Below are 112,219 nucleotides of genomic sequence, written 5' to 3'. Positions count from 1 at the left end.
TTGTCGGAGCGCACGCCGAAATACATGTCGTCGCCAAGCGCGCGCCACTCCCGCAGGATCGACACGCCGCCGCGGTATTCGCCGGCGCCGCCGGTATCGGCCACGTAACCGTAACGGTCGATCATAAGAGGGTAATCCGCCTCGATCATCTCCACCGGCACGTTCGACTGGTTCGAGCCCATGTGCGGCACGCCCGACTGCCCGTCATGGGCCGAGGTCGCGCCCCAGACCCCCATCACGCATTCGGAAAAGACGAAGCTCTTGCCGCCGGTCATCCCGCCGAAACTCGGCAGGGTGGAGCCGCCGGTGCCATCGGCCGCGACCTGTTCGGGCAGGGCCTCGGCCAGCGCGCCGAAGATGCAGTCGATGATGCGATAGCCGGTGATGCCGCGCGCCCCGCAGGGCGCCGGGTAGACGGCGTTCACCAGAGTGCCCGCCGGCGCCGTCACCGTGATCGGCCGGGTATAGCCGTGACAGTTCGGAACCTCGCCCGGCATGATCGAGCGCAGCGCGGCATAGACGTTGGACTTGCAGAACGACAGCGGCGCGTTGATCCCGCCCTTCACCTGCCTGCTCGTGCCCGTCCAGTCGGCAGCGATCTCGCTGCCGCTGACCGTCAGCGTCACATGCAGCTCGATCGGATCGCCCTCGGCGCCCAGCCCGTCGATATGATCGACAAAGCAATAGGTGCCGTCCGGGATCTCCTCGATGGCCTTGCGCGCCAGCACCTCGGCCTGGTCCTGCAGCGCCTCGGCATAGGCCTCCACCCGGTCGGGGCCATAGCGCTCCAGCAGCGCCGAGAACCCCCGCACCCCGGCGCGCGCGGCGGCGGTCTGGGCATGCAGGTCGCCGATCACCTGGTCCGGTACCCGCACGTTGGCCGCCACGATCTCCAGCAGCATCCTGTTCTCGACACCCCGGTCACACAGCTTCAGGAACGGCAGGCGCAGCCCCTCCTGGTGGATCTCCGTCGCCCCGATGGAGTTCGAGCCGGGCACCAGCCCGCCCACATCGGCGTGGTGCGCGATGGTGGTGGCCCAGGCGCACAGCCTGTCACCGGCAAAGATCGGCGCGATCACGTAGATATCGGGCAGGTGCTGGCCCTGGATCAGGTAGGGGTCGTTGCCGATGAAGACGTCGCCCTCGTGGATGTCACCGGCGAACTGCGTCACCAGGTGGTTCATCGCATCGTAAAAGCTGCCCAGGTGCATCGGCGTGGTCAGGCCCTGCGCGATGGTCTCTCCACGCGCGTTGCAGATCGCGGTGGAGTAATCCATCGCGTCCCGCACGATCGGCGAATGCGCCGTGCGCATCAGGATCAGCGCCATCTCGTCGGCAATCGCCTCGAAGCCGTTCTTCAGCACTTCCAGCAGGATGGGATCGTCTGCGGTGGTCATTTCGCGGCCCCTTTCCCAAGGTCGATGACGATATTGTCGAAGCGGTCGCGCCAGACATCGGCATCCGGCGGCACCACGGTGGTGCCCTCGTATTCCTCCACGATCAGCGGCCCCGGCACGCGGGTCGCGGTCAGGTCGTGACGCCGGATCACCGGCACCTCCTGTACCCCGTGCGCCCTGCCGAAATAGGCCCGACGCGTGGTGCCTGCCGCCGGCGGGTTGCGGGGCTCCAGGTGCATCTCGCTCACACCCGCGGGCGCGATGGCCCCCAGCACGCGCAGGTTCACCGCCTGGATCCGCTTGCCCTCCAGAAGATGCCCGTAGGAACGCTTGTGCTCGGCCTCGAACCGCGCCGTGATCTCGTCCATCGCCTCGCAGAGCGGCACGTCCCGCGGCAGGTCCACGGGCAGCTCGAAGGCCTGCCCCTCGTAGCGCAGATCGGCGCTCCAGCGGATCTCGGCCCCCGGCCGGTCCAGCTCGGCCAGCACCTCGGCCTCCAGCCGCTTCAGCACCGCTTCGGCGGCCCCGGCCCGCTCGGCATCCAGCACCGACAGGAAGGCCGCCGAACGCGCCACCTCGAAATCGGCAAAGAGCAGCCCCACGGCGGAAAACACCCCCGCCGCCGGCGGAACCACCACGCGCCCCATCTCCAGCTCCTGCGCGATCATCGCCGCGTGGATGCCGCCATTGCCGCCAAAGGCGAAGAGCGTGAAATCCCGCGGGTCGCGGCCGCGATAGGTCGAAACCGCCTTCACCGCCCGCATCATGGTGATATTGGCCAGCTGGTGCACACCATAGGCGGCCTCCTCGGCCTCCACGCCCAGCACCGGCGCGATCTCGTCGCGGAAGGCCACCCGTGCGGCCTCTGCCTTGATCGGCACCGTGCCCCCGGCCAGCGCATCGCCGTTCAGGTAGCCCAGCACCACGTTGGCATCGGTCACCGTCGGCGCCTCGCCGCCCGCGTCGTAGCACAGCGGCCCCGGAAAGGCCCCCGCGCTCTGCGGGCCCACGCGCAGCACGCCCGCGGCATCCGTCCGCACGATGGATCCACCGCCCGCGCCCACTTCGGACACATCGATCACCGGTAGTTTCAGCGCATAGCCCCCGCCCTTCACCAGGCGCGAGGACAGCGAAATGCCGCCCCCCACCTCGTATTCGTCGGTCGAGGTGATGCGGCCGTTCTCGATCATCGCGGCCTTGGCGGTGGTGCCGCCCATGTCGAAGGTGATGATATTGTCATAGCCCGCGCGCGCGCCCAGCTGCGCCGCGCCCACGACACCCGCCGCCGGGCCGCTTTCCACGACCGTTGCGGGCTTGGCGATGATGCTCTCCACGTCCTGCACCCCGCCCGAGCTCTGCATCATCAGCAGCCGCCCGTCCTGTCCGGATTGCTTCAGCCGCGCGGCCAGCGACCGCAGGTAGCGCGCCACCGGCGGGCCGATATAGGCATTGGCCACCGTGGTCGAGGTCCGCTCGTATTCGCGGATCTCCGGCAGCACCTCATGGGAAAGCGAGATGAAATGATCGGGCATCCGCTCGCGCAGCCGCGCGCCCAGGGCCTCTTCATGCGCCGGGTTCACGTGCGAATGCAGGAAACAGACCGACACCGCCTCGATGTCCAAGCCCTTCAGGTGGTCGATCAACGCATCCACCTGCGCCATGTCCAGCGCCTTCAGCACGTTGCCCCGCGCATCCAGCCGCTCCGAGAGCTCGAAGCGCAGCCGTCGCGGCACCAGCGGCGCAGGCTTTTCATACAGCGGCTCGTAAAGGCGTGGCACCCGGATCCGGCGCAGCTCCAGCACGTCGCGGAACCCTTCGGTGGTAATCAGCGCCGTCCTGGCGCCCTTGCCCTCCAGGATGGCATTCGTCGCCACGGTCGAGGCATGCAGGATCTCGTCATAGGTCAGGTCGCCGCCCGCCTCCGACACGTCCGCCGCCACATCCAGCATCGCCTCGATAATCGCCGTTGCATAATCCTCGGGGGTCGAGGGCACCTTGCGCGTCACCAGCGTGCCGTCGGGCGACAGGCAGGCGATATCGGTGAAGGTGCCGCCGATGTCCGCCGCGATGCGAACGCCAGAGGTCTCCTTCGCCCCGGTCATTTCGTGTCCTGCCGGTAATGCGCGATCTTGTCCTCGTCGATCTCGATGCCAAGGCCCGGGCCATCCAGCGCCACGATATCGCTGCCCCTCACCTGCATCGGCGCGGTGATGATGTCGTCAGTGTAATAATTGCCGGCCACCTTGCAGGGGTGCTGCCCGGCCGGCGCATTCACCGGGATCACGCAGGGCAGCGTGACCGAGGGCATCGCCAGGGCGAAATGCACGTTGGCCGCGTTGCCGATGGCGCTCTCGATGGATCCGTTCACGTCGCAGGGCATGTTCATCGTCTCGGCAATGGCCGCAACCTTGCGCGCCCCCACGAACCCGCCGGCCTTGGCCAGGTAGATCGAGATCCAGTCCGCCGCGCCGGCGCCCACCACTTCCATGGCGTCCACCGCATCCCAGCAGCTCTCGTCGGCCATCACCGGCAGTGGCCCCCGCTGGGTGATCGCCGCCATGGCGCTCAGGTTCGCGCCGGGCTGTTCACAGCCGTTGGCGCCGGCTTCCTTCAGGCGCGTCACGATCTCGATGCCGGTGCGCCCGCTGCGATAGCCCTGGTTGGCGTCAAGCCGCAGAAAGACGTCATCGCCCACTTCCTTGCGCAGCTCGCGGATCAGTTTGATGTCGCGTTCCGCGTCCACGCCGCCCTTGATCTGCAGCGCCGTGTTGCCGTCGGCCACCGCGCCCAGTGCCTCTTCCATGGCGTCCTCATGGCTCATCAGGCCAACCATGTGGGCAAATTGCACGCTCTCGCGCACCTTGCCGCCAAGCAGCCGCCAGATCGGCTCGCCCGCGATCTTGCCCCAGGCATCGTGCAGCGCGATGTCGAGCGAGAGCTTGGCATAGGAATTGCCGATGGCTGCCTGGTCCATCTTCAGCCGCGCGGCGGTCACGTCGCGCACGTCCATGCCGATCAGCACCGGCGCCAGGACGTCTCGCACCATCGCCACGACCGTCGCCTGGGTCTCGCCGGCCCGCCGGCCCGCGGCACCACCCCAGTCGGGCAGCGGCGTCGCCTCGCCCCAGCCGGTGATCCCGCCTTCGGTTTCCACCCGGACAACGACGAAACCGCCAAGGTTCTCCCGCAGGCCCGCCCACTTGAAGTCGCGCCGTGCCGGAAGGCGCAGGGGGAACGCCTCGATTTTCGTGATTTTCATGACCCGTCCTTTGCCCGGAAATTCGTCACGGCAAACGCCGTTTTCAGGGCCACGTTATGCACGGCGGCGGGGTCGTCAATCAAAAAAGTTTCCTGTGGGAAATTTTGGGAAAATTCCGGACAGGTCCGGGCAGAAATTAGTCTTTCCCGGCAAAGGCCGGCACCTCGTCGGCCTCGGCCGTGCGGGCATTGGGCAGCAGGAAGCGTCCGATCTTCGTCGTCACCGCCGTGGCCGGGTCGTGCGAGATCGACAGGACATGGGCGTCCTCCTCGCTGACCGAGACATAGACATGCGCCATCGAGCTGTCGAAATAGCTGCTGTCCCCCTCGCCCAGGCGGAAGGGCGCATAGTGCTCGGTATGCACCTCGATGGCGCCAGACAGGATATAGATGAACTCCTCGCCATTGTGCTTCGACCAGTGATCGAATTCTTCAACGTCGCGCGCGTGCACAACAATCTCCAATGGACACATACCTTTATGGGCAAGCTCGGTGCCGTGTGCGCGGTAATCGTACTGCCCCGAAGTGAACATCACGCCCTCGGTTTTCCGGGTCACAGTCTTGCGGCCGGTCAGGTTCGGCTTCTCCCCCGGCTGCACCACGTCCTCAAAGCCCAGGTTCAGCGAATCCGAGATCCGCTTGATCACGTCATAGGAGGGCGTCGCCTGGCCGTTCTCGATCTTCGAGATATAGGAGACAGAGACGCCGGTCTGTTTCGACAGGTCGGAAATCGTCATCCGCTGCTGCCGGCGCATCTCCTTCAGCTGCCGCCCGATGACATCCATCTCGGCATCCGGACCAAGAACAGGGCCAAGCGCGGGACCATGTTTTGCACTCATTGTCTGTCTCCCTCGAGCAGGCCTTGCCGGTGCACAGCCACCCGCGTTTCCGCCAATTTTCCTGAAAACCCACTCCTTTTCAACCAGCAAGCGTCGACCAGTCCTGAATTCGGCCATTTTTCAGGCGACACAGCCCGGGAATCATCCGCTGTCTTTCCGAATTTTTCCCGAAATCGCAATCCTTGCCGCCCGGCAGGATTTCGCCCCGAAACCCCACCCTCAAAGGCCTGCAAAACAAATGTTCACGCCTAATTTTTATCCAGACCACCCCTTTCACAGGCCATCTTACGGAAAGTTTTTCCTGTAGGAAAATATTTTCTAGAAATTTTCCGCCGCCTGCGCATCTATGCCTTCGGAGCTGCCGATCCTCTCTCCCGGCGCCCGCAAGAAGAAAAAACAGATCGCGGGCCGCCGCCCCGGCGTGCCCCTCCATCCAACAGGAGATCCCATGACCACCATGCACCGCACCGCCGCCCTGGGCCTTGCCGCCCTGCTGGCCGGCGCCGCCTTCGCCCCCGCCGCCATGGCGGATGACATCACCACCTGCGATCCCGCCGCCTTCGCCACAAAGTACCCCGACCTCGAGGGCAAGACCGTGATCATGGGCGCCTCGCCCAACACGCCGCCCTATGCCATGATCAACCCCGACGACCCCGAACAGATCCTGGGCTCCGACATCGAGCTGGCCCAGGCCGTCTTCGATTGCATGGGCGTCGACTTCGAGGTCAAGCCGGGGGCCTGGCCGGGCCTCTTCCCCGCCGTCGTCTCGGGCCAGATCGACACGATGTTCTACCTCTACTACAACCCCACCCGCGCCGAGCAGGGCGACTTCATCCCCTACATGACCGCCGGCTCCGGCGCGATCGTGGCCAAGGGCAACCCCGCCGGCATCACCTCGCAGGACGATCTCTGCGGCAAGACCCTGACCGCCGGCATGGGCACCGTCGAGGAGAAGCAGGCCCAGGGCTGGTCCGAGGAATGCGTGGCCGCGGGCAAGGACGCGATCACCGTGATGACCAACACCGATGCCGCCGCCGGCTTCCGCCTGATCTCCTCGGGTCGCGCCGATGGCATGGTCTCCGACCTGCCGCTGCTGAACATGATGGTCAAGAACAACCCCGACAAATACGAGATCGCCTATGAAAAGCTGACCGACTGGCAGATCGGCGCTGTCGTGGCCAACGACAACCCCCTTGGTGCCGCCATCTACGAGGCGATGAAGATCGTCCAGGACAACGGCACCCAGGCCGAGATCTTTGCCAAGTACGGCATCGAACCCGAGCTGATGGCACCGGCCGAATACCTGACCGAGTAAGCCACTGCCGCGGGCGGTTCCGGCTGGTGCCGGGCCTGCCCGCCCCTGACCGGCCGGGTGCTCCCCTTCCGCCCGGCCGGCCCTTTTCCGGGTGCGCTTCCCCGCCCGGCCAGATCGGAAAGACGACATATGCAAGACTGGCTCGCAGAGGTTCTCGGCTACTTCACCTCCGAATTCCTGTGGAAAGGCGCCTGGCTCGCCATCCAGATCACCGTGCTCTCGCTGGCGCTCGGCTGCGTCGGCGGCCTGCTGCTCGCGCTGGCGCGCATGGCCCGCAACCCGGCCCTGCGCGGCGGCTCCTGGATCTACATCTGGGTGCTGCGCGGCACGCCACAGCTGCTGCAGCTGGTCTTCATCTTCGATGCCCTGCCCGCCATCGGACTGAAATTCAATTCCTTCACCACCGCGGTCATCGCCTTCTCGCTGACCGCCGCCGCCTATACGGCCGAGATCATCCGCGGCGGCATCCTGTCGGTGGACCGCCAGCAGGGTGTCGCCTCCGCCTCGCTCGGCATGACGGATCCGCAGACCCTGCGCCGCATCATCATGCCCCAGGCGCTGCGCTCGATCCTGCCGGGCCTCGCGGGTTTCGCCATCATCCTGCTTCAGATGACCTCCGTCGCCTCGGTCATCTTCGTGAACGAGCTCACCTTCCGCTCGCAGCAGATCGTCGGCCAGACCTTCGAATTCTTCACCGTCTTCACCGCCGCCGGCCTGATCTACCTGGTGATGTGTTCGGTGGTCTCCGCCGTACAGGCCTTCCTCGAATTCTACATGAACCCCGATCGCGACCGCTCCCAGGGCGTGTTCGTGATCTTCCTGCGCCGCATGGGCCTGGGCCGTCTCCTTCCCAGGCCCGCGGCGCAGGCGGATAAATCCGATGTGCCAGCCCCCGTGGTGGCCAAGCGCCTGCCCGCCGCCGAGCGCACCGGGATCGTCCGCTCCATCCTGTCGAAACACTATTCCGATGAGCCCCTGAAGCAGGACGGCCCCTTCGTGGTCTGCCGCCGGGTCTGGAAGAGCTATGGCGACCGCGAGATCCTCAAGGGCATCTACCTCGACGTGAACCCCGGAGAGGTCGTGGCCGTGCTCGGCCCGTCCGGCTCGGGCAAGTCCACCTTGCTGCGGATGATGAACCACCTCGAACCGATGGACGATGGCGAGATCCTCGTCGGCGGTCGCCACGTGGGCTATGAAAAGGGCAACGGCAGGTTCGTGCCCCTCTCCGGCTCCCGCGTCTCCCGCGCCCGGGCGCAGGTCGGCGTTTCGATGGTGTTCCAGAACTTCAATCTCTTCGCCAACCTCACCGTGCTGGAAAACATCATGGAGGCCCCCATGCAGGTCTATGGCGTCTCCGAGGCCGAGGCCCGCGAGATGGCTCTGGAACTGCTCAAGGTCGTGGGTCTCTCCACCCATGCCGATCACCTGCCGCACCGCCTCTCCGGCGGCCAGCAACAGCGTGTCGGCATCGCCCGTGCCCTTGCCGTCCGTCCCCGCCTGATGCTCTTCGACGAACCCACCTCCGCCCTTGATCCCGAACTGGTGGGCGAGGTGCTCGCCGTCATGCGCACCCTGGCCGAGGCCGGCATGACCATGGTCGTCGTCACCCACGAGATGGATTTCGCCCGCGAGGTCGCCGACCGTGTCGTCTTCTTCGACGAGGGCGAGATCGTCGAACAGGGCACCCCCGAGCAGGTGCTCGACAACCCGCAGAAGGACCGCACGAAATCCTTCCTGCGCAAGATCGGCGCCAGCGACGAGGGCGAGGCCGCCTGAGGCCGCCCTCCGCCCGCGCCCCTTCAACGGCCCGCCCGGCAGCTGCCGTGGCGGGCCTCTTTCCGGAGATTGCACATGTCCGACAAACCCACCGTCATCATCGGCGCCTCCCATGCGGGCGTCACCGCCGCCGGCGCCCTGCGCAAGGCCGGGCATCAGGCGCCCATCCTGCTGGTCTCCGCCGAGCAGGCCCTGCCCTATCACCGCCCGCCCCTGTCAAAGGCCTATCTCAAGGGCGAGAAGACCCCCGAGCAGATCGCGCTCCGCGGCGAGAAATTCTATAGCGACAATGACATAACCCTCCTGCGCGGCACCCGGGCCACCGGCCTCGATCCCTCGGCCCGCACCGTCACCCTCGACGGCGCGGCTCAGCCCTATGGCGCCGTGGTCCTGGCCACCGGCGCCCGCGCCCGCCCGCTGCCCGGCACCGAAGGCATCACCTCCGGCCTCTCCACGCTGCGCGATCTTTCCGATGCCGAAGGCCTGCGCGGGGTGCTCGCCTCTTCGGGCCGCCTCGTCATCATCGGCGGCGGCTTCATCGGGCTCGAGGTCGCGGCCTCGGCCGTGCTCGCGGGCCTCGCCGTCACCGTGATCGAGCCCCTGCCCGCCCTGCTCCGGCGTGCCCTGCCGCCCGAGGTCTCCGACATGCTGCTGGCCCATCACCGGCAGATGGGCGTCGACATCCGCCTCGACACCGGCGTCGAGGGGATCGACGCGCCGAACGGCCGGGTGCAGGCCGTGCGCCTCACCACCGGCGAGCGTCTCACCGCCGATCACCTGCTTGTCGGCATCGGCTCCACCGCGCGGCTGGAACTGGCCGAACAGGCGGGCCTCGCCACCCATCTGGGCGGCATCCAGGTCGACAGCCATGGGCGCACCTCCGCCCCCGACATCTACGCCATCGGCGATTGCGCCACCCAGCAGAACCCCCACGCCGGGGGCTGGATCCGCCTTGAATCCGTGCAGGCCGCCGGCGATCAGGCCAATGCCGTGGCTCATGCCATCGCCGGTCGCGCCGAAGACATGACGCCCCATTCCGTGCCGCCCTGGTTCTGGTCCGATCAATATGCGCTCAAGCTGCAGATGACCGGCCTTGTCACCCCCGCTGCGCAAACCCTGCTGCGCGGCACGCCAGAGGACGGTGCCTTCTCGGTGCTGCACCTGCAGGGCGACCGGCTTCTCGCCGCCTTCTCCGTCAACCGCGCCGGCGACCACATGGCCTCGCGCCGCCTGATCGCCGCCCGCACACCGCTCGACCTCGCGCTTGCCGCCGATCCCGCCGTGCCCCTGGCCAAGGCGCTGCAAACCACGGAGACCTCCGCATGACCCATCTCACCCCCACCCTCGTGGCCGAGACGATCACCATGATCACCCCCGCCCTGCTGGCGCTGCTCGATCAGCCCGCGATCGACCGCATGGGCCTCGCCCTCTGCATCCGGGCCGAGGGCGGCCTCGATCTCGGCGATTTCACCGTCGGCGATCTCTCCGCCAATCCCTATCCGAACGATCAGATTGCCCGGCAGAAATGCGCGCTCTCCCTGCGTGCGAAATGCGCGGGCTCGCAGGCCCCCGCCCTGATGGCGCGCGAAGGCGACAGCGAATGGACCGGCTCGGCCTATCTCGACGGCCTCGCCGTGGGCTGCGCCGGCCTGACCGAGGAGATGGACGAGATGGTCGCCCACTGGGTGGCCACGGCCATCCGCGCCCGGCTTCTCGCCGCCCAATGAAAAGGGCCGCCCCAGCGGCGGCCCCTCCCTTCAAATCGCCGGCCTCAGCCCTCCAGCAACAGCTTCGGTGACAGCGCCTTGGGGTCCATCTTCAGGTGCAGGATCGCCGGCACCCCCGCCGCCCGCGCCTCGGCAAGGGCGGGGGCAAACTCCGCGTCGCTGGTCACCGTCGCGCCGAACCCGCCATAGGCCCGCGCCAGCGCGGCAAAATCGGGGTTCTTCATCGAGGTGCCCGAGGGCCGCATTGGGTACTTGTTCTGCTGGTGCATCCGGATCGTGCCGTACATGCCGTTGTCGCAGAGGATGACGATCACATTGGCGCCGTATTCGCAGGCGGTGCCGAACTCCTGGCTCACCATCTGGAAACAGCCGTCGCCGGCCAGACAGATCGCCTCGTGCTCGGGCTGCTGCAGCTTGGCCGCAATCGCCGCCGGCAGGCCATATCCCATCGACCCGCTGGTGGGCGCCAGCTGCGAGCGCCAGCCGCGATAGGTGTAATAGCGGTGCAGCCAGGCCGAGTAATTCCCCGCCCCGTTGGTCAGCACCGCACGATCATCCAGCACCTCGTTCAGGTGCATGATCACGTTTTCCATCTTCAGCGCGCCGGGCGTCTCCTGCGGCACCCGCCAGGCGGCGTAATCCGCCTGCGCACCGCTCAGCCATTCGGCCCCGGCCCGCGCCACGGCGGCCCCGGCCAGCTGTTCGGCAAAGGGCCCCGGCCGCGCCACCACGCCGATCTCCGGGCGATAGACCCGGCCAATCTCGCTCGGATCCGCATGCACGTGGATCAGCGCCTGTTGCGGCACCGGCGGCGTCAGCAGCGTATAGCCCGAGGTCGTCATCTCGCCCAGCCGCGCGCCGAGCGACAGGATCACGTCGGCCTCGCGCACCCGCTGCGCCAGCTTCGGGTTGATGCCGATACCCACGTCGCCGATGTAGTTCGGATGCCGGTTGTCCAGGTAATCCTGACAGCGGAACGAGGCCCCCACCGGCATCCCCATCGTGGCGGCAAAACTGCCCACCGCCTCGGCCGCGGCGGCAGACCATCCGCCCCCGCCCAGGATCACCATGGGCCGCTCGGCCCCGGCCAGCCGCGCCACCACCGCGTTCACATCGTCATCCGCCGCCTTGCCGGATGTCACCACCGCCGGCGCCACGGCCTCGCCCACCGCCGGGCCCGAGAGCATGTCTTCCGGCAGCGCCAGGACCACCGGCCCGGGGCGGCCGTTCTGGGCCACGTGAAAGGCATGGCTGACGTATTCCGGGATCCGGTCGGCGCGGTCGATCTCGCCCACCCATTTCGCCAGCGGGCCGAACATCTTGCGATAGTCCACCTCCTGGAAGGCCTCGCGGTCGCGCTGGTCGCTGGCCACCTGCCCGATGAACAGCACCATCGGCGTGCTGTCCTGATGCGCGATATGCACCCCGGCGCTGGCATTGGTGGCGCCGGGCCCGCGGGTCACGAAGGCCACGCCCGGCTTGCCGGTCAGCTTGCCGGTGGCCTCGGCCATGATCGCCGCGCCGCCCTCCTGGCGCGCCACCACCACGTCGATCTCGCTGTCGCGGAGCCCGTCCAGCGCCGCCAGATAGCTCTCGCCTGGAATGCAGAACACCCGCTCCACGCCCTGCGCCGCAAGGCATTCCGTCAGCAGGGCACCGCCATGCATGGTGTTGCCATCCTTCATCTTTCTCACTCCCTTGTCCGCCCCTCGGGGCCCCATCTCCTGCCCGGTCGCCCGGGCGGCATTCATGCGAAATCGCCCCGCGCGGCCAGCCGTGCCGCCGCCGCGTCGAAACGCGCCTGGGTGGCCGCCCGCGCCGCCACCGCATCGCCCGCCTCAAGGGCTAGCAGCACCGCGCGGTGCTCGTCCATGATTGCAGGGCCAAACTCGCAGGCCGCCGCATTCTTCAGAAAGGCCGACCGCAGATGCGTCTGGATGTTCAGCTCGATCATCTGCACCACCTCGGTGAAATAGCTGTTGCCGCTGGCCATGCTGATCCGGCGATAGAGCGCCAGCTCCGCCTCGACGCGCGCCTCCAGCGCCGTACCGGGCCCGGCGCGGTCCGCCGCTTCCATGGCTTCGAACAGCGCCCGGATCTCGGCCATGTCGTCGGCGCTGCGGGCCTCCGCGGCCAGGGCCGATGCCCCGGCCTGCACCTCGGTGCGCAGCTGCAGCAGCTGCACGATCTGCCGGCGTTTGGCGAAACAGGCCGGGCTGATGCGGAACGACGCGCGCCGCTCCGGATCGGCCACAAAGGCGCCCACGCCGCGCCGGCTCTCGATGATCCCGTCGAAGCGCAGCAGCGAGACCGCCTCGCGCACCACCGTCCGCGCCACGCCGAACTGCTGCGACAGCGCCGCCTCGGTCGGCAGCCTGTCGCCCGGGCGCAGCGCCCCGCGCTCGATCTCGGCGATCAGCGCCTCGGCCACCTCGTCGGGCAGGCGCCGGGGCCGGGCCACGGGGGCAAAGCGGGGCCTTGCGCGCCCCGCTTCCGTCGCTTCACCCGTCGCTGCGATCTCCGCCATGGTCCGCTCCTCCGCTTTCCGCCTCATGCTAGCCCGACGGCACTTGTCTGACAACCTGACTTATGCCATCAACTGATATATCAGTTCACCATACTCCGGGAGGAGAGACCATGATCTACGACCACCGCACCTATACCTGCCGCCCCGGCACCATCAAAAAGCACATGAAGCTCTACGAGGAGAGCGGCTGGGCCGTGCAGTCGAAACACCTCGGCTATCCGGCGGTCTATGGCGCGGTCGAAACCGGCGACGTCAATTCCTATGTCCACATCTGGGTCTATGCCTCGGCCGCGGACCGCGCCGCGAAACGCGCTGCCCTGGCCGCCGATCCCGCGTGGCAGGCCTACCTGAAACTTTCCGCCGAGGCCGGCTATCTCACCTCCCAGGTCAACACGATCCTGACCCCCGCGCCCTTCTTCGACCCAAAGACGCGGCCCGATTTCGACACCCTCGCCTGAGCGCTACGCCCCCGCGAGCGGCGAGAAAGGCAAAGGCCCCCGCGATCCTCTCGCGGGGGCCTCTTTCATGTCCGCCCCCCGGGATCAGGCCGGGACGTCGGGCAATTTCTTCTTTCGGAACATCAGCATGTAGACAAAGACCGCGGTCAGGGCGAGGAAGAACAGGCTGTCCGGGCTCGTGAGGAAGGTCAGCGGGTTGCCGTCCGAGAGCGACAGGCTTCGCCTTAGGTACTGTTCCAGGTCCGGCCCCAGGATAAAGCCAAGCAACAACGAGACCGTCGAGTAGTTCAGCTTGCGCATGAAGAACGCGAGCACCCCGAAGAGCAGCGCCAGCGACATCTGGAACATCGAGTAGGTCGCGACATAGCTGCCCACCAGCGCCACCACGGCGATCGAGGTATAGAGCAGGCCCTTGGGGATCGAGACGATCTTGATGAAGAGCGGCCCCAGCAGGTAGAGCGTCAGCGGGATCAGGATCAGCGCCGAGATGAAGAGCGAGGCGATCATCGGGGCCAGCAGATCGGCCTGGTTTTCAAGCAGGCGCGGCCCCGGCTGCAGCCCGTTGATCACCAGCACGCCCAGCACAACCGCGGTGGTCGGATCGCCCGGGATGCCGAACATCAGCATCGGCACGAAGGCGCCGCCGCACATGGCGTTGTTGCCGGATTCCGCCGCCGCGATGCCCTGGCGGCTGCCCTGGCCGTATTCCTCGGGCTTCCGGCTGCTGCTGCGTGCGGTGGCATAGCTGACAAAGGCCGCCATCGACCCGCCCGCGCCGGGCAGGATGCCGATGCCATAGCCGATGATCGCGCTCTTGAGGTAGGTGAAAAAGCCGATCTCGCGGATCTCGGACATCGGCGGAATGAAATCACGACGCCGGATCATGATCTTGCGCGCCTGTTCGCCAAGCGCCTTGGCCGCGTCATCCTTCCAGTTCTGCGCCTGGATCAGCACCTCGCTTACGGCAAAGGCGCCGATGATGATGGGCATCAGGTCGATCCCCTCCACCAGCGTCTCGGTGCCGAAGTTGAAGCGCGGCACCGGCTGCAGCACGTCGATGCCCACCGTCGCGATCATGATGCCCATCAGCGTGGCCACCGCGCCCTTGGCGATATTGCCGCCGTCCACCAGCACGATCACCACCAGCGCGAAGAGCACCAGCGAGAATTTCCCCGGCGTCTGGATCATCAGCGCCAGCGAGCCCGCCAGCGGCATGAACAGCATCAGCAGGATCGCCCCGACAGAGCCCCCCACCATCGAGCCGAGCGCCGCATGGCCGAGCGCGTTCGCGCCCTTGCCCTGCTTCATCAGCGCATTGCCCTCGATGGCGGTCATCATGCTCGATGGCGCGCCCGGAATGTTGATCGTCGTCGCCGTGATCGAGCCGGAGTACATCCCCGACATGAAGATCGCCGCGCTCATCACCAGCGCCGGCACCACGTCGATCGAATAGGTGATCGGCAGCAGCAGCGCCATGGCCAGCACCGACGTCAGCCCCGGCATGGCCCCGAAGAAGGTGCCGATCAGGAAGCCCACGATCATGAACAGCAGGATCGTCGGGTCGGCCAGCTGGGCGAAACCGCCCATGAATGTGCTCAGGGTATCCATCAGATGATGCCTCCGGTCAGCGACGGCAGGCGCACGCCGAAGATACCTGCGAACAGCCCGTAGAAGACGGCCGTCACCGCCACCGCGTAGAGCGCGAAGAACAGCGGACGTTTCGTCTCGAATTCAAAGATCACGAAGAGCGCGGCCACGAAGAGCAGCGTCGCGATGACATAGCCCAGCAGCGGGAACAGCCCGATGAAGGCGCCCGTGGCCACCATCACCAGGAAGGGCCGCAGGAAACCCGCCATGCCCTCGTTCTCCATCGGGTTGCGCAGCTCCTGCGTCAGAACCACGATCAGTGCCACGTACATCAGCCCCGATACCAGCATCGGGATGTGCTGCGGGCCCATTTCGCCCGCCGGGGTGAAGTTGGCCGTGATGCTGAAACAGGCCGCAAAATAGATCGTGTTCACCACCAGAAGGAACAGGGGGAACACCACCCCGATCCTCAATAACCCGTTCTTTCCGCTCATGTATTTCCTCCCGTGACAGGCATCCGACCGGCAGGCACCGGGCCGTTTTCACGCCCCGGTGCCCACGCTGTGCGACCTGTCAGGTTACTTCGACAGAACGCCGGCCTCGGCCAGGGCGTTCATCTTCTCGAACAGCTGGCCCGACGTCTCGTCGGCCCATTCCGTCACTTCGTCCGCGCCCAGCCAGTCGGGCGTCACGCCAACCTTGGCCACCCACTCCTGGAACTCGTCGCTGTCATAGGCGGCCTTGTAGGCGGCCTCGATGGCGGCAACGTCCTCGTCCGGCGTCTTGGCCGGGGCGGCGATCACGATGAACGACCCGTTTTCCAGGTCCACGCCCTCGTCCTTGGCCAGCGGCACGTCATAGGTCGGGTTCGGCGTCCCGCCGAATTCCACCAGGCCCTGCACCGTGCCGTCGTCCAGCAGGTTGGCGAAATCGCCAAGGCTGGTGATCACCAGGTCAACCTCGCCGGACAGGATGGCCTCCTTCTGCGGGGCGGCGCCACCGGGATAGGAGATCACCTTGAAATCGGTGTCGGTCAGGTCTTCCAGCTGCAGCAGCGTCAGGTGGATCCGGCCGCCCAGGTTCTGGATGCCGATGCGCACCTTGCCCGGGTTGGCCTTGGCCGCATCGAGCACGTCCTGCAGCGACTTGTAATCGCTGTTGCTGGCCGCGATCAGCGCATCGGGTTCGCTGGTGATGCGGCCGATCAGCTTCAGCTTGTCCATCTTGTAGGTCGGCAGCATGTTCTGCCACGGGATGGTGACCACGCTGTCATAGGTCAGCGCGCCGATGGTATAGCCGTCCGGGCGGGCGCTCATCAGCTGGCCGACGCCGGTGGCGCTGATGCCGCCTTCCACGTTTTCCACGTACATGGACGCGTCGCCGGGCATCTTGTCCTCGGCGATGGTCGTGATCTTGCGCACGATGCCGTCGGTGCCGCCGCCGGCGCCCCAGGGCACGATCACGCGGATGTCGCGCTCCGGGTAATCGGCCAGTGCCGCGATGGGCAGCAATGCGGTGACAGCCACGGCCGCCCCAAGAAATGTCCGTCTGATCATGTTTTCCTCCTCTGCGCGTCAGGCCGCGCGTTTTGCAGGCCCGCGATCCCCGCCGCCCCTCCCGGGTGGCTGTCGGGTCTGGCCCTCCCCGTCCGGGCACCGCATCCTGGCACATCGAACCGGGGAAAAAGCGCTGAAACGGCCTCCGCGTTTCAACTGATACATTACTATATGAATACTTTCCGCTCTGGCAAGTCCCTTACGGCGTCACCCCCGAAATTGCGTAAAATCAACGTAATTTCAGCACCTTGCACATACACTTCCGGGCCTGTTCCGGCCCTTTTCCCGCCCCCGTTCACGGGATCGTTCCGCCGGGATCAGCCGGGCCTTGCCGGGGGATGCCGTCGCCTGTCCGCCCCGCCTGCGCACCCGCTCCCCATCCCCTTCCGGGCCCCGTCCCGGCCCTTCTCGGGGTCGCCTCGGGGCCGGGCCCGGCCTGTCTTGCCCCCCGGGGCGCCCCCGTCCTCCGGCACAGCGCCCCCTGATTTCTCAAGCGAATTTACTCAAAGTAATCGCCATGCGAGGCGCGGAACTCGTTCACCCAGTTGGGCGCCTTGCGCAGGTGGCCGCGCATCGCCTCCATGGCCCCGGCCTCGTCGCCCAGCGCCACCGCGTCCAGAATCGCCTCGTGACCGGCCAGGATCGATTCGATCTTGCCCGCCGAATGCACCTGCAGCCGCCGCACCCGGTCCAGGTGCCCGGAGCGGCTCCGGATCAGGCTGTGCAGGCTGTCACGGTCCAGCGCCTCGAAGAGCACCCGGTGGAAATATTCGTCCAGTTCCTGGAACAGCCGCAGCTGGTCCGGCTCGCCCGTCACCGCGCGCTGCATCCCGATCACCGAGCGCGCCCGCGCCACCGTGTGGTCGCGCTGCGCCGGGTCAAGCCGCGCCAGGTGCCGCACCACCTCCGTCTCCAGCGCCACGCGCAGGAAATGCGCCTCGTGGATCTTCGGGATGTCGATTCGCGTCACCAGGGTCCGCGACTGCGGAAAGATCTGCACCAGGCCGTCCTGCTCCAGCCGCTGCAGCGCGTCGCGCAGCGGGGTCTGGCTCACCTCGTATTTATCCGCCAGTTCCGCGCGCAGCAGGCTGGTGCCCGGTGGCAGCTCAAGCGACAGGATCCGCTGCCGCAGGTCGTCATAGATCCGGGCCGAGGCCGACATGCGTCGGGTCGGCTCGCTGTGGCGCAGCAGGTCAAGGGCGGCTTGTACGGACATGTCCATCTGGCGGTTCCTGTCTTCTCCGGCCGGCGTCTCCCGGCCCGGGTTCGTGTCTCTCCTCCCCTCCTCCGGGTGGCTGTCCTTGCAGTTGGTCAAACCGGCATCAGGAGCCACCCCGCCGAAATCCGGCGGGCCCCGGTACCGCGCTCGGCGGGACGGGCCCCGGACAGGGGGTTGAAATTGCATAGCGGCAATTTCGCGGAAATTGACCCCTTTTAAAACTAAAATATTAGTGTATGTCTTGAGGCCGCAGACAGAGGAACCTTCGGGCGCGCCGTTGGGCGGGCCCTGGGCCGCGGTGTCTCGGGGGCCTTGGGGGCGGTGATCGGGCCGCTTTCGCAGGCTCCGGACGGCGCGGAATCGCACCGACGCGATACCGACGTAATACCGACGTAATACCGACGTTGGAATCCGGCGATTTCAGTGACTTGGTCACATGCGAAAAGCGGAATACCGACGTTGTTTTTGACAGGAAGAGGAGCCTATCATGGACGGCACATCCGGCAGTTTCACACCTCATGGCAAGCACCTGATCGCGGGCGAATGGGTCGCCGGCGACAGCACTTTCGCCTCTGAACCGGCCTCTGGCCCCTCCTTCGACTTTGCCGTCGGCAGCGTCGAGCTGGTTGACCGCGCCTGCCAGGCGGCCGAGGAGGCCTTCTGGACCTATGGCTATACCTCGCGCGAGGAAAGGGCCAACTTTCTCAACACCATAGCCGACGAGATCGATGCCCGCGGCGATGCCGTCACGCAGATCGGCACCTCCGAATCCGGTCTCCCCGAGGGGCGTCTGGTGGGCGAACGCGGCCGCACCACCGGCCAGCTGCGCCTCTTCGCCTCGCATATTCTCAAGGGCGAGTACCTCGACATCCGCCACGACGAGGCCCTGCCCGACCGTCAGCCTGCGCCGCGTCCCGACCTGCGCATGATGATGCGGCCCATCGGGCCCGTGGCCGTCTTCGGCGCCTCGAACTTCCCGCTGGCCTTCTCCACCGCCGGCGGTGACACCGCCGCCGCCCTCGCCGCCGGCTGCCCCGTCGTCGTCAAGGGCCATTCCGCACACCCCGGCACCGGCGAAATCATCGCCGAAGCCATTGATGCGGCTATCAAAAAATGCGGCATGCCCGCCGGCACCTTCTCCCTGATCCAGGGCGGAAACCGGCAGGTCGGACAGGCCGTGGTGCAGCATCCGCTGATCAAGGCGGTCGGTTTCACCGGCTCTCTCGGCGGCGGTCGCGCCCTTTTCGACCTCTGTGCCGCGCGCCCCGAGCCCATCCCCTTCTTCGGCGAGCTGGGCTCCGTGAACCCGATGTTCCTGCTGCCTGAGGCCCTAGCCGCCCGCGCCGCGGAAATCGGCTCCGGCTGGGCCGGGTCGCTCACCATGGGTGCGGGTCAGTTCTGCACCAACCCCGGCATCGCGGTCGTCCCCAAGGGCCCCGAGGGTGACGCTTTCGTCTCCGCCGCCCGCGACGGCCTGGCCGAGACCGGCGCCCAGGTCATGCTGACCGACGGCATCGCCAAGGCCTATCGTGACGGCAAGGACCGGTTCGACGGGCGCAACGCCGTAAAGCCCCTGCTCACAACGGAAAGTTCCGACCGCAACGCGCTGCCGAACCTCTATGAAACCGACGCGGACGCCTACCTTCAGGACCATGCGCTCGGCGAGGAAGTCTTCGGCCCGCTCGGCCTCGTGGTGCGTGTCTCCGATACCGAGGAGATGCTGACGCTGGCCAAGGGGTTTGAGGGTCAGCTGACGGCAACCATCCACATGGACGCTGCCGATGCGCCGCTCGCCCGTCAGCTCCTGCCGGTGCTGGAACGCAAGGCCGGCCGCCTGCTGGTCAACGGTTTCCCCACCGGCGTCGAGGTCTGCGACAGCATGGTCCACGGCGGCCCCTACCCCGCCTCCACCAATTTCGGCGCCACCTCCGTGGGCACCCTGTCGATCCGCCGCTTCCTGCGTCCGGTCTGCTATCAGGGCATCCCCGCAGATGTGCTGCCCGCCGATCTTGCCTGATCCGAAACAGCCAGAAATAAGAATAAACTGGAGCTTTTACAGATGATTGCACCCAATGACCTGCGCGAGATCATTCGCAACGGCCTGCTGTCCTTCCCCGTCACGCCCTTCGACGCAGAGGACAAGTTTGCCAAGGCGCCCTTCCAGGCGCACCTCGACTGGCTGTCGCAATACCCGGTGGCCGGCCTGATCGTGGCCGGCGGCACGGGCGAGATGTTCTCGCTCGCGCCCTCCGAAATCGTCGAGGTGGTGCGCGCCACCAAGGAGATCTCGGGCGATGCCCCCGTCATCGCCGGCTGCGGCTATGGCACCCGCATGGCCTGTGACCTGGCCCGCGACATCGAGGCCGCGGGCGGCGACGGCATCCTGCTGCTGCCCCACTACCTGACCGAAGGCCCCCAGGAGGGCGTGGCAAACCGCATTCGCGCCGTCTGCAACGCCACCAACATGGGCGTCATCGTCTACAACCGCGGTCAGGCGCGTGTCTCGGCCGAAGTGCTGGAACAGCTGGCCGACGAATGCCCGAACCTGATCGGCTTCAAGGATGGCACCGGCGACATCGACACCGTGCGCCGTGTCACGGTCAAGCTGGGCGACCGCCTGTCCTACATCGGCGGCATGCCCACCCACGAGCTCTTTGCCCAGGCCTACAAGGGCGCCGGCATGCCGACCTACTCCTCGGCGGTTTTCAACTTCGTGCCGGAAACGGCGCTCAAGTTCCATCAGGCCTTCCTGGCGGGCGATGATGCCACCTGCGAGCAGATGCTGAAGGATTTCTACTATCCCTTCGCGAAAATCCGCGACCGCAAAACGGGTTATGCCGTCTCCGCCATCAAGGCAGGGGTCGCCCTGCGTGGGTTCGAGACCGGCCCGGTCCGCGCGCCGCTCACCGATCTGACCCCCGAAGAGATCGAGATGATGCGCGGCCTGATCGACGGCTACAAGTAACACCGGCCATTCACGTGAAAGGGGCGCGTCCATGTGGCGGCGCCCCTTTTTTCATGCCCGAAGCAGGGCGATCATCCGGCCTGAGCGCCGCGTGCCGCGCCCCTTGCCTTCAGCCAGGCAAGCTGCATTTCACTCTCGATCGACTCGGGAAACTGCGCGCGCAGCGTCAGGATGGCCTCGCCCGGGGGCACCCCCTGATCGATCAACAGCCCGGCCGCGATCATCCCGGACCGTCCCGCGCCATAGTGACAGGACAGGCCAAGCGCGCCGCCCTCCCTCATCGTTTCGCGGATCAGGTCCGCCACCTCGGACCAGCCCGCGTGAAAGGCATCACCGGGCACCTTGTAGTCCTCGATCGGCAGGTGGCACAGGCGCATCCCGCGTGCGGCACAGGCCCCGTCCAGCAGATCCATCGCATCGCAGGGCACTTCCTGCGGCTCGACCAGAACCACCAGCAGCCGCCCGCCTTCCAGCGCCTCGTGGCCCAGCGTCGCCTCAAGCCGTTCGGGATCGATATAGGCGCGTCCGTCATGGCCATAGGTCAGCCCCGGAAAGCCCATCGTGACGATCCGCCCGCCTTCCGGCGCGGGCACCGCCGCGCGGATGCTCGTTTCAAGCGCCCTCAGATCGTTGCGCTTTCGGGATTCGGTCTTGTGCGGTTCGACCATGCACATGGCGGGATACCTGTCGGAAAAGGGAGAAACGCTCTCTCCGCATCCTGTATACAGGTATCAACCCAAAAGTCGCAAGCATGCAAACATGCCAATTCACGCAATCCGCGACGGCGCCGCGCCCCGGGGCCACCAGTCCGACCGATGGCAACCGGTCAGGGTTCGGCGCCCACGGCCTCCCGGATGATTTCCATCTGCGCCTCGCTCAGCGCGCGCTCCTCGGCCATGTCCAGGATGGCGTCGCGCACGCTGCGATGCTTGCGCAGCACCCGCTTGAAGCGCAGTTCGTCCAGGACCAGAAGCGTCGTCGGCGAGATCGCATGCACGTCACCACGCACGCCACGCCCCGTCAGCATGGCCACCTGCCCGAACATCTCGCCACGCCCCAGCCGGTAGGTCTCCTTCGGAGAGCGCACCTCGACCGCACCACTGGCGATGAAGAAGACCGAATGCGGTGCATCCCGGCGCCGGCGGATGGTTTCACCGGGGCCGGCGTATTGCGTCACAAGCGCCTTCGAGAGGCGCTTGATCGTCGGCTCGTCCAGATCGGCGAACAGCGGCACCTGCCGCGTCAGATCGACCCGGCGCACCGCAAGGTCGAGCTTCGGCCGCCGTCTCTCGCGGGCCAGCTTCTCCTCGATGGCATGTGCAAGGGTCTGGTGGACCTCCGGCCCGATCAGCCCCTCTTCCAGCAGCTCGTCCATTTCCTGCTCTTCCAGCCGCAGCGACATGCGGCGGATGAACCGGCGCTCGAGCTCTTCCGCATAGCCGGGGTATTGCAGCCGCAGCGCCTCGAAGGCCTGTTCCACCGCCTCGATCCGGCGATCGACCAGCTCGTGAAGAAGGTCGGCCACCCGCCGGCGGTGAATCCGGCGGATCCTCGTATCGATGAATTCGTGCAGCCCCTTCAGAACCAGCCGCTGCGACAGCAGGAACTCGAAACGGTCGGCCGTCATCACGGCCAGGGGTCGCGAAATCCGGGTGCGATTGTCCAGAAAGACGGCAATGCGGAACGCCCGGTTGAAACCGAGCGCCTTGCGATAGGCCGAGCGATACCCCGAGCGTCCGCCGGTGCGCGTCGCTTCCAGCACCCGTTCCGACAACACCCGCGCCTGCTCGTAGATCTTGGCCGACATCAGCGCGCCCTCGAAGCCACGATCAACCAGGTCAAGCTCGTATCCGGCGAGCGCGATCAGCCCGAGGGTAATGCGGTCGCGGTCCTGAATTCCCTCCTCGTTCTCGGCCTCTTCCACCGCCTGGTCCAGGCGCTCGCCAAAGACCTTGGCCTCCGAACGTGCGATCTCCTTGCTCAGGGCGTATTCCTCGCTGGCCCCGGCGACCCGCTCGCGCACACTCTGAAGCGCGACCGCAACCACCTGTTTCGACAGCGCCATGTCGATCGGAGAGAGCTCGTCCAGCTTCAGCTTGTTGATAACCCAGCGCAGGGTCGTGCCCTGCACCATCAGGGTGAACAGGGTGAACCCGGTGGCAAGGATGCCCACGGCATGCTTGGTTTCCGGCGGAACGAAGGGGTTTTCCGTGACCGCCAGTGCCAGCGCCAGCGTCACCGCCCCGCGCAGGCCACCCCAGAGGATCGCGATCTTGTAGGGGCGTTCAACCCGCGGCGAGAGCTTGGCCAGGGTCAGCGCCGGCAACAGAACGAAGAGCACCACGGCCCGCGCCGCAATTGCAGCCACGGCCACCAGCAGCACGTAGAGCGCATCGATCCAGGTTGCCGTGGCCATCAGCCGCGGGATCAGGATCGCAGCCAGCACGAAGATCAGCGCCCCCGCCCAATGGGCCAGGATCTCCCAGACTTCGCGCAGCTTCTGCCAGCCGCCCGGGTTGATCTTGCCCGGGCCGTAGAAGTTCAGAACCAGGCCACATGTCACCACCGAGATCACGCCGGAGGCCTCCACGAACTGTTCGGTGATGATATAGGAGAGGTATGGCAGAGCGATCGAGGCACTGACCTGCGCCAGCTCGAACCGGTTCAGCGCCGCCAGGATCCAGACACCGACCTGGGCCATCACCAGGCCCACCGCGGCGCCGGCAAGCACCAGGTAGGGAAACTGCTCGAGGGCGCTGCGCACGGTCGGATCGGGCGTCCCCTCCATCGTGAAGGTGATGAAGAGACCGAAGAGCGCGATGGCCGCGGCATCGTTCAGCAGGCTTTCGCCCTCGATGATCCGGCCCAGGCGCTTGGGCGCCGAGAGCGACTTGAAGATATCCGCCACCGCCGACGGATCGGTGGTGGAGACGACCGAGCCGACCAGCAGGCCGGTCGCAAGAGAAACCACGCCAAAGGAACTGAGCGCGAAGCCGATCACCAGCGTCGACAGCACGACGGCCACCACCGCCAGCAGGATTACCGGCACCCAGTCGTCCATCATCCGCCGGATATCCATCGCCAGGGTCACCTGGAACAGCAGCGTTGGCAGGAACACGTAGAGGAAGGCATTCGCCTTGATCGGAAGGTCCTTGATGTTCTCGGCGATGAAATTCAGCGAGTTCGCGAAATTCATCGTCAGGAACACGCCGGACCCCAGCCCGATCAAGATGCCGACAAGCGCCAGGATCACGCTGAACGGCAGCCTCAGCCTGTCCGCCAGCGGCTCTGCAAGACCGACAACCAGAAACAAGGTGGCGACGATTGTCGTAAGGGCGACGATCTCCATTCGGCGTGAAAAGTCCCTGTGCTCGTTGTTCTTGTCCTGACGGCCACTCATGGCGGGCCGTTCTGCCAGCATATAGGGCACAGCCTGCCAAATGCTTCCCGAAACGGGCCCGATCACGGGATTTTTCCGGGCGCGACAAGTGACCCGGATTGCAGAGCGCAATACCCGCGCGGGGCCTCTTCTGGCAACAGCCATGAGATGTCCGGGCAGCCCGTGGCAGGAAATTTCCCGCCGTCGCCCCCTCGCCTCCCCCGGTTCCGGGGGGATAATTCCTCCACCAGCAGCCGCCCCGCGTTCGAAAGCGCCCCAGGGTTGAGCGCCGGGGATGATCCGCCGCGCGGCGGGGCGCTCTGCGGCACCGGTGACCGGCGCCTAGTATCCCTCCAGTGGAGACCGATTCCATTGTCAGACGCGCGGCGCCCCGCCGGCCCGCCCGTGCGTGCGCCTTGCACCAGGCACCTGGATCGGGCACCTGGATCGGGCACTTGAACCTGGGCGGCACGGCCGCGGCCTGACGGCACACCAGCGCCTCACCATCCGCTCAGGCCCGCGCCCTGCCCGCGATGGCACCCGGGTGCATCCTACCTGTTTGACTCTCGTCAGCCGCACGGGTTTCGTGTCGCCCACGAGGGCCGGACGATTTTCATATCCGCCTGCACGCCCCCATATCTATGAGAGTCCCGGCACCGGCTCCCCCGGTGCCCCCTACCGCACGACTGATCAAGGAGTGATCATGAGCTATCCCGACACGCTGCTCTTCATCGACGGCACCTGGCGCCCCGCTCTCGACGGGCGCACGATCCCGGTGCTCAATCCGGCCACCGAGGAAGAGATCGGCACCGTTGCCCATGCCGCCATCGCAGACCTGGACGAGGCCCTGGCCGCGGCCGATCGCGGCTTTGGCGTCTGGTCCGCAAAGGGCGCCTTCGAACGCTACAAGCTGATGCGCCGCGCCGCCGACCTGCTGCGTGAACGCGCCGACGACATCGCCGTGATGATGACCGCCGAACAGGGCAAGCCGCTCGCGCAATCGAAGATGGAGATCCTCGGCGGCGCCGACACCATCGACTGGTTCGCCGAGGAGGCCCGCCGCACCTATGGTCAGGTCATCCCGGCCCGGTCCGCCGGCGTTACCCAGCTGACCATCAAGCAGCCCGTGGGCCCCGTCGCGGCCTTCACACCCTGGAACTTCCCGATCAACCAGGTGGTGCGCAAGCTCTCCGCGGCCCTGGCCGCCGGCTGCTCGATCATCGTCAAGGCCCCAGAGGAAACCCCCGCCTCGCCCGCCGAGCTGATCCGCTGCTTTGCCGATGCCGGTATTCCCACCGGCGTGGTCAACCTGGTCTACGGCGACCCGGCCGAGATCTCGGCCTACCTGATCCCGCATCCGGTCATCCGCAAGATCTCCTTCACCGGCTCCACCCCGGTGGGCAAGCAGCTTGCCGCCCTGGCCGGCGCCCACATGAAGAAGGCCACGATGGAGCTGGGCGGCCATGCTCCCGTGCTGGTCTTCGAAGATGCCGACATCGACAGCACCATCGACATGATGGCCACGCACAAGTTCCGCAATGCCGGTCAGGTCTGCGTCTCGCCCACCCGCTTCCTGATCCAGGACAGCGTCGCCGACCGCTTCATCGAGGGCTTCACCGAGGCCGCAAAGGCCGTGAAGGTCGGCAACGGCATGGACGAGGGCGTGGCCATGGGCCCGCTTGCCAATGACCGCCGCATTCCCGCGATCCAGGCCATGGTCGACGATGCCGTTGAACAGGGCGCGCGCCTGACCACCGGCGGCCAGCGCATCGGCAACCAGGGCTGGTTCTACGAACCCACCGTACTGGCCGACGTGCCCACCTCCGCCCGGATCATGAACGACGAGCCCTTCGGTCCGGTTGCCATCATCAACCGCTTCTCCAGCACCGATGATGCGCTGGCCGAGGCCAACCGCCTGCCCTTCGGCCTGGCCTCCTATGCCTTCACCGCCTCCGCCGAGACCGCCCGCCGCCTGCAGAACGAGGTGCGTGCCGGCATGTTGTCGATGAACCACCTGGGCCTCGCCCTGCCCGAGATCCCCTTCGGCGGGATCATGGATTCCGGCATCGGCACCGAAGGCGGCTCCGAGGCGATCGAGGCCTATCTCGACACCCGGCTCGTCACCCGCCTCGACTGAGGCCGACTGCCTGCAATGCGAAAGGCCCCGGGACGTGCTCCCGGGGCCTTTTTTCATGTCTGGCGCTGCGATCAGATCGCCCGGCGCGTCGCCTCGTCGAGATGGATCATCACCGGGCCCTCGGCGGCCCCGGCGGCCTGCAAAGCGGCATCCAGGCCGGTCTCGGCGGCACGGATCACCTGCCACCCGCAGGCCTGCGCTACCGCGCCCAGATCCGGCGTGTGGATGTCCACGCCGATGGTGGGGATGTCCCGCGCCTCCATGTAGCTGCGGATCTCGCCGTAGCCGCTGTTGTCGTGCAGGAGCATCACCACCCGCGCCTTGGCCTCCACGGCAGAGGCCAGCTCTCCCAGGCAGAATTGCAGGCCGCCGTCGCCGGTGATCGCGATCGCCCGGCCCTTGCCGGCCAGTGCCGCGCCGATTGCCGCCGGCAGGCCATAGCCCAGCGTACCGAACCCCGTGGCCGAGTTGAAATAGCCGCCCGGCCGGTCCGGCTCGAAGGCGCAATTGCCGGAATAGATGATCTGGGTGCTGTCGCCCACGATGGGCGTGCCGGGAAAGCGCTCGCGCAGCGCCTCCAGCAGGCGCAGATCGGCCTGCATTTCCGGCGGGAACCCCGCGATGGCCGCCCGCGCCCGGGCCGCCCGCGCGGCCCCGTCACCCGTCTTCGGGCTCAGCATCGCCGTCAGCGCCGCGGCCACTGCCGCCGCATCGCCGGTCACGCCTGTCACCTCGGCGCCCCAGGCCTGTCGCGCAATCTGGGTCGGGTCGATGTCCACCCGGATCAGCCGCCCGGTGAGGGCAAAGCCGCCGTCCTCGTTGAAATCATAGTCGGTCGAGCCGAACTCCGTGCCAAGCGCCAGCACCACATCGGCCGCCGCCGCCAGTGCCCGCACCTCCGGCAGGGACGGGCTGACCGGCACCGAGAGCGGATGGCCCACCGGCATCACGCCACGCCCGTTGGTCGTCGTCACCACCGGCGCATCCAGCAGCTCGGCCAGGGCCGCCACCTCCGCCCTTCGAGCGCCCCCGCCCGCAAGGATCAGCGGGTGCTCGGCCGCCTGCAGTGCCGAGAGCGCCTCGCCCAGAACACCGGCATCTGCCGCGGGGGGCGCAATCCGTGGCACCGGCGCGCCGCGCGGCGTCATCTCTTCCTGCAGCACATCCACCGGAATCTCGATATGCACCGGCCGCGGCCGCGCCGAGGAGAAGACCGCAAAGGCCGCGTCGAGCGCGGGCTCCAGCTCCCTGGGCGTCAGCACCGTCCGGCTGAAGGCCGCGACGCCCGCGACCGTTCCGCTCTGGTCCGGCATCTCGTGCAGCCAGCCGGCGCCGCTGCCCATGCGCCCGCGCGGGTTCACCGTGGAGATCACAAGCATCGGGATCGAATCGCCATGGGCCTGCCCCATGGCGGTCATGATGTTGGTCATGCCGGGCCCGGTGATGATGAAGCAGACCCCCGGCTTGCCGCTGACCCGGGCATAGCCATCGGCCATGAATCCCGCGCCCTGTTCGTGTCGGGGCGTCACGTGGCGGATGCCGCTGCCGGGCAGGCCGCGGTACATTTCCACCGTATGCACCCCGGGAATGCCGAACACCATCTCGACCCCGCGTGCGGCAAGCAGCGCGGGCAGGAGCGTTCCGAGTTTCTGGGTCATTCTTGCGCCTTGTCTTTCTTGAGCTGCAGAAGCGCCCGGGCCAGGATCACCAGAGTCACCAGCAGGATCAGGATCACCGAGACCGCCGCCACCGCAGGATCGATATTGTCACGCAGCTGCATCCACATGCGCCGCGGCAGGGTGACCGCCCTGACGGAGGTGATGAACAGCGTCACGCCGATCTCGTCCCAGGACAGCACGAACCCGAGCAGGAAGGCCCCCGCCACGCCGAACCGGATGTTCGGCAGGATCACGTGCCGGATCCTGGTCCAGACACCCGCCCCCATGGATTTCGCCGCAAGGTCGATCCGACGATCCACCTGCGAAAGCGCCACCATGATGATCACCACGCCGTAGGGCACGATCATCACCGCATGGGCCACCGCCACGCCCAGCCAGCCATCATAGACGATCAGGCTGTTCCATTCGGTCACCTTGCGCAGGAAGTAATAGAGCGTGAGCGCAGAGACAACCGGCGGCGCCACCATCGGCAGCAGGGCCACCCCGGCCAGCAGCCCGCCATAGCGCGGCCTGTTCATCCAGAGCCCCAGCGCGAAGCTCAGCGCCAGCAGCGTCGCGAGCGCCGCGGCCACAACGCCCACCTGCAGGGACAGCAGCACGCTCTGCAGCCAGTCGGGATCCTCGATCAGGCTGCGGTAATGGCGCAGCGACCATTCTCCGTCAGGCACGCTCAGATAGCGTTTCGGCGTAAAGCTGACGGGCACCACCGCCAGCAGCGGCAGCAGCAGGAAGATCGAGACGAGGCCGCCGGCAAGGCTGGCGATCGGGCCGGGACGGAAACGTGTCATGTGCGGGTCACTCCCGAGCGGCGGATCAGCATCACCAGCAGCCCGCCGACCGCCAGCATGATCAGGGTCGACAGCGCCGCCGCCAGGCCCCAGTTCGGCACCTGGAAGATGCGAAGATAGATCAGCTCGGCGATCATCACCGTGCGGCCGCCGCCCAGCAGCGCCGGAATGATGTAGAAGCCCAGCGAAAAGACGAAGACGAGCAGCGTCGCCCCCACGATGCCGCCGCGAGTCATCGGCACGAAGACCTGCCAGAAGATGCGCAGCGGCGAGGCGCCCATGCCACGGGCGGCCATCAGCGCGCGGTCATCTACCTCGCGCATGGCACTGGCCAGCGGAAAGGCCGCGAAGGGGATCAGGAACTGGACCATGCCCAGGATCACCCCGAATTCGTTTCGGGTCATGCTCAGCGGCTCGCTGATCAGCCCGATGTTCTCCAGCCAGGTATTGGCCAGCCCCCGGTTCGACAGCAGCGACAGCCAGCCGAAGGACCGCGCCAGCACCGACAGCCAGAAGGGGATCATGATGCAGAGCTCGACAAGCAGCCGGGTGACCCGCCCGCCCCGCACCCAGAGCAGCGTGACCGGATAGGCACAGACCACGGCAAGCACGGTCGAGGCCACGCAGACCCGCGCCGTCTGCCAGAGCACGCCCCAGACCATCGGATCGCCGAGCGCCTCCGTGTAATTGCCAAGGCCCGGTTCCGGGTCGGTCACACTCAGCAACAGAATGCCCGCCAGCGGCACCAGGTAGGTGACCGCAAGGAAGGCAAGCAAGGGGGCAAGCAGCAGGTATTTCACGTCGGGGCTCCTTCCTGCCGCGGCTCGGGCCGCGACAGGTCAGTGGCAAATGCAGGGATCAGGAGGAGATGACGCCCAGGTAGGTATCGAGGGCCGCACCATAGTTCTGCTCGTACCAGTCCATGTCGAGCGCGATCTGCTGCGAGAAGTTCTCGGGATCCACCGGGTTGTAGAACCGCTGATCCTCGGGGATCATCTCGTCTGCCGCCGGGTTGGCCGGGCCGTTGCCCAGCAGTTCGAAGAGCTTCACCTGCTTGGCCGGATCCTGGGTCGAGGCGATGTACTGCATCGCCGCTTCCTCGCCGCCGGGGTTGTTCATCAGCACCCCCGAGGAGCCGGGCGCGATGATGCCCTCCGCCCAGGTCATCTTGATCTCGCCCTCGGTGTCCTGGTCCAGCAGCATGGCGCGGGTGTTCCAGATCAGCGCCATCGAGACATCGCCGTTCAGCAGCAGCGTCTGGCTCTCGGCACCGCCACCCCAGTAGGCACCCACGTTGTCCTTGAAGGCCGCGATCTTGGCATGGGCGCGGTCCAGGTCCAGCGGATAGAGGTCTTCAGGCGCCACGCCATCGGCCAGCAGTGCCGCCTCCCACATGCCCACGCCCCATTTGTAGAGCGACCGTTTGCCGGGGAATTTCTCCACGTCGAAGAAGTCCGCCATCGAGGTCGGCGCCTCGTCGTACTTGGTGCTGTCCCAGGCGATGATGTAGCTGTAGAGATAGCTGTTCGCGGCGTATTCCCACTTGAAGCCGTCGCGGATCTTGCCGGGATCCACCACGTCCCAGTCGATCGGGCGCATGAAGCCCTTGCGGCCCAGCGCCTGCCCCGAGAAGGGATCGCAGTCCACCAGGTCCCAGGTCGGGTTGCCGCCCTCGGCCTGCGCGGTGATCGCGCCCTCGGTCGGGCCCGTGCCGTCATAGCGCATCACGATCCCGGTCTCCTCGGTAAAGCTGTCGCCAAAGGCCTCGGCCATGGCATCGATGGCGTCGCCACCCCAGTTCACGAAGATCAGCTCCTTGGTTTCGGCCTGCGCCATGCCGGCATTCAGCCCCAGGGCCGAGGCGCCGGCCAGCAGCGACATGCCCTGGACAAAGCTCCGGCGCGACAGCTTGCCGGCCTTCATCCGCTCGGCCAGGATCAGCATCCGGTCTTTCTGGAAATGCGAATTCATCTTGGTTCCTCTCTGTTGGGGGCCTCAGAAAGCGAGGCTGTCGGCCCGGTCCCACGCGACCCAGATCTGACGTCCGGGTTCGGCGAGGTCGGGCAATTCCGATGTGGGCAGGTCCATGACCAGCGGCGCGGCCTCCGGCCCCGCCTCCAGATGCAGGCGGGTGTTGGCGCCCATGTAGACGCGATCGCTCATCCGGCAGGGGATCGCGCCGGCGCGCGGATCGGTCAGAAGCTGCATCTTCTCCGGCCGCACGGCCAGGTGCGCGGCGCCGGCGGGCACGCTCTCGGGCAGGCCAAGGCTCTGGCCGGCCACTTCGGCGTGATCACCGCTGAACCGCGCAGGGAAAATGTTGATGTCGCCCAGGAACTCGGCCACGAACCGGTTCGCCGGCCGGTCATAGACCTCCTGCGGGGCGCCCATCTGGCGCAGATGGCCCGCCTCGAAGATCGCGATCCGGCTCGACAGGGCCAGCGCCTCGCCCTGGTCGTGGGTGACAAAGACAAAAGTCGTGCCCATTTGCCGGTGGATCCGCCGCAGCTCGTCCTGCATCTGCTCCCGCAGGTTCTTGTCCAGCGCCGAGAAAGGCTCGTCCAGCAACAGCACCGGCGGCTCGTAGGCCAGGGCACGCGCCAGGGCGACGCGCTGCTGCTGCCCCCCCGACAGGCCGGAGGGCTTCTTGTGGCCGTGCCCCGACAGGCCCACCAGGTCGATCATGTCGGCCACCCGGGCGCGGATCTCCTTCGCCGGGCGCTTCTGCACCTTCAGGGGAAAGGCGATGTTGTCCTCGACGCTCATGTGCGGAAACAGCGCATAGCCCTGGAACACCATGCCAAAGCCGCGCGCCTCGGCCGGGCTGTCGGTGCGCTCGTAGCCGTCGATCATCAGCTGGCCGCGTGTCGCCCCCTCAAAGCCCGCAAGGATCATCAGAAAGGTCGTCTTGCCCGATCCGGAGGGGCCCAGAAGGGTGACGAACTCGCCCGGATGGATCCGCATCGAGACATCGTTCAGGGCGGTGAAACTGCCGAAATCCTTGCCGATGGACAGTGCTTCGATGGCTGCTGGCTTGGTGCTCACGTCTCTACCGGTCCTGTTGCGCAAAAATACTTCGCGTCATTAGGCCGGTCGACGGGCGGTCAGACAAATGAAACTATTTGCCCGTCTCCGCAAACAAAATTTGTCACACAGAAATATCTTTTCAAGACGCGTACCGGCTGCGCACCTCGGTCCGCAACCAGCCCAAGAATGCGGCAGCCACGGGATTTTCCGCCCGATCTGCCGGCGTGACCATGTAATAGGCGCTCTCGGTCGGCAGCGAGAGATCGAAGGGACGGACCAGCGCACCGCGCGCCATCGCCTCACCGCACACGAATTCATCACCCAGCGCCAGCCCCTGCCCCGCCAGCGCGGCCGAATAGACCAGGTTCATGTCGGAAAACCGGATCCCGCTCTGCGCCATTTCCTCCGGCAGCCCCACCAGCCGCATCCAGTCCTGCCATTCGTCAAAGCTGCCCAGGTGCAGCAGGGTGGCATTCTGCAGGCCGCGGGCATCGGCGAACCCGTCGTGCCGGTTCAGATAGGAGGGACTGCAGACCGGGGTGAAATCGATCCGCTTCAGCAGCTCCACCTCGACATCGGCCGGGAATTCCCGCCCGAAGGCAATGAAAACATCGGCCTCGGGGTTGCTGACGTCGTTCAGGCGCCGCGGCGTGGTGACATTCAGGATGACGTCGGGATAGGCCTGCCGAAAACCGTCGATGAAGGTGCAGAGCCAGTTGCTGGCGATCCCAGGCGGGCAGCTCAGCACCAGCTCGCCGCTCACGCTCTGTGCCCCGGAGCGCGCCGCGGCGGCCGAGATCATGTCCAGCGCCTTGCGCACGTCGCGGGCAAATCCGCGCCCCAGCGGTGTCAGCTCGAGCCGCGCGCCCGCCCGCGTCATCATCGGAAACCCAAGGTCGCGCTCCAGCAGCCGCAGCTGATGGGTCACCGCGCTCTTGGTCAGGTTCAATTCCTCTGCCGCCTGCCAGACGGTGCCGAGACGCGCGAAACTCTCCAGCGCCCTCAGCGCCTGGGTCGATGGGGTCCGCCGCATGATATTCGTCCTCTCCAGGTGCTGCGGGACAGTGGTGATGAATTCCGTTTGTCGCGCAACCTAAAATCTTTGCCGCTCAGCCCGCCATCTCTTCCTTGATCCAGGCGGCAAAAGCCGCCGCAGGCGCGCTCAGCCCGCCCGGCGGCGGGGTGATCCAGTATCCGGCCGCCGCTGGCAATTCCTCCTCGAAGGGTCGCACCAACCGCCCCGCGCTCAGGGCCCGCGCACAGGTCAGGTCATCGCCCAGGCAGATGCCCAGCCCCGCCTCGGCGGCCGCGTACATCGCCAGCAGCCCGGTAAACTGAAGCCCGCCGGGCCCCGGATCGCCCGCCTGCCCCACCGCGTTCAGCCAGCGCTGCCAGTCTGCCGTGCCGTCCAGGTGCAACAGCATGTCCGACGTCAGCGCGGCGGGGGTCAGCCCCCCCGCCTCATAGAGGTAATCCGGGCTGCAGACCGGAAAGAAGCGCACCTCCAGCAGCCGTTCGGCACCGGGCGGCGGACTATCGGTAAAGGCGATCCACAGATCGCAGTCCGGCACCTCCTCGCCCGCCGCCAGGCTCGTCAGCGTCAGCGAAATCTCCGGGTAGAGGCTCAGGAACCGGCGCAGGCGCGGGGCCAGCCATGTCGCGGCCAACCCCGATGTCACCGCCACGTCGAGCGCGCCTCTGGTGGCGCCGATGCCCCGGTGCGCGTCGCGCAGCATGGCCAGCGCCGGCCGCACCGCCGAGACATAGCGGCGCGCCTCGCCCGTCAGCACGATCCCCCGGCCCCGCGCCTCGGTCAGCGGAAAGCCGAGCCGGGCCTCCAGCGCCTTGAGCTTGTGGCTCACCGCGCTCTGGCTCAGGTTCACCTCTTCCGCCGCTGCCCGGAGCGATCCGGTGCGATCCAGGGCATCGAGCACTTCCATGGCGGCGAGCGGCGGAATATTCATGCATCTTTTGCACCGTTTACCGCCGAAAATGTCAATAGTCGTGAAAATGATTCATCATTATCATCCTCGTCATAAGATGAATCCCTCAGCCAGCTTCCCCGCAGGACCCGAAGAGCCCGACAGGGCCGTCCCGGAGCAAGGAGACAGATATGGACGCCAGTTTCTCTCGCAGGAAACTCCTGGAACCCGCCGAACTGAAACAGCTGAATCAGCGCTCCGACGCGCGCGGCTGGATGCAGCTCGGCAGCCATCTCGCCGCCATCGCCGTGATGGTCGCGCTGCATGCCATGGCCATGGGCACCTGGTGGGTGCTGCTCACCGGCTTTGTCCTCGGCGTGCTGATCAACTTCCTCTATGCCGCGCAGCACGAGCTGTCGCATTCCACCGTCTTCGCCAGCCGGCGCCTGAACGAGGTATGGGGCCGGATCATCGGCTTCTTCATGATCTTCCCGCGCGATTTCGATCAGGTCATGCATTTTGCCCACCACAAGTGGACCCAGGACTGGGAGCGTGACGGCGAACTGGTGCGTGAACCCTACACGCTGAAATCCTACCTGCTCTGGCTTTCCGGCGTCAGCTACTGGCGCAACCGGGTGGTGGGCCTTCTCCGCCGGGCCCGCGGCGTGATCGTCGAGCCCTACATCCGCCCCGAGGAAGAGGCCAAGATCATCCGCGAGAGCCGCATTCACGTGGCGCTCTATGCCGCGATCATCGTGGTTTCGCTGGCCTTCGGCAACTGGTGGTGGCTGACCTTCTGGATCCTGCCGATGGTGATCACCAAGCCCGTGCACCAGCTGCAGAACACGATCGAGCACCTGGGCCTCAGCCACGAGGACAACATCCTCGAGAACACCCGGTCCACCCGCACCAACGCCCTGATGCGCTGGCTCTGCTGGCAGATGCCCTATCACACCGCCCACCACACCTTCCCCTCGGTGCCCTTCTGGAAGCTGCGCGACCTGAACGACAAGATCGAGAAACAGGCCGGCGAGGTCTGGCGGATGGGCTGGATCGAATTCCAGATCGAGGTCATCGGCAAGCTGCGCCAGAAGGACGAGAGCCAGTATCCCATGAACGAGGTCTGGGTGATTCCCCATGGCCGCGGCTCGGTGCGGGTGCCTGCGGAATGACCCAGAAGCTCGACGTCTATACCTCGCTATGGGCCATGCAGCCCCATGACCCCACGGGCGTTAAGCTGCCCCACGAAGAGGTGGTCGAAATGGTGGCCGGCGCCGGCTATGCCGGCATGGCGCTCGATTTCGGCGCCGCCAGCCCGGAGGAGGTCGACCGCATCCTGCCGATGATGGCGCGGGCCGGCCTGCGTCCCTTCTTCGTGGATTTCCCAAAGACCGTGGAGGGGCTGCGCCCGATCCTCAAGCTGGCAAAGGATCACGACGCGCCCTTCGTGGTGGTGATCGGACAGGTGATGCCGTTGACGGTCGCCGGCATGATCCCGGTGATCCGTGCCTGGATCGCCATGTCCGAGGAAGAGGGCATGCCGATCCTCTTCGAGACCCACCGCAACTGCATCACCAACGATCTCTACAGCACGCTCTGCCTGCTCGACGCGGTGCCCGAGATGCGCATCTGCGCCGATCTCTCGCATTACGTCGTGGGCCGAGAGATGACGATGCCGATCCCCGAGCGCGAGATGCAGCACATGAGCCGCATCCTGGCCCGCTCCGACAGTTTCCAGGGCCGCGTTGCCGGGCGACAGCAGATCCAGCTGCAGCTCGACTTTCCCCAGAACCGCAAGTGGGTCGACCTGTTCCGCGGCTGGTGGGCCGAGGGGTTCACCTCCTGGCGCAGGCGCGCGGGCGGGGACGAGACCTGTGTCTTCCTCTGCGAGCTGGGCCCGCCGGATTACGCCATCACCGGCCCCGACGGGCGCGAGATGTCGAACCGCTGGGACGAGGCGCTGACCATCAAGGGCTGGGTCGAGCAGATCTGGGAAGACTGCGCGCCCTGACCCGGGCGCGAGGGGGGGGCTCTGCCCCCGTCTCCCTACGGGAGCCTCCCCCGCCATATTTCCGGAAAGATGAAAGGGCGCCATCAGGCGCCCTTTTCCTTCAGCCAGTCCGCGATCATCCGCTGCAGCCTCTCGCCCGAGAAGGAGCGGAAATGCCCGCCGTGCACCACCCGGACCGGCAGTTCGGCCAGCCGTTTCATCGAGCGGACATAGCCCTCGGCATCGGCGTGATATGTATCCTCGATCAGCGGCCCGTCATAGATGATGTCGCCGGAGATCAGGATGCCGGTCGCCGCCTCCCAGAGGGCAATGCCGCCGGGGCTGTGGCCGGGGGTGTGGATCACCTCGAAATGCCGGTCGCCCAGGTCGATCACGTCGCCGTCCTCCAGGATCCGCGTGGCCGGCGCGCCCTTTACCGCGTAGGTGGCCGATTGGTAGGGCACATCCGGCAGCGCATCGAAGATCTCGTCGGTCACATAGGGATCGGCCAGGGTATTCGCCCGCGTCGGATGGGCCAGGATATCCGCCTCGCAGGCATGGCACAGGCGGTCCGGGAATTCATGGTGACAGCCGACGTGATCGAAATGCGTGTGGCTGGCCACGGCGTCCAGCGGGCGCTCGCTGACCAGGGGCACCCATTGCCGGAGCGAGACCACCCCCATGCCGCTGTCGACCATCATGTCGCGGTCGCGGCCGCGCACGTGCCAGATGTTGCAGCGATAGAATTCCTGGATCGCGGGCTCGTCGATCCAGGTCAGCCCGTCGTCCATCCTGCGCAGGCGGTACCAGTCCTTCGGGGCGACACGGGGCAGATCGGATGCGGCGCTCATGCGGCAGCCTCCTTCAGGATCACCGGGTTCGAGGCAAAGAGCTCCACCTCGCTGCCCGGTTCGGGATGCGCGCCCTGCGGCAGATGCGCGACCAGGCGCATGTCGGGCGCGGCCAGCGGGGCGAAATGACAGCGGTGGTGGGCGCCGAAGAAGGCAACCTCGGTCAGCCGGGCCGGCCCGAGCGGGAAAGCCCCCTGCAGCCCGACGTTCTCGGGCCTCAGGCAGAGCACGCCGTCCTCCGCTGCCCCCGGCACCGGGCCCAGCACCGTCTGCCCTGCGCGCACATCGAGGCGGTTCAGCTCGCCCATGAACCCGGCGGTGAACAGGGTCTTCGGCCTCAGGTAGACCTCTTCCGGCGTGCCGCAATGCTCGATGGCACCGGCATTCATCACCACGATCCGGTCGGCGATGGCCATGGCCTCCTCCTGGTCGTGGGTCACGTGCACGAAGGTGGTGCCGACGCGGCGCTGGATCTCCTTCAGCTCGTCCTGCATCTGCCGCCGCAGCTTCAGGTCGAGCGCGCCCAGAGGCTCGTCGAGCAGCAGCACCTGCGGCTCTGGGGCCAGCGCCCGGGCAAGCGCCACGCGCTGGCGTTGCCCGCCAGAGAGCGCATGCGGCTTGCGCCCGGCCTTGTCCGCCAGCCCCACCATGTCCAGCATCTCCATGGCGCGGGCATCCCGCGCCCTTGCCGCGACGCCGCGCATCTTCAGGCCAAAGCCCACGTTCTGTTTCAGCGTCATGTGCGGAAAGAGCGCGTAATCCTGGAACATCGTCGTGGTCGGACGCTCGCGCGGGGGCACCCGGGTCATATCCTGCCCATCGATCAGCAGCTGCCCCTCGGTGGGTTGAAGAAAGCCGCCGATCACCGACAGCAGCGTGGTCTTGCCACAGCCCGACGGCCCCAGCAGCACGATGAATTCGCCGCCCGCGATCTCCAGGTCGATGCGTTTCAGCGCGGTGAAACTCTCGAAGCGGTGGTGCACGGCGCGGATGGAAAGCTCTGCACTCATTTGGCGGCCTTTCGAAACAGGGTCAGTTCCAGCGTCACGACCACCAGGATCGAGACCAGGAAGACGAGAGAGCCCACGGCGTTGGTTTCGGGCGACAGGCCCGAGCGCAGCATCGACCAGATTTCCACCGGCAGGGTCACGTCGAAACGGGTCAGCAGGAAGGCGATGATGAATTCGTCCCAGCTGAAGGTGAAGGAGAGGAAGAAGGCCGCCGCCAGCGAGGGCAGCAGCATCGGCGCCAGCACCAGCATCAGCACCCGGATCTCTCCGGCGCCCAGGTCGCGGGCGGCGCGCAGGATGTTCTTCTGGTGATCGCCAATGGCGGCATAGATGATGGCAAAGCAGAGCGGCAGGTTGATCACCACGTGGCCGATCCCCGTGGCCAGCAGCGAGGGCCGGATGCCCACGTGGTTCAGGCTCTGCAGCAGGCCGAGACCGATGATCAGGTAGCTGACCGTCATCGGCGCGATCAGCAGCCCGCGGATCAGTGCCGAGCCCGGCAGCCGCGCCTGCGCCAGCCCCGCCGCGGCGAGGAAGCCCAGCACCAGCGCCACCAGGGACGACAGCAGCGCCACGACGAGCGAGTTGCGCAGCGCCGCCATCAGGTCGCGGTCGGTCAGCACCTTGGCGTACCAGTCGAAGGTCACGCCCTTGAACGGCGGCACCGGCAGGCGCCCGTCCTGGAAGGAAAAGATCACCAGCACCACCACCGGCAGCAGGATGAAGGTGAACATGACCACCAGGTAGGCCCATGAGAGAAAACGTGTCATCGCGTCATACCCTGTCCATCTTCAGCCAGCGCGCCGCGCCCAGGTAGGCCAGCGTCACGATCACCATCAGCACCAGCGACAGCGCCGAGGCCATCGGCAGGTCGCCGCGCCGGCCCAGCTGCAGCATGATCAGCTGCGGCATGGTCAGCTCGTTGTTGCCCCCCAGGATCTGCGGCGTGATGTAATCGCCGATGCAGAGCACGAAGGTCAGGAAGGCGCCGGTCATCACTCCCGGCAGGGTCAGCGGCAGGATCACCAGCCGGATCACCTGCCAGCGCGAGGCCCCCAGGTCCTCGGCCGCGCGGGCATAGTTCGGCGAGAGCTGCACCAGGTTGGAATAGATCGTCAGCGTCAGCAGCATGACGAAGAAATGCACGAAGCCGATCACCGTGGCACTTCGGGTGGCCATGATCTGCACCGGCTCGTCCAGGATCCCGAGGCCGGTCAGCACCTGCATCACCACGCCGCTCTCGCCCAGCACCAGCGCCCAGGAATAGGAGCGCACCACATAGCTCGTCCAGAACGGCAGCACCGCCACAAGCAGCGCCAGACGCCGCCATTCCGGCGGCACCCGCGTGGCGATGATCCAGGCCAGCGGCCAGGCCAGCAGCACCGAGAGCACCGTCACCGTCACGGTGATTTCCAGCGACACCACGATGCCCCGTGCCAGCGAGGGATCGGTGAAGATGCGGATGTAATTGTCGAACCCGGGGCCCGGCACGATCGCGCGCCCCTCCATGTGGCCAAGGCTCATCACCGCCATCACCACGAAGGGCAGCAGGAAAAAGCACAGCGTCCATAGCAGGGCCGGGGCGACCAGTGCCGCCCCCTGCCCCTTTTCTCGTCTCTCCAGGCTCATGTCCGTCAGTTCTGCATCATGTCGGTCCAGAGATCCTGCATCGCGGCATCGGTGTCGGCATCCGGCACCGGATAGAGCTGCGAGCGGCTCAGGTAATCCGTCTGGTCATCCCAGCGCAGCACGGCCTTCTGCTCATCGCTCAGCACGTCGCCCGCGGCCGAGCTTGCCGGCATGCCCCAGTAGCACGACGAGGTCGCCAGCTTGGCCTGGCCTTCCGGCGACAGCACGTACTTGATGAACTCCAGCGCCAGGTCCGGCTTCTCCGTGCCCTCGACGATGCCAAGCGCCTGGGTCCAGAGCAGGCCGCCCTCTTCCGGGATCGTCCAGTCGAGATCCGGGTTTTCCTGGTTCAACACAGCGGTCAGCCACTCGCCGCCGCCCACCAGGATGTCGACCTCGCCCGTGGCCAGCGCCGTCTGGCTGCCGACAACGTCGGAAACCTGCCGTGCGGCGCCCTTCAGCTGCATCAGCGGGGCGCGCAGGCTTTCCACTGCATCGGCGTTCAGGTCGGCGGTATCGATGCCCTGCGACAGGCCCACCAGGCCCAGCACCGGCAGGTAGTAGTCATAGATGGCGATCTTGCCGTCGTACTTGCCCGAGAAGAGGCCCTGCAGGCTCTCCATGTCGGCCGGATCCACGTCGGCCTTGTTGTAGGCGATGGTGTTGTAGCCGAACTTCTCGGTGACGCCATAGGGGGTACCATCCACCGACATCTGGTCGGTCAGCGCCACTTCGGGAAAGATCTTCGAGGTGTCGATCTGGTCCAGCGGCAGCGGTGCCAGGTATCCGCCCTCGGCGGCGCGCGCCACGTCGACCCCGTCGATGACCATCACGTCCCAGTCGCCCGGGCGGGACTGGTCGAGGATGGTCAGACCGGCCGCCGTACCCTCGTATTCCTTGGTGTTGACCCGCACGTCGTGGGCCTCCTCGAAGGGCTTCAGGAATTCCGGGTCGGCATGATCGCACCAGATCAGCGCGTTCAGGCTGTCGGCGGCCTGCAGGCTGGTCGAGGACAGCAGCCCCCCGGCCAGAGCGAGGCAGAAGATGTGCACTTTTTTGGTCATTTCAGCTCCCTGATCTCAGAGTTGTTCTCTTTGTACCCTGTTCAACTTGACCAGCCGAATAATGGAATCAATATAATTTTGTAGTGACTACAGGAATTTTGAAATGACCGGCCTCAGACAGCGGAAAAAAGCGGCAACCCGGAAACGGATCCTCGACTGCGCCTCGCAGATGTTCCGCGATGACGGCTACGAGGCCTCGCGCATCGAGGACATCGCCGAGCGCGCCGAAACCTCGGTTGCGACCTTCTACAACTACTTCGGATCAAAGGCGGATCTGCTGCTGGCCACGGTAGTGGAAGAGACCAGCATTGTGCTCTCCGCGGTCGACGCCTGCATCGACGCCCCACATGCCAGCCTGAGAGAGGCCTTCGCGGCGGTGGTGCGCGTCTATTTCCACACCTCCTTCGAATACACCTCGAGAGAGGTCTGGCGCATGGCCGTGGCACGCACCATGCTCGACCCCGAGGCCGAGTTCTGCCGCAAGTACATCGCCATCGACCACACGCTCAGCGATCAGCTCTGCCGCTGCCTTGCGGTGCTGCAGTCGCGCGGATTGCTGCGCGCCGATGCCGACACCACCACCGCGGGGCGCCTGCTCTTCAACAACGTCAACATGAACTTCCTGGAATACATGCGCGACCCGGACCGCACCTCCGAGGAGATCTGCGCCAAGGTCTGCGCCGAGAGCGAACCGGTCTTTGCCAGCCTGACCGCCTAGGGGCCCGGCGGGACCGGGCGTCGCGCATGAGTCTCGCCCGCATCAGAATCGCCCTGCGGCGTCCGCCCCGCGCAGGCAGCGGCGCGCCCGGGCAATGCCCATGTCACGACCCTTGCCACGACCCTTGTCGGGGCCTTGGCGGGGCATGCCGCACGATCACTCATTTTAAAGGATGTATGGCGGAGACGATGGGATTCGAACCCACGAGACCCTTCCGGGCCTACTCCCTTAGCAGGGGAGCGCCTTCGACCACTCGGCCACGTCTCCGCTGACCCGTATATGAGGCGCGCATCCGAGAAACAAGGCGCTTTTTTCACTTTTTGACACTTCGGCCAGACCCCCTGTTTTCCCTTGTTTTCGGCCTGTTCCACCGCTCCCGACACGTAGGATGCCGCGGGCCCCGTACCGTTTCCGCGCCCGCTCAGGCCTGGCGGCGCGCTGCGCCGCCAGGTCCGCCTCCGGACCGCTCAGCGCGCGGCGGCCGCGTTGCGCCCGGCGATCCGGCCAAAGGCAAAGCATTCGCCGATGTTCCCGCCGCCCTGATAGAGGAAGCTGTAGATCGAACCCAGCTCGCCCGCGGAATAAAGCCCGGCAATCGGCTTGCCCTCGGTATCCACGATCTGCGCGGCGACGTTGCGGCGCGGCCCGCCCTGGGTGTTCACGAAGCCCGGCGTCAGCGGCAGGGCATAGAAGGGGCCATTGGCGATCGGCACCATCCGGTCGCTGGCACGGCCCCATTCCGGGTCCTCGCCGGCCTCGGCACCGGCGTTGAACCGCGCCACCGTGGCCTCCAGAACCTCCGGGTCCAGGTCGATCTCGCCGGCCAGCGCGGCAATGCTGTCGGCTTTCTTGATCCAGCCCTTCTCCACCTCTGCCGAATTGTCGTCGCTCCATTCGTACCGGGTGCCCGTAACGTGCTCCCAGCTGTCGGTGGTGGCGCCCAGCGATCCGGCGGTGCGGAAATCCTCGTCAAAGATCATGTACATCGGCATCGGCAGATCCTGCTGCTTCCACACGCCCTTGCGCAGCACCTTGCCGTGGCGGTCGCTGTCGACGCAGAACCGCGCCTCCAGGTTGAAGCGCGTGCCGTCGGCGCCCACGATGATCATGCTGTTGGCATGGGGCAGGTTCAGCCACAGGCAGGTCGGCACCTCCGGCGCCTTGAAGGCGGTCAGCGGCCCCGAGACATTGCCCATGTGCCACAGGTCGGCCCCGATCTCGAGACCCATGCGGATCCCGTCACCGGTGTTGTAGGGCGTGCCCAGCGGGTAGCATTCCGGCAGGCCGTAGAGGTAATCGCGGATCATCTTCGGATTGGCCTCGAACCCGCCGCAGGTCAGTACCACGCCGCCCCTTGCGCGCACGGCCACCTCCTTGCCGTCCTTCTCGACGATCACGCCCAGCACCTCGTCGCCGTGGCGCACCAGGTGCATGGCCGGGCTCTCGTACCAGGTCTCGATGTCGCGCGCGTCCACCTGGCCCTCCAGCAGTTTCCACATGCGCTCCTCGCCCACGTTGCCGGGGCCGTGCATCAGCGTCTTGGCACAGTCCGATCCCGGCAGCTCGGGAAACTCGATCAGGTCGTATTCCCGCGGGTCCAGCCCCATGCCTTCCAGCCAGGCGCGGTTGTCGAACATCTCCTGCGCCCAGGTGTCCACCATCTCGTCGCTGATGTCGTCCATGTAGGGGCCCGCCATGGCCCGGAAGTAGGTCTTGGCCTTCTCCACGTCGTTCGGCCAGAACACCAGGTTGGCCGAAACCCGGCTGTTGCCGCCCTTGTATTTCTCCGGCGCCTTCTCGATCAGCAGCACCTTGGCGCCTGCATCATGCGCGGTCACGGCCGTTGCCGCCCCCGCAAATCCGTAACCCACTACAACGACGTCCGCTTCGACGTCCCATTTCGATGGCAGGGTCTGCATGTCTTGTCTCCTTGAATTCGTATCCGCCCCGGGCGGGTGGGCCGCCGGCGCGGAATCCCTTGCGGGCTTCCCCGGTCGCCGCACCCCAAGAGACGGCAGCGAGGCGGCCGGAACATCCCGGAGGTCCGGGGGCCGGCCGCTGTCGTGCGGATCCAGTGCAGCGCATCCTTGGGTGGAGCGCAAGGTGTTACGTATAAGTATCTCATTTGCATCTTATCACCGGCCATTTCATGCCGCCGGGCGCCCCGCAGGGCCATCCGCCCCCGTCCGGAGAGCCACTCCGCCCCGGTCCTTTCGTGGCTTTCCGGCATCAAAAGATGCCTCTGCAATATTTCTTTTCGGGCAACAGCCTGCCGATCCGCCGCTCCCACCGCCCCCCTGCCCCGCAGGGTCATGACTGTGGCCCCGCCGAAATATCCGTTCAAATTCAATATTTTGAAGATTACTCACACCACCCATCACGAAACATTTCAAATGTCCCATGGCGGCATCATCGCCGCCCGGGCGGGCAAGAAGGGCGGGAACCCATCGCGCTCCGGCCCGTTGTCCCTGCACCGAACGGCACCGCATCCGGCACAGTCGCCGGGCCGGGCCAAAGCGAAGAAGATCAGTGATTTACGATCAAGGAGTGTAGAAGATGTATGCCAAGATTGCAGGCCTCAGCGCCGCCGCCATCCTGACCGCCGGTTCCGCCATGGCCAATACCAGCGCCACCGCCACCACCGACCTCAACATCCGCGCAAATCCCGGCCCCATGGGCGAGATCGTCGGCGTGATCCCCGGCAACGAGAGTGTCGACGTCGAGCAATGCGCCACCGAGCTGGACTGGTGCAAGGTGAACTACGAGGGCAAGGAAGGCTGGGCCTTCTCCCCCTATCTCACCGCCATGGTCGACGAGGAGCCCGTGGTGGTCCGTGACAACATCCAGACCCTCCACGTCAAGACCGTCGATGTGAATTCGACCGAGCGCACCGCTGCCGCCACCGCCGGCGGGATCGGTGCCGGCATCCTGGCCGGTTCGCTGGTCGCCGGCCCCGTCGGCGCCGTGGCCGCCGCTGCCGCAGCCGGTGCCGTTGCCGGTGGTGCCGTGGGCATGGCCGCCGTGCCCGAGGAAACCGTGACCTATGTCGAGGCCAACCCGGTCGACCCGATCTACATGCAGGGTGAAGTGGTCAAGGGCGCCGGCATCCCCGCCGATGTCGACCTGATCGCCATCCCCGACAGCGACTATACCTACCTGAACGTCAACGGTGCCCCGGTCATCGTCGACCAGGACCGCAAGATCGTCGACATCGTCCGCGGCTGATCCGCTCCGGTCGCCCCGCGCCCCACACGGAAAGGCGCACGCAAAGACGCGCAATAAAAAGGCCCGCTCCCTCTCGGGGGCGGGCCTTTTCAGTCGCGGCCCACGTCCGGGGCCCAACATCAAGTGTTGAACGGCATCAGTTGTTGAACAGGAAGTGCAGCACGTCGCCGTCCTTGACGACATAGCCCTTGCCTTCCGCCCGCATCTTGCCGGCTTCCTTGGCGCCCTGCTCGCCCTTGCAGGCGACGAAATCGTCATAGGCGATGGTTTCGGCCCGGATGAAGCCCTTCTCGAAATCGCCGTGGATCACGCCCGCGGCCTGGGGCGCGCTGGTGCCCTGGCGGATGGTCCAGGCGCGGGCCTCCTTCGGCCCCACGGTGAAATAGGTCTCCAGGTGCAGCAGCTCGTAGCCGGCACGGATCAGGCGATCGAGCCCCGGCTCCTCCAGGCCCATTTCCGACAGGAACATCTCGGCTTCCTCGTCTTCCAGCTGGCTGATCTCTTCCTCGATCTGCGCGCTGATGATGACGTGGGAATTGCCCTGCGCGGCGGCCATGGCGGCCACGGCCTCGGAATGGGCGTTGCCGGTGGCGGCCTCGCTCTCGGCCACGTTGCAGACATAGAGCACCGGCTTGGTGGTCAGCAGCTGCAGCATCTTCCAGGCCTTGGCATCCTCGGCGTCCACCTCGACCACGCGGGCGGGCTTGCCGTCCTCGATGGCGGCCTGGGCCGCGGCCAGCAGGCGATCCTGCTGCTGGGCTTCCTTGTCGTTGCCCTTCAGCTTGCGCACCAGGTTGGCGCGGCGCTTCTCGATGCTCTCGAGGTCGGCCAGCATCAGCTCGGTCTCGATGGTCTCGGCATCGGCCACCGGGTCCACGCGGCCCTCCACGTGGGTCACGTCACCATCCTCGAAACAGCGCAGCACATGGGCGATGGCATCGGTCTCGCGGATGTTGGCCAGGAACTGGTTGCCCAGGCCCTCGCCCTTGCTGGCGCCCTTCACCAGGCCGGCGATGTCGACAAAGGTCATCCGGGTGGGGATGATCTGCTTGCTGCCGGCGATCTCGGCCAGGGTGTCCAGCCGCGCATCCGGCACGTTCACCTCACCGACGTTCGGCTCGATGGTGCAGAAGGGAAAGTTCGCCGCCTGCGCCGCTGCCGTCCTGGTCAGCGCGTTGAAGAGCGTCGACTTGCCGACGTTCGGCAGGCCCACGATGCCCATTTTGAATCCCATGCCGGTGCTCCCCGCAAATCCGCGCGCCGCTGGCGCCTCTGTGTCCATGCGCCAAAAGCTGCGCAATCTTCCGGGGGGTCATAATTGCAAGGGCGCGACGCCGCAAGGCGAAGCATGCTATGCTGGCACGTCCACACCGGAGATGACCATGGCCACCTATCTCTTCTTCGACGGCACCGCCCGCGCGGCGATGGATTTTTACACCCGCGTCCTCGGCGCCGAGATCGTCTCCGCCCTGTCCTTCGCCGAGATCCCGCCGGGCGACGACCAGCCACCCCTGCCCGAGAGCATGAAGGACCGCATCATGCACGGGCTCCTGCGCTTCGACGGCCAGACCCTCATGGTCTCCGACACCTTCGATCCGCCCGGCACCACCGAGATGCGGGGCTTTTCCCTGCAGGTCGACCGCGCGGATCCCGACAGCGCCCGCGCCCTCTTCGACGCGCTCGCCGAGGGCGGAGAGATCCGCATGCCCTTCGGCCCGACCTTCTGGGCCCGCGGCTTCGGTCGCTGCACTGACCGTTTCGGCGTGCCCTGGATGGTCAACTGCCCCGCCTGACTGGCGGCGCCGCGCCGGTGGCCCCCGCAGGAGCCTCCGGCGGGGATATTTCCGGCCAGATGAGAGAGCCCGGCGCGCCCTTTTCTGCTTTCGCCAGAGACCTCCGGGCGTGAGGGGCCAGAGCCCCCTTGCCACAGCCCCCCATTTCCGCCAAACCGAACCCCGGACAATCCGGGGGACCAAGATGAGCCGTATCGACGCCAAATTCGCCGCGCTGAAATCCGAGAACCGCAAGGGCTTCGTCGCCTACATCATGGCGGGCGATCCGGACGAGGCGCGCTCGCTCGAGATCATGCGCGGCATGCCCGCCGCCGGCGTCGACGTGATCGAACTGGGCGTGCCCTTCACCGATCCCATGGCCGACGGCCCCACGATCCAGCTCGCTGGCCAGCGCGCGCTCGAGGGCGGCATGACCCTGGAAAAGACCCTCGCCATGGCCCGCGCCTTCCGCGAGGAGGACGACACCACCCCCATCGTGCTCATGGGCTACTACAACCCGATCTATTCCCGCGGCGTCGACAGCTTCCTGGCCGATGCGCAGGCGGCCGGCATCGACGGGCTGATCGTCGTCGACCTGCCCCCCGAGGAGGACGACGAGCTCTGCATTCCCGCCCAGGCGGCCGGGCTGAACTTCATCCGCCTCGCCACCCCCACCACCGACGACAGGCGCCTGCCCAAGGTACTGCAGAACACCTCCGGCTTCGTCTACTACGTCTCGATCACCGGCATCACCGGCTCGGCCGAGGCCAATGCCGAGGCCGTCGCCCCCGAGGTCGCCCGCATCAAGGCGAAAACCGACCTGCCGATCATCGTCGGCTTCGGCGTGAAAACCCCCGGCACCGCCCGGGCCATCGCCGGGATCGCCGACGGCTGCGTCGTGGGCTCGGCCATCGTGAACGAGATCGCCTCCGGCAAATCCGCCGCCGAGGTCCTCGCCTTCGTGAAGTCCCTCGCCGACGGCGCCCATTCCGCCTGAGCGCCCGGCTCTTTCATCTGGCCATAAATATCCCGGGGGAGGCGGCCGCAGGCCGTCGGGGGCAGAGCCCCCCTCGCCCCTCCCGGACAGCAAAACGGCGGGTCGCCCGGGCGCCCGCCGTTTTCCGTTTCAGCGCTCCGGATGCCTCAGCCGAAGGCCGCCAGCGCCACGAAGGTGCCCGCGATGGCCACGCCCGAGATCAGCAGCCAGATCAGCAGGTAGCCCATGATGTCGCGCGCCGAGAGGCCGGCAACCCCCAGCAGCGGCAGCGCCCAGAAGGGCTGGATCTGGTTGGTCCAGCCGTCACCCCAGGTAAAGGCCATGATCGTCTGCGCCGGGTTCGCGCCCAGCGCATGGGCCGCCTGCATCATGATCGGCCCCTGGATCGCCCACTGGCCACCACCCGAGGGGATGAAGAAGTTGACCGCGCCCGCCGAGAGGAAGGTCAGCAGCGGGAAGGTATTGGGCGTCGCAACCGAGATGATCGCCTCAGAGAATTCCGTCACCAGGCCGGAATGCGTCATCATGCCCGCGATCCCGGCATAGAGCGGGAACTGCACGATGATGCCCCGCGCCGCGCCCACGGCCTTCTCCGCCGCGGCCAGGTAGGCGGCCGAGTTGGAATGCAGCAGCAGCCCCAGCATCAGGAAGATCATGATCACGGTATTCAGCGTGAAGGCAAAGCTGCCCGAGACGACCTGACCGCCCAGGTAGGCCAGCGCCAGCAGCCCCAGCAGGAGCGTGGGCAGGCGGCTGTACTCCAGCCGGTCCGAGGGGGTCATCGTGGCGCGGTCGGGCCTCTTGTCCTCTGCCGCCTCGTCCTCGACATGCAGCGCATGGATCTCCGCGGGCTGCTTCTGCAGCAGGAAGAAGCCCACCAGCAGCACCAGCAGCGCCACGGTCAGGGCGATGTTCCAGGGGGCATAGAGCGTCTCGCTCACCGGCACGATGCCGATGGCACCCTCCATGAAGTGCCCCGGCGTGGCGATCACCAGCGGGATCGAAGAGGACGGCCCCCGCACCAGCTCGCCGCCATAGGCCGCGGCCACGATCAGCGGAAAGTGCACCGTCACCCGGCGCCCCATCTCGCGCGCCAGGATGGCGCCGGCCACCATGCCGAAGCCCCAGTTCAGGTAATAGCAGACAAAGCTGGTGACGATCGTGATCACGATGGCCTGCTGCGGCCCCTGCGCCATATGCGTCAGCCCGGTCAGCATCTTCTGCACCGCCGGCGTCATCGCGAGGACATAGCCCGTCAGCAGCACAAGCACCATCTGCATGCCGAACTTGAACAGGCTGGAGAATCCGTCGCCCCAGAAGCCGGCCATGGCCATGGGCGTCTGGTGCCCCATCACCATGCCCAGGATGAACACGATGAAGGTCAGGATCAACGCCAGAACAAAGGCGCTCGGCAGGTATCTCTGCACCACTCTCACGGAAAAATTGGTCACGGCTTCCAAGGCTGTCTCCTCTCCTGTTGCGGGATCTTGCGCGCGCCCGGCGGGCCTTGTGGCCCCGCGGGCCGGGGCGGCCATGCCTTCCCCTTTCCATGCAAATGCACGCCTCTCCCCGGGGCGGTGCTATCGCCTCCCGGCATCATTCGCAACACGTACAACCCTGCCCAGAAACAGGCGCCTCTCCCGCACTCCTGCGGCGGCGGCGGACCACATGCCGGCGCAGGCTTGTCCCGGGCGACTGGGATTGGTAACAATTCCTGACCAGATCACACCGGGAGAGTCCCAATGCCCGTCATCACCTGCATCGATGACCTCAAGCGCCTGCACAAGCGACGCACGCCCAAGATGTTCTACGACTACGCAGAGAGCGGCTCCTACACGGAACAGACCTTCCGCGAGAACACCTCAGATTTCGAGAAGATCCGGCTGAAGCAGCGCGTCGCGGTCGACATGTCCAACCGCACCACCGAGACCGAGATGATCGGCCAGAAGGTGGCGATGCCCGTGGCCCTCGCCCCCGTCGGCCTCACCGGCATGCAGCGCGCCGATGGCGAGATCAAGGCCGCCCGCGCCGCCGAGAAGTTCGGCGTGCCCTTCACCCTCTCCACCATGTCGATCTGCTCGATCGAGGACGTGGCCGAGCACACCACCAAGCCCTTCTGGTTCCAGCTCTATACCATGCGCGACGAGGATTACGTCCGCCGGCTGATCCAGCGGGCCAAGGATGCCGACTGTTCCGCCCTGGTGATCACCCTCGACCTGCAGATCCTGGGCCAGCGCCACAAGGACCTGAAGAACGGCCTCTCCGCCCCGCCCAAGATGACCCCCGCCACCGTCGCCAACCTGGCCACGAAATGGACCTGGGGCCTCGAGATGCTGCAGACCAAGCGCCGCAGCTTCGGCAATATCGTCGGTCACGTGCAGGGCATCACCGATCCCTCCTCGCTGATGTCCTGGACCTCCGAACAGTTCGACCCCAAGCTCGACTGGAAGAAGATCGAGAAGATCAAGGAGCTCTGGGGCGGCAAGGTGATCCTCAAGGGCATCCTGGATCCCGAGGATGCGGTCATGGCGGCCAAGGTCGGCTGCGACGCCATCCTGGTCTCCAACCACGGCGGCCGTCAGCTCGATGGTGCGATCTCCACGATCCGCGCGCTCGATCCGATCCTTCAGGCGGTGGGCGACGACGTCGAGGTCCACCTCGACAGCGGCATCCGCCACGGCCAGGACATCCTCAAGGCCGTCTCCATGGGCGCCAAGGGCTGCTTCATCGGCCGCGCCTTCGTCTACGGGCTCGGCGCCATGGGCGAAGCCGGCGTCACCAAGGCGCTGGAAGTACTGCAAAAGGAGATCGACATCTCCATGGCCCTCTGCGGCAAGCGCGACATCAAGGACATGGACCGCTCCAACCTGCAGATCCCCGAGGGCTTCTCGGGCACCTGGACGGCCTGACGGCCACGACTGTCCGCCGGGCCTGGCAGGGCCTGCCGGGCGGGGCCTGCCGGGCGGGGGCTGGCTGACGGCGTGGCATCACGCAGTCTGGCCTTGCCCCCGCGGGGCGGCTTCGCATCAGTCTTCGAAATAGAGCGGCACCACCAGGTATCTCTGGCTCAGGTGCCGCTTCAGCAGGTTCAGCAGCGTCTCGGGCGTGTCCGCGTGCTGCAGCCGTATCTCCAGTTCCCGCGGGCGGTTGAAGAGGCTCTTCAGCTCCGCCATGCCGCCGCTCGGCGCCAGCAGGACCCGGCGCTTGAAATCGTAGAGATATGCGGTGCCGTCGGCTTCATGCGTGATCTGGGCCGCGATCATCGGCGACAGCCCCCCGCCGCCCGGCCCCTTGTGGCGCAGCGGTGTGGCCGAGCGCCACATGTCCATCTGGGCCTGTTTCTTCGACCGCCCCCCAACCGGCGGCATTTCCATTCTCAGTCGCGGATCGTTTGCGGGCGTCGCCGCCGGACCCCCGGTGAGAACAACACGAACATGTTTCGTGGTCATCTTCTCGTCTCCAGGTACCACGGGGCCCTGCTCCGGTCCCCTCGGATCGGCCCCAATTCGAAGCGGCCGGGCCGTCGCGCACGGCCAGGCTGCCCCCGGCCGGAAGATAGGAGCAAAGCGCGGGATGAAGAAATACCGATACGTATATTTCCCCGCCGCACATTGCAGGAAACTGCAATGCTGATGCATTTGGGAAACAAGCGGGGCAACGGCCCCTCGCCGTTTCCCGCTCCGCACCATCCGCCTGCGCATGTATGCACAGGCTGTGGCTCATGGTCGCACTGCCGCTCCCGGGCACACAAATGTATACATTGCCCATGACATCCTCCGGGATGCCCCGTGCGGTCGGTCCCCGCCGCCCGCTTTTCAGAAAGGACACAGCATGAAAATCAAGGCTGCCGTTGCGCGTCAGGTCAATGCGCCGCTCTCGATCGAGGAGGTCGAACTCGACGATCCCCGCGATGACGAAATCCTCGTCCGCCTCGTGGCGACGGGCGTCTGCCACACCGACATGGCCGTCATGGCCGGCCTCATGGGTACCGAGTTTCCCGTGGTCCTGGGCCACGAGGGTGCCGGCATCGTCGAGAAGGTCGGCAGCGCCGTCACCAAGGTTCAGCCCGGCGATCACGTTGTCATGTCCATGGATCACTGCGGCCATTGCCCGGCCTGCATGAACCACGACCATGTCTATTGCCACAACACCTACCAGATGAACTTCATGGCCCAGCGCGCCGACGGTACCCGCGGCATCTCCAAGGACGGCGAGCGCATCGGCTCCTACTTCTTCGGCCAGTCCTCCTATGCCACCCATTCGGTCTGCCACGAGGCGAATATCGTCAAGGTGTCCAAGGACATCGAGCTTGAAAAGCTCGGCCCCCTCGGATGCGGCATCCAGACCGGCGCCGGCACGGTGATGAACGCGCTCAAGGTCGAACCCGGCAAATCCATCGTGATCTTCGGTGCCGGCGGCGTGGGCCTTGCCGGTGTCATGGGAGCGCAGGTGCAGGGTGCCACCACGATCATCGTCGTCGACATGGTCGACAGCCGGCTGGAGCTGGCGCGCGAGCTGGGCGCCACGCATACCTTCAACGCGAAAACCGATGACGTCTCGGCCGAGATCATGAAGCTCACCGGCTACGGCGTGAACTATGCCTTCGACACCACCGGCAATGCCAAGGTGATCCGTCAGGCGGTCGAGCTGCTGGCGCCCAAGGGCACCTGCGCCATCGTCGGCGCCTCCTCCCCCGAGGCCGACCTGGTGCTGAACGAGACGCACTTCATGTCCGGTGGCCGCCGCCTGATGGGCGTGGTCGAGGGCGAGTCGAACCCCGACATCTTCATCCCCACCATGATCGCGCTCTGGCAGCAGGGCCGCTTCCCCTTCGACAAGCTGATCACCTTCTTCCCCTTCGATCAGATCAACGAAGCCATCGAGGCCTCCGAGAAGGGCACCGCGATCAAGCCGATCCTGCGCTTCTCCTGAGCGCGGCATGATCCTTCGGGCGCGGGGTCCCTTCCGCGTCCGAACCACTGCGCCACCCAGCCCCTCCCTGTCGGGTGAGCCCGGGAATGGTTGCCAAGGGGCTGACAGGAACGGATCGGGTCGTGCGCAACACCCGTCTTTCGCGGCAAATCCCACGTTATTTCAATCCCTTGAACCGCCACCCCCTGTCCGCACGCCCGGGTGGCCCCCTGGATCCCGGGGGCACCGTACGCCGGGGCGCGGGGCATCGGTCCCTTCGGCGCCGGGTTCGGTCCCGATGCCCTCCGGGCGCTGCGTTAACAGGGGCCTTCAGGGGGGCTCGCACCGACGCGATACCGACGTAATACCGACGTGATACCGACGTGGCGTTTTCGGCCCCATCGCCTTGTTAACCTGGGTTTCCGACCCGATTCGCTGCACTGCAGTACCGACGTGGGCGCACGCCGCCGGCACAAAGCCTTAACCCGCCCGGATTTCCCGGAATACGGGCCCTTTTTCCTTTGCAATCCTCAGGAATCCCTGTAAAGGCGCAGGTCTTGAACGCGGGCATACAGCCTTGGAGGATGCCCGCCCCATTAGGAGAATGAAAATGGCTGGAGAAATTCCTGATCTCGTGGCCCAGGAACGTGCGGGGACGGGCAAGGGCGCCGCTCGCGCAGCACGTCGTGCTGGCATGGTTCCTGGTGTCGTCTACGGTGGCGATGCTGACCCGATTGCAATCCAGGTTCCCTTTAACGCTCTGCTCAAGCAACTGAAAGCAGGCCGTTTTCTGGCAACCCTGTTCAACCTGAAGGTCGAAGGCCACGAGGACGTCCGCGTCATCTGCCGCGGCGTTCAGCGTGATGTCGTCAAGGATCTGCCGACCCACCTCGACCTGATGCGTCTGAAGCGCACCTCGCGCGTCAACCTGCACATCCCCGTCGAGTTCATCAACCACGCCGCGGCCCCGGGCCTCAAGCGTGGCGGTGTGCTGACCGTGGTCCGCGCCGACGTCGACCTCTCGGTCATCGCCGGTGACATCCCCGAGCACATCTACGTCGACCTGACCGGCAAGCAGATCGGTGACACCATCACCATCAGCGAAGTCGAGCTGCCGGAAGGCGTCAAGCCGACCATCGAGCGTGATTTCGTCATCGCCAACATCACCGCACCGTCCGGCCTGCAATCGGCCGACAACGCGGAAGAAGAAGAGGGCGGCGAGGAGTAATTCCTTACGCGCTTCAAGATCTTACCTTGGATCTCGGGGGCCGGTGCAGCGATGCGCCGGCCCTTTTGCATGGCGCCTTCGGCCCTGCGGCGCGGCCCTTCAGCCGGTCTTGACCCGGCGAAAGCCCACATAGCTGCGATAGGAAACCGCGGGGTCATAGGTCAGCCCGCTCACCGACATGCAGTCGAAGATCTGCTGCACGATCCGGTCGCCATAGAGCCTTGGATGCAGCTCCATCAGCACCACCCGCACGTGCCCCGGCCAGGGCTGCAGGAACAGCTCCGCCTCCGCCCCCTCCACGTCCATGACCACTGCCTGCGGCCGGACCTGGCGCAGCAGCTTGCGCAGCGGCAGGGCCGGCACCTCTACCAGGGTTTCCCCCTGCCCTTCCCGCTCCGCCGCGCTCCCTTCGGCCAGGCTGCTCCCCCAGATCGCCTTGCCCATACGAAAGCTGACCGACCCCTTGCGCGCCTCGCCCACCACCGCGCCATGGCGCAGATCGACGGCGTCGTAACCGTTCAGTTCCAATGTCTTGCGCAACAGCGGCAGGGCCTGCGGATTGGCCTCTACACAGGTTACATTCTGCGCGCCGGCCCGCCGGGCACAGAGCGCCGTGACATAGCCCAGGCCCCCGCCCAGCTCCAGCACCCGCATCCCCGGACGGATCCGCGCCAGCACCCCCTCGGCCTCGCGACGCTCGTAATCGCCGCTCGCCAGCTTCCGGTGCACCTTCTCCGAGGCCGTCTCCTCGGGCAGCTCCACCGTGATGCCGTTCAACTCGTATAGTGCCAAACCACTGCTCCGCCTTGTCCCCTTCCCTTCTAGCGTGCTTCCCCGGACCGGTCGCGCACTTTCGCCCCCCGGCTGGACCGTCCCGCCCGAACCCGCTACATCCTGTGCTGCAAGCAGGAGGTTCCCATGCAGCTCTTCGTCGGTCTCGGCAATCCCGGCGCCAAATACGCCGGCAACCGTCACAACATCGGCTTCATGGCCCTCGACCGGATCGCCTCTGATCATGGCTTCGCCCCTTGGAAGGCCAAGTTCCAGGCCGAGCTCTCCGAGGGCCGTCTCGGCTCGGAAAAGGTGATGCTTCTCAAGCCGATGACCTTCATGAACCTTTCCGGTCAGTCGGTGGGAGAGGCGATGCGCTTCTTCAAGCTGACCCCCGATGACGTGACCGTTTTCCACGACGAGCTCGACCTTGCCCCCGGCAAGGTGCGCCTGAAGCAGGGCGGCGGACATGCCGGCCACAACGGGCTGCGCTCGATCCATCAGCACATCGGCCCCGATTATGCCCGCGTGCGCCTCGGCATCGGCCATCCTGGCCACAAGGACCGCGTGGCGGGCTATGTCCTGGCCGATTTCGCAAAGGCCGAACAGGGCTGGCTCGACGACGAGATGCGCGGCATCTCCGACGGCGCCGCGGACCTGGCCGCCGGCGACGGTGCGAAATTCCTCAACGCCGTGGCGCACCGGGTGAACCCGCCCCGCAGCGGCGGCGGTACCGCCGGTCCGGCGAAAGCCACGCAACCCCTTGCCACACCGACGGAAAAACCCGGCGAAGACGACGGCCGCTCGCCCCTCGAAAGGCTCAAGGACAAGTTCAGGTGACCCTCGTCGGGCACTTCCGCACGCAGGCCCGCGCCTGTGCCGGACTGGGCTCTCCCTTCACCGCGCGGCTGCTGAACCTGCTGGCCGACCACATGGCCCCCGGCACGCCGGTCACCGACCGCCTCCTCGCATGGCCCGAGGATCAACTTGCCGGGGATGCCGTGGCCCTGCGTCTGGCCGGCGCGCTGCACGCGCTCGTCCTCACTGCGCAGGCCCCTGCCCTCGCGGCGGCCTATCCGCCCCACGACGCCCCCGACGAGGCGCTCTGGCAGGCCGTCAGCACGGCCCTCACGGCCCATCGGGCCCACATCCTGCATTGGCTCGACAATGCCCCCCAAGACGAACGAGGTCCGCCGCGCCGCCGCGCTCATCCTCGGCGCGTCGATACTCGCCGCCCGCTTTTCAGGCCTGCCCCTGCGGATCAGCGAGCTCGGCACCTCTGCCGGCCTCAACCTGAACTTCGACCGCTACGCCCTTTCGGGCTTCTACACGCCCGCCGACCCGATCCTGACGCTCTCCCCCGAGATCACCGGCCCGCTGCCCGCGCCGCATCCATTCACCATCGCAGACCGCCGCGGGGTGGATCTCAACCCGCTGGACCCTGTCAATCCTGCCGACGTGCTGCGCCTGAGCAGCTACATCTGGCCCGATCAGCCGGCGCGGATGGCGCGCACACGGGCGGCCCTCGCCGCCGCCGGCCCCGCCCCCGACCGGGGCGATGCCGGGGCCTGGCTGACCGGGCGCCTTGCCATCCCCGCGCCGGGACAGATCGACCTGCTCTATCACACCATCGCCTGGCAATATTTCCCGCCCGAAACCATCGCCGCCTGCCGCGCGGCGATTGCCGGGGCGGCGGCCCGCGCCACGTCGGATGCCCCCTTCGCCTGGCTGGCCTTCGAGGGCGACGGTGCCTCTCCCGGCGCCCCGGTGACCCTGCGGATATGGCCCGGCAACCTCACCATCCCCCTGGGACGCATGGATTTTCACGGCCGCTGGCTACACCTCGCGGGCTGAGACAACGCGACACTCGACAGCTGCGCCGGGATTGCTATCCTCGGTACGTCGAGGGAGGCATGAAGATGGAAGACCGTTTTGCACCCGTCAACGTTCTGGGCGGTCCGCTGCAGGCCTGTTCCACCAATCCGGTGACCGGCTATTTCCGCGACGGCCATTGCAACACCTGCCAGCAGGACACCGGCAGTCACACCGTCTGCGCGGTGATGACGGACGAATTCCTCGCCTTCTCCAAGTATGTCGGCAACGACCTGTCGACGCCCCGGCCGGAGTTCAATTTCACCGGGCTGAAGGCAGGCGATTGCTGGTGCCTCTGTGCCGCGCGCTTTCTGCAGGCCCACGACGAGGGCTGCGCGCCGCTCGTCCACCTCGAGGCCACCCATCAGCGCGCCCTGGAAATCGTTCCGCTGCAGGTCCTGGAGCATTATGCCTCTGGGCGCGACGGCACCGCGGGCGCTTGACCCGGACAGGCGGAAGGTGTCTGGTATCGCCAGCCGCCAGCTCCTTGCCAGCCTACCGGAAACAAACAGGAAAAGAGCGCCGCATGACCTTTATCGCCATGAACCGTTTCAAGGTGAAACCCGGCAAGGAAGCCGATTTCGAGAATGTCTGGAAGGGCCGGGAAAGCCGCCTGAAGGAGCTCGACGGCTTCCGCGAGTTTCGCCTGCTCAAGGGCCCCGTGAACGAGGAAGAGGGCTATGTCCTCTACTCCAGCCACACGATCTGGAACAGCCGCGAGGATTTCACCGCCTGGACCAAATCCGAACAGTTCCGCGATGCCCACAAGAATGCCGGCAACAGCGGCACCCGTGATGCCCTGATGGGACCGCCGCAGGTCGAACTCTTCGAGACGATCGTCGAGGAAGTCTGACTTCCCCGAGGGGCGCCCCCGCCGGGGCACCTCTCGCCCCCGGCGTCGATCACATCCCGATGTGCCAAAAGCGCGCGGGACGTGGTGCCGTTGCGGTCCGGGTCATCGCCCGGACCTGCACAGGCTCGGCAGGCTGCGCAGGGCGCAGCTCCGCCCTCATTCCTCGACTTCGCGCCCTTCGGCGGTGTCGCTCATGTCAAAGCCCAGGTACTTGGCCACCGTGAAGATGTCCTTGTCGCCACGGCCACACATGTTCATCACGATGATATGGTCCTTCGGCAGGGTCGGCGCGATCTTCATCACGTGGCCCAGGGCATGGCAGGGTTCCAGCGCCGGGATGATCCCCTCGGTGCGGCAGGAGAACTGGAACGCCTCCAGCGCCTCCTTGTCGGTGATCGAGACATATTCCGCCCGGCCCACGTCGTGCAGCCAGGAATGCTCCGGCCCGATGCCAGGATAGTCGAGCCCGGCCGAGATCGAATAGCCTTCCAGGATCTGTCCGTTCTCGTCCTGCAGCAGGTAGGTGCGGTTGCCGTGCAGCACGCCGGGGCGCCCGCCCGTCAGAGAGGCGCAGTGCTCCATCTTCTCGTCCACGCCCTTGCCGGCCGCTTCCACGCCGATGATGCGCACGTCCTTGTCGTCCAGGAAGGGATAGAACAGGCCCATGGCGTTCGAGCCGCCACCGATGGCGGCGATCACCGTATCGGGCAGGCGGCCCTCGCCTTCCTGCTCGGGCAGCTGCCAGCGCACTTCCTTGCCGATGATCGACTGGAAATCGCGCACCATCGCCGGATAGGGGTGCGGCCCGGCCACGGTGCCGATGCAGTAGAAGGTATCGGAAACGTTGGTCACCCAGTCGCGCAGCGCGTCGTTCATGGCGTCCTTCAGGGTGCCACGGCCGCTGGTCACGGGGATCACCTCGGCGCCCAGCAGGCGCATGCGGAAGACATTGGGTGCCTGGCGTTTCACGTCATGCGCGCCCATGTAGACCACGCATTTCAGGCCGAACTTGGCACAGACGGTTGCCGTGGCCACGCCGTGCTGGCCGGCGCCGGTCTCTGCGATGATCCGGGTCTTGCCCATGCGGCGGGCAAGGATGATCTGGCCCAGCACGTTGTTGATCTTGTGCGCGCCGGTGTGGTTCAGCTCGTCGCGCTTCAGATAGATCTTCGCGCCACCAAGCTCTTCGGTCATCCGGCTGGCGTAGTAGAGCGGGCTCGGGCGGCCGACGTAGTGCTTCCACAGGTCGTCCATCTCGGCCCAGAAGCTCTCGTCTGTCTTGGCCTTTTCGTATTCGGCCTCGAGCTCGAGGATCAGCGGCATCAGCGTCTCGCTGACGAACCGCCCGCCGAACTTGCCAAAGCGGCCCTTTTCATCGGGCCCGCTCATGAAGGAATTGAAGAGATCGTCCATATCGGCCCCCTTGGCTGTTCCGCCCGGTTTAGCGGGTCGCACAGGCCCGGGCAAGCGGCGGCGGCCCGACGGCGGGCACTTCCCGGCCCACCCGGGCATTTCCCTGCCCCCTGGCGAACGCCCCGATCCGTAGAGAAGAAGTGTTGAAAAGGGCACGGAACCGGGCAAGCATGGCATCAGGCTCAGGCCGAATGGGAGGAAAATCATGAATATCAAGAGACTGGCAGCCGCGGGGCTGCTGGCGGCGGGCTATGTGCAAGGGGTACAGGCCGCCGATTGCGCCACCGCAACCGATCTGCAGGTGCCCGGCGTGACACTGACGGGCGCCGTGGCGCAGCCGGCGGCCGAAGGTCTGCCCGCGCATTGCATCCTGAGCGGCGAGATGGGCGCACGGACCGGCGCCGACGGCCGCCCCTACAAGCTCAGCTTCGAGCTGCGCCTGCCCGACGCATGGTCCGGCCGTTTCCTGCATCAGTTCAACGGCGGTAACGACGGCGAGGTAAAGCCCGCCCTGGGAGACTGGTCCAACCTGCCCGCCGGCAGCAGCGCGCTCGCCCGCGGCATGGCCGTCGTCAGCTCGGATGCCGGCCACGACGGCAAGGCCAACCCGCAGGCAGGCCTGGCCGGCGGCAATGTCTTCGGAGAGGATTTCGAGGCCCGCCGCATGTACGGCTATGGCGCGGTCGAGATGCTGCACCCTGCCGCCCTCGCCCTGACCGAGGCCTACTATGGCGCGGCCCCGGCCTTTGTCTACGGTGCCGGCACCTCGAACGGCGGCCGCCATGCCATGGTCGCCGCCGAGCGCATGCCCGACGCCTTCGACGGGTTGCTGGCGGGCTACCCCGGTTTCAACCTGCCCCGTGCCGCCCTGCAACACGCCTGGGACGTGCAGGCCTTCCGCTCTGCCGGCGCCACACTGGCCGAGGCTTTCTCACCCGAAGACATGAAGCTCGTCGCTGCCGGGATCAATGCCGCCTGCGATACCCTCGACGGGCTGCAGGATGGCATGGTCTTCGACGTCCAGGGCTGTCAGGCCGCCTTCGATCCCGCCACGCTGACCTGCACCGCCGATCAGGCAGAGGATTGCCTCACCCGGGAGCAGACGGCGGCCTTGAAGAAGATCCAGCAGGGCCCGACACTTGCAGACGGCACGCCGCTCTATTCCGACTGGCCCTGGGATCCCGGCATGGCCAGTGGAGGCTGGCGCTTCTGGAAACTCGAGAGCACGGTGCCGCCCTGGGAGCGCAAGCCGATCATCGCGGTGATGGGGGCGGGCTCGCTGGCGCAGGTCTTCACCACGCCGCCCACCCCGGTGGGTGGCACCCCGGCCGAGCTCGAGGCCTTCCTGATGGGGTTCGACCTCGAGACGCAGGCCGCCGCGATCGACGCCACCACCGAGGCCTTCCCCGAGAGCGCGATGCAGGTGATGACCCCGCCCAATTCCGACGATCCCAGCCTCGACGCCCTGCACGAGGCCGGGGGCAAGCTCCTGATCTTCCACGGTCAGGCCGATCCGGTCTTCTCCTTCAACGACACCGCGCGCTGGTACGGCAAATTGCAGGACAACCAGCCCGAGGCCACTGATTTCGTGCGGCTCTACGCCATTCCCGGCATGCCCCACGGTGCAGGTGGCAATTCCGCAGACCAGGTCGATGTGCTCGGCGCGTTGATCGACTGGGTGGAACAGGGAAAGGCGCCCGAGGCGCTCGTCGCCCATGTGCGCACCGGCAACCCGGAGGCCACGGCCAACGCGGGCTCTGACCGCCCGCTCTGTCCCTACCCCGCCTTCGCGCGATTCACCGGCAGCGACCCGCATGACGCGGGCAGCTTCAGCTGTTCGGAGTAGGGTGGATCAGGCCAGTGCGGCCTGAACGAATGCCGCGATCCGTGCCGGGTCCTTCTCGCCCGGCGCGGATTCCACGCCAGAGGACACGTCAACCTGTTTCGCACCGGTCAGGGCGATGGCCTCGCCCACGTTCTCCGGCGTCAAGCCACCGGCCAGCATCCAGGGGGTCTTCCACTCGCGCCCGGCAATCAGCCGCCAGTCAAAGGCCAGCCCGTTGCCGCCCGGCAAGTCGGCATGTTTCGGGGCCTTGGCATCCACCAGGATCTGATCCGCCACCCCTTCGTACAGGTCCAGCGCAGCCAGGTCCTCGGCATCGGCCACGCCCACCGCCTTCATCACCGGCAGGCCGGTCATGGCCCGCACCTCGGCCACGCGCTCGGGGCTTTCCTTGCCGTGCAGCTGGATCATGTCGAGCGGCACCGCATCGGTGACGGCCTGCAGCAGCGCATCATCGGGGTTCACCATCAGCGCCACCTTGGCCAGCCCGATGGGCGCCTCGACGGCCAGCGCACGCGCCTCCTCGATGGTGATGTTGCGGGGGGACTTCGGGAAGAACACGAAGCCGCCATAGACGGCTCCGGCCTCTGCGGCGGCCGTCACGTCTGCGGGCTTGCGCAGCCCGCAGATCTTGACCCGCACACCGGGCGCGCGGTTCGGCTGGATGAGGACAGGCATCGGATCAGTCGATCAGAGCCAGAACGTCATCCTGACCTTTTTCCGCGTTGCTCTTCTTCTTTTCGCGCTTCAGCTCACGGTTCAGCTTCTGCGCCTCCGCCGTCTGCTTGCGCGCCTCGGAGCGATGCTTGTGCTCGCGCATCCACTCCCAGAAGAACCCCAGCAGCAGCCCGACGACGATACTCAGGAAGATCACCATGAACATCGGCAGCGCGATGCTCTGATTGATCCCGAAGATCTCTGCAAGCCCCTCGGGCAGCAGCGTCAGGGTCACCATGTCCCGGTTGGCCAGGGCCACCGAGATCAGGACGATTGCCAGGATGGCCAGAAAGGCCCAGCGGATGTATTTCATGTCACTTTCCGTTCAGTCGATCGCGCAGCAGCTTCCCCGTCTTAAAGAAGGGAACGTGCTTCTCTTCAACCTCAACGGCGTCACCGGTGCGCGGGTTCCGGCCGGTACGGGCTTCGCGCCTCTTCACCGAAAAGGCGCCAAAGCCGCGCAGCTCGACGCGGTGACCGCGCGCCATGGCTTCGGTGATTTCCTCGAAGATCGTATTCACGATCCGCTCCACATCCCGCTGATAAAGATGCGGATTTTCGTCCGCGATTTTCTGGATCAATTCCGAGCGGATCATTGTTAGCTGTCTCCCCAGGCACTGGTTTTTCGTTCACCAATTGACCAGACTATATGGGCTTTCTGCGGATACGGGAACATCCTCTATTTGAAGGAAGCCCCTGAATCCTCAAGATTTTGCCGATTAATCACGAAATCACCCTGCGTAATCGCCCAGCCAGCGGGCATTCGCCCTGATCCGGCGGCACGCGGCGGACTTCGGGCAACAGGTTGATTCGCTTACGATAAACTGAACTACCGGGTTCCCGGTAGATTACTGCAGTGCAGCAAGCGCCGCGCAATTGCAACGCAAACGGCCCCGGAATTCTCCGGGGCCGTCCATGAATTCATGCTGATGCGCTTGCGCGCTCAGCCTCAGTTGTCGCCCTTCAGGGCTGCACCGAGGATGTCGCCGAGCGATGCGCCGGAGTCGGAGGAACCGTATTGTTCGACGGCTTCCTTCTCTTCTGCGATCTCGCGAGCCTTGATCGACAGGCCCAGACGACGCGACTTGCTGTCGACGTTGGTGACGCGAACGTCGACCTTGTCGCCAACCGAGAAGCGCTCAGGGCGCTGCTCTGCACGGTCACGCGACAGGTCGGAGCGGCGGATGAAGGACTTCATGCCTTCGTATTCCACTTCGATGCCGCCGTCTTCGATCGCGGTCACTTCGACGGTCACGATCGAGCCGCGCTTCACGCCGCCAACCGCTTCCGCGAACTTGTCGCCGCCGACGTTCTTGATGGAGAGCGAGATGCGCTCCTTCTCGATGTCGACTTCGGAGACCATGGCCTGAACCATGTCGCCCTTGCGGTAGTTCTGGATGGCGTCTTCACCGCGCTCGTCCCAGGACAGGTCGGAGAGGTGAACCATGCCGTCGATGTCGCCCGGCAGGCCGACGAACAGACCGAATTCGGTGATGTTCTTGACTTCGCCTTCGACAACGGTGCCCTCGGGGTGGGTCTCGGAGAAGACTTCCCACGGGTTGCGCATGGTCTGCTTGAGGCCCAGCGAAACGCGACGCTTGGCGGGATCGATTTCCAGGACCATGACGTCGACTTCCTGCGAGGTCGAGACGATCTTGCCGGGATGCACGTTCTTCTTGGTCCAGGACATCTCGGAGACGTGGACCAGACCTTCGACACCGGGCTCCAGCTCGACGAATGCACCGTAGTCGGTGATGTTCGTGACGCGGCCGGCGTGGACCGAACCCAGCGGGTACTTGGCAGCAACCAGATCCCACGGATCTTCCTGCAGCTGCTTCATGCCGAGGCTGATGCGGTGCGAGTCCTTGTTGATCTTGATGACCTGAACCTTGACGGTTTCGCCGATCGACAGGATCTCGGAGGGGTGGTTCACACGGCGCCATGCCATGTCGGTGACGTGCAGCAGGCCGTCAACGCCGCCCAGGTCAACGAATGCACCGTATTCGGTGATGTTCTTGACCACGCCTTCGACCGCCTGACCTTCGTGCAGGTTGGCGATGACTTCGGCGCGCTGTTCGGCACGCGATTCTTCCAGGATGGCGCGACGCGACACAACGATGTTGCCCCGGCGACGGTCCATTTTCAGGATCTGGAAGGGCTGCTTCAGACCCATCAGCGGGCCGGCGTCGCGCACGGGGCGGACGTCAACTTGGCTGCCGGGCAGGAAGGCAACGGCACCGCCGAGGTCGACAGTGAAGCCGCCCTTGACGCGACCGAAGATCGCACCTTCGACGCGTGCGTCGTCGGCATAGGCTTTTTCCAGGCGGTCCCAGGCTTCTTCGCGGCGGGCCATTTCACGGGAAATGACGGCTTCGCCACGGGCGTTCTCGGCGGAACGAAGGTAGACTTCGACTTCGTCACCGACAGCGATTTCAGGGGCTTCGCCGGGATTTGCGAATTCTTTGAGCTCGACGCGGCCTTCCATCTTGTAGCCGACGTCGATGATGGCCTGGCCCGCTTCGATCGCGATGACCTTGCCTTTGACAACCGAACCCTCTTCGGGGGTGTCCATTTCGAAGCTTTCGTTCAGGAGGGCTTCGAATTCCTCCATCGATGTGTTTTGAGCCATGTGGTCTCTAGGGTCCTAACTTTTCGCTATACTGGCCGTGCGGTTGTCTCCGCCGGTCTTGGATTGGTCATCTGAGCCGCCGCAAAACAAAGAGGGCCGGACAACTCCCGACCCCTGCTCGTCTCTCTATTCGCGGCGTTTACGCCTTGTCGACGCGCGCTAGATACGTGCCCTGCCCCAGCAAATCAAGGAAAAAAGCGGCGCACATGCCTCATGCGCGCCGCCTGGCCGGTGGCCCGGCCCTTCCCGCGGGGCGGTATCAGTCGATCTCGGTCACCATGATCTCGTGTGCGCGGCGCACCTTCTTCATCGGAGCAAGCCAGTCGTTGGCGGCATCCCGATGGCCAAGCGGCAGGATCACGACGCTGCGCAGCCCCTTTTCCCGCAGGCCCAGGATCTCGTCGAACCGGTCGGCATCAAAGCCCTCCATGGGCGTGCTGTCGACCTCGAGCTCGGCCGCGGCCGCCAGGGCAAAGCCCAGTCCGATATAGGCCTGGCGCGCGGCATGTTCGAAGTTCTGCTCGGCGGTGCGCGGCAGGTACATGCCCTTCAGCCGCTCGTAGTAGGCCTTCAGCCCGTCGTTGGCACCGCGCTCGGCCTCGTGGTGCTCCAGCACGCCGTCGATGCGCGCGTCAGAGTAATTGTCCCAGGCCGCGAAGACCAGCAGGTGCGAGCCGTCGGTCAGCTGCGACTGGCCAAAGGCCGCCTCCTGCAGTTGCGCGCGGATCTCGGGATTGCGGATCACCAGCAGCTGAAAGGGCTGCGTCCCGCTCGAGGTCGGGGCAAGGCGTATCGCCTCGACGATCCTGGCGACCTTGTCTTCGGAGACCGGCTTGGCCGGGTCCATCTTTTTGGTCGCATAGCGCCAGCTCAATCTGTCCAGAAACATGGGAGGGACCGTTCCGTGTTGGTTGCGTTGGGTCCCATATGGCTGTGCCACGGCGCGGCACAAGACGCGCAGCGTCTGTCGGGCCGCACTTTTGTCACCCCAGATTTAACCGCAAATTCAGGTCACTGCATGTCGGCTGCGCTCTGGCGCAGGCCGCCCTGTGCACCTGCGAAGGGCGACGTCAGCCCATCCGTGCGGCCACGACCCGTGCCGCGGCCTCCACGGCATCCTCGATATTCAGGTCGCTGGTGTCGATCACCACCGCATCCTCCGCCGGCTTGAGAGGCGCCGTCGCCCGGGCAGAATCCCGGCTGTCACGCTCGCGCAGGTCGGCCAGAACGCCCTCGGGCGTCACGTCATGGCCGGCGGCCTTCATCTCCTGATACCGGCGGTCGGCCCGGACATTGTCGTTCGCCGTGACATAGAGCTTCACCTCGGCCTCGGGGCAGATCACCGTGCCGATGTCGCGCCCGTCAAGAACCGCCCCGCCCTGACGGCGGGCAAAGGCGCGCTGGAAATCCACCAGCGCCGCGCGCACCTCGGGAATCGCCGCAACCTCGCTCGCCGCGCGTGCCACATCCCCGGTGCGCAGGTCGTCGCGCGTCAGGTCCTCGGGGTGCAGCGCCTGCGCCGCCTCGATCGGCGTCAGCCCGTCGAGCACCTTGGCCCCGGTCGCCCGATAGAGCAGCCCGGTATCCAGGTGCGCCAGGCCGAAGCGCTGCGCCACGGCCTTGCTGATCGTGCCCTTGCCCGCCGCGGCGGGCCCATCGATGGCAACCGTAAAGCTCATGGTTTCTCTCCGTTGCATGGCAGGGTTCTAGCCCGTCGGCCCCCTGCGGGCCAGACCGGCAGGGATCGGTCTCAGATCTGCAGGTCGGCACCCAGCTCCGTCATCAGCGGCACGAAGGCCGGGAAGGAGGTCGCGATGGGGCCGCTGTCATCCACTTCGACGGGCTCCTGCGACGCCATGCCGAGGCAGAGGAAGGACATGGCGATGCGGTGATCGAGGTGGGTTTCCACCGTCGCGCCCCCGCCGACGCCACCGGCGCCGCAGCCCTCGACGATCCACCAGTCCTCGCCGGTCTCGACCATCACGCCGTTCGCCATCAGCCCCGTCGCCATTGCGTCGATCCGGTCGCTTTCCTTCACCCGCAGTTCCTTGACGCCGCGCATCACCGTCTGGCCGGTGGCATTTGCGGCCACCACCGACAGGATCGGGTATTCGTCGATCATGCTGGCGGCCCGCTCGGGCGGCACCTCGATCCCCTTCATGTCTGGGGAATAGCGCGCGCGCAGGTCGGCAACCGGCTCGCCGCCCTCTTCCCGCGGGTTCTCATAGGTCAGGTCGGCGCCCATCTCGATCAGCGTGTCGAAGAGACCGGCGCGCGTCGGGTTCAGGCCGATGTTCGGCACCAGCACATCGCTGCCCGGCACGATAAGCGCCGCGCAGACGGGAAAGGCCGCGCTCGACGGATCCCGTGGCACCACGATGGTCTGCGCCTTCAGTTCCGGGCGGCCCGTCAGGGTGATCACCCGGCCCTCGTCGGTGTCTTCCACCGTGATCTCTGCACCGAAACCCGCCAGCATCCGCTCGGTATGGTCGCGGGTGGCCTCCTTCTCGATCACAACGGTCTGACCCGGGGCGTTCAGCCCGGCCAGCAGCACCGCCGATTTCACCTGCGCCGAGGGCACCGGCGTCGTGTAGGTCACCGGCACAGGATCGGCCGCGCCCACGATGGTCATCGGCAGGCGGCCGCCGCTGCGGCCCACCGCCTGTGCACCAAAAAGTGCCAGCGGGTCTGTGACCCTTGCCATCGGGCGCTTGTTCAGGCTGGCATCGCCGGTAAAGGTCGCGCTGATCGGACAGGTTGCCATGGCGCCCATGATCAGCCGCACGCCGGTGCCCGAGTTGCCGCAGTCGATCACGTTGCCCGGCTCGGCAAATCCGCCGACGCCCACGCCGTTGACGCGCCAGTTGCCACCGCCCAGGTCCTCGACCTGCGCACCAAAGGCGCGCATCGCCTTGGCGGTATCCAGCACGTCCTGCCCTTCAAGCAGCCCCGAGATCCGTGTCTCGCCCACCGACAGGGCGCCCAGGATCAGCGACCGGTGACTGATCGACTTGTCGCCCGGCACATGCGCCTCGCCCTTCAGCGCCCCAGAGGCGCTGGCGGTCATCGGTACGGCTTCGGTATCGGCATGAGACATGGCGGATCTCCTGGTAAATTGCCGGACGCTGATAGCGCAGGCGCGTGCAGGCGTCACGCGCTAAACGTGCTCACCAAGGCACCCTCTCGCCGCGCCAGTCGAAAAAGCCCCCACTGTCGCCGGGCGTCAGCCGCGCGATCACCGAGAGCAGGTTTGCCGCCGCCTCCCCGGGCGGCACCACCGGATGGCGCCCGGCATAGGCCGCGGTAAAGGGCGTGGCCACCGTGCCCGGATGCAGCGCCACGCAGATCCCGTCGCGGTGGCTCCGCGCCAGCTCGATCGCCGCGCCATGCACCACCTGGTTCACCGCCGCCTTGGACGCGCGATAGGAATGCCAGCCCCCCAGGCGGTTGTCGCCGATGCTGCCGACCCGCGCGGAGAGCACCGCGATCACGGCACGCCTGTCACGGGGCAGCAGGCGCAGCCCGTGTTTCAGCACCATCGCGGGGCCGATGGCATTTACCGCGAACTGGGCTGCCATGGCCTCCGGCGTCAGCTCCTTCAGGGCCTTTTCGGGCGGATGGCCCGCCCCCTCAAGTGCCCCGGTGGCACAAAAGATCAGGTCGAACCCCGGCGACAGGCGCCCCAGCAGGCCGGCGACGCTCTCCTCCCGAGTCACGTCCAGCCCGTCTTCGCGCCGCGACAGCGTGGTCACCTCCGCCCCGCGCGCCCGAAGCGCCGCCGTGACGGCCGCGCCTATTCCGCCGCTTGCACCGATGACCAGGGCCCGTTCCATGCCGTCTCCTCCTCAGCCGCCAAAGATCTCCAGACCGCCCTTGATCAGCAGGATCACCGACAGGATGAAGAGCATCACCTGGATGATCTTCATGTAGAGCGCCTGGGGCAAGAGATGTGTCAGCCAGCGCCCGAGGAAAGTGCCGCCGATCCCGGCCACGGCCAGCACCGCGATCAGCCACCAGTTCAGCCCGTCGAGCTGTCCGATGGCGTAATAGGCCGGCAGCTTGACCAGGTTGCCCACGGCAAAGCTGATCGCCACGGTGCCCGCGAACTCCAGCTTGTCGAGCTTCTGTGGCAACAGGTAGGCCTGCGCCGGCGGGGCGCCGGAATGGGTGATGAAGCTGGCGATCCCCGTGATCATGCCCCAGAAGATGCCCGGTGCCACGCGGGCCTCGTGCTTTTCCAGGTTGCCGCGCTTGATCCAGGCGCGGATGCAGTACCACAGGCCGATCAGCCCGGTGAAGATCAGCAGGGCATATTCCGGCGTGTAGGGGGTGATCACCGTGGCGATCGCGACGCCCAGCACGATCGAGGGCGTCAGGATCAGCACGTTCGGTTTCGAGAAATGCCTGCGGTAGAGCCAGACACCGATCCAGTCGGTGACGATATAGACAGGCAGCAGGGTCGCCGCAGCGGTGATCGGGTTCATGAAGAGGGCCAGCATCGGCACGGCAATCGCCGCGGCCGAGGCAAGACCGCCCTTCGAGGCACCCACGATCAGCGCCGCGAGAATCAGGAGGATATCGGAGAGCATGGCGCATCCAGAATTGTTCGCTGCGCCGGCCCGCCGCGCCGGGTCAATTCCGCCCGCGGTGGCCAGCCCGGCTCAACATGGTCCGGATTTACCCTGCGTCCAGAAAGGCTTGGCCAATCGCATCTTTATCGCGACAATGCCATGGACGGATGCAACCCATGCCCGTCCTGCTGCTGCATTTTCCGGCAGGACCGGGCCCGCGGGGTGGGAGAACGGAGGCGCACCCTCCCTCTCCATTTCCCCGCCGAGTCTCGATACCTGATCTTCACGATGGATTTCGGCGGCTCTTTGCGACTGTTCGCTTCGGCGCCCCCCGCGGCGCTCCGCTTCACGCGATCTTCAGCCCCTCCGGCATCGCCAGCTCGCGGCCAAGGCCTTCCCAGGTACTCAACAGCAGGTCGCGCCGGTCCGCGCTCAGCTCGAAATCCTCGAAGAGCGCCCAGTCGTCGCGGTGATCACGGCGCGGGCCGCGCCCCTCGACCGGGGCCTGGCTCTTTTGCGCGCCTTTCAGCATCGCCTCGTGGAAGGGCACGCCACAGGCCTCGCAGATCCCGCGCAAACTGCCCTCGACGTCCGCCACTAGGTCCTCGAAGAACAGGATCTTGCTGAAATGCTCCTGTCCGTGGGCCAGGATCTCGTAGTAGGTCACCACGTCGTTCAGCACCGCGGCAAAGGTCCAGTCGGTGTGCTGCTTGCGCGAGATCGCGATATCGAAAGGGTTGCGCAGCACGGTGATGAAATGCCCGTCCGGAAATGACTTGCACATCACCTCCCAGTACCATTCCACCGGGAAATTCGACAGCGCACCGCGCTGGCCCTGCTGCCGGCCCAGGTTCAAGTGCCAGACAGGCAGCCCAGCGGGCTTGTGAAACCAATGCGGCCGGTCCGAAGGTGACAGGGCCATCAGGGCACTCTGCACGAAATAGGCACATTTCTCGTCGGTGTCGCGAAAGGCCGGGCGCGGCACCGGCATGAAGGTGGCCTTGGCACCCTCCCACATGCTGAAGATCACGCCGCCGGTCTCGCCACAGCTGTGAAACTCGGGGTGCTGGCCGAAACAGGCCGAGAGCAGCGTGGTGCCGGACCGGCCCAGCCCCAGCAGGGTGATCGGCGCGGTGACATTGGCGGTATGGGGCATGGTTTTCCTCTCCCTTCGCGTCAGCCGGCGGCCCGGCGGGCAGCCGCCGCGCGGGCCGAAACCTTCGCGGGGCTCGGGACAGACGCGGTCAGCTGCGACATGTGCAGTTCCCAGCGGTAGGCATCGGCCACGATCCGGTCCAGGTCGGCATGGCGCGGGCGCCAGCCGAGCAGGTCCCGGAGCCGGGTCGAATCCGCGATCAGCATGCCGGGGTCGCCCGGCCGGCGCTCCTGAAACTCGACAGAGATGCGGTGTCCTGCCGCCCGGCCCACCGCCGCCGCGACCTCGAGCACCGAGTAGCCGTGACCATAGCCGCAGTTCAGCGTGACCGAGGCCCCGCCGCCCAGCAGATGGCCGAGCAGCAGCCGGTGCGCCTCGGCCAGGTCCGAGACATGGATGTAATCGCGCACCCCGGTGCCGTCCGGCGTGTCGAAATCCGAGCCGAAGACCATCAGCCGGTCGCGCCGGCCCAGTGCGGCAAGCGACGCGAGCTTGATCAGGTGGGTCGCATCGGGCGACCGCTGCCCGCATCGCCCGGCCGGATCGGCCCCCGCCACGTTGAAATAGCGCAACACGCCGTAGCGCATGCCCGAGGCGGCGCAGATGTCGCGCAGCATCCCTTCCGACATCAGCTTCGATGCCCCGTAGGGAGAGATCGGACCGAGCGCGCCGGCCTCGTCCACCTGGGTCGCGGCGCTGGCGTCATAGACTGCGGCGGTGGAGGAAAAGATGAAGGCCTCGACCCCCGCGTCGACCGCGGCCGCGATCAGCGCGAAGGTGTTGAGGGTGTTGTTGCGGTAGTATTTCACCGGGTCACGCACCGACTCCGGAACCACGATCGAGCCGGCGAAATGCAGCACGGCCCTTGTCTTGTGCTGCGCCATGACCTCGCGCATCGCTGCCATGTCGCCCACGTCGGCCAGGTGAAAGGCCACGTCCTCGGGCACCGCGTCGCGAAAGCCCGTCGTCAGGTTGTCCACCACCACGATGTCGCGATGCCCCGCGTCCAGCAGGGCGTGCACCATGTGCGACCCGATGAACCCTGCCCCGCCCGTGATCAGAATGCTCATGTCTCCGCCTCCCCGTCAGGCCGTCTGCCGCTGCGGGGCGGTTCCGTCACGCTGGCTGGCCATATCGCGGAACTCCTCGAAGCCGAGCAGCCGCGGCAGATCCCAGGCCGCCATGCTGCCTTGCCGGCGCGACAGTTTCGCCGCCGTCAGGTCGAACAGCTCGAAGCCCGCCCGCCCCTCTGCGCGGCCATGGCGGCGGTAATGCTCCATCGCATCGGGCAGGATCCCCTTCACGTGAATCGCCTGGTGCACCTCGGGATACCGGCTGCAATAGGACAGCTCCTCGCCGGCGTAGATGTCCGAAAGATACCGCAGCAGCCCCGGATCCGCCCTGTCGCGGCCGGCACCGCGCAGCAGCAGCTCGGCCAGTACGACCGCAGCGCCCTCCATCTCCATTTCGCTGTCCAGCAGGCTCAGACCGGTGCGCATGATCAGCGCCTCCGCCCCTTCCGGCGCGGCCCGGCAGAGGTGCGAAAACGCAAGCACCGTATCCTCCGGCACGACAAAGCTCTCCGCCGCATGACGCAGCATCAGGGCGGCCGCGTCCTCGTGCCGGCCATGGGCCAGCAGCACGGTGAAGTCCGAGAAACCGGTGTCGCCGGCACTTGTGGTCAGGCGGTTGCGACGCGGGGCACTGCTGCGCCGGGCAGGCTGCTCGGGCGCCGCGCTCAGCGGATCCGCCAGCCAGGCGCGCGCCACGTTGTCGGCGCCGATGGCCTGGGCATAGGCGGCCAGGGCCGTGCGCAGGTCCTGCGGGGTTTCCGCCGTGCGCACCTCCTTCAGCAGCTCGGCGTTCGGGTCGCGCTCCTCTTCCCAGCGGATGCGCGCGAACTGGTCCTTCAGCGCCTTTTCCCCCACCGTGACGCCCAGCAGGTCGCGCAGCGCCCCGCCGCAGAGCGCCGGGTCTATCGCGTTGAAGACACGCCTGTAATTGGCCACCATCGAGGTCCGCGAGATCATGCTGGGCCGGTCGACCTCGTAGAGGTAGAGCGGCCGCGGCAGGATCGCGATCTCCTGGCCGGCCTGGGCCACGCGAAACATGAACTCGTAATCCTCGAAGCCCACCCCGCGCTCCTCGGTATAGCCGCCGACCTGGTCGAAGACCCGCCGCGCGATCAGTGCCGTGGCCGAGCCGAACCAGTTCTCCCGCGTGCAGACCGAGAGCGGCCCGCCGAGCGGGAAATAGGAGAGCTGCTGGTCGAACTGCTCGCCCTCGATCAGCGCCTCGGCACGGCGCGCCTCGGGCATGAAGAGATTGGGACAGTTGATCACCCCGGCCCCGGAATGCACCGCCGCCGTGACCATGCGAGAGACCATGTCGGGAAAGGCGATGTCATCATCGTCGAGAAAGATCAGGTACTCGGAGGTGGAGTTGCGCACCACGGTGTTGCGCGCCGCACCCAGGTAGGCGTTCTCCTGCCGGATCAGCCGCCCGCCGCAGCGCTCGAGGATCTGCTCCACCTGTTCAAGCGTCTTCAGCGTCGCGGGCTGGCGCGAGCCGTCGTCGACCACGATGATCTCCAGGTTATCGTAGTCCTGCCGGATCGCGCTCCAGAGCGCATCCATCAGCTTGCGCGGGCGCTCGTAGTGGGTGATGCCCAGCGTGACCCGCGGCAGTTCCGTCACCTTCGGGCGCTCGGGCGCGTGTCGCGCGGCATGGAAGCGGGCCCATTGCGCCTCGACCTCATCCTTGGTCTCGCTCAACAGGCTGGGGGCGATGCCGTGCTCCAGCGTCGCGGCGATGGCCGCGGCAAGGCCATCGACATCCGGCCGGAACAAATGCGTGCCATGCTGCCCGGCAGCGATGATCTCGCGGCCGCCGCCGCGCTCCGACGACAGCACCGGCTTGCCCAGCGACACCGCCTCGAAGACCGTGTAGGGCAGGTTTTCCTCCGGGCTCGGCACCACGACAAGTGCATCGGGCCGCGACAGCAGGTACTCGTGCGCCGCCGTGCGCCCGGCGTCGGTGATGAAGGTGGGCAGGATGTCCTCGCCCTTCAGCATCTCGGTCAGGACCAGCCCGGAATGGCGCCCGTTGATGGAGCCGAAACCGCCCAGGAACGTCACCCCGACACCCGCCAGCTGCCCCTCGCGGGCAAGTTTGCGGATCGCATCGACGAAGAGCAGCGGCCCTTTGCGCCCTTCGTGGCGGCCGAACATGATGATCTCGCGCGGGTGGATCGGTCCGCCGGTTCCCGTCTCGGCGCGGCGCACCGGGTTCATGACGTTCTTGATCACCTTGCGGCGCGGCTCCGGCGGCAGGACGAAGGCCTGTTCCACCATCCAGTCCAGCAGGAAGCGGCTGGGCGAGACGACCACGTCAGCCCCCGCGATGCTGCGCCGCTCCATGTGGTCGATGCGCAGCTGGTCGGGATGCGAGAACATCGCCTTGTTGGCCGCCATCGTCCAGGCCGTCGGGCCATGCAGCTGAACCACGATGTCGGTCCCGGCAAAGGCCAGGCCACAGCGCTTGGCCTCGACACTGGCAAAGCCCAGGCCCTTGTACTCGTGGAAATGGATGAAGTCGTAGTCGTAGCCGACATCCTCGAGCGTCCGGAAGACCGTGTAGGTCTTCTTGGAGTAGTCGCTGCCTTCCCAGACGTATTTCTCGAAGTCGGGCACGATCAGACGCACACCGGCCCCGGAGAGCGCATAATGCCCCTCCCGCGCGGCCTCGGCGACCTCGATGCTCGTCGGCACGAACAGGATATCCACGCTGTGCCCCTGCCCCGCGAGCGACAGCGCCAGTTCCTGGAAGGCCGCCCCGATTCCGCCGGACGGGGGAAACAGGCTCAGTTCCTCCGTGACCAGCGCGATACGCTTGCGCGGTGTCGTCATCCTTCACAACCTTTCTGGCCGGTGATCCCTGGCGCTCATCCCTTTCATCAAAGTCTGAGGATTTCCTTTACGTTCGCCGGATGTTCGCGAAAACCGTACGGCCACGTCTCGACCGGGGGCGCCGACCGCCCCTCCCCCGCTCCGGGCACCGCGACGGCCACTTTGCAGGTGCAGCGTATTTTCCGCCTTTTCATCAGGGTCTTGATCGGCTAGGCACGGGTCATGATGACTCAGGCCCATATCCTCACTGCACACCGTCCGCTGGGCGGTCTTCGTGCTGGCCTGCTGGGTCTACTGCTAACGCGCCTCTGAGCGTGCCGTAACGGCGCGACTCGCTCAGAGGGGATACCAGCCTTTCGCGCCATGGCATCAGCAGACGACACATCCAGCTCAGCAAGAGACATCCCATGACCAGCCCCATCACCACCGCAGACAAGAACCGCGTCTTCATCTTCGACACCACGCTCCGTGACGGCGAGCAATCGCCCGGCGCCACCATGACGCACGAGGAAAAGCTCGAGATCGCCGCCATGCTCGACGAGATGGGCGTGGACATCATCGAGGCCGGCTTCCCCATCGCCTCCGAGGGCGATTTCGCCGCCGTCTCCGAGATCGCCAGGAACTCGAAGAACTCCGTGATCTGCGGTCTCTCCCGTGCCAATTTCAAGGATATCGACCGCTGCTGGGAGGCCGTGAAACACGCCGCCCGGCCCCGGATCCACACCTTCATCGGCACCTCGCCGCTGCACCGCGCCATCCCCAACCTCGACCAGGACGAGATGGCCCAGCGCATCCACGAGACGGTCACCCACGCCCGCAACCTCTGCGACAACGTCCAGTGGTCGCCGATGGATGCCACCCGCACCGAGCATGATTACCTCTGCCGCGTGGTGGAAATCGCCATCAAGGCCGGCGCCACCACGATCAACATCCCCGATACCGTCGGCTATACCGCCCCGCGCGAGAGCGCCGACCTCATCCGGATGCTGCTCGAAAAGGTGCCGGGTGCCGACGAGATCATCTTTGCCACCCACTGCCACAACGACCTCGGCATGGCCACGGCCAACTCGCTTGCCGCCGTCGAGGCGGGCGCGCGCCAGGTGGAATGCACCATCAACGGCCTCGGCGAACGCGCCGGCAACACCGCGCTCGAGGAAGTCGTGATGGCGCTCAAGGTGCGTCACGACATCATGCCCTACGACACCGGCATCGACACCCGCAAGATCATGAACATCTCGCGCCGCGTCGCTGCCGTCTCTGGCTTCCCGGTTCAGTTCAACAAGGCCATCGTGGGCAAGAACGCCTTCGCGCACGAGAGCGGCATCCACCAGGACGGCATGCTCAAGAATGCCGAGACCTTCGAGATCATGCGGCCCGAGGACGTGGGCCTTGCCGCCACCAACCTCGTCATGGGCAAGCACTCCGGCCGCGCCGCGCTCCGCGACAAGCTCCGCCAGCTCGGCGTCGAGATGGCCGACAACCAGCTTCAGGACGTCTTCGTGCGGTTCAAGGCCCTCGCCGACCGCAAGAAGGAAGTCTACGACGACGACATCCTCGCCCTCGTCCGCGTCTCCGAGGATGCCACCCCGGATCACCTCGCGCTCAAGGATCTCACCGTGATCTGCGGTACCGGCGGCCAGTCGGCCGAGATGACAATGATCGTCGACGGCGAGGAAAAGACCGCCAAGACCACCGGCGACGGCCCGGTCGATGCCGCCTTCAACGCGGTCAAGCAGATCTTCCCGCACGAGGCCAAGCTCGAGCTCTACCAGGTCTCTGCCGTGACCAAGGGCACCGACGCCCAGGCCACCGTGTCCGTCCGCCTGAACGAGGATGGCCGCATCGTCACCGGCTCCAACGCCGATACCGATACCGTGGTCGCCTCGGTGCGCGCCTACATCCACGCGCTCAACCGCCTGATCGTGCGCCGCGGCAAGGTCGGCGCCGGCGGCGACGAACGCGAGATCAGCTACAAGGACGCCGGCTGATCCCTGCCGCCTCCCGAAACACCAAGGCCCCGGCATCGCCCGGGGCCTTTTCGCATTGGCCGGCCCCCGGTCACTCCGCCGGCGGCAGCTGCTTCATCATGTGGTTGACGATCATCTTGTGCGCCGGGCCCACCGGCAGCATGTAGGCCTTGCCGAAGGCGTTGTGCGTCTTCACCGAGGATGTCACCGTCAGGATCCCGCCATGGGTCGTGATCGTGGTCATCACGTCCAGGTGCCGGTCGCGTGCGGTCAATACCAGCACCTCGTCATCGACCTGTTCCACCAGGAAGAAATCCACCCTGTCGCCCGGCTGGACAAATCCCACCGGCTTGCCGCTCAGCCCGCCGATCTTCTTCACGCCGAAGAGCGAGGAGATGCCGTCGCGGATGCGGAAGGCCAGCCCCAGCAGCGGCACCGGCTTCGACATCACCAGGTTCCAGGCCGCCACCGCCGTCATCGGCTCCGGCAGCGGCGCCGAGCGGCTGTCGAAGTAATCGAGCTCCGCGATCGGCGCCAGCACCGGGATCCCGGCTGTGTCCACGCGCATGTTCCGGCTCATTCTCCCCCCCTTCCGCGCTATCCCAGCGCGTCAAGCTGCCCCTGCATGGCCAGCAGGCCGAAGACCGACAGCGTCGTGCCGTCCATCAGCCGCCCGTCAGCCACCATCTCGCGGATCTCGGCCATGGTAAAGGCCTGCACTTCCATGTCGCTCTCGGTCACTTCGCGCTCGGCCTCGCCCGCTGTCAGACCCCTTGCCAGATAGGCATGAAACCTCTGCGTCGACAGCCCCGGCGCCTGGAACAGGGCCCCGATCAGCTCCATCTCGCGGGCAACAAGGCCGGTTTCCTCCTTCAGCTCGCCGTGCGCCACCTCCTCGGGGCTGGCCTCCGGCCGGTGCGGCCAGCTGCCCTGCACGATCTCCCAGGTGCGCGTGCCCACGGCATAGCGGTACTGGCTGACCATGTGGATGCGGCCCTGATCGTCGACCGGGATCACCGCGACGAAATCCGCCTTCTCCACCACGCCAAAGATGCTCTTGTGCCCGTTGGGAAAGGTCACCTCGTCCTCGCGCACCCGCATCCAGTTGTTCTCATAGGCCACCCGGGTGCCATCCTGCCTGATCTCGCCCTTCATCACCGCCTCCGGCTCGCTGTTTCGCTGTTTCGCTGTTTCGCTGTTTCGCTGTTTCGCAGCAAAGGCCCCTCGGCGCGGAATGACAAGGCCCTCCGGATCACCATGTCCCTGCGGCCCGGGCGCCGCCTCCCTCGCGGTTCCCGGGGGCGACCGCGGCCTGAAAATACACGATGCGCCCGGAAAATAGGCCGTTCCGCAACCGCGGGGCGAGCATCTGGTCAACAGATCGGCAGTTCCGCCGCACAGCCCTTCGCCTGGTGCATGCCCGCTTTGCTGCACTGCAGCAGGGGTTTCCCTTTCCCTGGCCGGTCCCTATCTCGCAGTCCATACGGATAGAGACAGATAGAAAGACAGACCAATGCCCGCCGATCATCCCGAAGGAATGGAGCTGACCCTGCGCACCGTGGCCATGCCCGCCGATACCAACGCCGCCGGCGATATCTTCGGGGGCTGGGTCATGTCGCAGATGGACCTCGCCGCCGCCATCCGCTCGACCGAGCGCTGCAACGGCCGCACCGTCACCATCGCCGCCAACGAGATCGTCTTCAAGAAACCCGTGGCCGTGGGTGACACGCTCTGCGTCTACACCAAGGTCGACCAGGTCGGCCGTACCTCCATGGTCATCGAGATCGAGGCCTGGGCGCGCCGTGCCTTCACCGCCGTGCGCGAAAAGGTCACCGAGGCCCGCTTCACCATGGTCGCCGTCGACGAGAACGGCAAGCCGCGCCCCGTGGACAAGCCCGTGGACACGCCCGTCACCACCGAAGCATGACCTGCGGTAAAACCTGCGGCAGCCGCGCCTAGAGCGGCCGCGCAGGCACCCCCGCCACCTTGCCACCGGCCGGCACGTCCTTCGTCACCACGGCTCCGGCGCCCACGATGGCGCCGTCGCCGATGCTCACGCCGCCCATCACGATGGCGCCGCCGCCGATCCAGACATCCTCGCCCAGTGTCACCGGGCGGGCCACTTCGCGGCCCTCGCTGCGCGGCTTCGGCTCGTGATGGTGTTCCGGCGTCAGGATCTGCACGCCCGGCCCCATCATGCTGCGCGCGCCGATCCGCACCTCGCCCGCGTCCAGGATCACGCAGCCCGCGTTCAGGTAGACGCCCGGCCCGATATGCACGTTGAACCCGTAGGAACAGTGGAACGGCGCCTCGACAAAGGCATCGTCGGCGAATGTGCCGAAAAGCGCCCGGAGCGCCGGGCCTGCGCCCTCGCGCGCCTCCGGCGGCAGTGTATTGTGCTCCCAGACCGCGCGCCGGGCGACCACCCGCAGGTCGTTCAACCCGGCATCGAGGGTGTTGTACCACTCGCCCGCCTGCATTTTCCTCAGTTCGCTCACGTCCCGGCCCTCCTCACAGAGCTTTGATCACCGCCCAAAGTGCGCCTTCAGCCGGTCCGCCTCCTCTGCCGTGCCCCAGGGCGCGTTGACGATGAACATGCCGCTGCCGATCATCCCGTGACCGGGACGCACGGGCGGGAAATGCACCTCGCTCTTCAGCACCTTGGGCAGGTCCAGCGCCTCCAGCGCCGCCAGCATCTCGCCATGGCGGCCGTCCTTCAGCAGCGGATACCAGAGCGCGATCACGCCCACGTTCCAGGCCCGGTGCAGCTTGCGCACAAAGCCCGGAATGAAGCCGTAATCCGCCTTCACCTCGTAGGAGGGATCGATCACCATCAGCCCGCGGCGGGGCTCCGGCGGGCAGACCGACATCGCCATCTCGAAGCCGTCCTGACGGTGCAGCCGCGCGCGGCTGCCCTTCGTGGCCCCCTTCATGGCAAGGCGCAGCGCCTCGTGCTCGCCCGGGTGCAGCTCCGCCAGGTCCATGCCGTCGCCCGCCCGCAGCAGCTCCGCCGCGATCAGCGGAGAGCCGGGATAGGCCGCCTCGCCATGCACCGCGCGCACCGCCGCGACCGCCCGCGCATAGGGGTGGTCGGGCGGAAACCAGGCGCCATGGGCCCCGATCCCCGCGGCGGCCTCGCCGGTCTTCTGCGCCTCGGCAGAGCCGAGATCATAGAGCCCCCGGCCCGCGTGGGTCTCGAGGTAGCTCATCGGTTTCGGCTTCTCGCCCATGTGCTCCAGCATCACCGCCAGAAGGGCGTGCTTGTGCAGGTCGGCGGGATTTCCGGCGTGATAGATGTGTTGATATGACAGCATCCCTCCCCGATACGCCCTGCCCGCGCCGCAGGCAATCTCCCAGATATCTCCTCAACGCGGCGGAACAGCGCTTACCTGACGAGTAACGCCCCCTTTCCACGCCGGGGGCCCTTGCCTATAAGACGACACGGTTTAGCCCGGGGGAATCGCGGGCCAATTGGGGTATGTTAGCGGGACAACGACTACATGGGACTTTTCGACAGAATGCCGGGCCTGTTCTCTTCGGACATGGCGATCGACCTCGGGACGGCAAATACACTGGTTTATGTCAAGGGCCGGGGTATTATCCTGTCGGAGCCCTCGGTGGTCGCGTACCACGTCAAGGACGGCGTCAAGAAGGTGCTGGCCGTGGGCGAGGATGCCAAGCTGATGCTCGGCCGGACGCCCGGCTCGATCGAGGCCATCCGCCCGATGCGCGAGGGCGTCATCGCCGATTTCGACGTGGCCGAGGAGATGATCAAGCACTTCATCCGCAAGGTGCATCGTCGCTCGACCTTCTCCAAGCCCAAGATCATCGTCTGCGTCCCCCACGGCGCCACCCCGGTTGAGAAACGCGCGATCCGTCAGTCGGTCCTCTCCGCAGGCGCCCGCCGCGCCGGCCTGATCGCCGAACCCATCGCCGCGGCCATCGGTGCGGGCATGCCCATCACCGATCCCACCGGCAACATGGTCGTCGACATCGGCGGCGGCACCACCGAGGTCGCCGTCCTGTCCCTCGGCGACATCGTCTATGCCCGCTCCGTCCGCGTCGGCGGCGACCGCATGGACGAGGCGATCATCTCCTACCTGCGCCGCCAGCAGAACCTGCTGGTCGGTGAATCCACCGCCGAGCGCATCAAGACCACCATCGGCACCGCCCGCATGCCCGACGATGGCCGCGGCGCCACCATGCAGGTGCGCGGCCGCGACCTGCTGAACGGCGTGCCGAAGGAAATCGAGGTGACCCAGGCCCAGGTGGCCGAGGCCCTCGCCGAACCGGTGCAGCAGATCTGCGAAGCCGTGATGACCGCGCTGGAAGCCACGCCGCCGGATCTCGCCGCCGACATCGTCGATCGTGGCGTCATGCTGACGGGCGGCGGTGCGCTGCTCGGCGACCTCGACCTGGCCCTGCGCGAGCAGACCGGCCTCGGCGTCTCCATCGCTGACGAAAGCTTGAACTGCGTGGCGCTTGGCACGGGCAAGGCGCTGGAGTACGAAAAGCAACTCCGTCACGCGATTGACTACGACAGCTGAGCCTACCACTCTGGTGCCGTGAGTGTCCTGCCTCTCCGGACCTTTCCGGGGGGCGGATCATCCCATTCTGACAGGACCGATGGGGTCACATGGCCAAGGACCGTTCACAGGAAGAAGACTATTTCACCCCGCTCCGGCGGCTGCTGGTCAGCATTGTCGTGCTGGTGCTCATCGCCATCTTCCTGGTCTGGCGCATCGACAGCCCGCGGGTGGAACGCTTCCGCGCCCAGGTGATCGATCATGTGATGCCCTCGATGGACTGGGTCATGGCGCCGGTCACCGGCACCGTGAACCTGCTCCGCGACTTCCAGAGCTACTCCCGCATCGTCGAGCAGAACAACGAGCTGCGCCGCGAGTTGCAGCAGATGAAGGCCTGGAAAGAGGCCGCGCTGCAGCTCGAACAGGAAAACGCCCGGCTGCTTGATCTCAACAACGTCCAGCTCGATCCCCGGCTGACCTACATCACCGGCGTGGTCATGGCCGACAGCGGCTCGCCCTACCGTCAGTCCGTTCTGCTGAACATCGGCGCCCGTGACGGCATCGTCGACGGCTGGGCCGCGATGGACGGCATCGGCCTGGTCGGTCGCATCTCCGGCGTCGGCGACAAGATCTCCCGCGTGCTGCTGCTCACCGATACCTCCTCGCGGCTGCCGGTGACGATCCAGCCCTCCGGGCAGACCGCCATGATCATGGGCGACAATTCCGCCGCGCCCCCCATCGATTTCATCGAGAACCCGGATCTCGTGCGCCCGGGCGACCGGGTCGTCTCCTCCGGCGATGGCGGGGTGTTTCCCGCCGGCCTGCTGGTGGGACAGGTGGCCGAGGATGCCAACGGCCGCCTCCGGGTGCGCCTGGCCGCCGATTACGAACGGCTCGAATTCCTGCGCGTACTGCGTCAGCTCGGGGCCGAAACCCTGCACCGCCCCGGTGGGCTGATCTCGCCACAGATCCCCGCCGGCCCCGTGCAGGGCCCGCCCGCGCCCGGCGCCACCGACGGCGCCGGCACCCCCGGCCTGCCCGATCCCGCCACCCAGGCCCGCGAGGGACAGGATGGCTGAGGCGATCCGCGCCTCCATGCCCCGCACCTGGGGCCTCAGGCTGGTCTTCACCGGCCTCTTCCTGCTGCTGGTGATGTTCGCCCTGCTGCCGCTGGAAACCGTGCCGCGCATGCTGGCCGGGCCCGACCTGACGCTGGCGCTTACCCTGGTCTGGGCGATCCGCCGCCCCGAGCTGGTGCCCACGCCCCTGCTGGCGGTCCTCTTCCTCCTCGAGGACCTGCTCACCATGCGCCCGCCGGGCCTCTATGCCGCCATGGCGGTCTTCTTCGTGCACCGCCTGAAACGACGGTCGCGCGGGATGCGCGACCGCACCTTCCTGGCGGAATGGCTGGCCGCGGCCATCACCACCACCCTCATCCTGCTCGGCTATCGCCTGGCGCTCGGGCTCTTCATGCTCGATGCGCCCGGTTTCGTGGTCACCCTCAGCCAGCTCGCCGCCACCATTCTCGTCTATCCGATCCTCGCCGGCATCTCGGTGCTGCTCTTCGGCCTGCGCCGGGCCGCCCTGGGCGAGGTCGACAGCCTGGGGCATCGCCTATGAAACGCACTGCCAAGGATACCGCCCTCTCCACCCGACGCATCTCGCGGCGGGCGCTGCTGCTCGGTGGCTCGCAACTGGCCTTCATGGGGGTGCTGGCGGCACGGATGCGCTATCTTCAGGTCGATCAGGCCGATCAGTTCCGCATGCTGGCCGAGGAAAACCGCATCAACGTGCGCCTGATCCCGCCCGCCCGCGGCGAGATCTTCGATCGCAACGGCATCGCCATCGCCCGCAACGAACCCTCCTACCGCATCACCATCGTCGAGGAAGACGCCGGCGACGTCGACCGGGTGATCCACCGCCTGTCCGAGCTGATGCCCCTGCCCAAGGAGGACGTCGAGCGCGCCATGACCGAGATGGAGCGCTCCGCCCCCTTCCTGCCGATCACCCTCGCCGACCGCGTCTCCTGGGAGGATGTCAGCCGCATTGCCGTGAACACCCCCGCCCTGCCCGGCATCACGCCCGAGGTGGGGCTCTCGCGCTCCTACCCGCTCGGACAGGACTTTGCCCATGTGGTGGGCTATGTCGGCCCGGTCTCCGATTACGACCTGTCCAAGATCGAGGATCCCGATCCGGTGCTGCGCATCCCGCGCTTCCAGATCGGCAAGGTCGGCATCGAGGCCAAGATGGAGGACGAGCTGCGCGGCTCTGCCGGCGCGCGCCGGGTCGAGGTCAACGCCGTCGGCCGCGTCATGCGCGAGCTCGATCGCCAGGAAGGCCAGCAGGGCGAGAACCTGCAGCTGACCACCGACGTGATGCTGCAGAACTACGCCCAGGCCCGCCTCGGCGAGGAAAGCGCCGCCGCCGTGGTCATCGACTGCGAGAACGGCGATCTCCTGGCCGTGGCCTCCGCGCCCAGCTTCGATCCCAACCTCTTCGTGCGCGGCATTTCCGTCACCGACTACAACGCGCTGATGAACAACCACCACCGCCCGCTGGCCGCCAAGGCGGTGCAGGGCATCTACCCGCCCGGCTCCACCTTCAAGACGATGGTGGCGCTGGCCGGGCTCGAGGCCGGGGTGATCAGCCCGGAAGATACCTTCTACTGCCCCGGCTACCTCGAGGTCTCCAACCGCCGCTTCCACTGCTGGAAGCGTGGCGGCCACGGCCACGTCAACATGGTCGAATCGCTCCAGCACTCCTGCGATGTTTACTACTACGAGCTCGCCATGCTGGTCGGCATCGAGAAGATCTCCGAGATGGCGATGAAGATGGGCGTGGGCGTGCACCACGACCTGCCGCTCTCGGCCGTCGCCACCGGCCTCGCCCCCACCAAGGAATGGAAACGCGCCAACCGCGAGCAGGAATGGGTGATCGGCGATACCGTCAACTCGGCCATCGGCCAGGGCTACGTGCTGGCCTCGCCGCTGCAGCTCGCCATCATGACCGCGCGCATCGCCACCGGCCGCAACGTGACGCCCCGGGTGATCAAGTCGGTCAACGGCGTCGAACAGCCCTCCGGCTCCGGCGAACACCTCGACATCTCCGACAGCAGCCTCGCCGTGGTCCGCAAGGGCATGTTCGAGGTCTCCAACAACCGTCGCGGCACCGGCTACCGCTCCCGGATCATCGGGGACAACATGCGCATGGCGGGCAAGTCGGGCACCAGCCAGGTGCGCAACATCACCGCCGCCGAACGCGCGGCGGGTGTCACCTCCAACGCCGACCTGCCCTGGGAACGGCGCGACCACGCGCTCTGGATCGACTTCGCCCCCTACGACAACCCCAAGGTCGCCGTGGCCGTGGTCGTGGAACACGGCTCCTCCGGCTCCGGCACCGCGGCGCCCATCGCCCGAGACATCACCCTGCAGGCGCTCTACAACGGCGACCCGCCGCTCGACGTCTATCCCGCCAAGGACCGTGACGCCATCGCCGAGCAGCAGGAACGCCTGCGCGCCCTGCGCCCGCAGGTCGACCGTGATCACAAGAGCCGCGCATGAGCTATCTCGAATATTCCGTAAAGACCGTCCCCACCGGGCTGCGCAAGGTGCTCTACTTCAACTGGGGCCTGATGATCCTGCTCAGCTGCGTGGCCTCGGTCGGCTTTCTCATGCTCTACTCGGTCGCCGGCGGCAGCTTCACGCCCTGGGCCGAACCGCAGATCAAGCGCTTCATCCTCGGCCTGTGCATCATGTTCATCATCGCCATGGTGCCGATCTGGTTCTGGCGCAACATCTCGGGGCTGCTCTATGCCGTCTCGCTTGTCCTGCTGGTGGCCGTGGAGCTCTTCGGCACCATCGGCATGGGCGCACAGCGCTGGATCGACATCGGGCCGCTCAGGCTGCAACCCTCCGAGCTGATGAAGATCGCCCTGGTGATGTTCCTCGCCGCCTATTACGACTGGCTGCCGGTGCGCAAGGCCTCGCATCCGCTCTGGGTGCTGATCCCGGTGGTCATCATCCTCGCGCCCACCTTCCTGGTGCTGAAGCAGCCCGACCTGGGCACCGCGATCCTGCTGCTCACGGGCGGCGGCGCGGTGATGTTCATGGCCGGTGTCCACTGGGCCTATTTCGCCGCCGTCATCGCCGGCGGCGTGGGCCTCGTGGCGGCGGTCTTCGAAAGCCGCGGCACAGACTGGCAGCTGATCAAGGATTACCAGTTCCGCCGCATCGACACCTTCCTCGATCCCTCCCAGGACCCGCTCGGCGCCGGCTATCACATCACCCAGTCCAAGATCGCCCTCGGCTCCGGCGGCTGGGCCGGGCGCGGCTACATGCAGGGCACCCAGTCGCGGCTGAACTTCCTGCCGGAAAAGCACACCGACTTCATCTTCACCACGCTCGCCGAGGAATTCGGCTTCATCGGCGGCATCTCCCTGCTGGTGCTCTACGCCCTGATCATCGTCTTCTGCGTGACCTCGGCGATGAACAACCCCAACCGCTACGGGGCGCTGCTGACCCTCGGGATCGCCACCACCTTCTTCCTGTTCTTCTCGGTGAACATGTCGATGGTCATGGGCCTTGCGCCGGTGGTCGGCGTGCCGCTGCCGCTGGTCAGCTACGGCGGCTCGGCCATGCTGGTGCTGATGGTGGGCTTCGGCCTGGTGCAGAGCGCCCACGTCCACAAGCCGCGCTGAAACCGGGACGAAGAGGGGGCGCTGCCCCCGTCGCTTCGCGACTCCCCCGGGATATTTCGAAACAGGGAAACAGGCAGAACGCCCTGTCGTTTCCCTGTTCGAAATATCCCCGCCGGAGGCTCCTGCCCCATCCTCCCGCCTTCCGGTTGGAACCCGGGCGCGCCCCTGCTAGCCTCCTGGCAAAGCCACGGGAGCCTTCATGATCAACGTCCTCTTCGCCGCGAAATCCTCAAACTGGGCCAGCTACGAGCCGCTGCTGCGCAAGGCCTTCGAGGCCGCGGGCCTCGCGGTCGACCTGCGCACCGAATTTGCGCCCGAAGAGGTCGACTACATCATCTACGAGCCCGATTCCGCGCTGCGCGATTTCACCCCCTACACCCGGACGAAGGCGGTGCTGAACCTCTGGGCAGGGGTCGAGAAGATCGTCGGCAACGAGACCCTGACGCAGCCGCTCTGCCGCATGGTGGATCACGGGCTCGAGCGTGGCATGGTGGAATGGGTCACCGGCCACGTGCTGCGCCATCACCTCGACATCGACTATTTCCTCGCCCGGCAGGATGGCCGCTGGCAGCCCAAGGTGCCGCCGCTGGCCCAGGACCGGCCCGTCACCGTGCTGGGCCTGGGCGAGCTCGGCACCGCCTGCGCCAGCGCGCTCGCCGCTCTCGGCTTTCCGGTGACCGGCTGGAGCCGCAGCCAGAAGCAGATCGAGGGGATCACCTGCCTCTCCGGGCCCGAGGGGCTAAACACCGCTCTCTCGACCGCAGAGATCCTGGTGCTGCTCCTGCCGCTGACGCCCGAGACCACCGACCTGATGGATGCCGCCCGCCTGGCCCTTCTGCCGGAGGGCGCCGTGATCCTGAATCCCGGGCGCGGCCCGCTCATCGTCGACGACGCGCTGATCGCCGCGCTCGACAGCGGCCGGTTGCGCCATGCCACCCTCGACGTCTTCCGCGAGGAACCCCTGCCCCCCACGCATCCCTTCTGGGCGCATCCCGGCGTCACGGTCTGTCCGCATATCGCCTCGGACACCCGCGAGAGCACCGCCTCCGAGGTGGTGGCCGAGAACGTGCGCCGCGGCGAGGCCGGCGAGCCCTTCCTCTTCGAGGTCGACCGATCCCGCGGTTACTGAAGGGTTAACACCTCCGGAACCCGTTAACCCGCCCTTCCCGGGCGATTTCGCACCGACGTGATACCGACAAGATACCGACAAGATACCGACGTAATACCGACGTTGGCATCGGGCGATTTCAACGGGTTAATCATATTCCGGAAATGAAATGGGACGCGCCCCTGCGCGTCCCATCTGCGGGCCTTCACGGACCCATTTTCTTGTTTCAAATATCCCCGCCGGAGGCTCCCGCCCGCAGGGTCAACGCGATCTTCAGGCCTTGCCGTAGATCGCCGAAACCTTCGCCACCGCCTGCTCGGGCGACAGCTCCTCGCTCTCGCCGGTGCGGCGGCAGGTCAGCTCGACCACGCCGTTCTTCAGCCCGCGCGGGCCCACGGTGATCCGCCAGGGCAGGCCGATCAGGTCCATGGTGGCGAACTTGCCGCCGGCGCGCTCGTTGGTGTCGTCGTAGAGCGGGTCGAGCCCCAGGGCCTCGAAGCTGGCATAGAGCGCCTCGCAGGCCGCGTCGGCCTCGTCGTCCCCCACCTTCAGGTTGATGATACCGACGTGGAAGGGCGTCACGCCCTCGGGCCAGATGATGCCCTTATCGTCATGGGATGCCTCGATAATCGCACCCAGCAGGCGGCTGACACCGATGCCGTGGCTGCCCATGTGCACCGGGATCTGCTTGCCGTCCGGGCCCTGCACCGTGGCGCCCATGGCGTCGGAATACTTGGTGCCGAAGTAGAAGATCTGCCCCACCTCGATCCCCCGGGCGACGCGGCGCCGTTCCTCGGGCACCTCGTTGAAGATCGCCTCGTCGTGGGTCTCGTCGGTGCGGGCATAGCGGCTGGTGAATTCCTCCAGCACGGCCTGGCACTGTTCGACCGAATCATAGTCGATCTCGCGGTCGCCAAACTTCAGCTCGGTGATCTGGCTGTCATAGAAGACCTCGCTCTCGCCGGTTTCGGCCAGCACCAGGAATTCATGGGTGTCGTCGCCGCCGATCGGACCGCTGTCGGCGCGCATCGGGATCGCCTGCAGGCCCATCCGCTCGTAGGTGCGCAGGTAGCTCACCAGGTGGCGGTTGTAGGCATGAAGGGCATCTTCCTTCGTCAAATCAAAGTTGTAGCCGTCCTTCATCAGGAACTCGCGGCCCCGCATCACGCCGAAACGGGGGCGGATCTCGTCGCGGAACTTCCACTGGATCTGGTAGAGGGTCAGCGGCAGGTCCTTGTAGGATTTGACGTAGGTCCGGAAGACGTCGGTGAACATTTCCTCGTTCGTCGGACCATAGAGCATGTCGCGGTCCTGGCGGTCGCGGATGCGCAGCATCTCGGGGCCGTAGGCATCGTAGCGGCCGCTTTCCTTCCACAGGTCCGCCGATTGCAGCGTCGGCATCAGCATCGGGATGTGGCCCGCGCGCCTTTGCTCCTCGTGGACGATATTCTCGATGTTCTTCAGAACCTTGTAGCCCAGCGGCAACCAGGAATAGATACCGGCGCTCGCCTGCTTGATCATCCCGGCACGCAGCATCAGGCGGTGGCTGACGATCTGCGCCTCGGCGGGCGTTTCCTTGAGCACGGGCAGGAAGTAACGGGACAGACGCATGTCTCGGGCCTTTTCAGCTTGGATTGCGCCCGGTTTATAAAAGGCGGCTGCAAGCAGCAATGGCAATTCCGCGACACAGGCACGCGGCCATCCCCCTTCATGCTTGAAATCCGTACCGCTTCCGCCGAGAAGTGAATCAATCAGGGGGAATATCCGTGCGCCTAACCTTCCGTCAGCAGTTCACCTTCTGGACCATCGCGGTGGTTGCCATCTTCGCAACCCTCCTCTGGCTGGACTCGGTGCTCATGCCCTTCCTCATCGGAGCGGCCATCGCCTATTTCCTCGATCCGCTCGCCGACCGGCTCCAGCGTGCCGGCCTGTCCCGGGCCCTGGCCACGGCGATCATCTCTCTCGGGGCCATCATCATCTTCGTCCTGGCCTTCTTGCTCCTGATCCCGGCACTGTTCAGCCAGGCCATCGAACTGCTCGAAGCTCTGCCCAACGCCTTCAAGGAACTGCATGAATTCCTCATGCAGCATTTCCCGCAGATGGCGGATTCGGATTCCTTCCTGCGTCAGTCCCTCGATGCCCTCGGGCGCACGATCGAGCAGAAGGGCGTGAAACTGGTCGAGGGGCTCCTCACCTCCTTCGGCTCGCTGATCAGCCTGATCATGCTCTTCATCATCGTCCCGGCCGTGGCCATCTACCTGCTGCTCGACTGGGATCGCATGATCGCCGCCGTCGACAGCGTCATGCCCCGCGACCACCTCGAGGTGATCCGCCGCCTCGCCCGCGAGATTGACCAGACCCTGTCGGGCTACGTCCGCGGCATGGGCACCGTCTGCCTGATCCTGGGCACTTACTACTCCATCGTGCTGATCGCCGCCGGGCTGCACTACGGTCTCTTCATCGGCGCCTTCGCCGGCTTCGTGACCTTCATCCCCTATGTCGGCGCCACCCTGGGCGCCATCCTCGCCATCGGCATGGCGGTCTTCCAGTTCTGGGGCGACTGGTTCCATATCGCCCTGATCGCCGTGCTCTTCTTTGCCGGCCAGGCCGCCGAGGGCAATTTCATCACCCCCAAACTCGTGGGCGATTCCATCGGGTTGCACCCGGTCTGGCTGATCTTCGCCCTCTCCGTCTTCGGGTCGCTCTTCGGCTTTGTCGGCATGCTCGCCGCCGTTCCCCTGGCCGCCTGCATCGGCGTCCTCGCCCGGTTCCTGATCGGAAAGTACAAGGACAGCCCCTTCTACGATTCGCGCTTCGAGCACAGACCGGCAGACGACGGCCACGCGTCGGACTGATGCATGGATGACCGCCAGCAAAGTCTTCCCCTGCTGTCACAGAGGGATGCTATGGGGCGCGATGAATTCATCCTCGGCGCCAGCAATCAGGTCGCCTTTGCCATGGTCGACAGCTGGCCCGGCGGCTGGGGCGGCCCCAAGCTCGCCCTGATCGGCCCGGAAGGGTCCGGCAAGACCCATCTAGCCCATATCTGGACCGAGCGCAGCGGTGGCACCATCCTGCCGGCCCGAGAGCTCCTGCTGGCCGATATCCCCGCGCTGGCCACCGGGCACCTGGTCGTCGAGGACGTGCCCGACATCGCCGGCCACCGCGCCGCCGAGGAGGCGCTCTTCCACCTCCACAACCTGCTGCTGGCCGAGGGCAACTCCCTGCTGGTCACCGCCGCGCGGCCCGCCGCGCGCTGGGGGCTGATCCTGCCGGACCTCGCCAGTCGCATGGAGGCCAGCCCCTCCGTCACCTTGCAAAAGCCCGATGACGCCCTGCTCGGGGCACTGCTGATCAAGTTCTTCACCGACCGGCAGATCATGCCGAACCCCGACGTGATCCCCTACCTGCTGCCCCGGATCGAGCGGTCCTTCACCGCAGCCCGCGACATGGCCGCGGCCCTCGATGAACAATCGCTGGCCGAGAAGCGCCCGGTGACACGCACAATGGCCATGCGCGTGATGGATCAACTGGAAGATTGGCGCTGAGCGCTGTAGATTCAGCGCACAACTTCAAACCAAGCAACGCAAAACCGTTACCCGCAGTCCGTAGACAGGTGCCATGATCAACGCCGACTTTCTCAACACGCCCATCCCCCCCGCGGTGGATCTTCCCGATCTCGACCGCGACGGCCCGGCCCGGTTCTACAACCGAGAGCTCAGCTGGCTGGGGTTCAACTGGCGCGTGCTGGAAGAGGCCGAGAACTCTGCCGTGCCGCTTCTCGAGCGGCTGCGCTTTCTCTCGATCAGCGCCACCAACCTCGACGAGTTCTACACCGTGCGCGTGGCCGGCCTGCGCGAGCTGGCAAAGGCCGGCAACACCAACCCCGCCGCCGACGGCATGACCGCGGCCGAGCAGCTGGTCAAGATCAACGAGGATGCCCGCAAGCTGATGGGCCATCAGCAGCAGGTGCTGGGCGAGTTGCGCAAGCTGATGGATCAGGCCGGCATTTCGATCCTGCAACGCGACGACCTGACCGAGGCCGATCTCGACTATCTCGGCGATGTCTTCCTGCACCGCGTCTTTCCGGTGCTCTCCCCGCTGGCCATCGACCCGGCGCACCCCTTCCCCTTCATCCCCAACGGCGGCTTTTCCCTCGCGCTTCAGCTCGAGCGCAAGCGCGACCGGCGCCCGCTGCAGGCTCTGCTGCCCATCCCGCATCAGATCGCACGCTTTGTCTCGCTGCCCACCGAGGGCGCACAGCGTCAGCGTTTCCTGCCGCTGGAAGAGCTGTTGATGGTGCACCTGGAGCGGCTCTTTCCCGGCTACCGCGCCACCGGCTCCTGCACCTTCCGTGTGCTGCGCGACAGCGATCTCGAGGTCGAGGAAGAGGCCGAGGACCTGGTGCGCGAATTCGAGACCGCGCTGAAGCGCCGCCGCCGTGGTGAAGTCGTCCGGCTCAAGATCTCCTCCTCCGCGCCTGAACCCCTCAAATCCGTCATCATGCGCGAGCTGCGTGTCTGGGGCGACGAGGTCATCGAGGTCGACGGGCTGATCGGCATCTCTGCCCTGTCCGAACTGGTGATCGACGAGCGCCCGGATCTGCTCTGGCCCAAGTTCACGCCCCGCGTGCCCGAACGGGTGCAGGACCACGACGGCGACATGTTCGCGGCGATCCGGCAAAAGGACATGCTGCTGCACCACCCCTACGAGACCTTCGACATGGTGATCCGCTTCCTGCAGCAGGCCGCCCGCGATCCCGACGTGGTGGCGATCAAGCAGACGCTCTATCGCACCTCCAGGAACTCGCCCATCGTCGAGGCCCTCTGCGAGGCCGCCGAGGATGGCAAATCCGTCACCGCGCTGGTCGAGCTGAAGGCCCGTTTCGACGAGGCCGCCAACATCCACCAGTCGCGCCGCCTGGAACGGGCCGGTGCCCACGTGGTCTATGGCTTCGTCGACTGGAAGACCCACGCCAAGATTTCCTCCGTGGTGCGCCGCGAAGGCGACAACCTGGTGACTTATACCCACTATGGCACAGGCAATTATCACCCGATCACCGCGCGCATCTACACGGACCTCAGCTTCTTCACCTGCGACGAGGAACTGGGGCGCGACGCCACGCGGGTGTTCAACTATCTCTCCGGCTATGCCCAGCCCGAGAAGCTCGAGAACCTCTCGATCTCGCCGCTCAGCATGAAGGCCGACCTGATCCGCATGATCGGCGAGGAGGCAGACCACGCCCGCGCCGGCCGCCCCGCCGCAATCTGGGCCAAGATGAACTCGCTGATCGAGCCGGACGTGATCGACGCGCTCTACAGGGCCGGCCAGGCCGGTGTGCGCATCGACCTGGTGATCCGCGGCATCTGCGGCCTTCGCCCCGGCATTGCCGGCCTCTCGCCCAACATCCGGGTCAAGAGCATCGTCGGGCGGTTCCTCGAACACTCCCGCATCGTCTGTTTCGGCAATGGCCATGGCCTGCCCTCGAACAAGGCGCGGGTCTTCTTCTCCTCTGCCGACTGGATGGGCCGCAACCTGAACCGCCGGGTCGAAACCCTGGTGGAATGCAAGAACCAGACCGTGAAGGATCAGATCGTGCGTCAGATCATGGCCGCCAACCTGCACGACCAGGCCCAGAGCTGGGTGATGCAGCCCGACGGCCACTTCCTCCGGGCCGATCTGCCGGCGGATGGAACCGCATTCAACTGCCACAGGTTCTTCATGGAGAACCCGTCGCTCTCCGGTCGCGGATCGGCCGGCGCGGCGGACGTGCCACAGCTGACGCATGAGCTCACGGCCGGTTGACCCGGCGTTCCGCTCCGCTCATAACAAGTCAGAGACAGCCAAGGGTCTTCGCTCATGGATGGGGACAACCTGCAGAATTCCGCGGATTGGGGGCCTTTCGGCCGTCCCCTCTTCGATGACCCCGAGGCGCGGGCCCTGTCCCGCGTGGGCGTGGTCGACGTGGGCTCGAACTCCGTGCGCCTCGTCGTCTTCGACGGCGCCGCGCGCAGCCCGGCCTATTTCTACAACGAGAAGATCATGTGCGGCCTCGGCGCCGGCCTGTCGGAAACCGGCAAGCTGAACCCGGAGGGGCGCCGCCGCGCCCTAGCCGCGATCCACCGCTTCCAGCTTCTGGCCCAGGGCATGGGGGCCACGCCGCTCTCTGCCGTGGCAACTGCCGCCGTGCGCGAGGCCGACGACGGCGCCGATTTCGCCGCCCAGGTCGAGCGTCAGACCGGACTCAAGCTCTATGTCATCGACGGCAAGGAAGAGGCCCGGCTCTCGGCCCAGGGCGTGCTGCTGGGCTGGCCAGGCTCCTACGGGCTGATCTGCGACATCGGCGGATCCTCGATGGAGATCGCCCGGATCGCCGATGGTACCGTGCGCGAGCGCGAGACCTCAGCCCTCGGCCCGCTCAAGCTGCAGGACGTCAAGGGCGGCAAGAAGGGCCGCAAGACATATATCCGAGACGAGGTCGAGAAGCTCTTCGATGCAATCGGCACCGACCGCAACCGCCTGTTCCTGGTCGGTGGCTCGTGGCGGGCCATCGCCCGGATCGACATGGAACGCCGTGGCTATCCGCTGCACGTGCTGCACGAATACCGCATGTCCGCACGCTCCATCCGCGAGACGGCAAAGTTCATCGAGGAACAGGATCTCGACGTGCTGCGCAAGCGTTGCAGCCTGTCCTCCACCCGGATGAACCTGGTGCCCCTGGCCTCCGAGGTGCTGCTCGAAGTCGTGCGTAGGTTCAAACCGCACGACATCGCCATTTCCTCCTACGGGATTCGCGAGGGGCTGCTCTACGAGCAGATGCCGCAGAAGCTCCGCGACCGCGATCCGCTGATCGAGAGCTGCCGCTTCGCCGAGCAGAAGGATGCCCGCCAGCCCGGCTTCGGCCGCACGCTCTATCAATTCATCCAGCCGCTGTTCAAATCCGCGCGGCCCGACCGCAAGCGCCTGATCAAGGCCGCCTGCCTGTTGCATGACGTGACATGGCGTGCCCACCCCGACTACCGGGGCGAGGCCTGTTTCGACAATGCCACCCGCGCCAACCTCGGCGGCCTCAAGCATTCCGAGCGGGTCTTCCTGGGTGTCGCCCTGCTGCACCGCTACCGCAACAAGCGCAACGGCACCCATTTCGAGAACCTCTACGAGCTGCTCACCGAGGACGACCTTCGCCAGGCCGAGATCCTGGGCAAGGCGATGCGCTTCGGGGCCATGCTCTGGCCCGAGCGCGACGCCGAAATCGGCGAGCTGAAGTGGTTCCCGAAGAAGAAGATCATCGAGCTGAAGCTGCCCGAACAGGCCTGGCCGCTCTTCGGCGAAGTTGCCGAGGCCCGCTTCAAGTCTCTGGCAAATTCCCTCGACGCAGAGATTTCGCTCAAGCTCGGCCCGAACCGCGGCTGAGTGGCGTCTACAGGTCGACGGAGCCGTCGGGGTTCTGTCCGGGCACCGGCGGCATGTATTGCGGCGCCTCGTCCTTGCGGCGGATCAGGATATCGCCGTTCGGCAGCACCTGCGGGGCCTCGTAGTTCGAGAAATCCTTGATCTGTTCCATGATCCCGGCAAGGGCCGGCCCCATCTGATCGATGAAGCTGCGCAGCGCGGGGCCGGCACGGTCGGCCAGCTCGGCGAACTGGTCGCCGCTCTCGTCCATCAGACCCGGCAGGCGCTGCTGGAATTGCTTCAGGGCCTCTCCGAAACGATCGGCCAGGTCGCCCAGGCCCTCGTCGGTCTCGGGCGCGGTCTGCGGGGCCTCGCTGCCATTGGCGGGCGGCATGGTTTCCTGCTGCGCCATCAGGGGCAGCGGCGCGGCCAGCGGCAGCGCAAGGGTCAGGGCAAGCATCATCCGTTTCATGCAGTCAGATATAGGCCGCAAAGATGACAGCTCAAAGGCGTGCAGGCAGCGGAATGTCGATCGTCACCGGGAAGTGATCTGACGCGAGAAGTAGCGCCTCATGCAACTCGGGCGTGTCCCAACAGGCCGGGTTGTCGAATGGATGCCAGATCCGCCACTGCGGCTTCAGTGCGGCAAGGTCCGGCGAGACCATGATGTAATCCAGCAGCGCCTGCAGATACCGATCCTGCTGCGGGATATGAAACCGTGCCGTTGTGGGCGGTGCGCTCAGCCGGCTGCGGAAGGCCTGTGCCGCGTTCGGGTCATAGAGACAGGGCTCAGGCGGCTCGCCCAGGAGGATCTCCACCGAGGACCGTCCGAATAGATGCTCATATTCATCCAGGCCCGGTCCGTCGTTCAGGTCCCCTGCCACGATCACGCTCTCGCCTGCCGCCAGGTGCCCCTCGACCCGCCGCCGCAGCCAGATCGCCTGAGCCAGCTGCTTGCGCCGGTTCGCAATGGCCAGGCGCATCACCTGCTGCGGGTTCGTCGCGCCATGCGGCGCCTTGGATTTCAGATGCGCACCGATCAGGCGGATCTGCTGCCCCTCCGCCGTGGTCACCGCCAGCTCCAGCGGCGGCTTGGAAAAGCTCACCCGGTCCTTGTGGGCATCCACGTCCAGGTCGATCTCGAATGTCCGGTCAAAGCGCGGCGCCCCGTCGCTCTCCTCGGGATCATGGCGCACCGTCAGCCGCGCCGGATCGTAGAGCAGCGCAATCTCCTGCTGGGTCTCGTTCGCAAAGCCGATGGCGACTTCGGTCGTGCGCAGGCCGAAGGCCCGGGCGAAATTCCGCAGCGCCCGCACTGTAGAGCGCCGGGTGCCGGTGTCGGGCGCCTCGATCACCATCACCGCGTCCGCGTCCATCGCGGTGAACACCAGGCCCAGAGCCTCTGCCTGCGCCGCATGGGTCACGTCGCGGCGCCGCGACCAGCCGCCATCCATCACCAACACGCCCTCATCGTCGAAGAGCGCGTCGAACCATTCCACGTTGTAGGTTGCCAGGCGCATCGCCACGCCTCAGGCAGCCGCCTGGATCTCTTCCCAGGCACGGTTGATGTCGATCATCCGCTTCTCGGCCATCTTCACCGCCTCTTCGGGCAGCCCCCTCGCGATCATCCGGTCGGGGTGGCTGTCGCGCACCGCCTGCCTCCAGGCCGCCTTGGCCTCCTCGAGCGAGGCCCCGTCGGGCACACCAAGCACGGCATAGGGATCCGGCTCCGCATCCGGCACGAAACGCGCCCGCAACCGTCGGAACTGGCTCTCCTGCAGGCCAAAGATCGCCGCCACGTTCAGCAGGAACTCATCTTCCGCCTCGTGATAGGTGCCATCCGCCACCGCGATATGGAACAGCCCCTCCATCAGGTCGCAGAGCACCGGGCTCTCCGGGCCGAACATCTTCGCGATGCGGCGGGCATATTCCTCGTAGCCGGCCACGTCCTGCCGCGCCATGTTGAAGACCTTGGCGGCGTTGTCTTCCTCCGCCGGCGGGATCTGGAAGACCTCGCGAAAGGCGGTCACCTCGTTGCGGGTCACAAGGCCATCGGCCTTGGCCATCTTCGCGCCCAGGGCAATGACGGCAATGGTAAAGGCGATGCTGCGCTCGGGCGGCGCCCGCAGCCTGTCAAAGACGGCCGAGAGTGACTCGCCTTTTGCAAGTGCCTGAAGCGCTTCGGATATGCGGGACCAGATGGACATGCGGATACTTTAGCGTGACCGTTTCGGGAAGTCCCGCGTATTGGCGTCACTCGGCATAGCCGGGGTCCATAAGTCGCGCCTTGCCGGTCATCAGCAGCCCCAGTTGCCACGGAACGCAGCGCACCTCGGTGACCGCGCGTCGCAATTCCGCCTTCAGGGTACGGTGCCGCCCCCTGTCGCCGTCAAGGTCGCTGTCCAGCTGCAGGTTCTGCACCGCAAGGCCCGGGGTCATCATGCCCACGCCCATCTGCCGGTAGATCGGCGAGACATTCGGGGAAAAGAGCAGGTGATCGGTGGGAAACCGGATCAGGAAATCGCTGTCCAGGATCAGCTGCATCACCCGGCGGCGGATATAGAAGGCTGCCGAGCCCCCGGTGCGCAGGTAGAGCCGGCGCAGTTGCCGCGGCACCCTGGCGCCCGGCAATTCTGCGATTGGCTCGCTCATCAGCTTCTTCGGCTTGTTCTCCACCCGCTTCTCAAGCTGCACCAGACCGATGTCATCGGGAATCCAGCTGTCGTCCCGGCAAAAGACGGCAAAGTCCTGCGCCAGCGTGGCATCGTCCTCCAGCATGATCACCCCGTCGTCGGGGTCGCCCGGCTCGGCCAGGATCGTCTCGCAGAGCCGCAGCAGCGAGCTTGCCCGCCCCTGGCTGCCCCGCCCCATCGGGATGATATGCCCGCGGTCGGCCACCCGAGGATGCAACCGCCCCGCCGGCATCGCCTTGGCGTCAACCGCGGAGGCCCGGTGCCATTTCAGGCCCATCCCATCCAATTGCTGTCCCAGAGCCGAGAGCCTGTCCTGACGTCGGTCAAGGTTCACGATGTAGATCGGTAAGGTCATCGGCGCGTCTCTCGGGTCAAAGGATCTTCTGCATCAGCACGAGGTCGAGCCAGCGGCCGAACTTGCGCCCGACCTGCGGCATTGTCCCCACGGTTTCATAGCCAACCGCCGCGTGAAAGGCGACGCCGCCGGCATTTTCGCCCGAAACCCCTGCCACCATGACATGCGCTCCGCGCTCTCGCGCGTGATCTTCCACTGCGGCCATCAGGGCGCGCCCTGCGCCCCTGCCCCGCCCGTCCGGGGCAAGGATGATCGTGTGTTCCATCGCGTGCACATAGCCATCGCCTCCGCGAAACTGGTCATAGGAGGCAAAGCCCAGGACTTCACCGGCCTCCTCTGCCACAAACGTTTCGCGCCCGGCAGCCCTACGGGTCTCGACGTAGACAGGCAGGCTTTCAGCGGTCTTTTCCTCCGAGGCGAAGGTAATCGTCGTCTCTCGATAGACCGGCTGCCAGATTTCCAGCACCCGGGGATAATCGCGCGGCTCCACGGGTCGGATGGTCAGCGGCATGGGGATCTCCATTTTTGCGCGGTATTTTTGCCTCTTGCGCCAAAATGGCAATATGCTCTCGCGCACCTTTGCGGCCGGTTCTGCCCACGTCATGCACAGATTGCCCGGGCACCACGGGCCTTCTCGGGGGGCGCAGGCTCTGGTCAATCCCGTCTGATCGGTGAAACCATACCGCGCGACAACACGAGGCCGCCTTGACCACCGCCCGCGACATGATCGACGCGCTCAACCTCACGCCGTACCCCGAGGGCGGCTGGCACAGCGACACCTGGCAGCCCGAGTGGACCGGCGTCCAACGCCCAGGCGTTTCCGCGATCTATTACCTGCTGGAAGAAGGTCAGAGCTGCCACTGGCACCGCATCGATTGCGACAAGACGTGGTATTTCCACGCCGGGCATCCGCTGCGCTGCTCCGTCGCGGCGGGTGACGCCGACGGGCCGGTCGACAACTGGCTCTGCCTCGACGTGACGGCAGGCAAGCGGCCCAGCCATTGCATCCCGCGCCAGATGTGGCAGTCGGCCTCTGCCGAGCGGGGCTGGGCACTGGTCTCCTGCGTGGTCTCCCCCGCCTTCACATTCGACGGATGGACGCTGGCAGGGCCGGGCTGGACGCCCGGCCCCATATCGCCAGATCAGTCGCGCGCAGCGCGGATCAGTTTCAGGATTTCGGAGGCAGCCGCAGGGATGTTGGTGCCCGGGCCAAAGATCGCCTTTACCCCGGCCTTTTCCAGGAACTCGTAGTCCTGGTGGGGGATCACGCCGCCGCAGATCACGAGGATGTCGCCGGCGTCCTTGTCCTTCAGGGCCTGGATCAGCTGCGGCGCCAGGGTCTTGTGCCCCGCCGCCTGACTGCTGATGCCCACGACGTGCACGTCGTTGTCGATGGCGTCCTGCGCGGCCTCTTCGGGCGTCTGGAACAGCGGGCCCACGTCCACGTCGAACCCGATGTCGGCAAAGGCCGTGGCGATCACCTTCGCTCCGCGGTCGTGACCGTCCTGCCCCATCTTCACCACGAGCAGGCGCGGCCGGCGGCCCTCCTCCTCGGCGAATTTCTCCACGTCCTTCTGGATGGCGGCAAAGCCCTCATCCCCTTCGTAGGCGGCCCCGTAGACACCGGCGAGAGTCTTAACCTCGGCCCGGTGACGGCCGAATTCCTTCTCCATTGCCATGCTGATCTCTCCGACAGAGGCGCGGGCGCGCGCGGCTTCCACCGCCGCTTCCAGCAGGTTGCCGCCTTCCTTCGCGCGCCGGGTCAGCTCGTCCAGCGCAACGGTGCAGGCGTCTTCGTCCCGCTCGGCGCGGATCTTCTCGAGCCGGGCGATCTGGCTGGCGCGGACCTTCACGTTGTCCACGTCCAGGATATCGATCGGGTCTTCCTTGTCCTTGCGGTACTTGTTGACGCCGACGATCACTTCCTCTCCGCGGTCGATCATCGCCTGCCGCTTGGCCGCGCTCTCCTCGATGCGCAGCTTGGGCATTCCAGAGGCCACGGCCTTGGTCATGCCGCCCATCTCCTCGACCTCCTGCATCAGCGCCCAGGCCTTCTCGATCAGCTCGTTGGTCAGGCTCTCGATATAGTAGGAGCCCGCCAGCGGATCGACCACGTTGGTCACGCCGGTCTCTTCCTGCAATACCAGCTGGGTGTTGCGGGCGATCCGCGCGCTGAAATCCGTGGGCAGGGCGATGGCCTCGTCCAGCGCATTGGTGTGCAGCGACTGCGTTCCCCCCAGAACCGCGCTCATCGCCTCGTAGGCGGTGCGGATGACGTTGTTGTAGGGATCCTGTTCCTGCAGCGACACGCCCGAGGTCTGGCAGTGGGTCCGAAGCATCTTCGAGCGCTCGCTCTGCGCCCCGAACTCGGTCATCACCCGGTGCCACAGCGTACGCGCCGCGCGCAGCTTGGCGATCTCCATGAAGAAGTTCATGCCGATGGCAAAGAAGAAGCTCAGCCGCCCGGCAAACTTGTCCACGTCCATCCCCGCATTGGTGGCCGCGCGCACGTACTCCCTGCCATCGGCCAGCGTATAGGCCAGCTCCTGCACCAGGTTCGCGCCCGCTTCCTGCATGTGGTAGCCGGAGATCGAGATCGAGTTGAACTTGGGCATCTCGTTCGAGGTGTACTCGATGATGTCCGAGATGATGCGCATCGAGGGTTCGGGCGGATAGATGTAGGTGTTCCGCACCATGAACTCTTTCAGGATGTCGTTCTGGATCGTGCCCGACAGCAGCGCCTTGTCATGCCCCTGCTCCTCGCCCGCCACGATGAAGCTCGCCAGGATCGGGATCACCGCGCCGTTCATCGTCATCGAGACGGAGACCTTGTCGAGCGGGATGCCGTCGAACAGGATCTTCATGTCCTCGACGCTGTCGATGGCCACGCCGGCCTTGCCGACATCGCCAACCACCCGCGGGTGGTCGCTGTCATAGCCGCGGTGCGTCGCCAGGTCGAACGCCACCGAAACGCCCTGCTGCCCCGCCGCCAGGTTGCGCCGGTAGAAGGCGTTGCTCTCCTCCGCGGTCGAGAACCCGGCGTACTGCCGGATCGTCCAGGGCCGGCCGGCATACATCGTTGCCTTCACGCCCCGGGTGAAGGGGCCAAACCCCGGCAGGCTACCCATGTGGGGCAGCTCCGCCGTGTCCTCTTCGGTGTAGAGTGGCTTGACGTCGATCTCTTCCAGCGTGTGCCAGGTCAGGTCTTCCAGCGGCCGCCCGCGAAGTTCCTTCTCGGCGAGCTTGGCCCATGCGTCCGTCTTCGATGTCATTGGCGTTTTCCCTTGTCTTCCCCTCCGGACGTGCCGTCCGGCCCTCGCGTCGTTGGCCCGCCCACCACTTGGCAGGCAGGCCGGGCGCCTCATTCGAATTCCATGATCACTTCATCCACGGCCAGGCTGTCGCCGGCGGCGGCATTGACCTTGGTCACTACGGCCTTCTTCTCGGCCCGCAGGATGTTTTCCATCTTCATGGCCTCGATGGTGCAGAGGGCCTGGCCCTCCTGCACTTCCTGCCCCTCCTCCACGTCGATCTTCACGACCAGGCCCGGCATCGGGCAGAGCAGCATCTTCGAGGTATCCGGCGGCATCTTCTCGGGCATCAGCTCGGCCAGACGTGCCTGCACCGGGTTGCGCACATGCACCTTCATGTCGGCGCCCCGGTTACGGATGCGGAACCCACCCGAGATCTTGCCGACCTTCAGCACCAGCGGCGCCCCCTCCACCAGCATGTCTGCCAGCGTGTCGCCCGGGGTCCAGCCGCCCTCGACCTTGAGCGTCGGGCCATCCGCGAATTTCACGTTGGCCCCGCCCTGGAAGGCATCAATCGACACCTCGAAACGTTCGCCCTGCAGGCTCACCACCCAATCGGTACCCACTTTGCGCTCGTGGTTGTCCATCCGCCCCGAGATCCGGGTGCGGCGGATCTCGCCCACGCGGTGCATGGCGGCACAGGCGGCGGCGATCCGGCGCAGGTCGTCGCCCGGCAGGTTCACCCCGTCAAAGCCCTCGGGATACTGCTCGGCGATGAAGGCGGTGGTCATTTCGCCGGCCACGAAGACGGGGTGATCCATCACGGCGCTCAGGAACGGCAGGTTATGCCCGATCCCTTCCACCTCGAAACTGTCGAGCGCCACGCGCATCGCCTCGATGGCCTCGGCGCGGGTCGGCGCCCAGGTACACAGCTTGGCGATCATCGGGTCATAGTACATGCTGATCTCGCCGCCCTCGTAGACGCCGGTGTCGTTGCGCACCGCCGTCACGCCCTCGGGCGCCTCCCCCTGCCACTTGCCGTTCACAAGCAGCGGCCCCGCGGCCACTTCCGCCGGCGGGTTGTACTTCACCAGCCGCCCGATCGAGGGCAGGAAGTTGCGATAGGGATCCTCGGCATAGAGGCGGTTCTCGATGGCCCAGCCGGTCAGCTTCACGTCGTCCTGGGTGATGGTCAGCGGCTCGCCATTGGCAACGCGGATCATCTGTTCCACCAGGTCGACACCGGTGATCAGTTCGGTCACCGGGTGTTCCACCTGAAGGCGGGTGTTCATTTCCAGGAAGTAGAAGTTCTTCGCTCCGTCTACGATGAATTCCACCGTCCCTGCGCTGGCGTATCCCACGGCCTTGGCCAGGGCCACGGCCTGCTCGCCCATCGCCTTGCGGGTCGCCTCGTCGAGGAAGGGGCTCGGCGCCTCTTCCACCACCTTCTGGTTCCGCCGCTGGATCGAGCATTCGCGCTCGCCGAGGTAGATGCCGTTGCCATGGGCATCACACAGCACCTGGATCTCGATGTGGCGCGGCTGGGTCACGAATTTCTCGATGAATATCCGGTCATCGCCAAAGGAATTGGCCGCCTCGTTCTTCGAGCTCTGGAAGCCTTCGCGGGCCTCCTCGTCGGTCCAGGCGATCCGCATGCCCTTGCCGCCGCCGCCGGCACTGGCCTTGATCATCACCGGATAGCCGATCTCTCCGCTGATCTTCACCGCCTCGTCCGCGTCCTCGATCAGGCCCATGTAGCCCGGCACGGTCGAGACCTCGGCCTCCTGCGCGATCTTCTTCGAGGTGATCTTGTCGCCCATGGCCTCGATGGCGCCCACCGGCGGGCCGACAAAGGCCACGCCCTCGGCCTCAAGCGCCTGGGCAAATTTCGGGTTCTCCGACAGGAAGCCGTAACCGGGATGCACCGCGTCGGCGCCGGTGTCGCGGATCGCCTGCATCACCTTGTCGATCACGATATAGGACTGGTTCGCCGGTGGCGGCCCGATATGCACCGCCTCGTCGGCCATCGCCACGTGCAGGGCATTGCGGTCGGCATCGGAATAGATCGCCACGGTGGCAATGCCCATCTTGCGCGCCGTCTTGATGACGCGGCAGGCGATTTCACCTCGGTTGGCAATCAGGATCTTCTTGAACATGCGTGTCCCTTCCCCGGTTCCTGTGGGCGTTCCTTGTGGCGCGTCATGCACGTGGCATGCGGCAAACACGAAAAACCCCTCGCCGCGGGGTCACCGCTGCGAGGGGCCGAAATGATGCGACATCGCCGGTCAGCCCGGCGACGGTCGGAATGGCTTTGAACGCCTCAGCAGGCGCTCGGGTTGGTCTGGCAGTAGGCCACGTTGGCAGCGCCACCGACAACGGCACCCGTGACCGGGTTGCCACCGGTGAGGACGCCGACACCTGCGCCCGCTGCGCCACCGACGACGGCCTGTTCGCCGAGGGTCTGACCGCAGGCTGCGAGACCGGTGCAGAGCACGGCCGCGATGATCCAGTTCTTCTTGTTGCTGAGCATGATTGAACACCCTTGTTTTGATCGCTTCTGCGAAAGCCAACGCGCAACGCGCACGCAGGTTCCACGATTTCGTGACCAACACCGAATACCCCATACGCCAACGTAGGCAAGCTTTCCCTTGCCGCACTGCCCGAGCGGCCCCCCGGGCACGACGAAAGATCCAGCCCCTCGAAGGCGTTGGATCCGTTGTCTGCATTCCGGGAAAAAAGGGGCGGTCGGCGATTGGGGACAACCGACCGCCCCTCAGGGGAAGGGTAACGGTACTGACACATCGCGCCACGCGAATGTAATTCCCGCGACACGACAGACACCATGCTGCCCGCAGGCCGCACCCGCGCAAAGCGCGCAGTTGCAAGAGCACACGCATGAGCTGAAATTCGCGCAATCGTGATGTGTCTCGGCAAGTTCACGCCCAGTCTTCCTCCTCGAATGCTGCGGGGAAGGATGCACGGGCGGCAGCCTCGTCGATCACGAGAAGTGCTTCGTAACTTGTTGGGTCAAAGGGGTCTTCTGCCGCCACGACCTCGCGCCCGAACAGCCAGCTCAGCCGCCCGGCATCCAGGTTGCCGCGCTCGAAGGGCTGGTCGCCGAACTGCTCCCAGAGCGCCGCCATGAAGGCTTCGTCGGCCCGCTTGTCGGGGGCACGCCGGTCACGGAACCTCTCGCGCCGTGTCAGCGGTGTCGCACCCTTGGGATTGGCGCGCCGGATGGTGAACTGGAAATCGGTACCGGGCAGGCGACCGGGGAAACCGCGATGCTTCAGCATGCCATGCCCCCCCGGTTCGAAAGCCGGCGCAGGATGGCCGCGTTACTGCGGGTCGGGCATGCCGGTCGGATCGTCGGGGTCGCGGCCGGGCTGGTCATCGCGACCGGGCTCGCAATCCGAGGGCGCGCCGGTGGCATCGATACAGCCAGGCTCGTCAGGACGGTCGTATGGCACGCATTCATTGCCCCGCACCGAGTAGCCCGCACCACAGGAGACAAGCTGTCCCATCTTGTTGAAGCTCGGCGTCGGAGATAGCATTGGCGGCTCTGGCGGCGGCGGAGGGGTGCAGGCTGCGAGCAACCCGGCAACGCCGGATGCCGCGAGCAGTCGGATGAAGGATGTCTGTCCCATGGGTGTCTCCTTGTATCGGAACCAGATACAACCATAGGGATATCCGCCTGACCGGCTGGCAAGGGCCAGCCGAACGACAGCGCCGATACCGGCGGATTCCCGCATACGGCGAGTAAAACGTCGCGACACATAACCTGTGCCGCGGCAGGAGCGAGGGGGATCACGTTAGCCTCCATTTGGCTTAAAATCCCTTGCTCATAGGCGTTTGGCCCAGGTGCCGCAACACGCGTGCAGCCGCGGCGCCCGCCACCGGATGAATCAGCCTGCATCTCCGCGCCTCCCGGCATGGGCCAGCCAGCGCTGGCGATGCGCCGGGCTCTCCAGCAGCTCGGCCAGCGCCGCCTCGGCCGCGCCGGTCGGACGATGTCCGGCGACCTCTCCCCCGGCCGTCACCCGCAGTGCGCCATCTTCCTCCTCGACACGCACCGCGGGGGCAAAACCGCGGATCCCCTGCAGCCGGCGCCACATGTCCTGGCGCACCTGCTGGGCCACCGCGGTCAGGCTGACCGGGCGCGCGCAGGGCAGGCGCGTCTCGACCGTCAGATCGAAACGCACCGGCAGGCGACGTGCGATGGTGACCGCACCTTCCTCCCTCAGCCTGTGCCAGCTCTTGCGCGCCATGTGTCCTCCTCCGTACCGCTCTGATCAGAGCGGAATGTTGTCGTGTTTCTTCCAGGGGTTCTGCAGCTTCTTGTTGCGCAGGCTGGCAAAGGCCCGCGCTACCCGACGGCGGGTCGACCGCGGCTGGATCACCTCGTCGATGAAGCCGCGCTCGGCCGCCACGAAGGGGTTCGCAAAGCGATCTTCGTAGTCCTTCGTGTGCTGCGCAATTTTCGCCGGGTCGCCCAGATCGGCGCGGTGGATGATCTCGGTCGCGCCCTTGGCGCCCATCACGGCGATCTCGGCCGTGGGCCAGGCATAGTTGAAATCACCGCGCAGGTGCTTCGAGGCCATCACGTCATAGGCGCCGCCATAGGCCTTGCGGGTGATCACCGTCACCTTGGGCACCGTCGCCTCGCCATAGGCGAACAGCAGCTTGGCGCCGTGCTTGATGACGCCGCCGTATTCCTGGCCCGTCCCCGGCAGGAAGCCCGGCACGTCGACAAAGGTCAGGATCGGAATTTCGAAGGCGTCGCAGAAACGCACGAAGCGCGCGGCCTTGCGGCTAGAGTCGATATCAAGGCAGCCCGCCAGCACCATTGGCTGGTTCGCCACCACGCCCACCGTCTGCCCTTCAAGGCGAATGAAGCCGGTGATGATGTTCTTGGCGAAATCTTCCTGAATCTCGTAGAAATCCGCCTCGTCCGCGACCTTCAGGATCAGTTCCTTCATGTCGTAGGGGCTGTTGGCATTCTCCGGAATCAGCGTGTCCAGGCTGTTCTCGATCCGGTTGACGTCATCGAAGAAGGGCCGCACGGGGGGCTTTTCGCGGTTGTTCAGCGGCAGGAAGTCGACCAGCCGACGTACCTCCGCCATCGCCTCGACGTCGTTCTCGAAGGCGCCGTCGGCCACGCTGGATTTCCTGGTATGAGTGCTCGCCCCACCAAGCTCCTCGGCCGTCACCACCTCGTTGGTCACCGTCTTCACCACGTCGGGCCCGGTCACGAACATGTAGCTCGAGTCCTTCACCATGAAGATGAAGTCGGTCATGGCCGGGCTGTAGACGGCACCACCGGCACAGGGCCCCATGATCACGCTGATCTGCGGCACCACGCCCGAGGCCATGATGTTACGCTGGAACACGTCCGCATAGCCCGCGAGAGAGGCGACGCCCTCCTGGATCCGGGCACCGCCCGAATCGTTCAGCCCGATCACCGGCGCGCCGTTCTGTACGGCCATATCCATGATCTTGCAGATCTTCTGGGCGTGGGTTTCCGAGAGCGAGCCCCCGAACACGGTGAAATCCTGACTGAAGACATAGACCATGCGACCGTTGATCGTGCCCCAGCCGGTCACCACGCCGTCGCCGTAGGGGCGCTGCTTCTCCATCCCGAAGTCGGTGCAGCGGTGGGCGACGAACATGTCGAATTCTTCGAAACTGTCCGCGTCCAGCAGCAGCTCGATCCGCTCGCGGGCCGTCAGCTTGCCCTTGGCATGCTGCGCCTCGATCCGCTTCTCGCCACCGCCCAGGCGCGCCGTGGCGCGCCGCGCGTTCAATTCCTGCAGGATGTCTTTCATGTCGCCCTCCTTGCCTCTCCCATGCGGGTAGAGCCGAAGGCCTGGCCTCCGGATTCCTCGGTTGACCATAGGCTGTCACAGCAGCGGGACAAAGGGAAATACCGCAAATTTGCAAACTATTGGCAGGGGTTCTGTTGCAAATTGCAAAACTGCAAAATGCGTGCAAAGCACATGGACATGCAATCGACACACGAATAGCAGATCTCCATGACACAACCGACGCGGCAGCGCTATCTCGACCGGTCCACGGCCCCGCATATCTCCACCCTCATCCTGCTGATGGGGCTGGCAGCCATGGCGGTGAACATCTTCCTGCCCTCCCTGCCGCATATCGCAACCTACTTCGACCAACCCTATCAGGTGGTGCAGCTCTCGGTCACCGCCTTCCTGGCCGCAAACGGCATCCTCCAGATCTTCATCGGTCCGATCTCGGACAAGTTCGGCCGCCGCCCGGTGATGCTCGCCGGCATGGCGATCTTCCTGGTGGCGACGCTCGGCTGCATCCTGGCCGAGAGTTTCGGCACCTTCCTCGCCTTCCGTATCCTTCAGGCCTCCTCCGGCATCTTCATGGTGCTGACCCGCGCCGTGGTCCGCGACACCAATTCCACCGAGAATGCGGCCTCTGCCATGGCCTATGTCACCATGGGCGTGTCCATGGTGCCCATGATCGCCCCGGCGCTCGGCGGCGGGCTCGACGAGCTCTTTGGCTGGCAGGCCTCCTTCTGGCTTCTGTTCGTCGGCGGTGTCGCGATCTTCCTGCTGACCTGGTTCGACATGGGCGAAACCGCCCACCCCAGCGGCCTGACCCTCGCCCGGCAGTTCGGCCAGTACCCCGAGCTGATGATGGCTCGCCGCTTCTGGGGCTATTGCCTCGCCGCAGGCTGCTGTGCAGGCGGCTACTACTCCTACCTCGGCGGCGCACCCTACGTGGCCAGCGCCGTATTCGGCCTGACCCCGGCACAGTTCGGCCTCTACACCGCCTTCCCGGCCTTCGGCTATTTCTCCGGAAACTTCGTCACCGGCCGCTTTGCCACCCGCGTCGGCACCAACCGGATGATCCTGGCGGGCCTCGTCACCATGGCTGCCGGCATGTGTCTCTCGCTCGCCACCACACTGTCGCACCATGGCGGGCCGACGATCTTCTTCGCTTTCACCTTCTTCATCGGCTTCGGCAACGGCATGGCCCTGCCCTCGGCCAATGCCGGCATGCTCTCGGTGCGGCCGCATCTTGCCGGCACCGCCTCCGGCCTCGGCGGGGCGATCATGATCGGCGGCGGCGCAGTGCTCGCCACCTTCGCCGGCACCCTTCTCGACCCCGAGACGGGCGAGGCCCCCCTTCTGATCCTGATCATCTGCAGCGCCTCGGTGGGCATCCTCGCCATCCTGGGCGTAATGCGACGTGAGAAACAACTTTCGCGGCAGCCCGGATAAGAGGCGGTTGCGCTTACGCCTTGTTAACCACGATTTGCAAAGTTAGCCTCGGGGCAGGTAAAGCTGCAAATCGCTGACAGGTGGGGGAATGGCCGCACAGAAACTCTATGCCGGGGCCAAGTTACGGGAAACGCGGCAGAAACTGGGGCTGACACAAAAGGAATTCGCGGCCAAGCTCGGGGTCTCCCTGCCCTATCTGAACCAGATGGAGAACAACAACCGGCCGGTTTCGACCTCGGTCGTGCTGTCGCTCGCGCAGGAATTCGGCTTTGACGTGACGGAGCTGTCCACCGGCGACAGCGAACGCCTCGTCTCCGACATGAGAGAGGCCATGGCAGATCCCGTCCTGGCCGAGGCCGCGGTGCCGCTGGCCGACCTGCGCCTGACAGCGGCCAACGCCCCGGCCCTCGCCCGCGCCTTCCTGCACCTGCACCGCGCCTACCGGCAGACCCACGAACGCCTTGCTTCGCTCGACGAGGCGCTCGGCCGCGAGGATGCCCGCGCCACTCCTTCGCCCTGGGACGAGGTGCGCGACTTCTTCCACTACTGCGACAATTACATCGACGCCGTCGACCGCGCGGCCGAGAACTTCGCCGCCCCCGTCCGCAACGAGGACAACATCCGTGTCCGTGCCGTGGCGGCCCTGGGCAATTGCGGCGTGCGGGTGGATTTCGCCGATGTCGACCCGCTGCGCACCTACGATCCCGAGACCCGCAAACTCACCCTCTCGCTACGCGCCGCCCCGGAAACCCAGACCTTCCAGCTCTTGCATCAGGTCGCCCTGCTCGAGCAGGACAAGCTGCTCGAGGCCACCCTCGATCTCGCCCGGTTCCAATCGGAAGCCGCCCGCAACATCGCCAAGATCGGACTGGCGAATTATTTCGCCGGCGCCGCGCTGATGCCCTACACTCGGTTCCTGAAATCCGCACAGGAGGCCCGCCACGATCTGGAGGTCCTGGCCATGCGGTTCGGGGCCTCGATCGAGATGGTCGCGCATCGCCTGTCGACCATGCAGCGCCCCGGCGCCAAGGGCATCCCCTTCTTCTTCGTGCGCGTCGACCAGGCGGGCACGATCACCAAGCGGCACTCGGCCACCCGGCTGCAGTTCGCCCGCTTTGGCGGGGCCTGCCCGCTCTGGAACGTCCACCGCGCCTTCGAGACGCCGGGCCGTTTCCTGCGCCAGCTGGCGGAAACCCCCGACGGGGTCCGCTATGTCAACCTGGCCAGGGATGTGTCGAAACCGGGCGGTCGGTTCGGAGCGCCCGTGCGCCGCTATGCGATCAGCCTCGGCTGCGAGGTGACCTATGCCGACAGCCTTGTCTTTGCAGACGGGCTCGACATCGACAATCCGCGGGCCTTCGAGCCCATCGGGATCTCCTGCAGGATCTGCGAGCGCGAGCATTGCCATCAGCGCTCCGTCCCGCCACTGGAGCGGAAGTTGACGATCGACGTCAACTCCCGCGGCGCCCTGCCCTACGAGGTTGGTTAAAGGGCAGGCCTGCGTGGCTCAGTCGGCCGGCTGCGCGGCCTTGAGCGCGGCAAAGATCTGGTCGCGGAGCAGACCGCGTTCCTTGCGCATCTCGATCATCGCCAGATCTTCCATCGGGTCGAGATTGTTCTCGGCGCGGAAGATCTTGTGGTTCACCTCGTCGTATTCGGCGACCAGCTTGGCAAAGTGCTTGTCCTCGGCCTGCAGCGCATCAAGGGCGTCGGCATAGGCCGGGAAGGATTCGTGAAGCTCGTGCGGTTTCTTGGACATGTCGGTTCCCTTTCCTGTCTGATGGATGCACCTTAGCGGCGATTCCCGAGCAGGGATTTGACAGGGATCAAATCGCACGCCCCGCTTGTGCGGCGCAGCGCGACTTCACACCTTGGTGGCAACCGACACCGGCGTGATCTGGCGCCGCTTCAGCACCGCCTCGCGCCAGGTGATGAAGCTCACCGAGCCCAGGATCAGAATGCCGCCCAGGATCACGAAGGGATCCACCGGCTCGCCGAAGACCAGCGCGCCCAGCAGTACCGCCCAGACCAGTTGCAGGAAGGTCACCGGCTGCGTCACCGTCATCGGCGCCACGCGGAAGGCCAGCGTCATGCAGTAATGTCCAAGCGTCGCCAGCACCGCCACCATGAAGAGCGCGCCAAGCTGCAGCGCGCTCGGCGCCACCCAGACCGGCAGCGCCGCCGGCAGCAGGCCGATGGTCACCGTCACCGACAACATCGCCACGATCACCAGCGGATCCATGTCGTCCGACAGGCGCTTGCTGATCATGTAGGACACCGCGAAACAGGTGGCCGTGCCCAGCATCGCAAAGTGGCCCGTGCTGATCTCGCGCATCCCCGGCCGCAGGATGATCAAGGCCCCGAGCAGGCCGATCAGCACCGCCGCGATCCGCCGCGCCGCCAGCTTTTCCCCCAGGAAGACCGCCGCGCCGATGGTGATCAGGATCGGCGAAAGATAGTTCATCGCCGTCACGTCCGCGATCGGGATCCGCGCCATGGCATAGAACCACAGACTCACGCCCACCGTGTGCACCACGCCCCGCGCGATGAACAGCCGCCAGTGCCGCGGCGAGATCGGCGTGCGAAAGAGCCGCTTCAGCAACGGCAGGAACAGCACCAGCCCCAGGCCGAACCGCAGGAAGGCCGCCTCGGTCGCCGGCAGCGAGGTGCCGAGGCTCTTCACAAGGCCGTTGACGCCTACGAAGAGCAGCCCCGTGATCACCATCCAGAAGACGCCCACGACGGGCTGCATTTTACGTGCTTCGGTCATGCATGCACCCCTAAGCTGATCCCGCGCGACGCACAAGACCGCCGCACTAGAGCGCGACCAGAAGCGACAGCGCGACGCTCCACATCACCATTGCCACCGACAGGTCCAGCACCCGCCAGGCCGCCGGCCGGCGAAACACCGGCGCCAGCAGACGCGCGCCGTAGCCCAGCATCACGAAGAAGACCGCCGAGGCGCACATCGCGCCTGCTGCAAAGGCGGCCTTCTCGGTGTAATCCGCCGAGACCGCGCCCAGGAGCACCACCGTATCGAGATAGACATGCGGATTGCCCCAGGTCAGCGCCAGGCAGATCGCCAGCACCCGCCCCCGCGGCTGCGGCGCGGCCTCTGCCGGCGTCATCACCGCCCCGCCCCGCCAGGCCGAGCGCAGCGCCATGGCGCCATAGACCAGCAGGAAGAGCGCGCCGCCGATCCGCATCACTTCGGCCAGCCAGGGTGCGGCCCGGCTCAGCCCACCAAAACCCGCAACGCCCGCCGCGATCAGCACCGCGTCCGACAGCGCACAGGTCAGCACCACCGCGCCCACGTGCTGCCGCAGCAACCCCTGCCGCAGCACAAAGGCGTTCTGCGCCCCGATCGCCAGGATCAGCGACAGCCCGAGCCCGAACCCCGCCAGACAGGCCTCCGCCATACGTCACACCCCTTTCCGCTCACCTCCCGCTTGCCTAGCCGCGCGTGCCCCATGTATCCAATTCATAATTCTGCATCTGGATTAGTTTCTCTTATGACCTTCGATCCGGCCCAGCTTGCCGCCCTCGCCGCCATCCTGCGCCTCGGCTCCTTCGAGGCCGCGGCCGAAGAGCTCGGCATCACCCAATCCGCGGTGTCCCAGCGCCTTCGGGCGCTGGAAGAGCGCGCCGGCACGCCACTGGTGCGGCGCGGCCCACCGGCCAGCGGCACCGACGCCGGCCTGCAACTCGCCCGTCACGCCGAGCAGGTCGCGCTGATGGAGGCACAGGTGCTGCGCCAGATTGGCCTGTCCGCCGGTGGTGGCCGCCTGGCCGTGGCCGTCAACGCCGACAGCCTCGCCACCTGGATCATCCCCGCCCTGGCCCTGGCCGGGCAGGAGATGGGAGAGACGCTCTTCGATATCGAGGTCGACGATCAGGACCATTCCGCCGACTGGCTCCGACAGGGGCGTGTCAGCGCGGCGATCACCGCCAGCGCCGCGCCCGTGCGCGGCTGCGACGTTCAGCCCTTGGGCGCCATGCGCTATCTCGCCACCACAAGCCCGGCCTTCATGGCGCGCCATTTCCCGGACGGCCCCGATGACGACAGCCTCCGCCGTGCGCCGATGCTCGTCTACAATGCCAAGGATACGCTTCAGTCACAGTGGCTTGCGCGGGAATTCGGCAATGGCAAGGCCCCGCCCGCCCATCGCCTGCCCTCGACCCGGGGGTTCGCGGATGCGGGCCGCGCCGGCCTCGGCTGGGGCATGAACCCCGAGGCCCTGATCCGCGATGCCCTGGCCAGCGGTCAGCTGGTCGAGCTGCTGCCCGGCCGCCCGCTCGACGTACCGCTCTACTGGCAGATCTCGCGCCTGATGGCCCCGGCGCTCGCACCGCTGACACGCGCCATCCGTCAGGCCGCCCGCGGCGCCCTGATCCCCGGCTGACCGCTCAGAACCACTGCCCCGGCTCCATCAGGCCCAGGTCCATCAACTGCCTGGAACTCCACTCGAACTTCTCCGAGTTGAACCAGAAGTAACTGCTGATGTCGTAGCGCGACCCGGGGTTCTTCTTCAGCGCCTTGGCGGTGCGGAAGGAACAGATGCAGGCGGTCAGGTTGTGGTGCCAGGGGCAGGAATAGGTGTTGCGCTCCTGCTCGTCGAAGGTGTGATCCTCCCGCAATCTCAGCCCCTTGCGCGACCGGAACAGCGCGATCCGGTCGATCTTGCGCCGCGCCGGGGGGACGTGCTCCTCGTAGCGCCAGCGCAGCCCGCCAAAGAAATCCAGCTGCCGCTCCCGTGGCTGGTCGTTCTCGTCCTTGCGGGCCAGCGCATAATACCCCGACCGGTCAAGATAGGCGTGCTCCATCGACACCGCGTCGGGATGCGCCTCCAGGTCGTCGGCGTAGATGTCGATGACATAGCTCAGCATGGCATCGCGGCGTTCCTCGGTGTGAAAGGCCAGAAGTTCGCCCACCGTCCGTCCCTCGCAAAAGGGATAGTACAGGAACTCGGCGTTGTAGCAGTAATAAAGCCACGTGCCCGCCGGCGCCGCATCGTTGACCGCATTCACCGCCCGGGTCAGCGCATTGTCCTCGGCCATCGAATAGCGGATGCGTGGAATGATCTGTTTCAGGTCGTCGGCCAGCTCGAAGCGGTCCGGGGCAAACAGCAGAACCTGCCGGAATCCCACGTCGCGGTGATGGCGCAGCGTGGCGTCCAGTTCCACCTCGTCCTCGGCAAAGATCATCGCCACGGGCCCCTTGGCCAAAAGGGGCTGTTCGCCCCTCAGGAAGTGTTGCAGGCTGTCGAAATGCAATGGATGTCGCTCCGGGTCTTGGTCGCGGCAGAAAAGCCCGCTTTGCCCTGCATTGCAAGCATGCGCCATTGTGGTGTAGTGACAGCCCCTGACCCTTCCCCCGAAAAGGCGCGCGATCATGTCCGGGAACACGAAGAAGCTCTTTATCAAGACCTATGGCTGTCAGATGAACGTCTACGACAGCGAGCGCATGGCCGAGGCCCTTGGCGGCTCCGGTTACGAAGAGGTGTCTTCCCCCGATCAGGCCGACATGATCCTGCTCAATACCTGCCATATCCGGGAAAAGGCCGCCGAAAAGGTCTATTCCGAGCTCGGTCGCTACAAGGAGCTCAAGGCCGGCAAGCCCGATCTCAAGATCGGCGTCGCCGGTTGCGTCGCCCAGGCCGAAGGCGAGGAGATCATGCGCCGTCAGCCCCTCGTCGACCTGGTCGTCGGCCCGCAGTCCTATCACCGCCTTCCCGAGATGGAGGCCAGGGCCGGCCAGGGCGAGAAGGTGCTCGACACCGATTTCCCCGAGGAAGACAAGTTCGAGGTGCTCAAGACCCGCGGCCCCAAGGCCCGGCGCGCGCCCACCGCCTTCCTCACGGTGCAGGAGGGCTGCGACAAGTTCTGTGCCTTCTGCGTCGTACCCTATACCCGCGGCGCCGAGGTCTCGCGCCCGGTCCCGCGCATCCTCGACGAGGCCCGCGATCTCGTTTCGCGCGGCGTGCGCGAGATCACCATGCTGGGCCAGAACGTCAACGCCTACCACGGCATCGGGCCGGATGGCGGCGACTGGTCGCTCGCCCGGCTGATCGAGGAACTGTCCGAGATCGACGGGCTCGAGCGCCTGCGTTTCACCACCTCGCACCCGAACGACATGCAGGATGACCTGATCGCGGCCCATGGCACCTGTGCAAAGCTGATGCCCTACCTGCACCTGCCGGTGCAGTCCGGCTCCGATCGCATCCTCAAGGCGATGAACCGCAAGCACACGCGCGACGACTACTTCCGCCTGATCGACCGCATTCGCGCCGC

102 protein-coding genes, 1 tRNA gene and 1 pseudogene (2 of these 104 only partly in view) are annotated in these 112,219 nt (G+C 66.3%); 40 read left to right on the top strand and 64 right to left on the bottom strand.

Features of this window, described 5'->3' with window-relative positions:
* From AC0WR5_RS03285 to AC0WR5_RS03270, 4 genes are all read right to left on the bottom strand, one after another.
* On the bottom strand, positions 1-1,397 hold the 5' portion of the coding sequence (locus AC0WR5_RS03285) for a hydantoinase B/oxoprolinase family protein (RefSeq protein WP_475866875.1). 361 nt of this gene lie to the left of the window's left edge; the window shows 1,397 of its 1,758 coding nt (coding positions 1-1,397); its start codon is at positions 1,395-1,397; the stop codon falls past the left edge of the window.
* Entirely contained in the window at positions 1,394-3,499 is a 2,106-nt protein-coding gene (locus AC0WR5_RS03280; protein WP_475866874.1) for a hydantoinase/oxoprolinase family protein, read from the bottom strand. Before AC0WR5_RS03280 ends, AC0WR5_RS03285 begins: the two co-directional genes overlap by 4 nt.
* Positions 3,496-4,656 carry a mandelate racemase/muconate lactonizing enzyme family protein gene (locus AC0WR5_RS03275; protein ID WP_475866872.1) on the bottom strand — a complete coding sequence of 387 codons (1,161 nt, stop codon included), beginning with the start codon at positions 4,654-4,656 and terminating at the stop codon, positions 3,496-3,498. The genes AC0WR5_RS03280 and AC0WR5_RS03275 overlap by 4 nt, the downstream gene beginning before the upstream one ends.
* A 136-nt stretch (positions 4,657-4,792) precedes the next feature.
* Positions 4,793-5,494: a helix-turn-helix domain-containing protein gene (locus AC0WR5_RS03270; protein ID WP_475866870.1), complete on the bottom strand. Its 702-nt coding sequence runs from the start codon at positions 5,492-5,494 to the stop codon at positions 4,793-4,795.
* 448 nt (positions 5,495-5,942) lie between these two features.
* Between AC0WR5_RS03270 and AC0WR5_RS03265 the strand changes: the two genes are divergently transcribed.
* The 4 genes from AC0WR5_RS03265 to AC0WR5_RS03250 all read left to right on the top strand — a co-directional run bounded on the left by AC0WR5_RS03265 (position 5,943) and on the right by AC0WR5_RS03250 (position 10,312).
* Positions 5,943-6,809, top strand: a complete 867-nt coding sequence (locus AC0WR5_RS03265) for an ABC transporter substrate-binding protein (protein WP_475866869.1) — start codon at positions 5,943-5,945, stop codon at positions 6,807-6,809.
* A gap of 129 nt (positions 6,810-6,938) precedes the next feature.
* Positions 6,939-8,585: an amino acid ABC transporter permease/ATP-binding protein gene (locus AC0WR5_RS03260; protein WP_475866867.1), complete on the top strand. Its 1,647-nt coding sequence runs from the start codon at positions 6,939-6,941 to the stop codon at positions 8,583-8,585.
* Between the two features lie 75 nt (positions 8,586-8,660).
* The gene (locus AC0WR5_RS03255) at positions 8,661-9,911 is read left to right on the top strand and encodes an NAD(P)/FAD-dependent oxidoreductase (RefSeq protein WP_475866866.1); all 1,251 of its coding nucleotides are present in this window, start codon (positions 8,661-8,663) and stop codon (positions 9,909-9,911) included.
* Complete coding sequence (locus AC0WR5_RS03250) at positions 9,908-10,312, top strand: hypothetical protein (protein ID WP_475866864.1); 405 nt, start codon at positions 9,908-9,910, stop codon at positions 10,310-10,312. Before AC0WR5_RS03255 ends, AC0WR5_RS03250 begins: the two co-directional genes overlap by 4 nt.
* A gap of 44 nt (positions 10,313-10,356) precedes the next feature.
* Here the strand turns inward: AC0WR5_RS03250 and AC0WR5_RS03245 are convergent, their stop codons facing one another.
* Both AC0WR5_RS03245 and AC0WR5_RS03240 read right to left on the bottom strand, forming a co-directional pair.
* The gene (locus AC0WR5_RS03245; RefSeq protein ID WP_475868876.1) at positions 10,357-11,997 is read right to left on the bottom strand and encodes a thiamine pyrophosphate-binding protein; all 1,641 of its coding nucleotides are present in this window, start codon (positions 11,995-11,997) and stop codon (positions 10,357-10,359) included.
* Positions 11,998-12,059: 62 nt separating this feature from the next.
* Positions 12,060-12,839 (bottom strand): FadR/GntR family transcriptional regulator, encoded by a 780-nt coding sequence (locus AC0WR5_RS03240; protein WP_475866862.1) that lies wholly within the window; start codon positions 12,837-12,839, stop codon positions 12,060-12,062.
* 110 nt (positions 12,840-12,949) lie between these two features.
* On the opposite strand from AC0WR5_RS03240, the gene AC0WR5_RS03235 reads away from it, so the two are divergent.
* Positions 12,950-13,297, top strand: coding sequence for an NIPSNAP family protein (locus AC0WR5_RS03235; protein ID WP_475866860.1), 348 nt, complete (start codon positions 12,950-12,952; stop codon positions 13,295-13,297).
* 84 nt (positions 13,298-13,381) lie between these two features.
* On the opposite strand, the gene AC0WR5_RS03230 is transcribed toward AC0WR5_RS03235, so the two are convergent.
* The 4 genes from AC0WR5_RS03230 to AC0WR5_RS03215 form a co-directional block, all read right to left on the bottom strand.
* Complete coding sequence (locus AC0WR5_RS03230) at positions 13,382-14,905, bottom strand: tripartite tricarboxylate transporter permease (RefSeq protein WP_475866858.1); 1,524 nt, start codon at positions 14,903-14,905, stop codon at positions 13,382-13,384.
* A complete protein-coding gene (locus AC0WR5_RS03225) occupies positions 14,905-15,378 on the bottom strand; it encodes a tripartite tricarboxylate transporter TctB family protein (protein ID WP_475866856.1) in 474 nt (157 codons plus the stop codon). Before AC0WR5_RS03225 ends, AC0WR5_RS03230 begins: the two co-directional genes overlap by 1 nt.
* Positions 15,379-15,462: 84 nt before the next feature.
* Complete coding sequence (locus AC0WR5_RS03220; RefSeq protein ID WP_475866854.1) at positions 15,463-16,440, bottom strand: Bug family tripartite tricarboxylate transporter substrate binding protein; 978 nt, start codon at positions 16,438-16,440, stop codon at positions 15,463-15,465.
* A 499-nt stretch (positions 16,441-16,939) separates the two neighbouring features.
* Positions 16,940-17,662: a GntR family transcriptional regulator gene (locus AC0WR5_RS03215; RefSeq protein WP_475866852.1), complete on the bottom strand. Its 723-nt coding sequence runs from the start codon at positions 17,660-17,662 to the stop codon at positions 16,940-16,942.
* A 484-nt stretch (positions 17,663-18,146) separates the two neighbouring features.
* Between AC0WR5_RS03215 and AC0WR5_RS03210 the strand changes: the two genes are divergently transcribed.
* The gene (locus tag AC0WR5_RS03210) at positions 18,147-19,676 is read left to right on the top strand and encodes an aldehyde dehydrogenase (NADP(+)) (protein WP_475866850.1); all 1,530 of its coding nucleotides are present in this window, start codon (positions 18,147-18,149) and stop codon (positions 19,674-19,676) included.
* Positions 19,677-19,721: 45 nt separating this feature from the next.
* Positions 19,722-20,624 (top strand): 5-dehydro-4-deoxyglucarate dehydratase, encoded by a 903-nt coding sequence (locus AC0WR5_RS03205; protein WP_475868874.1) that lies wholly within the window; start codon positions 19,722-19,724, stop codon positions 20,622-20,624.
* A gap of 71 nt (positions 20,625-20,695) precedes the next feature.
* Here AC0WR5_RS03205 and AC0WR5_RS03200 read toward each other — a convergent pair whose 3' ends face one another.
* Positions 20,696-21,298 carry a protein-tyrosine phosphatase family protein gene (locus AC0WR5_RS03200; protein ID WP_475866848.1) on the bottom strand — a complete coding sequence of 201 codons (603 nt, stop codon included), beginning with the start codon at positions 21,296-21,298 and terminating at the stop codon, positions 20,696-20,698.
* Between the two features lie 152 nt (positions 21,299-21,450).
* A complete protein-coding gene (locus AC0WR5_RS03195; protein ID WP_475866846.1) occupies positions 21,451-24,024 on the bottom strand; it encodes a cation:proton antiporter in 2,574 nt (857 codons plus the stop codon).
* Positions 24,025-24,706: 682 nt separating this feature from the next.
* On the opposite strand from AC0WR5_RS03195, the gene AC0WR5_RS03190 reads away from it, so the two are divergent.
* Entirely contained in the window at positions 24,707-26,140 is a 1,434-nt protein-coding gene (locus tag AC0WR5_RS03190) for an NAD-dependent succinate-semialdehyde dehydrogenase (RefSeq protein ID WP_475866844.1), read from the top strand.
* A 71-nt stretch (positions 26,141-26,211) separates the two neighbouring features.
* Here AC0WR5_RS03190 and AC0WR5_RS03185 read toward each other — a convergent pair whose 3' ends face one another.
* The 7 genes from AC0WR5_RS03185 to AC0WR5_RS03155 all read right to left on the bottom strand — a co-directional run bounded on the left by AC0WR5_RS03185 (position 26,212) and on the right by AC0WR5_RS03155 (position 33,598).
* A complete protein-coding gene (locus AC0WR5_RS03185) occupies positions 26,212-27,798 on the bottom strand; it encodes a 5-guanidino-2-oxopentanoate decarboxylase (protein WP_475866843.1) in 1,587 nt (528 codons plus the stop codon).
* Positions 27,795-28,607: an ABC transporter permease gene (locus AC0WR5_RS03180; protein ID WP_475866842.1), complete on the bottom strand. Its 813-nt coding sequence runs from the start codon at positions 28,605-28,607 to the stop codon at positions 27,795-27,797. The genes AC0WR5_RS03185 and AC0WR5_RS03180 overlap by 4 nt, the downstream gene beginning before the upstream one ends.
* A complete protein-coding gene (locus AC0WR5_RS03175) occupies positions 28,604-29,407 on the bottom strand; it encodes an ABC transporter permease (RefSeq protein ID WP_475866840.1) in 804 nt (267 codons plus the stop codon). Before AC0WR5_RS03175 ends, AC0WR5_RS03180 begins: the two co-directional genes overlap by 4 nt.
* Positions 29,408-29,465: 58 nt before the next feature.
* A complete protein-coding gene (locus AC0WR5_RS03170; protein ID WP_475866839.1) occupies positions 29,466-30,578 on the bottom strand; it encodes an ABC transporter substrate-binding protein in 1,113 nt (370 codons plus the stop codon).
* A gap of 24 nt (positions 30,579-30,602) precedes the next feature.
* Positions 30,603-31,652, bottom strand: a complete 1,050-nt coding sequence (locus AC0WR5_RS03165; protein ID WP_475866837.1) for an ABC transporter ATP-binding protein — start codon at positions 31,650-31,652, stop codon at positions 30,603-30,605.
* Positions 31,653-31,773: 121 nt separating this feature from the next.
* Positions 31,774-32,667: a LysR substrate-binding domain-containing protein gene (locus AC0WR5_RS03160; RefSeq protein ID WP_475866835.1), complete on the bottom strand. Its 894-nt coding sequence runs from the start codon at positions 32,665-32,667 to the stop codon at positions 31,774-31,776.
* A gap of 76 nt (positions 32,668-32,743) precedes the next feature.
* Positions 32,744-33,598, bottom strand: a complete 855-nt coding sequence (locus AC0WR5_RS03155; RefSeq protein ID WP_475866833.1) for a LysR substrate-binding domain-containing protein — start codon at positions 33,596-33,598, stop codon at positions 32,744-32,746.
* A gap of 149 nt (positions 33,599-33,747) precedes the next feature.
* On the opposite strand from AC0WR5_RS03155, the gene AC0WR5_RS03150 reads away from it, so the two are divergent.
* On the top strand, positions 33,748-34,728 hold the full coding sequence (locus AC0WR5_RS03150) for a fatty acid desaturase (protein ID WP_475866831.1): 981 nt from the start codon (positions 33,748-33,750) through the stop codon (positions 34,726-34,728).
* Positions 34,725-35,567, top strand: a complete 843-nt coding sequence (locus AC0WR5_RS03145; RefSeq protein ID WP_475866829.1) for a sugar phosphate isomerase/epimerase family protein — start codon at positions 34,725-34,727, stop codon at positions 35,565-35,567. The genes AC0WR5_RS03150 and AC0WR5_RS03145 overlap by 4 nt, the downstream gene beginning before the upstream one ends.
* 83 nt (positions 35,568-35,650) lie before the next feature.
* Here AC0WR5_RS03145 and AC0WR5_RS03140 read toward each other — a convergent pair whose 3' ends face one another.
* From AC0WR5_RS03140 to AC0WR5_RS03120, 5 genes are read right to left on the bottom strand one after another with little or no spacing between them, the layout of a single operon-like run.
* The gene (locus AC0WR5_RS03140; RefSeq protein ID WP_475866827.1) at positions 35,651-36,397 is read right to left on the bottom strand and encodes an MBL fold metallo-hydrolase; all 747 of its coding nucleotides are present in this window, start codon (positions 36,395-36,397) and stop codon (positions 35,651-35,653) included.
* Positions 36,394-37,407, bottom strand: coding sequence for an ABC transporter ATP-binding protein (locus AC0WR5_RS03135; RefSeq protein ID WP_475866825.1), 1,014 nt, complete (start codon positions 37,405-37,407; stop codon positions 36,394-36,396). The genes AC0WR5_RS03140 and AC0WR5_RS03135 overlap by 4 nt, the downstream gene beginning before the upstream one ends.
* Positions 37,404-38,177 (bottom strand): ABC transporter permease, encoded by a 774-nt coding sequence (locus AC0WR5_RS03130; protein WP_475866824.1) that lies wholly within the window; start codon positions 38,175-38,177, stop codon positions 37,404-37,406. Before AC0WR5_RS03130 ends, AC0WR5_RS03135 begins: the two co-directional genes overlap by 4 nt.
* 4 nt (positions 38,178-38,181) lie before the next feature.
* Positions 38,182-39,036: an ABC transporter permease gene (locus tag AC0WR5_RS03125; protein ID WP_475866823.1), complete on the bottom strand. Its 855-nt coding sequence runs from the start codon at positions 39,034-39,036 to the stop codon at positions 38,182-38,184.
* Positions 39,037-39,041: 5 nt separating this feature from the next.
* On the bottom strand, positions 39,042-40,100 hold the full coding sequence (locus AC0WR5_RS03120; protein ID WP_475866822.1) for a polyamine ABC transporter substrate-binding protein: 1,059 nt from the start codon (positions 40,098-40,100) through the stop codon (positions 39,042-39,044).
* A 103-nt stretch (positions 40,101-40,203) separates the two neighbouring features.
* Between AC0WR5_RS03120 and AC0WR5_RS03115 the strand changes: the two genes are divergently transcribed.
* Complete coding sequence (locus tag AC0WR5_RS03115; RefSeq protein ID WP_475866820.1) at positions 40,204-40,818, top strand: TetR/AcrR family transcriptional regulator; 615 nt, start codon at positions 40,204-40,206, stop codon at positions 40,816-40,818.
* A 177-nt stretch (positions 40,819-40,995) separates the two neighbouring features.
* Here AC0WR5_RS03115 and AC0WR5_RS03110 read toward each other — a convergent pair.
* Both AC0WR5_RS03110 and AC0WR5_RS03105 read right to left on the bottom strand, forming a co-directional pair.
* Positions 40,996-41,085, bottom strand: a tRNA-Ser gene (locus AC0WR5_RS03110).
* A gap of 200 nt (positions 41,086-41,285) precedes the next feature.
* The gene (locus AC0WR5_RS03105; RefSeq protein ID WP_475866818.1) at positions 41,286-42,737 is read right to left on the bottom strand and encodes an FAD-dependent oxidoreductase; all 1,452 of its coding nucleotides are present in this window, start codon (positions 42,735-42,737) and stop codon (positions 41,286-41,288) included.
* A gap of 637 nt (positions 42,738-43,374) precedes the next feature.
* Between AC0WR5_RS03105 and AC0WR5_RS03100 the strand changes: the two genes are divergently transcribed.
* Positions 43,375-44,043: a DUF1236 domain-containing protein gene (locus AC0WR5_RS03100; protein ID WP_475866816.1), complete on the top strand. Its 669-nt coding sequence runs from the start codon at positions 43,375-43,377 to the stop codon at positions 44,041-44,043.
* Positions 44,044-44,179: 136 nt separating this feature from the next.
* Here AC0WR5_RS03100 and ychF read toward each other — a convergent pair whose 3' ends face one another.
* Entirely contained in the window at positions 44,180-45,277 is a 1,098-nt protein-coding gene (ychF, locus tag AC0WR5_RS03095) for a redox-regulated ATPase YchF (protein ID WP_475866814.1), read from the bottom strand.
* 148 nt (positions 45,278-45,425) lie between these two features.
* On the opposite strand from ychF, the gene AC0WR5_RS03090 reads away from it, so the two are divergent.
* Together AC0WR5_RS03090 and trpA are read left to right on the top strand one after the other, a co-directional pair.
* Complete coding sequence (locus AC0WR5_RS03090) at positions 45,426-45,836, top strand: VOC family protein (protein WP_475866813.1); 411 nt, start codon at positions 45,426-45,428, stop codon at positions 45,834-45,836.
* Between the two features lie 184 nt (positions 45,837-46,020).
* Positions 46,021-46,812 (top strand): tryptophan synthase subunit alpha, encoded by a 792-nt coding sequence (gene trpA / locus AC0WR5_RS03085; RefSeq protein WP_475866812.1) that lies wholly within the window; start codon positions 46,021-46,023, stop codon positions 46,810-46,812.
* A 146-nt stretch (positions 46,813-46,958) separates the two neighbouring features.
* Here the strand turns inward: trpA and AC0WR5_RS03080 are convergent, their stop codons facing one another.
* Positions 46,959-48,263, bottom strand: a complete 1,305-nt coding sequence (locus AC0WR5_RS03080; RefSeq protein ID WP_475866810.1) for a short-chain fatty acid transporter — start codon at positions 48,261-48,263, stop codon at positions 46,959-46,961.
* Between the two features lie 291 nt (positions 48,264-48,554).
* On the opposite strand from AC0WR5_RS03080, the gene AC0WR5_RS03075 reads away from it, so the two are divergent.
* Positions 48,555-49,721 carry an alpha-hydroxy acid oxidase gene (locus AC0WR5_RS03075; protein ID WP_475866808.1) on the top strand — a complete coding sequence of 389 codons (1,167 nt, stop codon included), beginning with the start codon at positions 48,555-48,557 and terminating at the stop codon, positions 49,719-49,721.
* A 117-nt stretch (positions 49,722-49,838) separates the two neighbouring features.
* Here the strand turns inward: AC0WR5_RS03075 and AC0WR5_RS03070 are convergent, their stop codons facing one another.
* A complete protein-coding gene (locus AC0WR5_RS03070; RefSeq protein ID WP_475866806.1) occupies positions 49,839-50,261 on the bottom strand; it encodes a hypothetical protein in 423 nt (140 codons plus the stop codon).
* 382 nt (positions 50,262-50,643) lie between these two features.
* On the opposite strand from AC0WR5_RS03070, the gene AC0WR5_RS03065 reads away from it, so the two are divergent.
* Together AC0WR5_RS03065 and AC0WR5_RS03060 are read left to right on the top strand one after the other, a co-directional pair.
* The gene (locus AC0WR5_RS03065; RefSeq protein ID WP_475866804.1) at positions 50,644-51,744 is read left to right on the top strand and encodes an NAD(P)-dependent alcohol dehydrogenase; all 1,101 of its coding nucleotides are present in this window, start codon (positions 50,644-50,646) and stop codon (positions 51,742-51,744) included.
* 589 nt (positions 51,745-52,333) lie between these two features.
* A complete protein-coding gene (locus AC0WR5_RS03060) occupies positions 52,334-52,951 on the top strand; it encodes a 50S ribosomal protein L25/general stress protein Ctc (protein WP_475866803.1) in 618 nt (205 codons plus the stop codon).
* Between the two features lie 99 nt (positions 52,952-53,050).
* Here the strand turns inward: AC0WR5_RS03060 and AC0WR5_RS03055 are convergent, their stop codons facing one another.
* Positions 53,051-53,743, bottom strand: a complete 693-nt coding sequence (locus AC0WR5_RS03055; protein WP_475866801.1) for an FkbM family methyltransferase — start codon at positions 53,741-53,743, stop codon at positions 53,051-53,053.
* A 126-nt stretch (positions 53,744-53,869) separates the two neighbouring features.
* Here AC0WR5_RS03055 and pth point away from each other — a divergent pair, with 126 nt between their 5' ends.
* From pth to hmuQ, 5 genes and pseudogenes are all read left to right on the top strand, one after another.
* The gene (pth, locus tag AC0WR5_RS03050) at positions 53,870-54,562 is read left to right on the top strand and encodes an aminoacyl-tRNA hydrolase (RefSeq protein WP_475866800.1); all 693 of its coding nucleotides are present in this window, start codon (positions 53,870-53,872) and stop codon (positions 54,560-54,562) included.
* Positions 54,559-54,840 (top strand): annotated as a pseudogene (locus tag AC0WR5_RS03045) (DUF2332 family protein); the annotation flags it as partial. The gene pth and the pseudogene AC0WR5_RS03045, both read left to right, overlap by 4 nt.
* A 49-nt stretch (positions 54,841-54,889) precedes the next feature.
* Positions 54,890-55,576 carry a DUF2332 family protein gene (locus AC0WR5_RS03040; protein WP_475866798.1) on the top strand — a complete coding sequence of 229 codons (687 nt, stop codon included), beginning with the start codon at positions 54,890-54,892 and terminating at the stop codon, positions 55,574-55,576.
* Between the two features lie 65 nt (positions 55,577-55,641).
* Positions 55,642-56,037 (top strand): DUF2237 family protein, encoded by a 396-nt coding sequence (locus AC0WR5_RS03035; protein WP_475868872.1) that lies wholly within the window; start codon positions 55,642-55,644, stop codon positions 56,035-56,037.
* An 83-nt stretch (positions 56,038-56,120) separates the two neighbouring features.
* On the top strand, positions 56,121-56,447 hold the full coding sequence (hmuQ, locus tag AC0WR5_RS03030; protein WP_475866796.1) for a heme-degrading protein HmuQ: 327 nt from the start codon (positions 56,121-56,123) through the stop codon (positions 56,445-56,447).
* A gap of 156 nt (positions 56,448-56,603) precedes the next feature.
* On the opposite strand, the gene trpB is transcribed toward hmuQ, so the two are convergent.
* A complete protein-coding gene (gene trpB, locus AC0WR5_RS03025; RefSeq protein WP_475866794.1) occupies positions 56,604-57,860 on the bottom strand; it encodes a tryptophan synthase subunit beta in 1,257 nt (418 codons plus the stop codon).
* A 205-nt stretch (positions 57,861-58,065) separates the two neighbouring features.
* Between trpB and AC0WR5_RS03020 the strand changes: the two genes are divergently transcribed.
* Positions 58,066-59,706 (top strand): tannase/feruloyl esterase family alpha/beta hydrolase, encoded by a 1,641-nt coding sequence (locus AC0WR5_RS03020; RefSeq protein WP_475866792.1) that lies wholly within the window; start codon positions 58,066-58,068, stop codon positions 59,704-59,706.
* A 6-nt stretch (positions 59,707-59,712) separates the two neighbouring features.
* Here AC0WR5_RS03020 and AC0WR5_RS03015 read toward each other — a convergent pair whose 3' ends face one another.
* The 12 genes from AC0WR5_RS03015 to AC0WR5_RS02960 form a co-directional block, all read right to left on the bottom strand.
* Positions 59,713-60,381, bottom strand: coding sequence for a phosphoribosylanthranilate isomerase (locus tag AC0WR5_RS03015; protein WP_475866790.1), 669 nt, complete (start codon positions 60,379-60,381; stop codon positions 59,713-59,715).
* Positions 60,382-60,385: 4 nt separating this feature from the next.
* Positions 60,386-60,733 carry a LapA family protein gene (locus AC0WR5_RS03010; protein ID WP_475866788.1) on the bottom strand — a complete coding sequence of 116 codons (348 nt, stop codon included), beginning with the start codon at positions 60,731-60,733 and terminating at the stop codon, positions 60,386-60,388.
* A 1-nt stretch (position 60,734) separates the two neighbouring features.
* Positions 60,735-61,016, bottom strand: a complete 282-nt coding sequence (ihfB, locus tag AC0WR5_RS03005) for an integration host factor subunit beta (RefSeq protein ID WP_475866787.1) — start codon at positions 61,014-61,016, stop codon at positions 60,735-60,737.
* A 353-nt stretch (positions 61,017-61,369) separates the two neighbouring features.
* Entirely contained in the window at positions 61,370-63,049 is a 1,680-nt protein-coding gene (gene rpsA, locus AC0WR5_RS03000) for a 30S ribosomal protein S1 (protein WP_475866785.1), read from the bottom strand.
* Positions 63,050-63,308: 259 nt separating this feature from the next.
* Positions 63,309-63,938 (bottom strand): NAD(P)H-dependent oxidoreductase, encoded by a 630-nt coding sequence (locus AC0WR5_RS02995; protein WP_475866783.1) that lies wholly within the window; start codon positions 63,936-63,938, stop codon positions 63,309-63,311.
* Between the two features lie 181 nt (positions 63,939-64,119).
* Positions 64,120-64,728 (bottom strand): (d)CMP kinase, encoded by a 609-nt coding sequence (locus AC0WR5_RS02990; protein ID WP_475866781.1) that lies wholly within the window; start codon positions 64,726-64,728, stop codon positions 64,120-64,122.
* 71 nt (positions 64,729-64,799) lie between these two features.
* On the bottom strand, positions 64,800-66,146 hold the full coding sequence (gene aroA, locus AC0WR5_RS02985; RefSeq protein WP_475866779.1) for a 3-phosphoshikimate 1-carboxyvinyltransferase: 1,347 nt from the start codon (positions 66,144-66,146) through the stop codon (positions 64,800-64,802).
* Positions 66,147-66,216: 70 nt separating this feature from the next.
* Complete coding sequence (locus AC0WR5_RS02980) at positions 66,217-66,882, bottom strand: SDR family NAD(P)-dependent oxidoreductase (RefSeq protein ID WP_475866777.1); 666 nt, start codon at positions 66,880-66,882, stop codon at positions 66,217-66,219.
* 12 nt (positions 66,883-66,894) lie between these two features.
* The gene (locus AC0WR5_RS02975) at positions 66,895-67,638 is read right to left on the bottom strand and encodes a sulfite exporter TauE/SafE family protein (protein ID WP_475866775.1); all 744 of its coding nucleotides are present in this window, start codon (positions 67,636-67,638) and stop codon (positions 66,895-66,897) included.
* A 328-nt stretch (positions 67,639-67,966) separates the two neighbouring features.
* Complete coding sequence (locus tag AC0WR5_RS02970; protein WP_475866773.1) at positions 67,967-68,776, bottom strand: sulfotransferase family protein; 810 nt, start codon at positions 68,774-68,776, stop codon at positions 67,967-67,969.
* Positions 68,777-68,796: 20 nt separating this feature from the next.
* Positions 68,797-69,846 carry a UDP-glucose 4-epimerase GalE gene (galE, locus tag AC0WR5_RS02965; protein WP_475866772.1) on the bottom strand — a complete coding sequence of 350 codons (1,050 nt, stop codon included), beginning with the start codon at positions 69,844-69,846 and terminating at the stop codon, positions 68,797-68,799.
* A gap of 15 nt (positions 69,847-69,861) precedes the next feature.
* A complete protein-coding gene (locus AC0WR5_RS02960; RefSeq protein WP_475866771.1) occupies positions 69,862-72,684 on the bottom strand; it encodes a glycosyltransferase in 2,823 nt (940 codons plus the stop codon).
* A 407-nt stretch (positions 72,685-73,091) separates the two neighbouring features.
* On the opposite strand from AC0WR5_RS02960, the gene AC0WR5_RS02955 reads away from it, so the two are divergent.
* A complete protein-coding gene (locus AC0WR5_RS02955; protein ID WP_475866769.1) occupies positions 73,092-74,672 on the top strand; it encodes a 2-isopropylmalate synthase in 1,581 nt (526 codons plus the stop codon).
* 70 nt (positions 74,673-74,742) lie between these two features.
* Here AC0WR5_RS02955 and AC0WR5_RS02950 read toward each other — a convergent pair whose 3' ends face one another.
* Positions 74,743-75,231 (bottom strand): DUF2867 domain-containing protein, encoded by a 489-nt coding sequence (locus AC0WR5_RS02950; protein WP_475866768.1) that lies wholly within the window; start codon positions 75,229-75,231, stop codon positions 74,743-74,745.
* Positions 75,232-75,248: 17 nt separating this feature from the next.
* Positions 75,249-75,806, bottom strand: a complete 558-nt coding sequence (locus tag AC0WR5_RS02945) for an NUDIX domain-containing protein (protein ID WP_475866767.1) — start codon at positions 75,804-75,806, stop codon at positions 75,249-75,251.
* A 358-nt stretch (positions 75,807-76,164) separates the two neighbouring features.
* Here AC0WR5_RS02945 and AC0WR5_RS02940 point away from each other — a divergent pair, with 358 nt between their 5' ends.
* Positions 76,165-76,578: an acyl-CoA thioesterase gene (locus tag AC0WR5_RS02940; RefSeq protein WP_475866764.1), complete on the top strand. Its 414-nt coding sequence runs from the start codon at positions 76,165-76,167 to the stop codon at positions 76,576-76,578.
* Positions 76,579-76,606: 28 nt separating this feature from the next.
* On the opposite strand, the gene AC0WR5_RS02935 is transcribed toward AC0WR5_RS02940, so the two are convergent.
* Both AC0WR5_RS02935 and rlmJ read right to left on the bottom strand, forming a co-directional pair.
* Entirely contained in the window at positions 76,607-77,149 is a 543-nt protein-coding gene (locus tag AC0WR5_RS02935; protein ID WP_475866763.1) for a sugar O-acetyltransferase, read from the bottom strand.
* Between the two features lie 27 nt (positions 77,150-77,176).
* Positions 77,177-77,965: a 23S rRNA (adenine(2030)-N(6))-methyltransferase RlmJ gene (gene rlmJ, locus AC0WR5_RS02930; protein ID WP_475866762.1), complete on the bottom strand. Its 789-nt coding sequence runs from the start codon at positions 77,963-77,965 to the stop codon at positions 77,177-77,179.
* A gap of 186 nt (positions 77,966-78,151) precedes the next feature.
* Between rlmJ and AC0WR5_RS02925 the strand changes: the two genes are divergently transcribed.
* The 6 genes from AC0WR5_RS02925 to AC0WR5_RS02900 all read left to right on the top strand — a co-directional run bounded on the left by AC0WR5_RS02925 (position 78,152) and on the right by AC0WR5_RS02900 (position 85,002).
* Positions 78,152-79,198, top strand: a complete 1,047-nt coding sequence (locus AC0WR5_RS02925; protein WP_475866761.1) for a rod shape-determining protein — start codon at positions 78,152-78,154, stop codon at positions 79,196-79,198.
* Positions 79,199-79,287: 89 nt separating this feature from the next.
* Positions 79,288-80,256 (top strand): rod shape-determining protein MreC, encoded by a 969-nt coding sequence (mreC, locus tag AC0WR5_RS02920; RefSeq protein WP_475866759.1) that lies wholly within the window; start codon positions 79,288-79,290, stop codon positions 80,254-80,256.
* Entirely contained in the window at positions 80,249-80,797 is a 549-nt protein-coding gene (locus AC0WR5_RS02915; protein ID WP_475866758.1) for a rod shape-determining protein MreD, read from the top strand. The genes mreC and AC0WR5_RS02915 overlap by 8 nt, the downstream gene beginning before the upstream one ends.
* Positions 80,794-82,737 carry a penicillin-binding protein 2 gene (gene mrdA / locus AC0WR5_RS02910; protein ID WP_475866756.1) on the top strand — a complete coding sequence of 648 codons (1,944 nt, stop codon included), beginning with the start codon at positions 80,794-80,796 and terminating at the stop codon, positions 82,735-82,737. The genes AC0WR5_RS02915 and mrdA overlap by 4 nt, the downstream gene beginning before the upstream one ends.
* On the top strand, positions 82,734-83,873 hold the full coding sequence (gene rodA / locus AC0WR5_RS02905; protein ID WP_475866755.1) for a rod shape-determining protein RodA: 1,140 nt from the start codon (positions 82,734-82,736) through the stop codon (positions 83,871-83,873). The genes mrdA and rodA overlap by 4 nt, the downstream gene beginning before the upstream one ends.
* Positions 83,874-84,072: 199 nt before the next feature.
* Entirely contained in the window at positions 84,073-85,002 is a 930-nt protein-coding gene (locus AC0WR5_RS02900; protein ID WP_475866753.1) for a 2-hydroxyacid dehydrogenase, read from the top strand.
* Between the two features lie 252 nt (positions 85,003-85,254).
* Here the strand turns inward: AC0WR5_RS02900 and proS are convergent, their stop codons facing one another.
* Positions 85,255-86,592, bottom strand: coding sequence for a proline--tRNA ligase (gene proS / locus AC0WR5_RS02895; RefSeq protein ID WP_475866751.1), 1,338 nt, complete (start codon positions 86,590-86,592; stop codon positions 85,255-85,257).
* A gap of 155 nt (positions 86,593-86,747) precedes the next feature.
* Here proS and AC0WR5_RS02890 point away from each other — a divergent pair, with 155 nt between their 5' ends.
* The 4 genes from AC0WR5_RS02890 (at position 86,748) to AC0WR5_RS02875 (ending at position 92,394) form a co-directional block, all read left to right on the top strand.
* Positions 86,748-87,836, top strand: coding sequence for an AI-2E family transporter (locus tag AC0WR5_RS02890; protein WP_475866750.1), 1,089 nt, complete (start codon positions 86,748-86,750; stop codon positions 87,834-87,836).
* 51 nt (positions 87,837-87,887) lie between these two features.
* Positions 87,888-88,529: a DnaA/Hda family protein gene (locus tag AC0WR5_RS02885; RefSeq protein ID WP_475866749.1), complete on the top strand. Its 642-nt coding sequence runs from the start codon at positions 87,888-87,890 to the stop codon at positions 88,527-88,529.
* A gap of 73 nt (positions 88,530-88,602) precedes the next feature.
* A complete protein-coding gene (locus tag AC0WR5_RS02880; RefSeq protein ID WP_475866748.1) occupies positions 88,603-90,786 on the top strand; it encodes an RNA degradosome polyphosphate kinase in 2,184 nt (727 codons plus the stop codon).
* A gap of 54 nt (positions 90,787-90,840) precedes the next feature.
* On the top strand, positions 90,841-92,394 hold the full coding sequence (locus AC0WR5_RS02875; RefSeq protein ID WP_475866746.1) for a Ppx/GppA family phosphatase: 1,554 nt from the start codon (positions 90,841-90,843) through the stop codon (positions 92,392-92,394).
* Positions 92,395-92,401: 7 nt separating this feature from the next.
* Here the strand turns inward: AC0WR5_RS02875 and AC0WR5_RS02870 are convergent, their stop codons facing one another.
* From AC0WR5_RS02870 to AC0WR5_RS02850, 5 genes are read right to left on the bottom strand one after another with little or no spacing between them, the layout of a single operon-like run.
* Positions 92,402-92,845: a hypothetical protein gene (locus tag AC0WR5_RS02870; RefSeq protein ID WP_475866744.1), complete on the bottom strand. Its 444-nt coding sequence runs from the start codon at positions 92,843-92,845 to the stop codon at positions 92,402-92,404.
* A 31-nt stretch (positions 92,846-92,876) separates the two neighbouring features.
* Positions 92,877-93,893, bottom strand: coding sequence for an endonuclease/exonuclease/phosphatase family protein (locus AC0WR5_RS02865; protein WP_475866742.1), 1,017 nt, complete (start codon positions 93,891-93,893; stop codon positions 92,877-92,879).
* Positions 93,894-93,902: 9 nt separating this feature from the next.
* Complete coding sequence (locus AC0WR5_RS02860; RefSeq protein WP_475866740.1) at positions 93,903-94,580, bottom strand: TerB family tellurite resistance protein; 678 nt, start codon at positions 94,578-94,580, stop codon at positions 93,903-93,905.
* Positions 94,581-94,626: 46 nt separating this feature from the next.
* Positions 94,627-95,421 carry a glycosyltransferase family 25 protein gene (locus tag AC0WR5_RS02855; RefSeq protein ID WP_475866737.1) on the bottom strand — a complete coding sequence of 265 codons (795 nt, stop codon included), beginning with the start codon at positions 95,419-95,421 and terminating at the stop codon, positions 94,627-94,629.
* Between the two features lie 16 nt (positions 95,422-95,437).
* Positions 95,438-95,932 carry an N-acetyltransferase family protein gene (locus AC0WR5_RS02850; RefSeq protein WP_475866735.1) on the bottom strand — a complete coding sequence of 165 codons (495 nt, stop codon included), beginning with the start codon at positions 95,930-95,932 and terminating at the stop codon, positions 95,438-95,440.
* A gap of 194 nt (positions 95,933-96,126) precedes the next feature.
* Between AC0WR5_RS02850 and AC0WR5_RS02845 the strand changes: the two genes are divergently transcribed.
* Entirely contained in the window at positions 96,127-96,672 is a 546-nt protein-coding gene (locus tag AC0WR5_RS02845; protein ID WP_475866733.1) for a cupin domain-containing protein, read from the top strand.
* Here AC0WR5_RS02845 and scpA read toward each other — a convergent pair.
* The 7 genes from scpA to AC0WR5_RS02810 all read right to left on the bottom strand — a co-directional run bounded on the left by scpA (position 96,564) and on the right by AC0WR5_RS02810 (position 104,497).
* A complete protein-coding gene (gene scpA / locus AC0WR5_RS02840) occupies positions 96,564-98,693 on the bottom strand; it encodes a methylmalonyl-CoA mutase (RefSeq protein WP_475866732.1) in 2,130 nt (709 codons plus the stop codon). The two genes, AC0WR5_RS02845 and scpA, sit on opposite strands and share 109 nt — an antisense overlap.
* An 89-nt stretch (positions 98,694-98,782) precedes the next feature.
* Positions 98,783-100,828 (bottom strand): ATP-binding protein, encoded by a 2,046-nt coding sequence (locus AC0WR5_RS02835; RefSeq protein ID WP_475866730.1) that lies wholly within the window; start codon positions 100,826-100,828, stop codon positions 98,783-98,785.
* Between the two features lie 164 nt (positions 100,829-100,992).
* The gene (locus AC0WR5_RS02830) at positions 100,993-101,202 is read right to left on the bottom strand and encodes a hypothetical protein (protein WP_475866729.1); all 210 of its coding nucleotides are present in this window, start codon (positions 101,200-101,202) and stop codon (positions 100,993-100,995) included.
* Positions 101,203-101,608: 406 nt separating this feature from the next.
* Positions 101,609-101,968: a hypothetical protein gene (locus AC0WR5_RS02825; RefSeq protein ID WP_475866727.1), complete on the bottom strand. Its 360-nt coding sequence runs from the start codon at positions 101,966-101,968 to the stop codon at positions 101,609-101,611.
* Between the two features lie 42 nt (positions 101,969-102,010).
* Entirely contained in the window at positions 102,011-102,226 is a 216-nt protein-coding gene (locus tag AC0WR5_RS02820; RefSeq protein WP_475866725.1) for a hypothetical protein, read from the bottom strand.
* A gap of 351 nt (positions 102,227-102,577) precedes the next feature.
* The gene (locus tag AC0WR5_RS02815) at positions 102,578-102,940 is read right to left on the bottom strand and encodes a hypothetical protein (RefSeq protein WP_475866723.1); all 363 of its coding nucleotides are present in this window, start codon (positions 102,938-102,940) and stop codon (positions 102,578-102,580) included.
* Positions 102,941-102,964: 24 nt separating this feature from the next.
* Positions 102,965-104,497 (bottom strand): acyl-CoA carboxylase subunit beta, encoded by a 1,533-nt coding sequence (locus tag AC0WR5_RS02810; protein WP_475866722.1) that lies wholly within the window; start codon positions 104,495-104,497, stop codon positions 102,965-102,967.
* Positions 104,498-104,704: 207 nt separating this feature from the next.
* Between AC0WR5_RS02810 and AC0WR5_RS02805 the strand changes: the two genes are divergently transcribed.
* Both AC0WR5_RS02805 and AC0WR5_RS02800 read left to right on the top strand, forming a co-directional pair.
* Complete coding sequence (locus tag AC0WR5_RS02805; protein WP_475866720.1) at positions 104,705-105,928, top strand: multidrug effflux MFS transporter; 1,224 nt, start codon at positions 104,705-104,707, stop codon at positions 105,926-105,928.
* Between the two features lie 88 nt (positions 105,929-106,016).
* Positions 106,017-107,417 carry a helix-turn-helix domain-containing protein gene (locus tag AC0WR5_RS02800; protein ID WP_475866718.1) on the top strand — a complete coding sequence of 467 codons (1,401 nt, stop codon included), beginning with the start codon at positions 106,017-106,019 and terminating at the stop codon, positions 107,415-107,417.
* A gap of 18 nt (positions 107,418-107,435) precedes the next feature.
* Here the strand turns inward: AC0WR5_RS02800 and AC0WR5_RS02795 are convergent, their stop codons facing one another.
* The 3 genes from AC0WR5_RS02795 to AC0WR5_RS02785 form a co-directional block, all read right to left on the bottom strand.
* Positions 107,436-107,687 carry an HP1242/YdcH family protein gene (locus tag AC0WR5_RS02795; protein WP_475866716.1) on the bottom strand — a complete coding sequence of 84 codons (252 nt, stop codon included), beginning with the start codon at positions 107,685-107,687 and terminating at the stop codon, positions 107,436-107,438.
* A gap of 105 nt (positions 107,688-107,792) precedes the next feature.
* Complete coding sequence (locus tag AC0WR5_RS02790) at positions 107,793-108,698, bottom strand: DMT family transporter (RefSeq protein WP_475866715.1); 906 nt, start codon at positions 108,696-108,698, stop codon at positions 107,793-107,795.
* 46 nt (positions 108,699-108,744) lie between these two features.
* Positions 108,745-109,347: a LysE/ArgO family amino acid transporter gene (locus AC0WR5_RS02785; protein WP_475866713.1), complete on the bottom strand. Its 603-nt coding sequence runs from the start codon at positions 109,345-109,347 to the stop codon at positions 108,745-108,747.
* A gap of 93 nt (positions 109,348-109,440) precedes the next feature.
* Here AC0WR5_RS02785 and AC0WR5_RS02780 point away from each other — a divergent pair, with 93 nt between their 5' ends.
* On the top strand, positions 109,441-110,331 hold the full coding sequence (locus AC0WR5_RS02780; RefSeq protein WP_475866711.1) for a LysR family transcriptional regulator ArgP: 891 nt from the start codon (positions 109,441-109,443) through the stop codon (positions 110,329-110,331).
* 4 nt (positions 110,332-110,335) lie between these two features.
* Here the strand turns inward: AC0WR5_RS02780 and AC0WR5_RS02775 are convergent, their stop codons facing one another.
* Positions 110,336-111,202 (bottom strand): glycosyltransferase family 2 protein, encoded by an 867-nt coding sequence (locus tag AC0WR5_RS02775; protein ID WP_475866710.1) that lies wholly within the window; start codon positions 111,200-111,202, stop codon positions 110,336-110,338.
* 118 nt (positions 111,203-111,320) lie between these two features.
* Between AC0WR5_RS02775 and miaB the strand changes: the two genes are divergently transcribed.
* Positions 111,321-112,219, top strand: partial view of a tRNA (N6-isopentenyl adenosine(37)-C2)-methylthiotransferase MiaB gene (gene miaB / locus AC0WR5_RS02770; RefSeq protein ID WP_475866708.1) — the 5' portion only. 436 nt of this gene lie beyond the right edge of the window; the window shows 899 of its 1,335 coding nt (coding positions 1-899); the start codon lies at positions 111,321-111,323; its stop codon lies beyond the right edge, outside the window.

The organism is Pseudooceanicola sp. DL12, from assembly GCF_056270665.1.
This window is presented reverse-complemented; position numbering and strand designations above follow the sequence as displayed.

What these genes read in the sequence shown, in the direction of transcription:
- AC0WR5_RS02810 (WP_475866722.1), bottom strand. Translation starts at nt 104,497, where the DNA reads ATGAAAGACATCCTGCAGGAATTGAACGCGCGGCGCGCCACGGCGCGC.
- AC0WR5_RS03060 (WP_475866803.1), top strand. Translation starts at nt 52,334, where the DNA reads ATGGCTGGAGAAATTCCTGATCTCGTGGCCCAGGAACGTGCGGGGACG.
- rodA (WP_475866755.1), top strand. Translation starts at nt 82,734, where the DNA reads ATGAGCTATCTCGAATATTCCGTAAAGACCGTCCCCACCGGGCTGCGC.
- AC0WR5_RS03220 (WP_475866854.1), bottom strand. Translation starts at nt 16,440, where the DNA reads ATGATCAGACGGACATTTCTTGGGGCGGCCGTGGCTGTCACCGCATTG.
- AC0WR5_RS03185 (WP_475866843.1), bottom strand. Translation starts at nt 27,798, where the DNA reads ATGACCCAGAAACTCGGAACGCTCCTGCCCGCGCTGCTTGCCGCACGC.
- AC0WR5_RS02880 (WP_475866748.1), top strand. Translation starts at nt 88,603, where the DNA reads ATGATCAACGCCGACTTTCTCAACACGCCCATCCCCCCCGCGGTGGAT.
- trpB (WP_475866794.1), bottom strand. Translation starts at nt 57,860, where the DNA reads ATGGACGATCTCTTCAATTCCTTCATGAGCGGGCCCGATGAAAAGGGC.
- AC0WR5_RS02805 (WP_475866720.1), top strand. Translation starts at nt 104,705, where the DNA reads ATGACACAACCGACGCGGCAGCGCTATCTCGACCGGTCCACGGCCCCG.
- AC0WR5_RS03120 (WP_475866822.1), bottom strand. Translation starts at nt 40,100, where the DNA reads ATGACCAAAAAAGTGCACATCTTCTGCCTCGCTCTGGCCGGGGGGCTG.
- scpA (WP_475866732.1), bottom strand. Translation starts at nt 98,693, where the DNA reads ATGACATCGAAGACGGACGCATGGGCCAAGCTCGCCGAGAAGGAACTT.
- AC0WR5_RS03125 (WP_475866823.1), bottom strand. Translation starts at nt 39,036, where the DNA reads ATGAGCCTGGAGAGACGAGAAAAGGGGCAGGGGGCGGCACTGGTCGCC.
- AC0WR5_RS02940 (WP_475866764.1), top strand. Translation starts at nt 76,165, where the DNA reads ATGCCCGCCGATCATCCCGAAGGAATGGAGCTGACCCTGCGCACCGTG.
- AC0WR5_RS03245 (WP_475868876.1), bottom strand. Translation starts at nt 11,997, where the DNA reads ATGAAGGATGGCAACACCATGCATGGCGGTGCCCTGCTGACGGAATGC.
- AC0WR5_RS02855 (WP_475866737.1), bottom strand. Translation starts at nt 95,421, where the DNA reads ATGACCTTACCGATCTACATCGTGAACCTTGACCGACGTCAGGACAGG.
- AC0WR5_RS03170 (WP_475866839.1), bottom strand. Translation starts at nt 30,578, where the DNA reads ATGAATTCGCATTTCCAGAAAGACCGGATGCTGATCCTGGCCGAGCGG.
- AC0WR5_RS02990 (WP_475866781.1), bottom strand. Translation starts at nt 64,728, where the DNA reads ATGAGCTTTACGGTTGCCATCGATGGGCCCGCCGCGGCGGGCAAGGGC.
- AC0WR5_RS03200 (WP_475866848.1), bottom strand. Translation starts at nt 21,298, where the DNA reads ATGTGCATGGTCGAACCGCACAAGACCGAATCCCGAAAGCGCAACGAT.
- AC0WR5_RS02900 (WP_475866753.1), top strand. Translation starts at nt 84,073, where the DNA reads ATGATCAACGTCCTCTTCGCCGCGAAATCCTCAAACTGGGCCAGCTAC.
- AC0WR5_RS03270 (WP_475866870.1), bottom strand. Translation starts at nt 5,494, where the DNA reads ATGAGTGCAAAACATGGTCCCGCGCTTGGCCCTGTTCTTGGTCCGGAT.
- AC0WR5_RS03275 (WP_475866872.1), bottom strand. Translation starts at nt 4,656, where the DNA reads ATGAAAATCACGAAAATCGAGGCGTTCCCCCTGCGCCTTCCGGCACGG.
- AC0WR5_RS03180 (WP_475866842.1), bottom strand. Translation starts at nt 28,607, where the DNA reads ATGACACGTTTCCGTCCCGGCCCGATCGCCAGCCTTGCCGGCGGCCTC.
- AC0WR5_RS03260 (WP_475866867.1), top strand. Translation starts at nt 6,939, where the DNA reads ATGCAAGACTGGCTCGCAGAGGTTCTCGGCTACTTCACCTCCGAATTC.
- AC0WR5_RS03280 (WP_475866874.1), bottom strand. Translation starts at nt 3,499, where the DNA reads ATGACCGGGGCGAAGGAGACCTCTGGCGTTCGCATCGCGGCGGACATC.
- AC0WR5_RS02835 (WP_475866730.1), bottom strand. Translation starts at nt 100,828, where the DNA reads ATGTTCAAGAAGATCCTGATTGCCAACCGAGGTGAAATCGCCTGCCGC.
- rlmJ (WP_475866762.1), bottom strand. Translation starts at nt 77,965, where the DNA reads ATGCTGTCATATCAACACATCTATCACGCCGGAAATCCCGCCGACCTG.
- AC0WR5_RS03115 (WP_475866820.1), top strand. Translation starts at nt 40,204, where the DNA reads ATGACCGGCCTCAGACAGCGGAAAAAAGCGGCAACCCGGAAACGGATC.
- AC0WR5_RS02800 (WP_475866718.1), top strand. Translation starts at nt 106,017, where the DNA reads ATGGCCGCACAGAAACTCTATGCCGGGGCCAAGTTACGGGAAACGCGG.
- AC0WR5_RS03210 (WP_475866850.1), top strand. Translation starts at nt 18,147, where the DNA reads ATGGACGGCACATCCGGCAGTTTCACACCTCATGGCAAGCACCTGATC.
- AC0WR5_RS03130 (WP_475866824.1), bottom strand. Translation starts at nt 38,177, where the DNA reads ATGACACGTTTTCTCTCATGGGCCTACCTGGTGGTCATGTTCACCTTC.
- AC0WR5_RS02785 (WP_475866713.1), bottom strand. Translation starts at nt 109,347, where the DNA reads ATGGCGGAGGCCTGTCTGGCGGGGTTCGGGCTCGGGCTGTCGCTGATC.
- AC0WR5_RS03255 (WP_475866866.1), top strand. Translation starts at nt 8,661, where the DNA reads ATGTCCGACAAACCCACCGTCATCATCGGCGCCTCCCATGCGGGCGTC.
- AC0WR5_RS03240 (WP_475866862.1), bottom strand. Translation starts at nt 12,839, where the DNA reads ATGGCGGAGATCGCAGCGACGGGTGAAGCGACGGAAGCGGGGCGCGCA.
- galE (WP_475866772.1), bottom strand. Translation starts at nt 69,846, where the DNA reads ATGAGCATTCTGATCACGGGCGGGGCAGGGTTCATCGGGTCGCACATG.
- AC0WR5_RS03035 (WP_475868872.1), top strand. Translation starts at nt 55,642, where the DNA reads ATGGAAGACCGTTTTGCACCCGTCAACGTTCTGGGCGGTCCGCTGCAG.
- AC0WR5_RS02865 (WP_475866742.1), bottom strand. Translation starts at nt 93,893, where the DNA reads ATGCGCCTGGCAACCTACAACGTGGAATGGTTCGACGCGCTCTTCGAC.
- AC0WR5_RS03040 (WP_475866798.1), top strand. Translation starts at nt 54,890, where the DNA reads ATGCCCCCCAAGACGAACGAGGTCCGCCGCGCCGCCGCGCTCATCCTC.
- AC0WR5_RS03230 (WP_475866858.1), bottom strand. Translation starts at nt 14,905, where the DNA reads ATGGATACCCTGAGCACATTCATGGGCGGTTTCGCCCAGCTGGCCGAC.
- AC0WR5_RS02820 (WP_475866725.1), bottom strand. Translation starts at nt 102,226, where the DNA reads ATGCTATCTCCGACGCCGAGCTTCAACAAGATGGGACAGCTTGTCTCC.
- AC0WR5_RS03090 (WP_475866813.1), top strand. Translation starts at nt 45,426, where the DNA reads ATGGCCACCTATCTCTTCTTCGACGGCACCGCCCGCGCGGCGATGGAT.
- AC0WR5_RS03105 (WP_475866818.1), bottom strand. Translation starts at nt 42,737, where the DNA reads ATGCAGACCCTGCCATCGAAATGGGACGTCGAAGCGGACGTCGTTGTA.
- AC0WR5_RS03190 (WP_475866844.1), top strand. Translation starts at nt 24,707, where the DNA reads ATGAGCTATCCCGACACGCTGCTCTTCATCGACGGCACCTGGCGCCCC.
- AC0WR5_RS02850 (WP_475866735.1), bottom strand. Translation starts at nt 95,932, where the DNA reads ATGCCGCTGACCATCCGACCCGTGGAGCCGCGCGATTATCCCCGGGTG.
- ihfB (WP_475866787.1), bottom strand. Translation starts at nt 61,016, where the DNA reads ATGATCCGCTCGGAATTGATCCAGAAAATCGCGGACGAAAATCCGCAT.
- AC0WR5_RS03010 (WP_475866788.1), bottom strand. Translation starts at nt 60,733, where the DNA reads ATGAAATACATCCGCTGGGCCTTTCTGGCCATCCTGGCAATCGTCCTG.
- AC0WR5_RS02915 (WP_475866758.1), top strand. Translation starts at nt 80,249, where the DNA reads ATGGCTGAGGCGATCCGCGCCTCCATGCCCCGCACCTGGGGCCTCAGG.
- AC0WR5_RS02950 (WP_475866768.1), bottom strand. Translation starts at nt 75,231, where the DNA reads ATGAGCCGGAACATGCGCGTGGACACAGCCGGGATCCCGGTGCTGGCG.
- AC0WR5_RS02790 (WP_475866715.1), bottom strand. Translation starts at nt 108,698, where the DNA reads ATGACCGAAGCACGTAAAATGCAGCCCGTCGTGGGCGTCTTCTGGATG.
- AC0WR5_RS02955 (WP_475866769.1), top strand. Translation starts at nt 73,092, where the DNA reads ATGACCAGCCCCATCACCACCGCAGACAAGAACCGCGTCTTCATCTTC.
- mreC (WP_475866759.1), top strand. Translation starts at nt 79,288, where the DNA reads ATGGCCAAGGACCGTTCACAGGAAGAAGACTATTTCACCCCGCTCCGG.
- AC0WR5_RS03145 (WP_475866829.1), top strand. Translation starts at nt 34,725, where the DNA reads ATGACCCAGAAGCTCGACGTCTATACCTCGCTATGGGCCATGCAGCCC.
- AC0WR5_RS03160 (WP_475866835.1), bottom strand. Translation starts at nt 32,667, where the DNA reads ATGCGGCGGACCCCATCGACCCAGGCGCTGAGGGCGCTGGAGAGTTTC.
- AC0WR5_RS03155 (WP_475866833.1), bottom strand. Translation starts at nt 33,598, where the DNA reads ATGAATATTCCGCCGCTCGCCGCCATGGAAGTGCTCGATGCCCTGGAT.
- AC0WR5_RS03015 (WP_475866790.1), bottom strand. Translation starts at nt 60,381, where the DNA reads ATGCCTGTCCTCATCCAGCCGAACCGCGCGCCCGGTGTGCGGGTCAAG.
- pth (WP_475866800.1), top strand. Translation starts at nt 53,870, where the DNA reads ATGCAGCTCTTCGTCGGTCTCGGCAATCCCGGCGCCAAATACGCCGGC.
- AC0WR5_RS02875 (WP_475866746.1), top strand. Translation starts at nt 90,841, where the DNA reads ATGGATGGGGACAACCTGCAGAATTCCGCGGATTGGGGGCCTTTCGGC.
- AC0WR5_RS02960 (WP_475866771.1), bottom strand. Translation starts at nt 72,684, where the DNA reads ATGACGACACCGCGCAAGCGTATCGCGCTGGTCACGGAGGAACTGAGC.
- aroA (WP_475866779.1), bottom strand. Translation starts at nt 66,146, where the DNA reads ATGTCTCATGCCGATACCGAAGCCGTACCGATGACCGCCAGCGCCTCT.
- AC0WR5_RS03215 (WP_475866852.1), bottom strand. Translation starts at nt 17,662, where the DNA reads ATGGACATGTCCGTACAAGCCGCCCTTGACCTGCTGCGCCACAGCGAG.
- AC0WR5_RS03065 (WP_475866804.1), top strand. Translation starts at nt 50,644, where the DNA reads ATGAAAATCAAGGCTGCCGTTGCGCGTCAGGTCAATGCGCCGCTCTCG.
- AC0WR5_RS02970 (WP_475866773.1), bottom strand. Translation starts at nt 68,776, where the DNA reads ATGCCCCATACCGCCAATGTCACCGCGCCGATCACCCTGCTGGGGCTG.
- AC0WR5_RS03075 (WP_475866808.1), top strand. Translation starts at nt 48,555, where the DNA reads ATGCCCGTCATCACCTGCATCGATGACCTCAAGCGCCTGCACAAGCGA.
- AC0WR5_RS02870 (WP_475866744.1), bottom strand. Translation starts at nt 92,845, where the DNA reads ATGAAACGGATGATGCTTGCCCTGACCCTTGCGCTGCCGCTGGCCGCG.
- AC0WR5_RS03195 (WP_475866846.1), bottom strand. Translation starts at nt 24,024, where the DNA reads ATGAGTGGCCGTCAGGACAAGAACAACGAGCACAGGGACTTTTCACGC.
- AC0WR5_RS03235 (WP_475866860.1), top strand. Translation starts at nt 12,950, where the DNA reads ATGATCTACGACCACCGCACCTATACCTGCCGCCCCGGCACCATCAAA.
- AC0WR5_RS02975 (WP_475866775.1), bottom strand. Translation starts at nt 67,638, where the DNA reads ATGCTCTCCGATATCCTCCTGATTCTCGCGGCGCTGATCGTGGGTGCC.
- AC0WR5_RS02815 (WP_475866723.1), bottom strand. Translation starts at nt 102,940, where the DNA reads ATGGCGCGCAAGAGCTGGCACAGGCTGAGGGAGGAAGGTGCGGTCACC.
- AC0WR5_RS03150 (WP_475866831.1), top strand. Translation starts at nt 33,748, where the DNA reads ATGGACGCCAGTTTCTCTCGCAGGAAACTCCTGGAACCCGCCGAACTG.
- AC0WR5_RS02925 (WP_475866761.1), top strand. Translation starts at nt 78,152, where the DNA reads ATGGGACTTTTCGACAGAATGCCGGGCCTGTTCTCTTCGGACATGGCG.
- AC0WR5_RS03070 (WP_475866806.1), bottom strand. Translation starts at nt 50,261, where the DNA reads ATGACCACGAAACATGTTCGTGTTGTTCTCACCGGGGGTCCGGCGGCG.
- trpA (WP_475866812.1), top strand. Translation starts at nt 46,021, where the DNA reads ATGAGCCGTATCGACGCCAAATTCGCCGCGCTGAAATCCGAGAACCGC.
- AC0WR5_RS03135 (WP_475866825.1), bottom strand. Translation starts at nt 37,407, where the DNA reads ATGAGTGCAGAGCTTTCCATCCGCGCCGTGCACCACCGCTTCGAGAGT.
- AC0WR5_RS02980 (WP_475866777.1), bottom strand. Translation starts at nt 66,882, where the DNA reads ATGGAACGGGCCCTGGTCATCGGTGCAAGCGGCGGAATAGGCGCGGCC.
- AC0WR5_RS03020 (WP_475866792.1), top strand. Translation starts at nt 58,066, where the DNA reads ATGAATATCAAGAGACTGGCAGCCGCGGGGCTGCTGGCGGCGGGCTAT.
- AC0WR5_RS02780 (WP_475866711.1), top strand. Translation starts at nt 109,441, where the DNA reads ATGACCTTCGATCCGGCCCAGCTTGCCGCCCTCGCCGCCATCCTGCGC.
- AC0WR5_RS03225 (WP_475866856.1), bottom strand. Translation starts at nt 15,378, where the DNA reads ATGAGCGGAAAGAACGGGTTATTGAGGATCGGGGTGGTGTTCCCCCTG.
- AC0WR5_RS02995 (WP_475866783.1), bottom strand. Translation starts at nt 63,938, where the DNA reads ATGTTTCTGGACAGATTGAGCTGGCGCTATGCGACCAAAAAGATGGAC.
- proS (WP_475866751.1), bottom strand. Translation starts at nt 86,592, where the DNA reads ATGCGTCTGTCCCGTTACTTCCTGCCCGTGCTCAAGGAAACGCCCGCC.
- AC0WR5_RS03140 (WP_475866827.1), bottom strand. Translation starts at nt 36,397, where the DNA reads ATGAGCGCCGCATCCGATCTGCCCCGTGTCGCCCCGAAGGACTGGTAC.
- AC0WR5_RS02795 (WP_475866716.1), bottom strand. Translation starts at nt 107,687, where the DNA reads ATGTCCAAGAAACCGCACGAGCTTCACGAATCCTTCCCGGCCTATGCC.
- AC0WR5_RS02830 (WP_475866729.1), bottom strand. Translation starts at nt 101,202, where the DNA reads ATGCTCAGCAACAAGAAGAACTGGATCATCGCGGCCGTGCTCTGCACC.
- hmuQ (WP_475866796.1), top strand. Translation starts at nt 56,121, where the DNA reads ATGACCTTTATCGCCATGAACCGTTTCAAGGTGAAACCCGGCAAGGAA.
- AC0WR5_RS03250 (WP_475866864.1), top strand. Translation starts at nt 9,908, where the DNA reads ATGACCCATCTCACCCCCACCCTCGTGGCCGAGACGATCACCATGATC.
- AC0WR5_RS03100 (WP_475866816.1), top strand. Translation starts at nt 43,375, where the DNA reads ATGTATGCCAAGATTGCAGGCCTCAGCGCCGCCGCCATCCTGACCGCC.
- rpsA (WP_475866785.1), bottom strand. Translation starts at nt 63,049, where the DNA reads ATGGCTCAAAACACATCGATGGAGGAATTCGAAGCCCTCCTGAACGAA.
- mrdA (WP_475866756.1), top strand. Translation starts at nt 80,794, where the DNA reads ATGAAACGCACTGCCAAGGATACCGCCCTCTCCACCCGACGCATCTCG.
- AC0WR5_RS02945 (WP_475866767.1), bottom strand. Translation starts at nt 75,806, where the DNA reads ATGAAGGGCGAGATCAGGCAGGATGGCACCCGGGTGGCCTATGAGAAC.
- AC0WR5_RS02885 (WP_475866749.1), top strand. Translation starts at nt 87,888, where the DNA reads ATGGGGCGCGATGAATTCATCCTCGGCGCCAGCAATCAGGTCGCCTTT.
- AC0WR5_RS02825 (WP_475866727.1), bottom strand. Translation starts at nt 101,968, where the DNA reads ATGCTGAAGCATCGCGGTTTCCCCGGTCGCCTGCCCGGTACCGATTTC.
- AC0WR5_RS03265 (WP_475866869.1), top strand. Translation starts at nt 5,943, where the DNA reads ATGACCACCATGCACCGCACCGCCGCCCTGGGCCTTGCCGCCCTGCTG.
- AC0WR5_RS02860 (WP_475866740.1), bottom strand. Translation starts at nt 94,580, where the DNA reads ATGTCCATCTGGTCCCGCATATCCGAAGCGCTTCAGGCACTTGCAAAA.
- ychF (WP_475866814.1), bottom strand. Translation starts at nt 45,277, where the DNA reads ATGGGATTCAAAATGGGCATCGTGGGCCTGCCGAACGTCGGCAAGTCG.